Genomic DNA, 111,654 nt, shown 5'->3' with positions numbered 1-111,654 from the left:
CATCCTCTTCCAGGGCTGGAAGGTGATTTCCCATTCCATCGACGGGTTGATGGACAAGGCCGTGGAACTCGACGAGGAAAAGGTGATCAAGGAGGCAATCAGCGCCAACGCCGCCGGCTCGCTCGGCGTGCATTATCTGCGCACACGCCGCGCCGGCGCGGTAACCTTCGTCGCTTTCGACATCGTCGTGCCCAGCACGATGTCCGTCAGCGAAGCGCATGATATCTGCGACCGGCTGGAAGACGCCATCAAGACGGCCCATCCGGGTGCCCGCGTGGTCATCCATGTCGAGCCGGAAAGTGAAAAGGCGCATGGCGTGCGCGTCAAGGTCAAGGAGACCTGACAGGAGCTGCTCGTCACGCCGATGCCCATCGGAAAACTGCGGCATTTGCGGCCGGGAAGACTTTCTTCACCTGTTCTCCCGCTTGTCTTTTTCGCGCATTGTTTTACGCATCGAATAGCACTATGTGCGGAAGAGACGAAATTCACGCTGGAGATGCGCGCATGAGCGACGAAGACGACAAGAAGACAGAAACGCCTTTGGGCAAGGAAGCGGAAGCCAACCTTTTCAAGTCGCGGTCCATTTTCATCTACGGCGGCATCACCCAGGAACTGGCGCAGAAGGTGTGCTCGCAGCTCGTGGCGCTGGCCGCTGCCAGCGACGAGGACATCCGCATCTTCGTGTCCTCGCCGGGTGGCCATGTGGAATCGGGCGATTCCATCCATGACATGATCAAGTTCGTGAAGCCGAAGGTCTGGATCATCGGCACGGGCTGGGTCGCCTCCGCCGGCGCGCTGATCTATGTCAGCGTTCCCAAGGAACAGCGCCTTTGCCTGCCGAACACCCGCTTCCTGCTTCATCAACCGTCGGGCGGCACCCGCGGCATGGCATCCGACATCGAGATCCAGGCCCGCGAAATCATCAAGATGAACGAGCGCCTGAACCGCATCTTCGCCGATGCCACCGGCCAGCCGATCGAAAAGATCGCCAAGGACACGGATCGCGATTACTGGCTCTCTGCCGAAGAAGCCAAGGGCTACGGCCTCGTCTCGCGCATTATCAACTCTCAGGCTGATATCTGAGCGAGTTCTTCTGCTTGACGTTGTTGAAAGGCGGTCCCATCGGGCCGCCTTTTTTGTTTGTCGAGACGCCGGCCTTCTCTCGCCGACGTCATCCTCGGGCTTGTCCCGAGGATCCAAGCACATAACTTTATCGTCAATGACTTGGGAACGCAGGCAGATCCTCGGGACAAGCCCGAGGATGACGCCGGAGAGGCTTTCCGACTTTGCCAGAAACCTGAGGGCGGTCTATCAAGCCGCCTTGGTCTTCGCCCGCCGCGCCAGATGCGCCACGACATTCTCGATCATCCGCATACCGGCGTCGCCGCCAAGCGTCATGATCGATTCCGGGTGGAACTGCACGGCGGCAATCGGCTCCTTGGCGTGTTCGATGCCCATGATCGTGCCGTCTTCGCTTTCGGCGGTGATGATGAAATCACGTGGCAGGGTCGAGGGATCGGCAAAGATCGAGTGGTAGCGGCCGACCGTCACTTCCTTGCCGAGGCCGGAGAAGACGAGGCCCGGCTCCAGCACCCGGATGCGTGACGGCTTGCCGTGCATCGGCACCGCCAGGTGGCGCAGTTCGCCACCATAGGCTTCCGCGATCGCCTGCAAGCCGAGGCAGACGCCGAAGATCGGCAAGTCGCGCGCCCGCGCCTTCTTGATCGTCGCCTTGCAATCGAAATCCTTCGGGTTTCCCGGTCCGGGCGACAGGACGACGAGATCGGGCTTCAGCCGGTCGAACACCTCTTCGGCCACAGGCGTGCGCACCGTCGAGACGGTGGCACCCGTCTGGCGGAAATAATTGGCCAGCGTATGGACGAAACTGTCCTCGTGGTCGACCAGCAGGATGTTGATATCCTTGCCGACGGCCGCGACGTCGCGCGAGGCTTTCTGGGCATTGCCGGATTTGGCGTCGCGAATGGCGGCGAGCATGGCGGAGGCCTTCAGTTCGGTTTCTGCTTCTTCTTCATGCGCATCGCTGTCGTTGAGCAGCGTCGCGCCGGCGCGCACCTCGGCAATGCCGTCCTTGATGCGCACGGTGCGCAGCGTCAGGCCGGTGTTCATGTCGCCGTTGAAGCCGACCATGCCGATCGCCCCGCCATACCAGGCGCGCGGGCTCTTTTCATGCGCCTCGATGAAGCGCATCGCCCACAGTTTTGGCGCCCCGGTGACGGTGACGGCCCAGGCGTGGCTGAGGAAACCGTCGAAGGCGTCCATATCGGCGCGCAGGCGGCCCTCGATGTGGTCGACCGTATGGATGAGGCGCGAATACATCTCGATCTGCCGGCGGCCGATGACCTTGACCGACCCGGGTTCGCAGACGCGCGACTTGTCGTTGCGGTCGACGTCGGAGCACATGGTGAGCTCGGACTCGTCTTTCTTGGAATTGAGGAGCTTGAGGATCTGCTCGGAATCGGCGATCGGGTCCTCGCCGCGCTTGATGGTGCCGGAAATCGGGCAAGTCTCGATGCGGCGGCCCGACACGCGCACAAACATTTCCGGCGAGGCGCCGACGAGATATTCCTGGTTGCCGAGATTGATGAAGAAGGAATAGGGCGACGGGTTGATCGCCTTCAGCCGCTTGGAAATGTCGGACGGCTTGCTGTCGCAGCGCTCCATGAATTTCTGGCCGGGCACAACTTCAAAGAGATCGCCCTTGCGAAAACTTTCCTTGGCCTTGACGACGAGTTCGGCATATTCGCCAGGCCGGTGGTCACCATGCGGCGGGATGGTGTCGGTGGTGCGGAAGGGATCGCAGACGATGTCGTCGGCCTTGCCGAAGGTGCTGAGGCCGTCCTTTTCGAAATCGTAGCGATCGATCCACGCCTTGGCGGAATAGTTGTCGACCACCAGGATTTCGTCTGGCAGATAAAGCACCATGTCGCGCTGGTCGGCGGGACGCTCGAGCTTCAGGTCGATGGCGTCGAACTGGAAGGCGATGTCGTAGCCGAAGGCACCGTAGAGGCCGAGGCTGGCATCGGCTTCGGAGAAGAACAGGTCGGTGACGGCACGCAGCACGGTGAAGATGGTCGGCATCTTCGAGCGTTCTTCTTCGGTGAAGACACGGTCGGGCAGGTTGACCGTCAGGTCGAGGCGCCGGGACGTAGCGGCGCCGAGCGTCAGTTCCGCCACCGTCTTCAGCTTTTCGGTGACGAAGGTCAGAAGCACCTCGCCGCGTCCGTTGAACGCTTCGATCCAGACATGACGGCCGAAGGAGGAGATGCCGAGCGGTGGGTCGATGACGGCCGTGTCCCAGCGGGTGTAGCGGCCGGGATATTCGTAGTTGGAGGAGAAAACAGCACCGCGGCGCTCGTCGAGCCGGTCGACATAGCTGGAGACGGCGTCCGCATAAGGCGTCGGCCGGCGCTGGCGCGTCACGGCGATGCCGCCCTTGGTCTCGTAGGTCTCCGAGCCGTCATCCCGAATAATCGTTACCATAGTTCCTCTCTCTTCATCGAGGCCCGTTCGGCAGGCGGCTTGAAACAAAAAAGCCGCCTGGCAGTTTCCGGGCGGCTTGGTCGTTGTCCTTGGACATGACTGGTCGAGGCCGCTTCAGCGTGCCCACCACCAGTTTGCAATGTTCAAGGTCTTGTTCATGGCAAAATTGTTAACCCGAGTTTGCGGCCTGCGCAAGAGGTCTTCTTCATGAGAAAGGGCGGCGCCAAAAGCACCGCCCCTTCGTCCACCGCCCCCGCCGTGATTGGCGCCTGCAACGCTTAGAAACGCTGCGTGATGGAGAGTTTGAAGTAACGACCCGGCTCGGAATAATACTCCGCCGGCTGCGTACGGCCCGTACGGGCGTTGGCATAGTCGTAATAGGTCTTGTCGAACAGGTTATAGATACCTGCGTTGATCTTCAGGCCCTTGATCTGTTCCGGCGCATACCATGCCGTCAGGTCGACGATGCCGTAGGCAGGCGTCTTGAAGTAGGTGGCGGTCGACTGGCCGCGACCGGCGGCAGAGCCGATCCAGTCGAGCGCAACGCCCCACTGTTCGGTGTCGTAAGCAACGCCGATCACGCCCTTGAGCGGCGCAACCGACTGCAGGAAGTTGCCGCTGTCGAGATCCTTGCCGTTGGCATAAGCGAGTGCCGTGCGAACGCTGAAGCCATTTTCGAAACGCTTGTGGGCACCCAGTTCGACACCGAAGATGCGGGCGCGATCGAGGTTGATGTTCTGCGTGATGCCACCCTGCGGATACTGGGTGATGTCATAGCCGGAAGCCGCAGCTTCGGCCGCAGACAGGCTGCGCGTATCGATGAAGTTCTTGTAGCGGTTATAGAACAGGTTGATACGACCGCCGAAATCGTCATCGCCGATGTTGGCGCCGATTTCGAAACCGTTGCTGGTTTCGGATTCGAGTCCAGGATTGCCGACACGCAGGTAGGTGCCCGGACCGCCGAAGGAGGCATAAAGTTCGCCGGCCGTCGGTGCGCGGAAGCCCATGGCCCACTGGCCGTAGATTTCCAGGCCGTCATGCGGCTCGTAGGCGAGACGCAGCTTCGGCGAGATTGCCGTATCGCTGAACGAATCCGGCAGAGCCGGGTTGGTCGCGTTGCGATCGAAGGCGTCCGTCATCTTCGGGTTATGCTCGATCCAGTCGAAACGAACGCCCGGCGTCAGGAAGAAGTGGCTTTCACCGAGGGCGATTTCGTCGTCGAGGAAGAAGCCAATGCGATTGCTCTCAACCTTCGGCGTGTCCGCCTGGTTGGTGTGCAGGTTGGCGCAGGCGGTGTAGGCGCCCGTATAGGGTGCGCGGCAGTTGTCGATACCCGACGAATACTGCTCGCTGGTGATGCGAGCCAGATCCCAGCCGAACGTCACGCGGTGATTGAAATTACCGGTGGTGAAGTTCTTCTCGGCAGAACCGATCAGGCCGAAGCTGTCTTCCTCGTAATCGTTCTCGCGGGTGATCGGACCGACCACGGAGGTGAAACGATAGGCGTTGTAGCCGTTGATGCGGCGCTGCTGCATCCAGTAGAGCGCTGCATCGGCCGAATCGATGAAGCTGTCGGCGCTTTCGGAACGGTAACGGTAATCGAGCGAAACGCGATCGCGCTCCGTATCGTCGATCGAGGTATGGTTGCCCGGGCGATAGTTGCCGGTCAGCGTCTGCGTCGTGCGGGTATCGATGTCGCGCTGGCGACGGAAGCTCTCGGCAGTCACGCCGATCGTGTGGCCGCCGGCCAGCTCCTGGCGCAGCTTGAACAGCAGGTTGTGCTGGTCGTAGTCAGCCGGGTTCGCCTTGGTGCGGGTCGTGCCGTAGCTGTTGACCGAACCCTGGTTGTCCCGTTCGTCACCCCACTTGTAGCCACCCTGGAACAGCACCGAGGTGCCGTTGATGCGCTTGGCGACCGCTGCCGACGGGCTGTAGCTGTTGTCGGAACCGTCATAGGCGAACTTGACGACCGCGCCCCAATCCTTGCCTTCGCTGATCAGGTCTTCCGGCTCCAGGGTGCGGATGGCGAAGATGCCGCCCAGTGCACCCTGACCGCCACGGCTCGAGTCCGCGCCGCGAACGACATCGACGGCCGAGAGCGAGGAAAAGTCGAAGGTATCGACACCGCCCTTGGCATCACGCGTGGCATCCGAGAGGTAGGTCAGCGGGATGCCGTCCACCGTTGTCAGGACACGGCTGCCTTCCAGGCCGCGAATGTTGATCGCGCCGGTGCTGCGGTTGAAGCTGACGCCCGGCTCGGCGCTGCGGCCGAGATCTTCGATGCTGCTAATCTGCTTCTGCTCGATTTCGGCGGATGTCGTTTCCGAAGCGAGAGGCGTGTCCGTGGCGCCGGTGCCCTGCGCACGGCCGCCCTTGGTAACAACGATCTTCTTCAGCGTCGTGCCGTCTGAATTGGTTGCCGCGTCGGAAGCAGCGTCTTGCGCAAAAGCCCCTGGCGCAACCGCCAGAACAGCAATCGCCGTGCACGTCAAAAGTACCGACCGAGCTTGCCGGAACACCATGGACCATTTCCTTTCGATGTAAATCACCGGGCTGGCTGGTCGGGCGACAAAGCGCTCAATGGGCTGGCTAGGCATCTCAATAACTTTAAGTACGGCGAATTTTCGCTGCCTTATTTATGTCGCATAAAAAACATGACTTTGGTTGTCAATAAATTAAAGCGGACTCTGCCAGTCACCTTAAAGGTCCTGCGATCACGTTGCGAAATTGCAACGAATCCGGCCCATTCGCGTTCCTCCCGGGAGGCCTGTTCCACAGGCAGTCGAAACCGGAAGGAACGCATGAGAAAAGCCAAGCTGCTTGCCGCCTGCCTCTCCCTGGCCATTCTCGGCGGCCAAAGCCTACCCTTGCAGGGTCCCCTGCCTCATACCGATCCACGCAAGGAAAAGAAGGGCGAGGAAACCGTCCAGCCGAAGGACAGTGTCCAGGGACAGGACAAGCAGACCCAAAAGAGCGAGGACAAAAAGGGCAAGGACGATGCGGGCAGTGTGGCAACACCGCCGGCCGAGGACCTGAAGGTGGAACCGGAAACGACGGAAGACCATGCCGCCTGCCTCGCGGAACTGGAAAAGCTCGGCGTTACCTTCAAGCCGGCCGAACGGCTGGACGAAGGCAAGGGATGCGGCATCGACAAACCCTTGCTGGTGGCCGCCATTCAGCCGGGCGTTGCGCTGAAGCCCGAGGGCAAGTTGCGTTGCCCGACGGCGCTGGCGCTGGCGCGTTGGACAAAGGAGGCGGTGCTGCCGGCCGCGGGTGTTGCCTTCGCCGGCGATGCGATTGCCAGCCTCAATCAGGCCTCCGCCTACATCTGCCGACTGCGCAACAACGCCGAGACGGGAAAAATTTCCGAACATGCCCGCGGCAACGCGGTCGACATCGCCTCGTTCACCTTCAAGAGCGGAAAGACCGTGGAGATCAAGCCGCGGCGGGAGGATTCGACGTTTTCGGGGGCTTTTCAGCGCAGTGTCACGTCCACCGCCTGCCTGTACTTCACCACCGTGCTCGACCCGGAAAGCGATGCGGCGCATGAAAACCACCTGCACCTCGACGTGCTGCAGCGCAGGGGCGGTTACCGTTACTGCCGGTGAGGAAAACCGTTTCAATCTTGCCGGAGGCTGCAGGCATGCTATGGCATCGGCATGTCGAAGAATGAACAGGAGCCGACGGCGGAGCGTCCGCGTGGGCCAGGCCGCCGCAAGGCGATGCCGGATGCCGACCGGCGGAGGATGATCATCGCTGCGGCGCTTGAAACCTTCATCGAGCGCGGCTACTCCGGCACGACCACCGACGAGGTCGCTGCCCGTTGCCGGATCTCCAAGCAGACGCTTTATGCCTTCTTCCCCAGCAAGGCGGAGCTTTTTGTTGCTGCCGTCGCCGCCCACCGGCAGATGATGCTCGACCTGCCACGCCCGGCCGAGGAACGACTGCCGATCACCGAGACGCTGGAGCGCATCTTCCTCCTCGACATCAGCGACGAAATCGAGCGCAAGCGTTCGGCCTTCATCCATATGGTGATGCAGGAAGCCGACCGTTTTCCCGAAATCGGCGAAGTGCTCTACCGTGACGGGCTGATGCGCTCATTGACGGATCTTGCCGAATGGCTGACGATCCAACGCGGCCTCGGCCGCCTGGAAATCGACGATCCCCTGAGCGGCGCGCGCATCCTCATGGATATGATTTTCGGCGGACGCGGCGCGCCCGGCCCAAAGGGCCGGGATTGGATGACGCCGGAAATCCGCAGTCAGCACCTGAAGCGCTGCATTGCCATTTTCGCCCGCGGCACCGCGCCTCAGACGTAAAGCGTACGATCGCCGAAGGGATCGCCATCCTCGAAATTGCGGGTGCCGATCTTTGAAGGCTCCGTTTCCGTCTTTGCCTGCGCCCGCGTTTCCTTCTGGTTCGACTGGCTGCTTTCGGCGGCCTCAAGCGCGGCCAGCTGCGCCTTCAGCGCCGCAATCTCCTTGTTGATATCGGTCTTCGCGGATTCGTCCTTGGCTTCGGAAAGCTCGGTCTGCTTTGCCGAAATCTGCGCCTGGATCTCGGCTTTCTGCGCCTTGGTGCTCGCCGTGCTGGATACCGTGCTGCCGGCTGAAGACAGAAGTGACGTACTGGAAATCGATCCCACCATGATTTTCCCCTTTGATGGATCAAGAAGTGATTTCCGTACTCTGGCGTACAACAATTAAAGAGCGATTAACCAAAAGCGCCGAAACCAGTGTCGAACCGGCTTCGGCGTGCCTTTTTCCGCAGCGCGATCGGCAAGCGATCCCGTCAGAACAGCCCCTCGATGTACCCCTGTTCGTTGAGGAAAATCTTCTCCGAAGACGGAACCTTCGGCAGGCCCGGCATCGTCATGATCTCGCCGGTGATGACCACCACGAAACCGGCGCCGGCCGACAACCTGACCTCGCGGATCGTCACCACATGGCCTTCCGGCGCGCCGCGCAGGTTGGGATCGGTGGAGAAGGAATATTGCGTCTTGGCCATGCAGATCGGCAGGTGGCCGTAGCCCTGCTCCTCCCAGACGCGCAACTGGTCGCGCACCGCCTTGTCGGCCGTCACTTCGCCCGCCCGGTAGATGCTGTGGGCGATGGTTTCGATCTTGTTGAACAGCGACATGCCGTCGGGATAGAGCGGCGAGAACTGCGACTGCCCGGATTCAGCGAGCTCTACCACCTTGTGTGCCAGCGCCTCGATGCCGGCGGAACCTTCGGCCCAGTGGCGGCAAAGCACCGCCTCCACCCCATGCGAGGCAGCAAAGGACTGCACGGCGGCAATTTCCGCATCCGTATCCGAAATGAAATGGTTGATCGCCACGATCACCGGCACGCCGAAGGTTTTGACGTTTTCGATATGCCGCGCCAGGTTGGCAAACCCCTTCTGCACGGCGTCGAGATTCTCGCGGCCGAGATCCTCCTTCTTGACCCCACCGTTCATCTTCAGCGCCCGCACCGTGGCGACGATCACCGCTGCATCCGGCTTCAGCCCCGCCTTGCGGCATTTGATGTCGAAGAATTTTTCCGCGCCGAGATCGGCACCGAACCCGGCTTCCGTCACGACGTAATCCGCAAGCTTCAGCGCCGTCGTCGTCGCGATCACCGAATTGCAGCCATGGGCAATGTTGGCGAAGGGGCCACCATGCACGAAGGCCGGATTGTTTTCCAGCGTCTGCACCAGATTGGGCTGCATCGCATCCTTGAGCAACACCGCCATCGGCCGGTGCGCCTTGAGGTCGCGGGCAAACACCGGCGACTTGTCGCGGCGGTAACCGACGATGACGTTGCCCAGCCGCTCCTCCAGGTTGGCAAGGTCGGAGGCGAGACAGAGGATCGCCATGACCTCTGAGGCCACGGTGATGTCGAAACCGGTTTCGCGCGGATAACCGTTGGCGACGCCGCCGAGCGAACAGACGATTTCGCGCAATGCCCGGTCGTTCATGTCCATCACCCGCCGCCAGGCGATGCGGCGCACGTCGATATTCTGCTCATTACCCCAGTAGATGTGGTTGTCGATCAGCGCGGCGAGAAGATTGTGCGCCGAGGTGATGGCGTGGAAATCGCCGGTGAAGTGCAGGTTGATGTCCTCCATCGGCACGACCTGCGCATAACCGCCGCCGGCCGCCCCGCCCTTGACGCCGAAGCACGGACCGAGCGACGCTTCGCGAATGCAGATGATCGCCTTCTTGCCGATGCGGTTGAGGCCGTCGCCCAGCCCGACGGTGGTCGTCGTCTTGCCCTCGCCGGCCGGCGTCGGATTGATGGCGGTCACCAGGATCAGCTTGCCGTTCGGCTTGCCCTTCTGGGCGGCGATGAACTCGGCGCTGACTTTCGCCTTGTCATGACCGTAGGGCAACAGATGCTCCGGCCCGATGCCGAGGCCGGCTCCGACCTCCAGAATGGGCTTCTTGTTCGCCGCTCGCGCGATTTCGATGTCCGACTTTACTTCAGCCATGAATGCCTCTCTCCCTCTTTCCCCGCTTCTCCGGCAGGACCGCCAATTTAGATCGTGGACCACAGGCCGATGCCGCGCCGGTTCAAGGCACGGAATTTCCTGATTGCGACATTTACTTATCCATTTGCACGATCTTCACTTCGAAACGAAGACAGGGACATGCATTTTGCACAGCAAAATCAAGGTGCAGTGCGGAAAGAGCGATGCTAAGAAGAAGCCGGATTGCAAGGAATGCGGCTTGCAGCAGGATGCATCGCCGCTTATTTGAACCGCGTCAAAACCGCATGGAGAGACTGATGAAATCGCTGGAGCTGCTCGTCGAACGGATCATTCTTTCGAGCCGCTGGATTCTCGTGGTCTTTTACCTCGGACTGGTTGCTGCGCTCGCCGTCTATGCGCTCTCCTTCGGCTACAAGTTCCTGAAGGTTGCCAAGAACGTCTTCATCTACGACGAAGCGGACATGATCCTCGCCATGCTCGGCCTTATCGACGCGGCCCTCGTTGCCAGCCTGATCGTTATGGTGATGATTTCCGGCTATGAAAATTTCGTCAGCCGTTTCGACGAAGGCGAACAGGAGGTTTCGTTCCTCGGCAAGCTCGATGCCGGCAGCCTGAAGATCAAGGTCGCTTCGTCGATCGTCGCCATCTCCTCCATCCATCTGCTGCAGATCTTCCTCAACGCCGCCCAGTACGACAATGCCAAGCTGATGTGGTTCACGCTGATCCACCTCGCCTTCGTCGTCTCGGCGGTGATGCTCGGTTTCCTGGAGCGGCTGATGAGCAAGGGTAAGGATACCGCCAAGGACTGAACGGGAGACGGTTTGGGCAGAGACTGCGGCAAGCCCCGGCGAGCCGACGCCATCTTGCGTCGCGGCCCGGGCTCCGGGAGCCACCCCTGCCGATCAAACGGCCAGGTAACCGTATCGTCCTAAAAAAAGCCCTAGCTTTGCACGGCGATTCGTTTATCTGTTAGCGGTAACATTGCCTCTTCATCGACAATCCGAAATTTTTGAATGATTTCTGTTGAACGACAGTTGCTGCTGAGCGCCGAACTTTCATCGGCCGAATCCCGCGTTGCCTTCATGGATGCCATGAGCCGCGTGCGAATGGCGTTCGGTTTTTCCCATGTGACGATCCTGAAGACGCCGGTACCTGCCGATATGCTGCTCGCGCCGCTCATCCTGGAGACGACGCTGCCGCAGCAGCTCGTGCAGGAATACGACCGGCACCATCTTTTGCGGGAATGCGCCGCAGTCGCCAAGCTGAAGACCTCGCTGATGCCGCAGTTCTGGTCCATCACCGAGGCCTTCGAACGCCCGGGCCGGCAGCCTTCGGCCGTCATGCTGTCCCTGTCCAGCCGCTTCGATCTTTCGATGGGCGTTCTGTTTTCCGTGACCGGGCTGGACGGCCAGCGGCTTGTCATACGCTATGATGGAAACCGCTCACGACCGAGCCAATCGGAAATCAACGAACTCGCCATGCTGTCACTGCAGGCGATCGAAAGCTACAACGAGCTGCGCCGCCGCGAAAATGCCAAGGGCCAGATCCTGACCGAGCGCGAACTGGAAGTCGTGCGCTGGACGGCGCAAGGAAAGACCTCGGTGGAGATAGGACAGATACTTTCCCTCTCCGATCACACGGTCAACGCATACCTGAACAATGCCATCAAAAAACTGGATTGTGTCAACAGAACGCAGCTGGTCGCCAAAGCCATCAGGCTGAAGCTCATTACATAAACTGCCGTCTTGGGAGAGGCGCTTGCCAACGCATACTGATCTCTTCGCCGCTGCAATCAATGAAGAAGAGCGAAAGCGCCTGGGGCTTTCCGAAACGGAAATCATCGAACTCGTCACAGCCTTCCGCCGTTTCGGCTTCTGGCGTCTCGATCTCGATTCAGGCCTGTTTTTTGCCTCGCAGGAAATCTTCGACATCTTTGACATGCCATTCACCGAAGGCCCGATGAACCTGATCGAGGTCACCTCGAAGATTCATCCCGAAGACCTTGCCATCCTGATGGAGACCTTCGAGCGGTCGAGTTCGCAGCGGATCGGCTACCAGAATATCTATCGCGTCAGGAACGAAGCGGACTACAGGCTGGTCCGCTCAGTGGCAAAATACCGCGACAGGCCGGGCAGCGATGCCGGCGAAATCGTCGGCATCACCTATGAGTGTTTCGACCATTGGCAGCCCGTCACTTTTGCCGACGAATGATCGTCTGAACCTCACGACAACAGTTCAAACCATCAGCGATCGAGGACCGAGCGAACCTCGACGAGGCTGGACCGTGCCCGCAGGATATAGAAACCCATCGTCGCCAGATGGGTCGGCATGATCCAGCCGTCTTCCTGGCCATTCGAGATGATCGCCGGGCGGATGCGCAGGGCAGAGCGGAACTGCAGCACCGTATCATTCCAGAGCGGGGCAAGATTGCGCTCGGCAATCACCTGGCTGAAGTCCGCCTGCGCAGCGGAGAGGATGGCGTAATAACCGTAGAGCTGGCCATAAGCGAACCAGAAGCGATCGTCGGCGCGCGTATCGAACCATCCGGCATTGAAGTTTTCCGAACGGTCGCGCAGGATCGCAGCGGTGTTGCCGAGGTCGCCGGAGATGCGATCGACGAATTCCAGCAGGTTGTCGGCACGGCTGTCGAAGATCGCGCCGCAATTGGTCAGTTCGCGATTGAAGGCCCGGAAACTCTCGACAGCTGCGCGATAATAGCTCGGGGTCGGTGTTTTCGGCCCGAACGGATCGATGCCGAAGTACCAGGAATATTCATCGAACTGAATGTTGCCGCGTGCATCCTGCAGCGTGTTGTTGATGCCCGACGTGCCGCGCACGCGACCGAGCGAATCGACCAGTTCCACAGCGGTGCGCCGGACGGCCTGATTGACGCCGCGCTGGAAGGACGCCTTGTTGTCGAGAAACGGCGTGTGGTCCCAGTCGATGCCGAAGAAACCCAGCCGGTACAGGAGCATCGACGAGATCCAGGCATTCTGGTTGACGTTCGCGTCGGTCAGATCGGCAACGACGTCGACGATGGCCGAGGACTGGCACTTCTTTGCAGTCTCGCCGGCTGCTGCCGGAAGCTCGACGCCTGCGGGCGTCTTGCGAGCGGCGAGATTGTAGTTGTCGATGAAGTTTGGATTAAAATTCGTCCAGACCTGCGTCTGCCAGATGAAATAGGCATAAAAACCGATCAGCGCCACGAGGAAGATGGCGATCGGCCCGCGCACCAGCCAGGTGCGGCGCATGTACCAGCCGTGGGCAGCGAGGAACGGCCAGAGCAGCCAGGCGACGAAGAGACCGATCCCCCTGCCGATGGCATTGAAAATCCGCACGAAAAACGTGACGATCGGATCAAGCATGGTCATCCTCTCCTATTCCGTAGAGCCGTTTGCGGAATGTCTTCTTGTCCCTGAGATACGTATTGGTCAGGGTTGATACAACGTGATTGCGGAAGGCTTCGCTGTAATTTTCATAAGCGGCATAAAAACCCTGCTTGTCGAACACGAAGCGCGACACGAAGTCTGCCGGAACCAGCTGCGATACCAGCCGGTTGGTCAGCCATTGGTCGGGATGATCGGGAAGCGCCCGGACCAGCAGGAAACGCCGCTCCGCCGGAACATCCTTCATGCGGATCTCACCGGTAACGGAAACGTTGCGGATCATTTCCATCAGGAAGGGATAGGTTCCGTCGCGGGCGACAAGATCGGCATTGCGGTGCAGCCAGGTCTGGATCCAGATCGCATCCGCCTTGTCGAGATCGGCATTGGGGTCGGCCTGGCGGATCAGGTTGCGCAGGATCATCTCCGCACGGTGGGCAAACAGGCCCGATCCCTCCACCCAGCTTGCCCGCGGCAACTCGATGCGGTTGGTCCGGGTCAGGAATTCGAAGATGCGCTCCGGATCGGAAGACGAGATGTAACTCACCTGCCACGGCCGCGAGCGGCGGAAGCCGGGCGCGGACGGATCGCAGATCACCGTCGTCGCCTTGCCGTCGAGGAAGATGTAGACGCCGCCGAAATGGTTTGCCCAGAACGCCTCATGGCGGAAGACAAGCTGGTCGGGCACCAGGGCATTCTGCCTGATGTCACCGGTCATTTGCACCAGCTCGACCATGCGGTTCAGCATATCGTCGTCGCGCCAGGCATCGGCCTCGGATTTCAGCCGGTCGATCAGCTGGCGCAGTTCCGCCGCCTTGCCGAGCACGTCCTCCGCCGACAGCACCCGGAACGTCACGTCGTTGATCGACAGCAGATCCTCGATGCTTTCGACGACCGAGACAGAATCCTCGATCTCGCCATAGAGCGCGTCCTTGATCGTCACCGCATTGATCGCCCGCCGGTTGGCATCGAAGAACTCGTGCATCAGGCCGGCAGTGTTGGAAAAACTCGTATGCACCACCGGCAGGTTTTCCTGGTCGGGGGTCAGCACGACGAAACGGCGGTTGACCTTGTTGGGATCGAGATAATCCTGATCGCCCAATTCCTCGGCAATTTCAGGCGAAAAACCGGTCATGTCGATGCTGAACTGCGGCAGCGCCGTCGGCTTGAGGCCAAAACCGGCGAGCGCCTTGTTGTAGCGCGCGATGAGATGCGGCTCGGCAATATCGAGCAGACGCCCGTAGATCAATTCGGCTTCGAGGAGACGGTTCATGGCATTTCCATCATTACGCAGCCGCTCACGCTGCCGCAACAGCGGCAAGCCGCTGCAATTCATCGAGGTTACGCGGCACATCGGGCTGTACGATATCGTGATGGATCTGTGCGACGATGCCCTTGATAACGTCGGTCCTGTTGCGCCTGGCCGTTGTCGTGATCACTTCGATCTCCTTGAAAAGACGAGGCGTGACTTTCAGCGACAATCTGCGGCGCGGGACATCGCTGCCAACGGACAGTTCTTCGCTGTCGATGAAACCCGCAAGGGCGGCAATGGATTTCGCGTCCTCTGCCGAACGATGGATATAGTAGGCCAACAGTTTCTTGCGAAACTCCGTGGTCGCCATCGGATCGATCCGAAACGCGGCAAGATCGAGAATCTCGATGAACGGTGCCGGCAAGTTGACCTCTATAGGCTTCATCGCCGTCTCCCGGGCCGCCTTCACCGCCGGGGTCGATTGTGCCGGCAGGGCGACGACGTTTCCGCAGCTGTCGCAGACAGCCGCAAGGACATTGGTGGCCACGCCGGACCCATCGGCGAAAGGAACATCGCAATAGCGGAACGTCGTATCGGTCAACGTTTCGCACACATGGCAGATGGCCCTGCTTTTTTCTCCAGATCTGTAGAGCTTCATGTCTTTCGCCCTAGCGGTGAACGCTGATGAAGATGGTGTCGGGATCGACAAAATAAAACTTGATGTACCAGCCGTCCCTCTTGAGGACGTGAACGTCGATCTGCTTCACGGCGTGATGCGGCGACGCGGTGTAGTGCGTGCCGTTGCAGCGCCTTATGACGGCCGCCACATCCTCCGCAGCAACCAAACCCGTCTGCAGCAAATTCTTGACATCGATCCCGTGCCTCACCTCGTGCTGGAACGTTCCTGCCGTAAGCGCCAAGAGAACACGTCGTTTCGCCTCCACAAATCCTGTTGCCATAATTTATACGACGATCCTCGTATGATCAAGTGCCCTGCCACCGCCCGTCCGCCTTCATCGCCTCGATCTCGCGGATGGCCTTTTCGCGCTGGCGTTCGCGGCGGATGATGTCGGTCACAGCCGCGTCGTCGGATTTGTCGGTGTAGCGGAATTCGGAATCGGCGTAGCGGTTGATCTCCTGCAGCACCATGTCGAGGGTGATCGGGCCGCGCAGCGCCTCGATCATCTGTTTCTTCTCGTCGTAGCCCTTGTGCATGAAGGCTTCCGGCGTGACGAACCATTCGTCCGGTAGGTCCACGTCCATCGCCCGCATCTTGATGGCGTCGGTGATGTTCTTGATGGCACGGCCGGTGAAGCGCGGCTCGCGTTCCTTGATCATGTAGAGGTAGGTGCCGACGTCCTCGAGCGTCGAAAGCTTGCCGCGCTCTTTCTCGAAGCGCTCCCAGACGGCAACCAGCCCCTCCTCCTTCGGCCGGCCGTGCTGCTCGTAGGAGGTCGAGACCGCCCGCTTGATCTCCTGGCCGGCGAACAACTGGTGTTCGCCGAGCGGGATCGCATGGTTCTTGCCGACCAGCATGGCGAAGATGTCGATGTAGTCGTCACGCGTTTGCGGCCCGTCGACCAGCCAGCGGGCGCCGGCGCGCTGGCGCAGCGCGTCGTCGACGTTTTCCGGATAGTTGGAGAACATGCCGAAGGTGCAATTGCCGCGTACCACCGTCGAGGCGCCGGCGAAACTTTCCATCAGCACCGCCGTCACCTCGTGCTGGCCGGCCGAGGCCCGGTCGTCGGAGCGTTTCGCCGCCACCTGGTCGACGTCGTCGACGGTGCCGAAGCCGATCGCCCGCGGATTGATGACGTTGTTGACGAAGGCCTTGCAGTTCTGGCCGGACTTGCCCTGGTAGGAGGAAATCTGGTCGACGCCGAAATTTTCGTAATGGAAGGCGTAACCGGCGATCTCGCAATAATCGTTGAGCAGGCCGGCCAGCATCTGGATGAGGATGGTCTTGCCCGTGCCCGGCATGCCGTCGCCGATAAAGGTGAACAGAAAGCCGCCGAGCTCGACGAAGGGGTTCATCTGCCGGTCGAAATCATAGGCCATCAGCATCTTGGCGAGCTTCATCGCCTGGTATTTGGCGATGTGGTTGCCGATGATCTCATTCGGCTTCTTGAAGGTCATCACCAGCGGCTTGCGCTTGACGCCGGGCGCCACGTCAAAACCGTCGAGGTTGAAATCGTCCTGGTCGAGGCGGATATGCACGTTTTCGAAGGCGGTCAGGCCGGCAAACCGCGACTTGCGGCCGATCAGCCCCTCGATCGCCTCGCGAGCGAAGGCGCGCGCCCGCGCCGTCAGTGCCAGGTCGTCGGCAGCGCCTGATATCGCCCGGTCGAGGCCGGCGATCATGCTCTTCAAGGCATCCTGAGGCGTGTCGAACAGGTAGTCCGGCTCCTTGGTCTCGTCCGCCGGCTCGCTCTCGCTGGCAAGTGTCGAGCTGAGATAGGCGGCGAGCGTGAAGGCCGCGACATAGGCCGAGGCCGACAGCAGGCTCTTGAACTGCTCGGCATCCGCCCCGGTAAGCGGCGCGGCGAGATTGCGCGCCTGAAGCTGCTCGAGGCTCGTCTGTCGCGCGAAGACATCGCCGACGGCGAGCGCCACCTGCACGCCGCGGCGGGCACGATAAAGCAGCGTGTGCCCGGCCGGCGACAGAAGCGGATCGCCCGGCGGTACCGATTGCACGGTCTTGGCCAACTCCACCTCGCGGGTGCGGCGCATGCCGCCTGTCGAAACGGTGGAGACGAAACGGCGGCCGGTTCCGGCCAGCGCCGTACCGCCGGGTTCGCCACCCTGCTCGATCAAGGCGAAGCGGGTGACCAGCCCCTGGGCGACCGCCAGGTGTCTGGCGATGTCTTCTTCGCTTAACGTCGTCAGTCCGGCATTCAAGCTCATGTCTAGACCTCGCTGATCACCTGGTTGCTGGAGATCACATGCACCTTGTAATCCCCGAAAATGCCGGCGGCCTCGCCGGCGGCGTAGAGCGCCTGGTAGGCGTCATGCGGCACCAGCGCATGCTTTTCGTAACCGCTGACGCCCATGCGCGCCGCTTCCAGATTGTTGGTATCGATGAAGAATTCCTGGGTCGGCGGCGTCGAGGAGAAGAACCCCTTGGTTCCCGGCCGCTCCGCCTTGGAAAACACGTCCTGCTGCGTCCATGTCAGCATCCAGGCATTTTCCGGCTTGCGCACCTTGGAAAGAATGCCGTTGATACGGTCGTTGTTTTCGGTGATGCCGGCGGAATAAAACGGCCCAAGCACGAAGCGCCGCAACTGCTTGGGATGCAGCGTCGGGAAATCGCGGTCGAGGTTGGTCGCGATCGTCGCCGGCGTCAGCGAATAGCCGCTGCTCTTGCCGATGAAATCGTCGAACTGCGCCGCCAGCTGCGGATTGAGAAGGCCACCCACCGGCAAGGGGATTTCCACCGCCGGATCAAGCTTGCCGTCGGCGGAAACAAGCATGTTGACCAGGTTTTCGGTGGAATCCTCCACCAGCGCGATGTAGATGATCGGCAGCGTCTGCGACCCGTCGAAGATGCCCCAGGTCACCGCATAATAGGGACGCCGGTTCTTCGGATTGACGCCGACATAGACGGTTTCCGGCAGGATGGTCGGCGAAAAGATCTCACCCTTCGAGACCTGCTCCAGATAAAGGCGCTCGGCCATGCGGCTCTGCAGCGCATCCGGAAAGGCACGGTGCCGCAGGATGAAGTCCGCCATCTCCGAACGCAGCACATCCGCCTCGGGGATCTGCGTCAGGCGTTTTTCGGCAGTATTCCGGTCGTTTTCCAGCTCCAGCACGTTCTGGAACACCGGAAATCCGCTTTCGGCGCGGGAAATACGAAACTGCTCGGTGAACCCGATCCTGTTTTCCCAGCAACGTAGTGACGCCTTCAACCGGGTCAGGTATGGCAACAGCAGCGACGGCGGAAAATCACCACTCTGCGCCATCCGCGCCGGATCGGTCAGGTAGATCTCCAGTCCCGCCAGGGCTGCCGTGACGGTCGAAAAATACTGGGCGACAGGCCCGCCGGCCGGATTGATCATCGCCCGGCCTCCGACATCGCGTTCCACACCGGCCAGCGCGCAACAAAAGCTGCACGGCAAAAGAAACCGTCACCCTTTCCCGAAAACGGGAAAAGGTTCGGGGCGGCGGTCGTCGCTAAAATCATGCACATCGATCCAGCCGTTACGATTTCACGTAGTTGGCGGAGTTGTGCTTGTCCATGACCGCCTGGAAGCGGCGGGCGAAGGCATCGTCGGCGAGCTTCTTGCGGCGCTGGATGTCCTGCGTCGCCACCATGTTCTTCTCGTGCATTTCCAGAAGATCGCCGATATGGCGCTGTGCTGCCGAGCCGATGCCGGCCATGGTCTCTTCCGCGGCGGTATCCACCTGGCTGCCGAGCGTGTTGATCTTGTGGGCGACGTCCTGCTGGGCGGCCGTCTTCAACGAGTCTTCCAGCGCCTTGTAGAGCACGATGCGCTGCTCGGTATCGATGGTCAGCTTGTTGATCAGCGTGTTCTGCGCGGCGATCTGGTTGTTGAGCGAATCGACGAAGGTCTGGAACATCGAGGTGTAGCGTTCCAGCGTCTGGCTTTCGGCGAGCAGTTCCTGCTCCTTCGCCTGCATCTGGTTGTATTCGGTGGCCAGCGCCGAGCGCTCACCTTCAAGCTGGGTGCGGGCGCTCTGCTCCGTCGAGGCGGCGATACGGTTCTCAAGATCCATCAGCAGCGGATTGAGTTCGTTGATACGTTTCTGCACAGCTTCCAGGTTGGCGACCGTCGACTTGCGGCGCTCGATCACCTGCACCAGGCTGGTCTCCGAGCTCTTGTAGCGCTGATCGAGGATGACGCGCTGCTCCTTGAGGATGCCGACAATCGTATCCGACTTGGACAGCAGTTCCTGCAGGTTGCCGGCCAGCGACATGTTGCGGACGCGGTCGGTGCGCATACGCTGCATCTTCTGCTTGGAGAAGATGCCGATGAATTTTTCGTAGCCGGTGTAGCTCTTCATGCTCTCGAATTCGGAGCCGAAGACATTGGTTGCGTCTTCCAGGCCGATGATCAGGTCGGCAATATTGCCTTCCATCACCTTCTGCTGGTTGATGACGTCCTGGATGCGGGCATTCTCGATGTCGAAATTGGCATCGCCGATCTTGGTTTCGGCCTTGGCGAACTGATCCAGCAGAACGCCGGACTGCTCCATCTTCCCGCGCATATCGTTGACAATGCTGCGGGTCTTTTCGATCTCGCTGTCAAAAGATTGAAGCGTGGCCATTCGGTCGTCTCCCTTATTGATCTCGCACGTTCATGGCAGCCGCGGCCAGGGTGCTCGCCGAGCTTACAACAATTTCGGCAACCGGAAACCGTCATCCCCCACCAAGATTGCCATCCTGTCTGCAGAATGTGGCATCCTGACCTCAACGTGCAAGGGAGGAGAAAAATTCAAAAATTTAAAATCACGGATTTGGTCGGGCCAGACAGGTCAACCGGTCACTATTGCGCCGCAGTGGGGTCCTTCAAATAGGCAATCAGGTTGGCGATATCCTGCGGTTTCCTCAAACCGGCAAACGACATGATCGTTCCCGGCACCAGTGCCCGCGGGCTCGGCAAATATTCCGTCAGCAACGCTTCGTCCCACACCTTGCCGGCGCCGAAATCCTTCATCGCATTGCTGTAGTTATAATCCGCGACCGTCGCCACCGGACGTCCGACGACACCCATCAAGGAGGGTCCGACGCGATTCGTCGGTTCGGTGGCCGTATGGCAGGCCATGCATTTCTTGAAAATCATCGCGCCTGCCTTGGCATCGCCATCGGCACGCGCCGGCAGAACAGACGCGGCGACCAGGATCGCCGCGAGCAGACAGTGCATTTTCATCGGTGTCTCCTGTTTCAAAAAACGTCTCGCGCGCCTATCGTCCGGGGCGGTCCTGCCATCATCGCTGCCGCCTTCGAAATGAACACTGCGCATAACGTCGCAAAGCGATACCTCAATCCGCCGCAAATACACGCGGGCAGCTTGAAATTGTAGGATATTGGTGATTGGCTTGGGAACCAAAAAAACAACACTGGGAGTTAAGCAATGAAAAGAATCAATAGCTTTGCCTTCGCCGTCTCCGTCTTCGCCCTGAGCGCCGGCCAGTCGCTCGCCGCCGATCCGGAAAGCTGTGCAACCGTGCGCTTCTCCGATGTCGGCTGGACGGACATCACCGCGACGACGGCAACGGCCTCCGTCATCCTCAAGGGCCTCGGCTATACGCCCGACGTCAAGGTCCTTTCGGTGCCGGTGACCTATACTTCGCTGAAGAACAAGGACATCGACGTTTTCCTCGGCAACTGGATGCCGACCATGGAAGCCGACATCGCGCCTTTCCGCGAAGACAAGTCGGTCGAAACCGTGCGTGAAAACCTCGAAGGCGCCAAATACACGCTGGCGACCAATGCCAAGGGTGCCGAACTCGGCATCAAGGATTTCAAGGATATCGCCACCCACAAGGATGCGCTCGAAGGCAAGATCTACGGCATCGAGCCCGGCAACGATGGCAACCGCCTGATCATCGACATGGTCGACAAGGACACGTTCAGCCTCAAGGGCTTCGAAGTGGTTGAATCCTCCGAGCAGGGCATGCTGGCGCAGGTCGCCCGCGCCGACAAGGACGGCAAGGCCGTGGTCTTCCTCGGCTGGGAACCGCATCCGATGAACGCCAACTTCAAGCTGACCTACCTCTCCGGCGGCGACGACATCTTCGGCGCCAATTACGGCGGCGCGACGGTCCTCACCAATGTCCGCGCCGGCTACACCACGGAATGCCCGAATGTCGGCGCCCTGCTCAAGAACCTCAAGTTCTCGCTGGCGATGGAAAACGAGATCATGGGCAAGATCCTCAACGACGGCGCCGAGCCGGAAGCAGCCGCCACCGAATGGCTGAAGGCCAACGGTGCAGCAATCGAGCCGTGGCTTGCCGGTGTGACGACCCGCGATGGCGGCGACGGCCTTGCCGCCGTCAAGGGCGCGCTCGGCCTCTGAACCCAGGATAAAAAAGGGCGGCGAAAGCCGCCCTTCTTTTCCTCGACCGTGACGTTACCGCAGACTTCCGAAAACAGGGGCAGGCGCGCGTGAACTGGCTAACCGACTACCGGATTCCGATCGGCCCCTGGGCCAAGATCTTCGTGGACTGGCTGACCACCTCTGGCGGCTGGTTCTTCGACCAACTCGCTTTCATTCTGTCCAACAGCATCAAGGCGATGCTGTTTCTGCTGCAAAGCCCGCATCCGCTGATCGTCGTGGCCGTGATCACGGCGTTCGCCTACTGGCTGCGCCGCTCCGTCGGCGTCACGGTGCTGACAGGCCTCGGACTGCTGTTCATCATCAACCAGGGCTACTGGAAAGAAACCACCGAAACGCTCGCCCTCGTGCTCGCCTCGACAGGCGTCAGCATGGTCGTCGGCGTGCCGCTCGGCATTGCCGCTGCCCGCCGCGCCTGGATCTATTCCGGCATGCGGCCAGTGCTCGACCTGATGCAGACGATCCCGACCTTCGTCTACCTCATCCCGGCGCTGATCCTCTTCGGCCTCGGCATGGTGCCCGGCCTGATCGCCACCGTGATCTTCGCCATCCCCGCCCCGATCCGCCTCACCCGCCTCGGCATCATCTCGACGCCGCCATCGCTCGTCGAAGCCGCCGAAAGTTTCGGCGCCACGCCAGTGCAGGTGTTGCGCAAGGTGGAACTGCCCTACGCCATGCCGCAGATCATGGCCGGCCTGACACAGACCATCATGCTGTCGCTGTCGATGGTGGTCATCGCCGCTCTCGTCGGCGCCAATGGTCTCGGCGTGCCCGTGGTGCGGGCGCTGAACACCGTCAACGTCGCCAAGGGGTTCGAGGCAGGTCTCTGCATCGTCATCCTGGCGATCATCCTCGATCGCATGTTCCGGGCCTCAGATGCGGGAGATGGCGCATGACCGCGGTTACCTTCAAGAATATCGACATCGTCTTCGGCGCCAAGCCTGACAAGGCACTGGCCATGATCGATGCCGGCAAGACCCGCGACGAGATCGGACATGAAACCGGCCTGGTGCTCGGCGTCGCCGGCGCCTCGCTGACGATCCACGAAGGCGAGATCCTGGTGCTGATGGGCCTGTCCGGTTCCGGCAAGTCGACACTGCTGCGCGCCGTCAACGGGCTTGCCCCGGTGGTGCGCGGCGAAGTCAGCGTCGCCTCAAAATCCGGCACCATCAATCCCTACAGCTGTTCGCCGAAGGCCCTGCGCGAGTTCCGCATGCACACCGTCTCCATGGTGTTCCAGCAGTTCGCGCTGCTCCCCTGGCGCACGGTGGCCGACAATGTCGGCTTCGGGCTGGAGCTTGCCGGTGTGCCCGACGCGGAACGCAAGCAGCGGGTCGGCGAACAACTCGAACTCGTCAACCTGTCGAAATGGGCCGGCCGCAAGGTCAACGAACTCTCGGGCGGCATGCAGCAGCGTGTCGGCCTCGCCCGCGCCTTTGCCACCGGCGCGCCGATCCTGCTGATGGACGAGCCGTTCTCGGCCCTCGATCCGCTGATCCGCACCCGCCTGCAGGACGAGCTGCTCGAATTCCAGCGGCGCCTGAAGAAGACCATCCTCTTCGTCAGCCACGATCTCGACGAAGCCTTCCGCATCGGCAACCGAATCGCCATCATGGAAGGCGGCCGGATCATCCAATGCGGCACGCCACAGGAAATCGTCCGCAACCCCGCCAATCAGTATGTCGCCGATTTCGTGCAGAACATGAACCCGATCAGCATGCTGACGGCTGGCGACGTCATGCAGCAAGGTGTCGGCACCCCGGAAAATACGGCAGGCGTCACGGCCACCGCCCGTGCCAACACACCGCTGGTCGACATCCTGGACGCGCTGACCCGGCAGCCCGGCAACATTGGCGTGGTTGACAACGGCACCATTATCGGCACGATCTCGGCCCAGAATATCATCGAGGGCCTCACGCGCCACCGGCGAAAGGAGACGGCCTGACCGTCCCCGGTCGGCCGCGGTTGCCCGGACAATCAAGGGACACCATGGCCGACAAACCTTCCGTCATTCGCGACACCGATGACGATGCCCGCAAGCTTGCCCGCAGCCTCGTTCACACCGTGCGTCATGCCGCCCTTGCCGTCATCGAACCGGAGGGCGGCTTCCCCTCAGCCAGCCGCGTCCTGCTGGCAACCGACAGCGACGGCACGCCGACCATCCTGGTTTCCGCATTGTCCGCCCACACGAAAGCGCTGCAGGCCGATGCCCGCGCTTCGCTGCTGACGGGCGAGCCCGGCAAGGGCGATCCGCTTGCGTATCCGCGACTGACGACACTCTGCCTCGCGGAACCCGTCGAGCGCGATACCCCGGCCCACCAGCGCATCCGCCAGCGTTTCCTCAACCGCCACCCGAAGGCAAAGCTCTATATCGATTTTCCCGATTTCCGCTTTTTCCGCCTCGTGCCGCAATCGGCAAGCCTGAACGGCGGCTTCGGCCGGGCCTATATTCTGGCCGCCTCGGACCTGCTGCACGACGCAGCCGCATCCGAAACCCTCGCTGCCGACGAGGCGGCAACCATCGCCGAGATCGAAGCGCTGTCCCCCGACATCGCAACCGACCTCGCCGTGAAGATATGTGGTGCAAAAGCGTCGGATTGGCGCATTTCCGGCCTGGATATCGCCGGTTTGGACCTGATTTCCGCCGATGACGGGGTGCGTCTGGAGTTCGAAACGACTCTCCCGACGCAGCAAGACATAATTTGTTATATATCTAAAATGGTATACTCAATACGTGAAATTTAGGTATATACAATCTTCGTTTCGTGCTGATACATTTCCGTTTGTTTATTTGATCATTGCGAAACGCCCGTCGCTCGAGAGGGATGGGACATAGAGAGACCCAGATGAAAACAAAGACTTTATCGGACCACTCCAATGTGGCGGCAGGTTTACTTTCGGCCATGGCCAACCCCAAGCGCCTGATGATCCTCTGCAGCCTGGTCAAGGGCGAGGTCCCGGTCGGCGTGCTCGCCAACCAGGTCGGCCTCAGCCAGTCGGCACTGTCGCAGCACCTTTCCAAGCTGCGGGCACAGAAGCTGGTCAAGACCCGCCGCGACGCCCAGACCATCTATTATTCCAGCACGTCGGAAGCGGTTATCAAGATGCTCGACACGCTGGAAGAAATCTACTGCGAGACCGAAAAAAGCAAATCTGCAGCCTGAAAACGGTTCCGCGAGGAACGCGCAGATCATCGTGACACAAGCGGCCGTGAGAATGAGCCGCTTTTTTATATCTATGATTTTCAAGAGAAAAGCAGGTTCCACCTCTCATCGCGAGAGGCCGAACCTGCATGGCTTGACCGCCGGTCTTGACAAGGCACCGGCCGAAGACTGCCCTGTTATCGGGCCGGTCGTCTTGACGGCTGGACACTCGCATCGCGAGCTTGCCCAAACCTGTTCGCTACTGCAAAATTAACGCGCGTCGGCCAGAAACGACGCAAATTGAACGAGCGCCGCATTCCAGTTGATGGCGATCTCGTTCACGCCCCAGGCGCCGATATCGTCGATATAACAATGCGGGCCGCGGCAGCCGGCAAGCCGGACCTTGGCGACGGGATCGACAAGTGTTTCGTTGGCACCGCCGGCCAGCGAACCGACGGGCGGCTCCGGCAGGGAGGCATCGAGCGTATGTGCATACCATCGGCTGTGCTGCTGCCGCGAATAGACGCTGCCGAAACCCGTGACATAGGACAGGTCGAGGGCATTGCGGCCGAGCAGATAGTCGATGCCTTCGCGTGCCGACTGTAAATAGTCGCGTTTTCCCGTCAGGTCGTAGGCGGCGGCGATGACCAGCAGGTTCTGCAGCATCGCCGCATTCGAACCCCATGAGAAACGGCCGCTTTTCGTCTTGTAGACATAAGCGAACGGCTGACCGTGCTGCAGTTCGACGAATCGTTCGGCGGCGGCAACGATCGATTGCCGGATCGCCTGCCGGTCACCGTCCGGCAGGGATGTGCCGAACAGGCCAAGTTCCAGCCGGGCGAAGCCTGCCACCGACCGCCAGTCGAACCCGGCCGCGTCGAAGACCGGGCCATCCCAATGCGGCGAGGCACGCAAGGCCTTGAGGAAGGCAGGCTCGCCGGTGGTGATGAAAAGCTCCGCCGCCGCCCAGTAAAATTCGTCGGAAACCGTGCGGTCGTCGTAGTCGCCTCCCCCCTGCCTGCCGTCGGAGACCGGCGCGAACAGGTCGGGATGCCTGCGGGCGGCCTCATAAGCCTCCCGCGCCGCCACCAGCAGCCTGTCGGCAAAAGCAGCGTCGTAGGGCCGGAAAAGCCGGGCACCCTGCGCCGCGACGGCTGCAAGGTTCAGCGTTGCCGCCGTGGACGGGCGGTGCAGCGCCCGCGGCTGCGGATCGAGATGCGGCAGCAGCGGCAGGCCGGTCCACTGCACGTCATGCACCTTGTGATACGCCATGCCTGCGAGGGGATCGCCCTCCGGCACCACCATCTTCAGCAGGAACTCCAGTTCCCAGCGGGCTTCGTCGAGAATATCCGGCAGGCCGTTGCCGCTTTCGGGAAGCCGGGCATAGCCGTCACGCAAAAGCGGCGAGGCGTTGGCGGAAAACACCTGCGCCCGCTCGAAGGCCGCCATCACCTGCGCCACGGCAATGCCACCGTTGACGACGTATTTTCCATGATCACCGGCATCATACCAGCCGCCGCGCACATCGCGCGGACCGGCGCATGTCCAGGCCGCACCATAAAGCTTGCGCGCCACCTCGCCGCTCAGACAGGCAACGGCAGCATCGCCAAGGTTTGGCAGTGCATCCATATGCCCCGCAGGCCGGGCATAAGCGGCGCCGGCGACCGCTCCGTCGATTGCGATGCCACTGCGCTGCGGATAGAACCAGGAGAGCGCATCCACCGCGAGCTTGCGATAGGCGGCATCCCCAATGGCAAAGGGATGGCTCGCGGCCTTGTCCGTCTCCAGCCGATAACCATCTCCGACCTGGGAAAAGGCGGAAAAATCGGCGACGTGGACGAAATAGCCGGAATCGGTGTCCAGGCCGCGCACTTCCGTTTCGCCCTCACCCAGCAAGGCGCCAACTGCATCCTTCAGTCGAAAGGCGACGGGCGTTTTGGACGGGGAAATGATTGTTGCCCGTTTCGGGCCATCGGCGAAAAAGCCTGTCTGGTTGAGCCGGATCGGATTTTCGACATCCTGCTTGATCGGGGTTTGCTTGCCTAAGTCCACAGCAACGGCCTCACCCGCCGACGCGGCCGAAATGGTCAGTCCGGAAAGGCAAAAACTCCAGGATTGCGCCTGGCCGCCGAGTTGAAACACCAGCTGCAGCTTGCCTCCCTGCCCGGCAGCGACGTGAAGCGCGAAGGGCTGCATAGCGCCGCCGGGGCTGAGGGTGCCGGAAGCCTGCACCGTCCATGGGTCCACCGGCTCCTGAAACACCACCCTGACGCTTTCGGCCGCACCTTCGCCGCGGGCGACGGCATCGAACCGCAGCATGTAATTCTTTCCGGCTTCGAGCGACACGCCGTTGATACCCAACAACGCATCCCAGGCATTGGCGGCGCCACCGGGAACCTTGGCGCAAAGCGCCTTTTTCTCGCGGCTCAGCTTGACGTTCGGCGTCGACCAGAATTTTTCGATTTTTGCCCGGAAAGCGGGAGCGTCGCTCGTCTTCGCGGCCAGAGCGGCCGTTGCGGGACATACAAGGATAGCGGCCGCGCCAAAGGCGCGGAGGCAGCAGAGTGTCTTCATGACAAACCTTTTCGGGCCGTTCATCCGGCCGCAGCATCCTACAGCTAACGCCAAAAGGTTAAGTCTCCTCAAAGCCGCGAATGAAATTCCTGCCAACTTGACGCTTGCCGGCCCGCTGCTAATTTGAGCGCCACCCAAAACCGGCGCGAAGCGCCCCGAACCGGGAGAGGCCACCCGTCAAACACATGGCCCGGGAGTATAGGAAACATGTCCGACCGTTCGAATGCCACACCCAATGACCTGCGGGCCTTCTGGATGCCGTTTACGGCCAACCGCCAGTTCAAGAAGGAGCCGCGGCTCTTCGTCGGTGCCAAGGATATGCACTACACCACGCATGACGGCCGCCAGGTGCTCGATGGCACCGCCGGCCTCTGGTGCGTCAACGCCGGCCACTGCCGGCCGAAGATCACCGAGGCGATCCGCGCCCAGGCCGGCGAACTCGATTACGCGCCGGCCTTCCAGCTGGGTCATCCCAAGGCCTTCGAACTGGCCAACCGCCTCGTCGACATCGCCCCCGATGGCCTCGACCATGTGCTCTACACCAACTCCGGCTCCGAGTCGGTCGAGACCGCATTGAAGGTTGCGCTCGCCTACCACCGCGTCAAGGGCAACGGTTCGCGCTTCCGCCTGATCGGCCGCGAGCGCGGCTACCACGGCGTCAACTTCGGCGGCATCTCCGTCGGCGGTATCGTCTCCAACCGCAAGATGTTCGGCACGCTGCTCACCGGCGTCGATCATATGCCGCACACCCACCTGCCGGCCCAGAACGCCTTTACCCGCGGCCAGCCGGAGCATGGCGGCGACCTGGCGACCGAGCTGGAGCGCATCGTCACCCTGCACGACGCTTCGACCGTGGCCGCCGTCATCGTCGAACCCGTCGCCGGCTCCACCGGCGTGCTCATCCCGCCGAAGGGTTACCTGCAGAAGCTGCGCGATATCTGCACCAAGCACGGCATCCTGTTGATTTTCGACGAAGTCATCACCGGTTACGGCCGCCTCGGCGCACCGTTCGCGGCGCAATATTACGACGTCAAGCCGGACATGATCACCACCGCCAAGGGCCTGACCAACGGCGTCATCCCGATGGGCGCCGTCTTCGTCACCTCCGAGATCCATGATGCCTTCATGAACGGCCCGGAGCACATGATCGAGTTCTTCCACGGATACACCTATTCCGGCAACCCGATCGCCTGCGCCGCAGCCCTCGGCACGCTCGACACCTACAAGGAAGAAGGCCTGCTCACCCGCGCCGCCGAGATCGCCTCCTACTGGGAAGACGGCCTGCATTCGCTGAAGGACTGCAAGAACGTCATCGACCTGCGCAACACCGGCCTGATCGGCGCCATCGAACTTGATCCAATCGCCGGCGAACCGACGAAACGCGCTTTCACAGCCTTCCTCAAGGCCTACGAGAAGGGCCTCCTGATCCGCACCACCGGCGACATCATCGCCCTCTCGCCGCCGCTGATCGTCGAAAAGCACCACATCGACGAGATCTTCGGCAAGCTGCGCGAGATTCTGAACAGCAATATCTGATGGATGGCGGGGTGGCCGCTGCCGCCCCGTTCTCCAACAAACAAAAACCAAAGAGGCGGCCTATCAAGGCCGCCTCTTTCAGTTCGACGCAATCGGTCGTGAGTTACCCAAGCCGGGCGCAGAACATGTCCAGCGCATCGAGATGGATGTCGCCATCGGCATAGACCGGCGAAAAACCCGGCCAGGCAATCAGCGCGTTGATCTTGAGGTCCTTGGCGCCGGTGAAGACAAGCGGCTCCCGGGTCAGGTTGAAGACGAACAGCAGCGTTTCACCGTTCTTTTCCCGGGTGAAGGCCAGGACGTCCTGATTGGTGTCGAGGAAGCTCATGCTGCCGTCCAGCATCACGTCGAGCGACTTGCGGAAGGCCAGCGTCTGGCGGTAATGGGCGAGCACGGAACCCGTCTCATGCTCCTGCATGTCCACGGCCAGCGGCAGGTGTTCCGACGGCACCGGCAGCCAGGGCTTGCCCGTCGAAAATGCCGCGTTGCTCGTCGCACCTTCCCAGGCCATCGGCGTGCGGCATCCGTCGCGGCCCTTGAAGGCCGGCCAGAAGCGTATACCGTAGGGGTCGCGCAGGTCCTCGAAAGCGAGGTCGGCTTCCGGCAGACCCAGTTCCTCGCCCTGATAGAGGCAGATCGAGCCGCGCAGGCTGGCCAGCACGCTGATGGCGAGTTTCGCCACACGCGGTCGTTCCTCAGGATTATCGACAAAACGGCTGATATGGCGCTGGACGTCGTGGTTGGAGAAGGCCCAGCAGACCCAGCCGTCGGTCACAGCCTTCTGGAAGGCGTTGACGCATTTGCGGATGTGGGTGGCGGTGAAATCCGGCCCGAGCAGGTCGAAGGTGTAGCACATGTGCAGCTTGTCGCCGCCGCTCGTATAGGCCGCCACAGTCTTCAGCGAGCGGGGACCGTCACCCACCTCGCCCACCGTGGTGCGGTCGCCATATTCATCGAGAAGCGCCCGGAACTTGCGCAGGAAGCCGATATTTTCCGGCTGTGTCTTGTCATAGAGATGGTTCTGCATGCCATAGGGATTGGTCTCAGGCGCATCGAGGCCGACCGAATCCGGATCCGGCTCGTGCGGCGGGTTGTTGCGCAGTTCCCGGTCGTGAAAATAGAAGTTCACCGTATCGAGGCGGAAGCCATCGACGCCACGCTCCAGCCAGAAACGCACCGTCGCCAGCAGGGCATCCTGCACATCCGGATTGTGAAAATTCAGGTCCGGCTGCGAGGTCAGGAAGTTGTGCATGTAATATTGCCGGCGGATGCCGTCCCACTCCCAGCCCGGCCCGCCGAAGATCGACAGCCAGTTGTTGGGCGCCGTGCCATCCGGCTTCGGTTCGGCCCAGACGTACCAGTCGGCCTTGGCGTTATCGCGGCTCGCGCGGCTTTCGATGAACCAGGGGTGCTGGTCGGATGTGTGCGAGATCACCTGGTCGATCATCACCTTCAGGCCGAGCCGCTTCGCCTCCACCATCATCTCGTCGAAATCACCGAGCGTGCCGAAGATCGGATCGACATCGCAATAGTCGGAAACGTCATACCCCATGTCCGCCATCGGCGACTTGAAGAACGGCGACAGCCAGATGGCATCGACGCCGAGCGAGGCGATATAGGGCAGACGCAGGGTGATGCCGCGCAGGTCGCCGAGCCCGTCACCCGTCGTATCCTGAAACGACCGGGGATAGATCTGATAGATCACGGCACCGCGCCACCAATCGGCATTGCCGGCTGCATCAGTCGTCTTCTCTGCCATGCTTGCACTCCAGGGAATAAATCGGGACAGGGGAAAAATCGGACGAGGACTTTGGTTGGTTTCGAAGGTAAGGGTAAGACCAAGTCGGATAAAAGACCACAGCCGAGAATTGCGATTTCTCCACAGGAAAGCATGTGGCACCGGCATCTTGAGTACGCCAGTCACCGTGCCAAGCCGGTTGATAAGGTGAGCTTTCGCAGCGCCAGAAACGGCTCGTACGCGCCAGGCACGCCGGACCGGACTTGCCTGCGGCCCTTGTCCGGCGTATTGCCGGTTTCATCAATGCTTAGTGGGGGAGCAAGGCTTTGGGTGGACGTTTTCTCTCGATCGGTGAATGTATGGTGGAACTCTCGCAGGCCGGTGGTGGCCTGCTGCGCAAGGGGTTTGCCGGCGATACGTTCAACACGGCCTGGTATGCGCGTGCCTGCCTGCCTGCCACATGGTCGGTCGATTACCTGACCGGGCTCGGCGACGATCCGGTTTCGGAAGAAATGCTCTCCTTCATGGCCGGCGCCGGTGTGGGGACATCCGCGGTGCGTCGTATTCCCGGACGCACCCCCGGCCTCTACATGATCCATCTGCGAAACGGCGAACGCTCCTTCAGCTACTGGCGCGATACTTCCGCCGCCCGCGCGCTTGCCGCCGATGCCGATCATCTGCGCCGGGCCATCGAGGCGGTCGATGTCGTCTACTTCTCCGGAATCACTCTCGCCATCCTGCCGGCTGCCGATGTCGAGACCTTGCTCTCCGAACTACGCCGCGCCAAGGCGAGCGGCAAGCTCGTCGCCTTCGATCCGAATATTCGCCCGCGGCTGTGGTCGGGGCGCGAAACCATGCTTTCCACCATCAGCGATGGCGCCCGTGCCGCAAACCTCGTCATGCCGAGTTTCGACGATGAGGCCACGCATTTCGGCGACGCATCCGTCGAAGCGACGGTTGCCCGCTATCATGGGCTGGGTGTCGAAAAGCTCGTGGTGAAGAACGGCGCTGATGGCGCGACCATCAGCTTCGGCGGCGAACCGCGGCTCATGCCCGCCGTCGAGGCCAAGGTCGTCGATACCACCAGCGCCGGCGACAGCTTTAACGGCGCCTTCCTGGCCCGCTACCTGGTCACCGGTGATGCAGCCGAGGCTGCCGGTTTCGGCGCGGCGGTCGCCGCCCGCGTCATCGGCGAGCATGGCGCCCTGATCGCCCACGAAAAGCTGGTGGCCTGAACGCTCGATCTCATTGTTTCTACGCAAAACCGCTACGCACTTTTGCTGGAATTGCTCTGATTGATCGTTTCGGCACAAAACTTGATCTCCGGCGCACCGATCGCCGGAGTGCCCCGCGCTACTGTCTTGTCGTGTTCATAGAAAGGAAACGACATGACCCAGAGGACGATCTTTTGCGCTGCAGCCCTCACCCTGATGCTGCCGGGGCTTGCCGCGGCGGGTGGATTTACGATCGACAGCAAAAACTTCGCCGACGGCACCTTCCAGCCGGCGCAATATGCCGATGTCTTCGGCTGCAGCGGCGGCAACGTCTCGCCGGAGATCCGCTGGTCCGGCGCGCCGCCGGAAACGAAAAGCTTCATGGTGACGGTCTACGACAAGGATGCACCGACCGGCTCCGGCTGGTGGCACTGGGTGGTGATCGACATCCCGCCCTCCGCCGACCGGCTGGAGGAAGGGGCCGCCGCCGGCAAGTTGCCCAAGGGTGCCCAGACGCTGAAAGGCGATGCCGGTGCGGCGACCTTCCTTGGCGCCTGCCCGCCGGAAGGCACGAAACATGACTACATCGTCACCGTGAAGGCCCTCGGCATCGACCGCCTGCCGATCCCCGCGGATGCAACACCGGCGCTCGCCGGCTTCGTCAGCAACATGAACGTGCTGGCGACGGCGACGCTGACCGCCACGGCCGCCCGGTAATCCGGCGATGAACGTCGCCGTCGGGCAGCACGGTCTTTTGGCGAACGCCTTCCGCCGTGCTATCGGTCGGCAGAAGACGGAGAACGAGATGCTGGATCGCGTCGAATACGGAGTGAGCATGCGCGACGGCGTCGGGGCGACGGCGCGCATCATGCAGCGCAACCGGCTGCGGCTCTCCAACATCGTCATCGAGCAGCCGGTCATCATCCTGGTGGTACGGGGCACGAAACTGCTCAAGGCAGCCGGCGTCGATATCACCATCAAAACCGGCCAGGCCGTTGCCCTCTCGGAGGGCGGCACCTTCGACGTCATCAACCGCGCCGAGGATGACGGCGCCTATCTCGCGCGCTGGATCGCCTTCGATCCGGCGCTTGTGGCGGAGCATGCGGAGCGGCGGCCGTTTCCCGATGCGCAGCCCCTGCTGCATATCCAGCGACCGCCGAGCGGCCTTCTCGCAGCCCTCGAGAGCGCCGCCGATGCCGTTGCCGACAAGGAGACCCTGCCGCCGGACATCGCCCGCCACCGCATGCAGGAGTTGCTTGTCTGGCTGGAAACGCTGGGCATGCGGTTTACGAGCCAAGCGTCCAACAGCTTCGGCCGTAATGTCCGCAAACGACTGGTCTCCGATCCCGGCCGCAACTGGGAAAGTGCTACGCTCTGCCGCGAATTCGCCGTCAGCGAAGCGACCTTCCGGCGGCGGCTGGCGGCGGAAAACCTGTCTTTCCAGCAACTCCTGACCGACGTGCGCATGTCGACCGCGCTCTCGCTGCTGCAAAGCACCAGCCTGCCGATCCTGCACATCGCCCAGGCCGTCGGTTACGAGAGCCAATCCCGGTTCGCCGCCCGCTTCCGCGCCCGGTTCGGCTTTCCGCCAAGCGCCATCCGCGGCCACCATCGCGAGCCGGTCGCCGCCTGACGCCATAGGCTCTGTAATATTGCCATCATGGAATCGCGCGATAATGCCCGGTATCGTGCGCCAGGAGTGCCCTGCCGCCCCCTGTCAAACGCGGCCGGGTCCGCCAAGCGAAGTCAGACATATCATGGCAAGCATCACCATCGTCACCGACGCCTGGCATCCGCAGGTGAACGGCGTCGTCCGGTCCATCGAAAACACCAATCGCGAACTGACCCGCCTCGGCACCCGCGTCTCCATGGTGACGCCGGAGAGTTTTTCCAGCATCCCCTGCCCCACCTATCCGGAAATCCGCCTGTCGATCGCCAGCTACCGCCGTGTCGCCGCCGAAATCGAAAGGCACCAGCCGTCCTTCGTGCACATTGCCACCGAAGGTCCACTCGGGCTGACCGCACGCCGCTGGTGTCTGCGCAACGGCATGCCGTTTACCACCTGCTACCACACGCGCTTTCCCGAATATGTCTCCGCCCGCCTGCCGATCCCGAAATCGCTGCTCTACGCCTTCGTGCGCTGGTTCCACAATGCCGGGTCCGCCTGCATGGTCGCGACGGAAAGCCTGGAGCAGGAACTGGCCGCCCGCGGCATCAAGAACATTGTCCGCTGGAGCCGCGGCGTCGATACGGACCTCTTCCAGCCGGCGGTCAAAGACGCCATGCCCTTCGGCCTGCCGCGACCGCTGTTCATGACCGTCGGCCGCGTCGCGCTGGAAAAGAACCTGCCGGGTTTTCTCGACCTCGACCTGCCAGGCTCCAAGGTCGTCGTCGGCGACGGCCCGGCCAAGGCCGAACTGGAGCGCCGCTATCCCAACGTGCTGTTCACCGGCCTGAAATTCGGCGACGATCTCGCCCGCGCCTACGCCCAGGCCGACGTCTTCGTCTTCCCCTCGAAGACGGACACTTTTGGCAACACGATCATCGAGGCGCTGGCCAGCGGCGTGCCCGTCGCCGCCCATCCGGTGACAGGTCCAATCGACATCCTGCGCGACCATCCGCAGGCCGGCGCGCTGCATGACGATCTGCGGGAAGCCTGCCTCGCCGCCCTTTCCGGCTCTGGCGAAGCGGCACGGGCACTGTCGGAAACCTATTCCTGGGAAAGCGCCGGACGGCAGTTCCTCGACAACGTCCTGGTCGCCAATGCCCACAGGCCCCGGCGCAAGTCCGTTGCCTCGACGAAGTTCGCCGCCTTTTCGGATTGAGAGGCGGAGGGTCGAAAACCCTCAGCGCTTCCTCTTGCGTCCCTCGAACGGGTTGTCCGCCGCCTTGAAATGGATACGGATCGGCACGCCCGGCATGTCGAAATCGGCACGCAGACCATTGGTCAGGTAACGCACGTAGGATTCCGGCAGAGCGTCCGGCCGGGTGCAGGAAATCATGAAAGCCGGCGGGCGGGACTTGACCTGCGTCATGTATTTCAGCTTCAGGCGGCGGCCGGAAACGGCCGGCGGCGGATGCTGCACCGTCTGGGATTCCAGCCAGCGGTTGAGCCGCGCCGTCGAAATGCGCTTGTTCCAGACCCGGTCGGTATCGATAACCGACTGCATCAGCTTGTCGAGACCATACCCGGTTTCGCCGGAGATCGGCACGGCCCGGATGCCGCGCGCCTGCGGCAACAATCGCTCGGTCTTTTCACGCAGGTCGGCAAGCACGGCCTGCGGCTCCTCGATCATGTCCCACTTGTTGAAGGCGAGCACTGCGGCGCGGCCCTCACGCAGCACCAGATCGACGATCTGCAGGTCCTGCTTCTCGAAAGGAATGGTGGCGTCGAAGACGATGATGACGGTTTCGGCAAAGCGGATCGAGCGCAGCGCATCGGCAACCGAAAGCTTCTCCAGCTTTTCCTGCACCTTCGCCTTGCGGCGCATGCCGGCGGTGTCGAACATTTTTACCGTGCGGCCGCGCCATTCCCATTCGACCGAGATCGAATCGCGGGTGATGCCGGCTTCCGGGCCGGTCAACAACCGGTCTTCGCCGAGAAAACGGTTGATCAGCGTCGACTTGCCGGCGTTCGGCCGGCCGACGATCGCCACGCGCAGCGGCTTGCTGTCGTCATAGGCGGGCTCGTCGTCCTCCATCTCATCGTCACCGTCGAGGCGGGGGATGTCGACATTCGTTTCCGGCTCGTCGATCTCTTCGGGAAACGCGACGTCCTCGCCGATCGCCGCGACGATCGCATCGCGCAGGTCGATCATACCCTGGCCGTGTTCGGCCGAAATCGGGCACGGCTCGCCAAGGCCGAGGGTGAAGGCATCGTAGAAACCACCATCGGAGCCACGTGCTTCCGACTTGTTGGCAACCAGCACGACCGGCTTGCCGCGCCGGCGCAGCATGTCGCCGAAGGACTGGTCCAGCGGCGTCAGGCCGGACTTGGCATCGACGACGAACAGCGTCAGGTCCGCCTCGCCGATCGCCGCTTCCGTCTGCGCCCGCATGCGGCCTTCCAGCGTTTCCGGACCGGCTTCTTCGAGGCCGGCGGTATCGATGATGGTGAAGCGCAGGTCGATGAGCTTGGCGTCGCCCGGACGGCGGTCGCGCGTCACACCCGGCGTGTCGTCGACAAGCGCCAGCTTCTTGCCGACCAGACGATTGAAAAGCGTGGATTTGCCGACATTCGGGCGGCCGACGATAGCGACTGTGAAACTCATCGTTCTTCTTATCCTTTGTTCACGGCCCTGGAGCATTTCCGATGAAAACGGGTTCACAGAAATGCTCTATCTCTTTGTTTCCGCATGTCGTCTTCGCACAACCGCTGCTCATTTTGGCGCGACATGCTCCAAAACATATCTCCCGAAGGCCCTTCGGCCCCGGGAGACATCAATACAATCCATGCGCCGAAACATGCCGCGTGAGGCCTTTTCACGCGGCGGCTTCGGTATGCCTATCAGGCAGCTTTGCCCGAGGCGGCGATCAGATCAAGCATGATCTGCGCGCGGCTGGCGACATTGCGCGGTGTTTCGGTATCGTCGATGATCTGCTGGAACCAATCCTTGGCACGCTTGATATCGCCGACCTTGTAGGCCGAAAGCCCCAGAGCCTCGCGGGCCGAGTGGCGCAGCGCATTCTGCGGCGTCGCCATCTGCTCGACTTCGGCGGAGACCTGCTCGTAGCTGCCGCTCTCGATCAGGATCCAGGCAGCCCGCAGGCGCGCGACGTCGCGCAATGCGCCCGGTGCCTGCGCATCCTTGCCGATGGCCGAGAAAGCCGCCACGGCGCCGGCCGCATCGCCCTTTTCCGCCAGGAGCGTTGCAGAACGCATACTCGCCAGCAGCGGATAGGAGCCGTGTCCTTCGGCCGCCAGAGTCTCAAGCGCCTTCAGCGCCTCGTCCGGCTTCTTGTCGTCGACAAGCTTCAGCGCCGCCAGGAACTGGTCGCCCGAACCGGACGCCTTCTGGGTCTGCCAATAGTCATAGGCGCGGTGCACCGCCGTGCCGACGACGATGAGGACGGCGATGGCGATCAGGATACGCCCGAACCGGCGCCAGACGGTCTTGATCTGGTCGGAACGGAGTTCCTCGTTCACCTCGCGGATGAAACTGTCGTCGTTCAATGCCATATCTATCTCCGGCGATCCTGTACGCACGCCCCAAGCAAGCGGTTTTGCTGCCTTCTACCCGATTTTGCGGCCGTTGTAAGGGGTGTTGTCACGAAAACAGTTGCGGCATCGGTGCAACGCCGATCAACCACAGGTGAATTTTCCAGATCATCGCCCACCAGACGGCAGCACCGACAACGATCGCGACGATATCGTAAAGCCCCGAAACGAATGGCCGGCGGACGATTTCACCGGCACGCTCGCGGCGCTTGAGGGTAATTCGCATGATCACGCCCCAGGCCAGGAAGGCCGCAAACAGCAGCACCGAATAGACCTCGCCATTGGCCAGCAGGTGCGACAGCGCCCAGATCTTCACGGACAGCACCATGGGATGCTTCGTTTTCGTAGCAATGTATCCCGCCGGCAGGAAGCCGGCGATCAGACAGATGGTGGCGACCAGCATCAGCGTCACGGCGAGATGCGAGGTCCAGACCGGGGGATTGTAGAGCATGCCCCAGCCTTCGCTGCGCGCCGCATCGAAACCATAGGCCAGCACAACGAGGCCGACGACGCTGGCGATCGAATAGATCGCCGTCCAGGCAGGCTTGCCCAGCTTGTCGATCATCGCTGCGCGGAAACCGGGAACGACGACGCGGATCAGGTGGATCCCGAGGAAGAGAACAAGGCCGACGACGAACAGCGCCATGGCAAATATCCTTTTGGCTGGATTGGCTTATCGGCATGACTTACCGGCAAGCCGGCCGAAATGCCAGCGGCATCAAAGCTTCGCCGCATTCCTGGGGCAAGAAGCCGCGTTTCGATAATGTGTGGTGCCCGATGTTTCGTTCGTTTTGCGTCCTTCCGCTGATTCTTGCAGCCACCCTGCCCGCGCTTGCCGCCGCCGCCGAAACCCAGAAACAGCAATTGCTGCTGATTTCCTTCGACGGCGCCCACGACAACGCGCTCTGGGAGAAGAGCCGCGACATGGCGAAACGGACCGGCGCCCACTTCACCTATTTCCTCTCCTGCACCTTCCTGATGAATGCCGAGGCCAGAAAGGCCTATCAGGCGCCCGGCCACAAGAAAGGCCGCTCGAATGTCGGCTTTGCCCAGAGCGATGGCGAGATCCGCACGCGGCTGGGCCATATCTGGAACGCCCATCTCGAAGGCCACGACATCGGCAGCCACGCTTGCGGCCATTTCGACGGCAAGGACTGGACGAAGGCGGAATGGACGGCGGAGTTCCGCACCTTCCGCCAGACGCTGACCTCAGCCTGGCAACGTGTCGGCCTCAAGGATCAGCAGCCGGCGGACTGGCAGGATTTCGTCACACATGGCATCGTCGGCTTCCGGGCGCCCTATCTGTCCATCAGCAAGGCGCTGACCGATGCCGAAAAAGCCGACGGGTTCGTCTACGATGCAAGCCTGGTGACGAAAGGCCCGCTGCCGCCGGTGGAGCAGGACGGCCTCGTGCGTTTCGGACTACCGCTCATTCCGGAAGGACCGCAGCAGCGGCCGGTGATCGGCATGGACTACAATCTCTTCGTCCGCCACTCCGTCGGTATCGAGAACGCCTCCCGCTCGCAGGAATTCGAGGAGCGCACCTACGCGGCCTTCAAGGCCGCCTTCGACAAGCAATATGACGGCGAGCGTATTCCCGTGCAGTTCGGCTTCCATTTCGTCGAGATGAACGGCGGCGCCTATTGGCGGGCGCTCGACCGGCTGTTGAGCGACGTCTGTCACAGGCAAGACGTCGCTTGCGTCACCTATGCGGATGCCGTCCGGCGGATGAGAGACGGCGAAGCCGGCAAGACCGGCGGCACGCAATCCGCTTTCTGAACGGCAAGCATCGTCACGCTTTTTCCACCTGCGGCAAAATATCCTGCCGCAAGGAACCGATCCGAACGAGATGCGTTTCCCCTCTCGAAACACATCAACGGAGATCGACAATGCTTCGCGCACTTATTCTTTGGGTTATGGGCGTACCGCTCTTCCTGGTTCTTCTGATCTGGGCGTTCTTTCTTTGATTTACCAAGAAGGACCATGGCAAAATTAAAACGGCCCGATCGGTGATCGGGCCGTTTTCTTTTCCTGCTTGCAACAAACCTCAGTCTTCTTCGACAGGAACCTGTTCGTTGCCCTGGCGCTCCATGAAGCGCTGGTCGATGGATGGCAGCGGCTCGTCCTCGATTGCCGCCTCGAAGGCTTTCAGACGCTTGTGGATGGAGAGCAGTTCGATGATCGTCGTCCAGGAATTGACGAGATACTGGAAGGAGTTGCTGACCTGTCCGAAGGCCGTGAGGATCTGCTGGTAGATACCGTAGGTGATCTTGCCGGCCACGATGGTCGGCACCAGCATGAAGGTGACGAACAGCGAGTCCGCCTGGATGTAGAAGTAGCGGGCGACGTTGAAATAGAGATAGTGGAAATACATGCGGAAATAATTGCGCCGCACGTTGGCGAAGAGTTCCTGCACGGTGATCGGCTGCGCCCGGTCCGCATGGTCTTCGCCGTAGACGAGTTCCTTGCGGTAAGCCGCCTCGACGCGCTGGTTGCGGAACTGCAGCCCCGGCAGCTTGATGCCGACGATCGCCAGCAGGCCAGTGCCGAAGATCGACCACAGCAATGCCAGCCAGAACAGCGCGTGCGGCACGGCGCCGAAGATCGGCAACGTCGAGACATAGCTCGACAGCGCAAACAGGATCGGCAGGAAGGCGATCAGCGTCATCACCGCATTGATCAGGCTGACGCCCAGGCCTTCGAGAATATTGGCAAACCGCATCGTGTCTTCCTGCACACGCTGCGAGGCGCCTTCGATATGGCGGACCTTCTCCCACTTCGACATGTAGAAATCGTTCATCGCCGTGCGCCAGCGAAAGACGTAGTGGCTGACGAAGAAATCCGTGAGGATGGAGACGAACATGCTGAGGAAGGCGATCTGGCAGAAGATCAGCATCAGCGAGTAAAAATTCTCGTCGGTGATGCCGGGCTTGCCGGTCAAGGCGTTCTGCAGCAGGTCGCCAAAAGGCCGGCGCCAGTTGTTGATCGCCACATAGACCTGGACGCCGAAATAGGTGGAGAAGATAATCAGCGCCGACCCCCAGATCGACCAGTTCGTCCAGGGATGGTTGCGGGCTTTGATCTTCCAGAAGGCGCCGAAGGCCAGCGTGCAGACGACGAAGAAGATGTAGAACCAGAGATTGTCCGGCGTCAGGAAGAAGCGCAGATCGATCGGCGGCTCCTGGCCTTCCGGCAGCGGCGAGAAACCAAGCGCAATACCGGCGTCGACGCCGACCGTGTACCAGATCGCGATACAAATGGCAGTCCAGACGACAAGGGAGGTGAAGAACAGCTTGGGCTGGGGAAAAAAGGAGTGAAACACGGAGACGTGGCTTTCTCGATGGTGAAATTTCAAGGTGCGGTGCAGCACCGTATTGTGCCGGAAACTAAGGCAGTTCGAAGAAGGCGGCAATGGGCTCAATCCATTGTTACGCATTTGTAACTGCAGCCGGGTTCGTGCGCCCCGCCGCTTCGATCCGGCAGGGCATTTCGCAGCCTGTCTCAACGAAAAAGCGCGGCTCGATGGCCGCGCTTCCGATACTCTTGCTCTTGAAAACCTCTTCGGTCAGGCGGCCCGCCGCGTGACCATGGGCCTTGCCGCCGACGACAGCCGGAAGTTCTCGATCAGCGACTTCAGCTGGTTGCTTTCCTGGGTCAGCGTCTGGCTGGCGGCGTTGGTTTCTTCGACCATCGCCGCGTTCTGCTGCGTCATCTGGTCCATCTGGTTGACCGCGGTGTTGACTTCGGCAAGACCGACCGCCTGTTCCTTGGCCGACGTGGCGATCGAGATGACCTGTTCGTTGACGCGGTTGACCAACGCCTCGATCTCGTTCAGCGCATCGCCCGTCGAGCGGACCAGCGAAACGCCGTTGCCGACTTCGGTCGTCGCATTGTTGATGAGACCCTTGATTTCCTTGGCGGCATTGGCGGAACGCTGCGCCAGTTCGCGCACTTCCTGGGCGACGACGGCAAAGCCGCGACCTGCTTCGCCGGCCCGCGCTGCCTCCACCCCGGCGTTCAAGGCCAGCAGGTTGGTCTGGAAGGCGATCTCGTCGATGACCCCGATGATCTGGCTGATACGGTTCGACGCTTCCTCGATGCGGCTCATCGCCGAGACGGCATCGCGGACGATGGCGCCGGACTTGCCGGTGCTCTGTTTGGTTTCCCCGACCATGCGGCTGGCCTCAGCGGCGCGTTCGGAAGCGCTGCGGACCGTGGCGGTGATCTCGTCGAGCGCGGCGGCGGTTTCCTCCAGAGAGGCTGCCTGCTGTTCGGTGCGGTGCGAGAGATTGTTGGCCGCCTCGGAAATGCCGCCGGCGCTGCCGTGGACGATATCCGTGGAGTGGGCAATCGCATGGATGGCGGTGCTGAGCGCTTCGACAGCCCGGTTGAAGTCGTCACGCAGCTTCGAATATTCCGGGGCGATATCGCGGATCGATACCGTGAGATCGCCATTGGCGAGGCTTTCCAGAGCGGAGCCGACCGTGTTCATCGCGTCTGTCTGCGACTGGGCGACGGCACGCTGGCGGCTTTCCGCCTGCTGGCGCTCCGAGCCGAGGCGCTGCTGCTGGTCGATGTCGCGCTGCCGGAGGTCGATACGCTCCCGCACGGAATCGCGCAGCGTCTCCACCACCTTCGCCATCTGGCCGATCTCGTCGCCACGGTCGGTTTCGGGAATGGCCGCTTCGACCTGCTCTTCCGAAATTGCTTTCATGGAGGCCTTGAGGCGCTCGATCGGACCGACAACGCTGCGGACAACCGCAAAGGCGATGAGAAGGATGGCCACGGCGCCGACGCCGACGATCATGGCCGTCTGGATGGCATTGCTGCGGAAGAGCGCCGCCAGGTCGTCCGCATAGACGCCCGTACCGACAACCCAGCCCCAGGGTTCGAAACCGGCGACGTGCGAGTATTTCAACACCGGCTCTTCAAAGCCCGGCTTCGGCCAGTAATAATCGACGAAACCTTCCCGTGTCGGGCTTGTCTGCACCGTCTTCACGAATTCCTGGAAGATATGCTTGCCGGTCGGATCCTTCATGCCGGACTGATCGGTTCCATCAAGTGCCGGCTTGATTGGATGCATGACGATGCCGGCATTCATGTCGTTGATCCAGAAGTAGCCGCTGCCTTCGTAACGCAGTGCCCGCACCGCGTCTTTCGCGCGTGCCTGGGCCTCTTCGCGTGTCAATGTGCCGGCGGTTTCCATGCCATGATAGAGCTTGAAGAGCGTGATCATGCTCTGGTCCATGGCGCTCAGCTTGGCCTTGCGTTCGGCAACCATGCCCTCCTGGTTGTGTACAAGTCCATAGACCAACGCTATCGAAAAGATCGCCAGGGATAACCCGACCAGAAGATAGAGCCGGGTTGATATCTTAAGCGCCTTCATTGCCTTCTCCGAACACAGAAATTTGATGAATGCTAAAAATAAAGGCAACACGTTAAATTTCGAATAAACGCATATTCTAGGATTTCAAGGCCTTCCGAGGCGCCTGCGCGTCACCGGATCGTCACCCGCACCGGCCAGACGAGAAGGGCGCAAACGACCAGTACGCCAGCGGCAACCAGCGTCGGCAGCGCAAAACTTCCGGTCGCTTCCGCCAGCCAGCCGGCGACCAGCGGCCCGATGATCTGGCCTATGCCGAAGGCAGCCGTCATGATCGCGAAGGCCCGGCGCGGACTTTCCGGGCTCAAGCGCCGGCCGATCTGCAACCCGTAGGCGGTGATCATCAGGAAGGTTGCCCCGAACAGCAATCCGCCGATCAGCGGCGCACTGCCCGCCGGCAGCAGGACGGTGGCCAGCACGCCGACGGACTCGGTCAGCAGGCCTGCCATATAGGCGGCACCCAGGCCGAAGCGACGCTGGAACGGCCGCCACGCCAGCAGGGACGCGGCAGCGGCAAGTCCGGTGATGAACCATGACAGAAACTCGACGACATGACTTCCCGAGCCGCTGCGCGCCATCGCCACGAGGAAGGTCGCCGTCACCACATAACCGAAACCGAACAGGCCGTAGGACAGGGTCAACAGCAGCAGCGGCCGCTTCCAGACGAGCGGCTGCTCCTTGTGCTGCTCTCCGGCAACCTGCGGCGCCCGCGGCAGCATCACCCACGCGACGAGGGCGGCGACGGCTGCGAAGGCGCCACCAAATATCCAGTCCCAACGCCATTGCTGCGCCCCATCGAAAAGCGTCGCCAGCGCCACCACCATGAAGGAGGAGAGCGCAATACCCAGCCCGACGCCGCCGAAATGCGCCGGCTGCACGTTCTCATTGCCGCGCAGGGCGGCATGGCCGAGCACGATCGAGGAGGTGAAGATCATCGCGAAGGCGCTTGCCAGGCCGGCGAGAAAGCGGATGACCACGAAGGCCGGCACTGCATCGAACAGCGCCATGGCGAGCAGCAGCATCGCATTCGCAAGCAATGCCAGAACCGCGACCTGCCGCTCGCGCCCGGATGCCCAGCTATAAGCGGCGAGCACCGCACCGGCGAGGTAACCGGTAAAATTTCCGGCAGCGATCAATCCGGCATCCGCGGCCGAAAGGCCAAGGTCGGCCATCATGCCGGGCAGGATCGGCGTATAGGAAAAGCGCCCGAACCCCATGGCCGCCGCCATCGCCAAGGCGCCGACGAAGCCGAGCGAGATCATGTTCGGGGTGGATGTACGGGAAGACTTGAGCATGCGCTTATATCGCAGCGCAACATTCCGGCGACAAACGACTTATTCTGATCGATCTATCGCGGTTGCTGTCAGCCCCGCCGGCCGTGGCTGGCTCAGGCGGCCAGCGTCAGCACCAGCGGGCCGTTCTTCGTCGCCACCAGCGTGTGCTCGAACTGAACCGTCGGCGCACGCGGCTCGCTGTAGAGCGTCCAGGGATCGTCGCCGTCCTCGGCCCAGTGACCGCCGAGCGACAGGAACGGCTCGATGGTGAAGACGAGGCCTTCCGTCATCAGCCGCGTCTCGTCCGGATCCGGCCAGGTGGACAGTTCCTTCGGTTCCTCGTGCAGCGAGCGGCCAACACCGTGGCTGGCGAGGTTGGTGATCAGCGTATAGCGGTTCTTGGCGGCGAAGGCACCGATGGCATTGCCGATCTTCGCCATCGGCTGGCCGCTCTTGACCTGGTTCACCCCGACCCAGAGCGCCCGCTTGCCGTCGCGGCACAAGCGGTCGATCTTCGGCGTCACCGGCGGCACGATGAAAGACGAACCGGTATCCGAGAAGAAACCGTCCTTCACCGCCGACACGTCAATGTTGACGAGATCGCCCGCCTGGATGATGCGCGGCCCGGGAATGCCATGCGCCACTTCCTCGTTGACGCTGATGCAGGTCGCACCGGGAAACTGGTAGCAGACCTCCGGTGCCGACTCGGCGCCGTTGGCCTCAAGAAACTTCCGGCCGATCATGTCGAGTTCCGCCGTGGTGATACCGGGCTCAAGCGCTTCGGCCATGGTCTGCACGGCGATAGCGCAGATGCGGCCGATATCCTTGAGTTTCGCCAATTCGTCTTCGGTGGAGATAACCATGATCGTTCCGGTGTCGTCGTCTGTTGGTTCAAGCGGTGGCTTTCGCCGCTTCCGCCTCCCTGGTCAATGCCTTTCTGATCAAGGGGGCGACTTTGGTGCCGTAGAGCTCGATGCCGCGCATGATCTGGTCATGCGGCATCAGACCGATCGCCATCTGCAACAGGAAGCGGTCGTTGTTGAAGATTTTATGGTGGGCGACGATCTTTTCCGCCACCACTTCGGGATCGCCGACGAAAAGTGCACCCGAGGGACCACGCGACTGATCGAAATGCGCCCGGCTCGTCGGACCCCAGCCGCGTTCGCGGCCGATGCGGTTCATGACTGCCGCCTGCGGTCCGTAAAACTGGTCGGCCGCCGCCGCCGTCGTGTCGGCGATGAAGCCGTGAACGTTGATGCTGGTCTTCAGCTTTGCCTGGTCCTGGCCGGCCCGGCGCGCGGCCTCGCGATACAGATCGAAGAGCGGCGCAAAACGATGCGGCTCACCGCCGATGATCGCCAGCGCCACCGGCAGGCCGAGAGCGCCGGCGCGGGCAACCGATTGCGGTGTGCCGCCGACGGCGATCCACAGCGGCAACGGATCCTGCAGCGGGCGGGGATAGACACCGCGTCCATTGATCGGCGCACGCATCTCGCCCTGCCAGGTCACCGTCTCGCCGTCACGCAGCGCCAACAGCAGATCGAGCTTTTCTTCGAACAGCTGGTCGTAGTCCTCGAGATTGTAGCCGAAGAGCGGAAAGGATTCGATGAAGGAACCGCGCCCGGCCATCATCTCAGCCCGGCCGTTCGACAGGAGGTCGAGCGTGGCGAACTGCTGGAACACCCGCACCGGATCCTCCGAGCTCAGCACGGTGACGGCGCTGGTCAACCGGATATTCTTGGTCTTGACCGCAGCCGCAGCCAGGATGGTCGCCGGCGCCGAGGCGGCATAGTCCGGCCGGTGATGTTCGCCGAGGCCGAAGACATCGAGGCCCACCTGGTCGGCCAGTTCGATCTCTTCCAGAAGGTTCTTCAGCCGCCGCGCCCCTTCCGGCCCCTTTGCGGCAGCCGCAGGATCGACATCCGCGAAAGTATAAAGACCGAGTTCCATATTTTTCACCTCGTTGCGCGTGGCATGGAGATAGGTATGCCGGCCAAACAAGGCAACTGTAAAATCTGGAAGGTTTCGTTCGAGAATTTCGATGGGACGGGACGTTTTTTCGTACTGGGAGGCACGAAAAGCCGACGGCGGCGTCCTTATCCGATGGAGGCCACGGCATCCGCTTTCAGCCGGTCGAGCTGCAGGCGGATATGGGCGGCTTCGGCCGGCGACTGGGCGAGCGCGATGGCACGGTCGAAGGCGGCGCGTGCTTCGTGGTTGCGGCCGAGCTGCATCAGCAGGTTGGCCCGCAACCCGTGAAAATAGAAATAGCCGTCGAGCGCGTCGGCAAGTTGCTCCACCATATCCAGCGCATCGGCCGGGCCTGAACGCTTCGAGACGGCGACGGCGCGGTTGAGGGTAACGACCGGCGATGGCTGCAGGTGTTCCAGCGTACGATAAAGCAGCTCGATCTGCGTCCAGTCCGTTTCCTCGGCGCGGGTGGCGCGGGCATGCAGGGCGGCGATCGCCGCCTGGAGTTGGTAAGGGCCGGGCTGGCGATGGCGGATGGCCTTCTCGATCAGCGCCAGGGCCTCGTTGATCGCCTCGCGGTTCCAGCGGCTGCGGTCCTGGTCTTCCAGCAAGACGATCTGCCCTACCGCGTCGAAACGGGCGGCACGGCGGGAAAGTTGCAGCAGCATCAACGCCAGCAGACCCATGATCTCCGGTTCGGAGGGAAAGATGCCAAGGAGAAGCCGCGCAAGACGGATCGCCTCGTCGGCGAAAGCGCAGGCGTCGCGCTTCGGATCGGACTGGCTATATCCTTCGTTGAAGACGAGATAGATCATCGTCATCACCTTCGACAGGCGCTCCGCCCGTTCGGCAACGCCCGGTGTCTCGAAGGCAACGCCCGCCTTGGCGACGCGGGCCTTCGCCCGGGTGATACGTTGCTCCATGGCGCTGTCGCCGACGAGGAATGCCTTGGCGATCTGCTGCACGGTCAGGCCGGAGACGATCCGCAAGGCCAGCGCGATTTGCTGGGTGGCGGGCAGATCCGGATGGCAGCAGATGAACATCAGCCGCAGGATGTCGTCGCGGTAATGCGCGCCGTCGAGCCGGTCGGCCATGTCGCTTTCGGCATCGCCGGTATCGGAGATCATCTCTTCGTCCGGCAACGCCTCCAGCCGGGCGCCGCGTCGCACCGAATCGATGCCGCTGTTGCGGCCGACGAGGATCAGCCAGGCAACGGGATCACGCGGCGGCCCCTTGTCAGGCCAGTTGCGCAGCGCCCGCAAACAGGCTTCCTGAAAGGCTTCTTCGGCCGTGTCGAGATCGCGGAAATACCGCAGCAACGCGCCGAGTGCCCGCGGTCGTGCCGCAGCCAGCGTGGTGTCGATCCAGGCAATGTCGGTCATGTCGCGAGTTCTCCGGGGCGGAAGACGTAAAACGGGCGGATCTCGTAGGAACTCGAACCGGGATTGACGGCGGAAAGCTGCTTGCAGAAGGCAACCGCCTCTTCGAGACTGTCGCAATCGATGGTGTAGAAGCCGAGCAACGCTTCCTTGGTCTCGGCAAAGGGACCGTCGATCACCAGCGCCTCGTCTTTGCCCTTGCGCACGGTGGTGGCAGCCGTCGTCGGCATCAGCCGGCCGACCGGGCCGAGCTTGCCGGCCTTGGCATAGGGTTCCTGGACGGTGATGAGCTTGGCCATCACCGCCTCTTCTTCATCCTTGGACCAGGCGAACACGGTCTCTTCATTGGCGTAACACAGGATCGCATACAGCATTCGGTTCACTCCTCTTTCCCAATGACGCAGGAGTAAACGCAGAACCGACAGAACGCAGTAGAAATAATCTGCCGGCAAGCGCGACATTCGCTCAGGGTGGCGCTGGTCGCGAGGTCATAGTCCACAAGATTTCGCCTTGCGGCGGATGGCCTCACCCGACATGCCACGGAACCGCCCCTTTCCTCCCCCACATGGTCGCCACCGGCATGCGCCGGCCCACATGACCTGCCGAGAACGAACCGATGCACCTGACCAAGACCCTGCCGATCGCCGTCGCGATGTTTGTCCTGAACACCGCCGCCTTTGCCGCGCCGACGACAAGGGACATCGTGCCGGGCCTTGCAGAATCCAATGTCGAAGGGGTTGAGCAGGTGGCCATGGCGATGCGCGAACCGCAGGCGGGCCACCGCGGCCACCTCGCCAAAAGGCCGGCCGCCAAGGATGAATTCCGCGGTTTTTCCGGCGATTTTCTCGGCGCCGACCTGATCTTCTGGAATGGCCCGTCGCCTTGGCTGAAGAAGTCGCGATAAGCTCTTATTTGCTTCGAGGCCAGCCGGATCGAAAAATCAGAATGGCCATTTTCTTTCAATGACATGAGGTTGGCTTTGCACGTGAAGTGTCACGTGCGGAACGGCCAGACGCGCAATCACGCCACCGTCAACTTCCCGCCTCGCTCTCGCGACCGAAGATAGTCAGCGTCCGCGCCGATGTGTCCAGCGCCGCCATGGCGCCATGCGGGATGCTCATGGCCCGCTCGCCATGGCCGACCGGCAAACCACCGAGGATCGGTACGTCGAGCCAGCGCAGGTGATCGCGCAGGATATCGATGACATTAGGTCGCAATTTCAGGTCGAAGCCGGTGAACTGGCCGACTGCGACACCGGCCAGGCCGTCGAGATGGCCCGCCTTTCGCAGCATCGTCAGATTGCGGTCCACCTGGCCGCGATGCAGGCTGATCGCCTCGAGCACGAGGATGGCACCGCGCAGATCCGGCAGCGCCCATCCCGCCGCCGTGGCGACGAGTTCCAGATTGCCGCCGATCAGCCGGCCACGCGCCATCCCATGCGTGGTGAGCGCACTGGTCGCCTCCTCCGGGCGCGCGTCGAGCACGATATCGTCGTCGTTCATCAACAAGCGTTTGAGCAGCGCACTGTTTGTCTCTCCGGGCGGGCCGCCGAGGCTGTCGCCCATCAGGCCGCCGGCGATGCACACAAGGCGGCAATGTTTCCACAAAGCCAGGTGCAGGATGGTGATATCGCTGAAGCCGACGAGCGGTTTCGGGTCGCGCCGCACAGCCTCGAAATCGATGCCGTCGGCGATACGATAGGACCCCTTGCCGCCGCGCGTGGCAAAAACCGCCCGCACCTGCGGATCGCGAAAGGCATCGTTGAGGTCGGAAAGCCGCTCATCGTCGGTACCGGCGAGGTAACCCAGCTTGTGAAAGGCGTGCGGCCCGAAATCGACGATCAGCCCCCAGCCTTCAAGGACGGCTGCCGCGCGCATCACCGCATCGCGATCCGGCGTGCTTGCCGGGGAAACGAAACGAACCCTGTCGCCCGCCTTCAATTTTGGCGGACGCAGCACGACATCTGAAAAGGGGACAAGATGTGATTCCATCCCCCGAGAATGCCATGAAAGCGCGACACCCGCATGGCCGCCGGGCAGCACGTTGAATCGATACACGAAGTTTCACAAACCCGGCGAAGCGATTCAAAAGACTCGGCAATCAGGCGTCACTTAACGTCCGTTTCACGGCGTTGCGCCAGCCCTTGAGCTTGGCGGCGCGCATCTTCTCGTCCATCAGCGGTTCGAAGCGGCGATCCCTCGCCCAGGCGGCGGCAAAACCCGCCTTGTCGGGCCAGACACCGGCGCGGCTGCCCGCAAGCCAGGCAGCACCGAGCGCCGTCGTTTCAAGGATCGTCGGGCGGTCGACGGGCGCGTCGAGCAGATCGGCGAGCCGCTGCATCGTCCAGTCGGAGGCGACCATGCCGCCATCGACGCGCAGCACCGTATCCTCGCCGTCGCTCTTCCAGTCCTTGTGCATGGCGTCCAGCAGGTCGCGGGTCTGGTAGCAGACTGCCTCCAGCGCCGCGCGGGCAAACTCCGCCGGGCCGGTGTTGCGCGTCATGCCGAAGATCGCGCCGCGGGCCTCGGGGTCCCAGTGAGGTGCGCCCAGCCCGGTGAAGGCCGGCACGAGATAGACCGATTGCATCGGATCGGCCTTGTCGGCCAGATCGCCGGTATCGGCGGCGTTCTTGATGATCTTCAACCCGTCGCGCAGCCACTGCACCGCCGCGCCAGCGATGAAGATCGAGCCTTCAAGCGCATAGGTCGTCTCGCCGTCCAGCCGGTAGGCGATGGTCGTCAGGAGCCGGTTCTTGGAACGCACCATGTCGGTGCCGGTGTTGAGCAGCGCGAAGCAGCCGGTACCATAGGTGGATTTCAGCATGCCCGGCTCGAAGCAGGCCTGGCCGATCGTCGCCGCCTGCTGGTCGCCGGCAACGCCGAGGATCGGCACGGCAGCGCCGAAGATGGCCGGATCGGTGGTGCCGAAATCGGCGGCGCAATCCTTGACCTCCGGCAGCATGGCGGACGGCACCCGCAGGATCTCCAGAAGGTCCCTGTCCCACTCGTTGGTGCCGATGTTGAACATCAGCGTCCGCGAGGCGTTGGTGGCGTCGGTGACGAAACTCTTGCCGCCGGTGAGCCGCCAGATCAGGAAGGTATCGATGGTGCCGAAGCACAATTCACCCTTGGCGGCGCGTGCCCTGGCACCCTTGACGTTGGCCAGCATCCACGACAGCTTGGTGCCGGAAAAATACGGGTCGAGCAGCAGGCCGGTCTTGCGGGTGAAGGTCCGCTCCAGCTCCTGCCGCTTCAGCTTCTCGCAATAATTCGCCGTGCGGCGATCCTGCCAGACGATGGCATTCTGGATCGGCTTGCCGCTGTCGCGCTCCCAGACCACGACGGTCTCACGCTGGTTGGTGATGCCGATGGCGGCGATGTCGGCGGCGGTGATGCCGGCCTTGGCAATCGCCTGCTTGATGGTGGTGACGACGCTCTCCCAAATCTCTTCCGGATCGTGCTCCACCCAGCCGGAGCGCGGATAAATCTGCGAGAACTCCTTCTGGCCGGTGCCGGCCACCTTCATGTTCTTGTCGAAGATGATCGCCCTGCTCGACGTCGTTCCCTGGTCGATCGCCAGAACATACCCGCCCATTCCGTTCCTCCCGATGCGGATGGCCTCCGCCATCTCCTCTTGCCGAAATCTCAATACGACACCAAAACGAATGTCAAACGAAAACAAAACGCAAATGAAACCGGCCCTGCCCGACGCCCATACCTCCCCAAATACGCAATTGCCAGACCGCCGGGTTTGGGCATAACCTGCCCTGTCTTTTGCAGCGCAACAGAACGCTGATTCACACGGGATGGAGCATATCATGACGAAAACGGTCGTCGTAACCGGATCCACCAGCGGCATCGGCCTTGCCATCGCCTCCGCCTTCGCCGCCGACGGCGCCAACGTCGTGCTCAACGGTTTCGGCTCGGCCGATGAAATCGACGCCGTTGTCCGCAAGGTGCAGGGCCTTGGGCAGAACAAGGTCATCTATCATCCGGCCGACATGACCAAGCCGGCCGAGATTGCCGACCTGATCGCCACCGCCCACAAGACTTTCGGCGGCGTCGACGTGCTGGTCAACAATGCCGGCATCCAGCATGTGGAAAAGATCGAGGATTTCCCCATCGAGAAGTGGGACCAGATCATCGCCATCAACCTCTCCTCCTCCTTCCACACCATGCGGGCGGCGATCCCGCTGATGAAGGAGAAGAAACATGGCCGCATCATCAACATCGCTTCCGCCCACGGCCTCGTCGCCTCGCCGTTCAAGGCGGCCTATGTCGCCGCTAAGCATGGCATCATGGGGCTGACCAAGACCGCGGCCTTGGAACTGGCGGAATTCGGGATTACAGTGAACGCCATATGCCCCGGCTATGTGCTGACGCCGCTTGTAGAAAAGCAGATCCCCGACACGGCGCGCGCCCGCGGCATCAGCGAGGCGCAGGTGAAGTCCGACGTCATGCTGAAATTCCAGCCGACCAAGGAATTCGTCGCCGTCGAGGACGTCGCCTCGACCGCGTTTTTCCTGGCCAGCGACGCCGCCAAGCAAATCACCGGCACCCACATCTCCATTGACGGGGGCTGGACGGCGCAATAAGCTGATAAAAAACAAAAGGATAATGGGAACTTCATGACAGAGAGCATTCGCTTCATCCTCAATGGCGAAGACGTGTCGCTGACCTCAGTCCGGCCGACCGAGACGCTTCTCGACTATCTTCGCCTGAAGCGGCGGCTGACCGGCACGAAAGAAGGATGTGCGGAAGGCGATTGCGGCGCCTGCACGGTGCTCGTCGGGCGCCTGCTCGACGGCATGCTGCAGTATGAAAGCGTCAATGCCTGCATCCGTTTCGTCGGTTCGCTGCACGGCACGCATGTGGTCACCGTCGAGCATCTGGCCGGTCCCGACGGCATGCTGCACCCGATCCAGCAGGCGATGGTCGACTGTCACGGCTCGCAATGCGGCTTCTGCACGCCGGGTTTCGTCATGTCTCTCTACGGCCTGTGGCTGTCCACGGAAAAACCCGACCGCAACACCATCGAGAAGGCGCTGCAGGGCAATCTCTGTCGATGCACCGGCTACGAGCCGATTGTGCGCGCCGCCGAGCAGGTGAGTGCTGCCCGCCCCAGCGCCATCTTCGATCCGCTGGAGCGCAACCGCACCGAGATCATGGCCCGCCTCTGGGCACTGCAAACCGGCGAAACGATCACCATCGAGGACAACGGCGAACGGCTGATCATTCCCGGCTCAGCCTCTGCTCTGGCTGGGATTCTGGCGGAAGAACCGACAGCCACCCTCGTCGCCGGCTCCACCGATGTCGGCCTGTGGGTGACGAAGCAGATGCGGCCGCTGAACCCGGTCGTCTTCATCAACGGCATCAACGAACTGCAGACCATCCAGCGTGGCGAGCGCGGCCTGACCATCGGCGCCGGCGTCACCTATTCGCAGGCGATGGCCGTGCTGGCGGAAACCGTTCCCGCCTTTGCCGGGCTTGTGAACCGCATCGGCGGCGAGCAGGTGCGCAACATGGGCACCATCGGCGGCAACATCGCCAACGGCTCGCCGATCGGCGACACGCCGCCGCCGCTGATCGCGCTCGGCGCCAGCGTCAACCTGCGCTCGCGCGGCGGTTCGCGCATGGTGCCGCTCGACATCTTCTTCATCGCCTATGGCAAGCAGGACCGCCGGCCGGACGAATTCGTCGAAAGCATCTTCGTACCGCTGCCGGAAGAGGGAACGCGGCTTGCCGTCTACAAGATCACCAAGCGCCGCGATGAGGATATCACCGCCGTCTGCGGCGCCTTCAACCTGACACTCGGCGAGGACGGCACCGTCCGCACCGTCCGCATCGCCTACGGCGGCATGGCGGCGACGCCGAAGCGGGCGCTCTCCGTCGAGGCGGCACTGCGCGGCAAGGTGTGGACGGAAGAGACGGTCATCGCCGCGCAAGGTGAATACGACCGCGACTTCAAGCCGCTGACCGACTGGCGCGCCAGCGCGGAATACCGGCAGTTGACCGCCAAGAACCTGTTGTTGCGGTTCTTCCTGGAAACCTCGGGCGCCCCGCAGGAATTGAAGCGTTTCGAGGAGGTGGCGTGATGGTGGCTTTTTCTCAGCGCTCGACAATGCCCCTCATCCGCCTGCGCCCCTCGCAAGCGCTGGCGGCAAGCTCCCACTTCTCTCCAGCGGGGAGAAGTGCCGAGCGGATGCGAGGCGATGAGGGGGTCTTCGCCGCAAACTCGGAGCAAGCCGGCCCCCTCCTCCGGCGCTTCGCACCACCTTCTCCCCGAGGAGAAAAGGGGAACACGCCACATCACGAGGGAGAACGATAATGGACACCTCGACCTTCGAAAAGAAGACCGACATCAACGGCCGCATGCATGTGTCGCTGAAACATGATTCCGCGCACAAGCACGTCACCGGTGCCGCGGAATATATCGACGACATTCCGGAAACGGCCGGCACGCTGCACGGCGCGCTCGGCCTGTCCACATGCGCGCACGGCGCAATCCTGTCGATGGATCTCGATGCCGTGAGGACGGCGCCCGGCGTGGTCTGGGTGATCACCGGCAAGGACGTTCCCGGCGTCAACGACGTGTCCCCCAGCGGCCGCCACGACGAACCGCTGCTCGCCGTCACCGACGTGCAGTTCCACGGCCAGCCGATCTTTGCCGTCATCGCCGAAACCCGCGATGCCGCCCGCCGCGCCGCGCGGCTGGCGAAGATCGAATACAAGCCCCTGCCCCATTGGAGCGATATCGACGGCGCGCTCGCCAACGAGGCGCCGCTGGTCACCGAACCGATGACGCTGCTGCGCGGCGATCCGCAGACGGAGATCACCAAGCCGCCCTATCGCCTCAAAGGGCAGATGCGCATTGGCGGGCAGGAGCATTTTTATCTCGAAGGCCACATCGCCATGGCCATTCCGGGTGAGGACGACGAGGTCACCGTCTGGTCCTCCACCCAGCATCCGAGCGAAGTGCAGCATATGGTCGGCCATGTGCTCGGCATTCCCGCCAACGCGGTGACGGTACAGACACGGCGCATGGGCGGCGGCTTCGGCGGCAAGGAAACCCAGGGCAACCAGTTTGCAGCCCTTGCCGCCCTCGCCGCCAAGAAGTTGAAGCGGGCGGTGAAATTCCGCCCCGACCGCGACGAAGACATGGTCATGACCGGCAAGCGGCACGACTTCCTCGTCGATTACGACGTCGCCTACGACGAGCGCGGCCGCATCCATGCGGTCGATGCCACTTTTGCGGCGCGCTGCGGTTATTCCTCCGACCTGTCCGGCCCGGTCACCGACCGCGCCCTGTTCCATGCCGACAGTTCCTATTTCTATCCGCATGTGCGGCTGACATCGAAGCCGTTGAAGACGCATACCGTCTCCAACACCGCCTTCCGCGGTTTTGGCGGGCCGCAGGGCATGCTCGGCGGCGAACGCATCATCGAAGAGATCGCCTACGCCGTCGGTCGCGATCCTCTGGAGATCCGCAAGCTGAATTTTTACGGCCAGCCCGGCTCCGGCCGCGACCTGACCCCCTATCACCAGCAGGTGCAGGACAACATCATCGGCCGTGTCGTCGGCGAACTTGAGCAGTCCAGCGATTACCAGGCGCGGCGGCAAGCCATCATCGAATTCAACAAGACCAGCCGTTTCCTGCGCAAGGGCATCGCGCTGACGCCGGTGAAATTCGGCATTTCCTTCACGCTGACCGCCTTCAACCAGGCCGGAGCGCTGGTGCACGTCTATAACGACGGCTCGATCCACCTGAACCACGGCGGCACAGAGATGGGCCAGGGCCTCAACACCAAGGTCGCCCAGGTCGTCGCCGACTGCTTCCAGGTGGATATCGAGCGGGTGAAGATCACCGCGACGACGACGGCGAAGGTGCCGAACACCTCGGCCACCGCCGCATCCTCCGGCTCGGACCTCAACGGCATGGCCGCCTACGACGCCGCCCGGCAGATCAAGGAGCGGCTGGTCGATTTTGCCGCCCGTAGTTACAACGTGCCGAAGGAAGAGGTGGAGTTCCTGCCGAACCGCGTGCGCGCCGGCAGTGAAATCGTGCCGTTCGACACGCTGGTATCGCGCGCCTATTTCGACCGCGTCCAGCTTTCGGCCGCCGGCTTCTACAAGACGCCGAAGATCCATTGGGACCGCAAGGCTGGCCGCGGCCATCCCTTCTACTATTTCTCCTATGGCGCCAGTTGCTCGGAAGTCACCATCGACACGCTGACCGGCGAATATCTGATCGACCGCACAGACATCCTCCACGACGTCGGCAAATCGCTCAACCCGGCCATCGACATCGGCCAGGTCGAAGGCGCCTTCGTGCAGGGCATGGGCTGGCTGACGACGGAAGAGCTCTGGTGGGACGACAAGGGCCGGCTGCGCACCCACGCCCCGTCCACCTACAAGATCCCGCTCGCCTCCGACCGCCCGAAGATCTTCAACGTCAGGCTGGCGGAATGGTCGGAGAATGCCGAGGCAACCATCGGCCGCTCCAAGGCGGTCGGCGAGCCGCCGTTCATGCTGGCCATCTCGGTGCTGGAAGCGCTCTCCATGGCCGTCGCCAGCGTCGCGGACTACCGCTTCTGCCCAAGGCTCGATGCGCCGGCGACGCCGGAACGGGTGCTGATGGCGGTGGAGCGGCTGAAAGGACTGGCATGACGGCGAGCCGGGGCCGGACAGCCCCGTTGCCTTGCGGAGACGCTGCATGTCGCGTGGGAAGGCACTTTCCTCCCCCTTTTACCCGGCGGGGAGAAGGGGACACGCCATCCTTATCCGACAACGCCTCCGGCAGGAGCATTTCCGGTCGCCACCCATGACCGGCCTGACGCCCGGCGGCTTTCTCGCTCGCCACCCTGTGAGCATGCTCGTCGATCTTGCCGAAACGAAGGGCTCGACGCCGCGGGAAGCCGGTACGTTCATGCTGGTTTCGGCAAATGCGCTGTGGGGCACGATCGGCGGCGGCCAGTTCGAATTCATCGCCATCGAGCACGCCCGCGCCATGCTTGCCGGTGAATTCCGGGAAGCCACGCTCGATGTCCCCCTGGGTCCCGAAATCGGCCAATGCTGCGGCGGCCGCACGCTGCTGCGCTTCCGGCCGGTGGACGCAAGTGTTGCAACCGAGATCGACAGGCGGCTCAGAACCGAGGAAGAGGCGTGGCCGACGGTCTATCTCTTCGGTGCCGGCCATGTCGGCAAGGCGATCGCCGCAGCCCTCGATCCATTGCCGCTATCCGTCACCGTTCTGGAAACCCGGCTGGAAGAACTTGCCGGCCTGCCGGCCGGCGTCGAGCTGCGCCACGTCGCCATGCCCGAGGCAACGATTGCCGATCTGCCCGAAGGAAGCGCGGTGCTGATCGTCACCCACGACCACGCGCTGGATTTCCTGATCGCGCGCGAGGCCCTGGCACGGCGCGATCTGGCCTATATCGGCATGATCGGCTCGGCGACCAAACGCGCCACCTTCGCGCATTGGCTGAACCGCGAGGGCGGAGAAAAATCCTGGCTCGACCGCCTGGTGCTGCCGATTGGCGGAAACGCGGTCAAGGACAAGCGACCGGCGGTGATTGCCGCCCTGGTCGCAGCGGAGTTGCTGGTCGCCCTGCATATGTTTCGAACAGCGGTTCGATAGAGGTAACGGAACGGCATCCGTTCGCCGTTCATCAACTCCAGAATCCGCTTTTCGGGCAGGACCGCGGTTCACGCCCGTCGAGCAGCCCGACGTCCCGTTTCCAGGCGTCCGGCATCATCTCGACATCGATGCTTTCGCTCGATCCGACAAGACGGCGCGCCAGGCGCTTGAACAGCCGAAAGCGCCAGCCGGCGCCTGATTTTTTCCATGAAGACATTTTGGCCTCCCACGGGAAAGACCCGTTTTCATCTTGTGTATCTGGGTCTAAAATGCCTTCAAAATCAGCGGTTATCCAATCGAATAACCGCCTGTATGGATCAAGAGAACTCATCCATGAAAATGTCCAGGCAGCTTCCCCTGAATGCGATCCGCGTCTTCGAAGCCGCAGCGCGCTACGGCAGTTTCACCAAGGCGGGTGAGGAACTGGGCCTGACCCAGACGGCCGTCAGCTACCAGATCAAGCTGCTGGAAGATCATATCGGAGAGCCGCTTTTCCTGCGCCGCCCGCGCCAGGTGACGCTGACGGACATCGGCGAACGGCTGGCGCCGAGGGTCAGCGAGGCCTTCGGCCAGCTGCAGGACGCGTTGAGCGCCGTCATGGAAGCGTCCGGCGACATGCTGGCGATCCACTCGACGGCGACCTTCGCGCAGCAATGGTTTTCCCGCCATCTCGGCGCCTTCCAGCTTCGCCATCCCACCATCGCCGTGCGGCTGATCAGTTCGGCATCGATGGTGGATTTCACCCGCGAAGTCGCCGACGTCGCCATCCGTTGGGGGCACGGCGACTGGCCGGGGCTTTCTGCACACCGCATCATGCAGCTCGACTTCACGCCGATGCTCAGTCCGAAGCTGCTGGAAGCCTCCGGCGGCCTCGAAAAACCCGAGGATCTGTTAAAACTGTCGATCATCAGTGCCGGCGATCCGTGGTGGCAACAATGGTTCGCCGCCACAGGTGTCGAGAATCCCGATCTCGGCCGTTTTCCCCGCAATGAATTCGGCACCCAACTTCTCGATGCCGGCATCGCCATGGCCGGACAAGGGGTCGCCATCCTCAATCCCGGTCATTTCCAGGAGGACATTGCCGCCGGCCGCCTCTGCCAACCTTTCGACATTCTCTGCAATGACGGGCGCGACTATTGGCTTGCCTATCCGGAGAGCCGGCGCAACGTTCCGAAAATCAAGGCGTTTCGCAACTGGCTCCTGTCGGAAATGGCCGTCTAGCGCCAGCATGACGGACTTGAATGACATCTCCGAACATGGTCGAATTTCAGCGCTTGTCTTTCTTCTGACGGCAGCTTGACAACACGATCTTCGGGCGGGAAGGTTTTGTCGCTGAAAATAAACGGAAAAATCCGCCAATTTGCCGCAGGCGCTGTTCTGGAAACGAGATTTTAAGCTCGCAAGGATAGTGATGTTCGTGAATTTGTTCAGGGTTAGCGTATGAACTCGCCGAGAAATCCCAAACAGAACCAGCGTCCAATGGCCGTATTTTATGGTTTTGCGGCTGGTCTGGGCGTTTTTTTAGTCGTCTGGTGGACGGTTTTCTCGATCGAGAAAGCCGCCGTGCGCACGAGCGTGGAGACCCTGCTGCATCTGGCGACCCAGATCATGAGCGAGCGCAATGCCGTTTTCCAGAAACTCAAGGAAATCCCGGTAGCGAGCTGCAACGACCAGACGCTGTCCACCCTCAGGGCGAACCTGGTCAGCAACCGTCAGGTCGGCGACATCGTGGTCTTTGCACCGGACACGAACACAATTCGATGTTCGGCAGTTGCCGGACTGCTGAGTTCGTCAGTCGAGATTACCGGTGAATCCGCCCTCAACCCCAAATACCCTGGTCGAAAGACTTGGCTTGAGGTTGAACTGAATTTCCTCCCGGCGGGCCAGCTTTATCATCTGGTCAGGGAGCGGGACTTCGGATTGGTGTTGTTTCCCGCAAGCCTGCGGGGGGTGATGGGCGATCTCCGATGGTCGTTGATAACCGTCAATGCTAAAAACGAGTTTCTAGCCCCCGCATATGGCGATGCCACGCTGTACGACGAGTTCATCAAATCGCAACAAGCACGGCTGGGCACCTCAGCACTGGTAATGTCTTGCGCTCACGCCAGTGGCAGTATCTGCGTCATCGGCAAGCGCAGTTTCACGGAGATCTGGCAGCGAAACATACTGGGCTGCATCCTCGGCTTGCTTTTTTCCACCTCGGTAGCGATCGCCGTCTTCCTCCTTGTCTCCGAGCACTCCAAGGCGCGTTCGAGTGAAAAGGGACGCGTGTTGCGGTCTCTGGCGCTCCGCAGATACGAAAACTTTCGTTGCGTTTATCAGCCGATCGTCTGCCTCCGAAGCGGAGCGACCGTCGGCTGCGAAGTATTGGCGCGCTTCGAGGATGAAATCGGCCCGCTGCCTCCGAATGTATTCGTCCCGCTGATCAGCGCCGGCGGCTCCACATGGAAGTTCACGGAAATCATTGTCACCAGAACCCTCCGGGAGCTTTCGCGCCTCGACTGTCCGCCCGGATTTCGTGTTGCCTTCAATTTCTATCCGAAAGACCTCGAACACGACCAGCTCGAGAAGATCAAAGGCTGCGCCGGTTTCAGAGAACTGAGGCAGCGTGGCTTTCAACTCGTTTGCGAAATTCTCGAGACCGGGATTGGCGAGATGGTTTCGAGCGAAGAAACGATCACCTACCTGAAAAGCTTCGGGTTCAAGATCGCCATTGACGATTTCGGGACCGGAACGTCCAATCTGAAGCAATTGAAGGAGATACGGCCCGACTACCTCAAGATCGACAAATCCTTCGTCGATGATATCGGAGAAAGTGACGGCTCCTACAAGGGGTCCATGATCCCTCATATCATTGCCATTGCGAAGGAAATCGGCACGGAGGTGGTTGTGGAAGGTGTCGAGACACCGATGCAGGCCGATGCCTTGACCGGGCTCGGCGCCGAATTCGCGCAGGGCTATTATTACGCCAGGCCCCTCAGCTTCGAAGACCTCCAGGCGCGCATGGCGGCAGACCGCCAACAAAGCGCAAGTTTTTCTTCCAATCTGCACATCCTGCCCGGGCTGGTCGGCTGACGGCTGGCGCGCTCCACGCGCAACAACCTGCCGGACAAGACAAGCCGTACGACATGCATCTGCCAGCCTCGCAAGAACTCAGAAACCCATGTCCGGCGCATAGAAGCAACGCGGCGTGTTTTCATCTGGGAACAGGCAAAGGTGATATTCGCCATCCTGTGATCGCCGGGCGTCACCTTGCTTCAGGTTGAAGATATGGCGACGGGTTACCAGCCGATGGCCGCCGGGCGTCAACTGAACCACAAACCCGCTGGGCGTGATCTTGACGCTGCGCGTCGGGATCATCTGGCAATCGCCGTTGTGGCTGTTTCCGTTGCAGCAAAACGCTTCATACTTCCAGCCCGTCTGGGCTTCGTGGGCTTGGACGCAGGACGCAAACGCAATCATCACAAGGGTCAGAACAGAGCGCATGGCATATTCTCCGTTGATGAAAGCATCAGCGGCAAACCGGATGACATGCCGGTTTGCCGGCCAATCGCATCATTATTTTAGCATATACTGATGTATCAGGCTAATCCCGAATTGTTGCAATGCAAAAATTACAGGTGAGCTGGAGACGCGCCGAGACGGCAAGAGGCCTTTTCCGCCGTGTACAGCGGCGATTTACCCTTCCCTGCCTTTGATTTTTTTCGCAAAGTGCCGAGTCGGGAGAGAGCAAAGGGGACAGGAATGTATGAATTCGCCATAGCCTGGGAATGGCTCGCTTTCGCCGTGCGCTGGTTGCACGTCATCACGGCGATCGCCTGGATCGGCTCTTCCTTCTATTTCATCGCACTGGATCTCGGCCTGGTGAAACGGCCGCATCTGCCGCCGGGCGCCTATGGCGAGGAGTGGCAGGTCCATGGTGGCGGTTTTTACCACATCCAAAAATATCTGGTGGCGCCTGCCAGCATGCCGGAGCACCTGACCTGGTTCAAATGGGAATCCTATGCCACCTGGCTGTCGGGCTTTGCCATGCTCTGTCTGGTCTATTACGGCGGCGCCGATCTCTTCCTCATCGACCGGCATGTGCTCGACATCAGCCAGACCACGGCGATCGTGCTCTCGCTCGCCTCGCTCGGTCTCGGCTGGATCATCTACGACCTGCTTTGCAAGTCGCCGCTCGGCAAGAACCTCTGGGGCCTGATGCTGGTGCTTTACGTGGCGCTGGTTGCCATGGCCTGGGGCTATACGCAGATCTTCTCCGGCCGCGCTGCCTTCCTGCATCTCGGCGCCTTCACGGCGACGATCATGTCGGCCAACGTCTTCTTCATCATCATTCCCAACCAGAAAATCGTCGTCGCCGACCTGATCGCCGGCCGCACGCCGGATCCGAAATACGGCTTCATCGCCAAGCAGCGCTCGCTGCACAACAACTACCTGACGCTGCCCGTCATCTTCTTCATGCTGTCGAACCACTATCCGCTGGCCTTCGCCACCGCCTTCAACTGGGTGATCGCGGCGCTGGTGTTCCTGATGGGCGTCACCATCCGCCACTGGTTCAACACCACCCACGCCCGAAAAGGCCGGCCGACCTGGACATGGGCGGCGACGGTGATCCTGTTCATCATCATCATCTGGCTCTCGACGGTTCCGAAAATCCTGACCGGCGAACAGGAAACGGCCATCGCCCCGACCTTCCAGAAATTTGCCGCTAACAGCCACTTCCCGGCTGCCAAAGACATCGTGCTCAGCCGCTGCTCGATGTGCCACGCTGCCGAACCCGTCTGGGACGGCATATTGCGCGCACCCAAGGGCGTCGTGCTGGAAGCTGACGGAGAGATTGCCGCACATGCTCGCGAAATCTACCTGCAGGCCGGGCGCAGCCACGCCATGCCGCCCGGCAATCTGACCGAGATCACGCCGGAGGAACGCAAGCTGCTGGTCGCCTGGTTCGAAAACAGCGTGACCGAAGGATCGGCGCAATGACCATGACCCTGCTGCGCGGTCGCCTGCTCTCCTTCAAGCGCGCGCCGGAAAGCCTCGCCGATGCCGCCAGCTACGACTACATCGAGGACGGCGGCCTGCTGGTCGACGACGGCAAGATCGCCGCAAAAGGCGATTATGCCGCTATCAAGGCGACCGCGCCCGCCGATACCGTCGAGATTGACCACCGGCCGCACCTCATCCTGCCGGGCTTCATCGACATGCATCTGCATTTCCCGCAGATGCAGGTGATCGGCTCCTATGCCGCCAATCTGCTGGAATGGCTGAACACCTACACATTTCCGGAGGAATGCCGTTTCGTCGAAAGCGCGCATGCGGAACGCATCGCCACGCATTTCTTCGGCGAGTTGATCCGCCACGGCACGACGACGGCGGTGGCCTACTGCTCGGTGCACAAGGCCTCCGCCGACGCCTTCTTCGCCGAAAGCCTGCGCCGTAACCTCTGCATGGTCGCCGGCAAGGTGATGATGGACCGCAACGCCCCGCAAGGCCTGCTCGATACGCCGGAAACGGGTTACGACGAGACCCGGCAGATCATCGCCGAATGGCACGGCAAGGGCCGCAACCACGTCGCCATCACCCCGCGCTTCGCCATCACCTCGACCCCGGCGCAGATGGAGGCGGCACAGGCGCTGGCGCGGGAATTCCCCGACCTGCACATCCAGACGCATCTTTCGGAAAACACCGACGAGATCGACTACACCTGCTCGCTCTACCCCGAGGCCATCGACTATACCGACATCTACGCCCGTTACGGCCTGCTCGGTCGCAAGACGCTGCTCGGCCACGCCATCCACCTCTCCGACCGCGAGGCCGATGCCCTGAGCGACGCCAGCTCCATTGCCGTGCATTGCCCGACCTCCAACCTCTTCCTGGGCTCCGGCCTCTTCCCGATGAAGAAGCTCATGCGCCGGGAAAAACCGGTGCGCATCGCCGTCGCCACCGATATCGGCGGCGGCTCCAGCTATTCCATGCTGCGGACGATGGACGAGGCCTACAAGATCCAGCAATTGCAAGGCGAAAGGCTGAACCCGCTCGAAAGTTTCTACCTGATGACGCGCGGCAATGCCGAAGCGCTGGCGCTCGACGACCGCATCGGCACGCTGGCTCCCGGCTCCGACGCCGACCTCGTCGTGCTCGATGCCGCCGCCACGCCGGCCATGGCGCTGAAGATGGAAGTGGTGAAGACGCTCGCCGAAGAACTGTTCCTGCTGCAGACGATGGGCGATGACCGGGCGATTGCAGAAACCTATGTGGCGGGCAAGGCGGCGAAGAGCACGCTTCGCACCTGAATGACGGAGCCGGCTCTTCGCGACGAGATCATCCTCGACCCGGCTGCGCCAGGACAACCAGATTGCCGTCAGGGTCGTTGAGACGCATGATCGTCGTGTAGTCGGCTGTCTCGATCTCTGCGGTTTTCACTCCGCCTGCCCCCAGCCGCTCTTGCTCGCTGCGGATGTCGTCCACGAGCAGGGTCAGCGTGCCGCTGCCCGCTTGCTGCGGATTTTCGTAGAGCTGGAAGCCCGCCTCGCGGCCATGATGCCATTCCGCCAATCCCTGCATTGGCCGGGCATCGGGCTGACGGGCGAACAAGGTGGAGAACCAGGCCGTACTGGCCCCGAGATCGGAACAGTTGAGTTGCGCATAAATTGCCGTCAATGCCATCGTCGTCTCCTTTCCCGGTCTTTAACCGGGCAGGGATGATTTCGTTCCCGGAGCCGCTCGTCGCCGAACAATTCTCGTAGAGGTAAAAAAAATTTACCTCTTGCCACGCAGCAGTCTTAACAGGCCGCCCCCGACCGTGCTATTGCCGCGTCAGGGCAATTCACCACAAGGGGATCGAGATGGGCAAGCCGCTGGAAATCAAGGATCTGAAGGCACTCGCCAAGCGCCGGGTTCCAAAGATGTTCTTCGATTATGCCGATAGCGGCGCCTGGACGGAGAGCACCTACCGCGCCAACGAGGACGATTTCGCCAAGATCAAGCTCCGGCAGCGGGTGCTGGTTGACATGACGAACCGGTCCCTCGCCTCGTCGATGATCGGCCAGCCGGTTTCCATGCCGGTCGCCTTGTCGCCGACCGGCCTGACCGGCATGCAGCATGCCGACGGCGAAATGCTGGCGGCGCAAGCGGCGGAAGAATTCGGCGTGCCCTTCACGCTGTCGACCATGAGCATCTGCTCGATCGAGGATGTCGCTTCCGTCACCAAAAAACCGTTCTGGTTCCAGCTCTACGTCATGCAGGACCGCGATTTCGTCATCAACCTGATCGACCGCGCAAAGGCGGCCAAGTGCTCGGCGCTGGTCTTGACGCTCGACCTGCAGATCCTCGGCCAGCGTCACAAGGACATCCGCAACGGCCTGTCCGCGCCGCCGAAATTCACGCCGAAGCACATCTGGCAGATGGCGACGCGCCCCGGCTGGTGCCTAAAGATGCTCGGCACCCAGCGCCGCACCTTCCGCAACATCGTCGGCCACGCCAAGAGCGTCACCGACCTCTCGTCGCTGTCGGTCTGGACCTCGGAACAGTTCGACCCGCGGCTGTCCTGGAACGACGTGGCGTGGATCAAGGAACGCTGGGGCGGCCCGCTGATCCTCAAGGGCATCCTCGATCCGGAAGACGCCAAGATGGCGGTCTCGACCGGCGCCGACGCCATCATCGTCTCGAACCACGGCGGCCGCCAGCTCGACGGCGCCATGTCCTCGATCGGCATGCTGCCGCGCATCGTCGATGCGGTCGGTGACAAGATCGAAGTGCATATCGACGGCGGCATCCGCTCCGGCCAGGACGTGCTGAAGGCCGTGGCGCTTGGCGCCAAGGGCACATACATCGGCCGTCCCTTCCTCTATGGCCTCGGCGCCGACGGCAAGCGCGGCGTCACCACGGCGCTGGAGATCATCCGCAAGGAGATGGACATCACCATGGCGCTCTGCGGCAAGCGCAACATCGCCGACGTCGACAAGAACATCCTGCTCGACGCCTGATCCACCCCCCGCCGGGCGCGTCGCGTTCGGCGGATATTATCGCAGCCAGCCCGTCTGCAGCGCGCTTGCCCATTCCGGACGGCCATTCTGCATGGCAAGCCTTGCCATTGCAGCGTGGTCGTAAGGCACCTGCCGGAACGCCGTCAGCCAGCCGGCATCCGTCTTTTCCAGCACCGCATAACTCGCAAACGGCGCGCCTGCCTCCACCTTGTGGACATGCGGTGCGTCGTCGTCATAGGCCGGGCCGCCGACGCTGCCCGGATTGACGATCAGCCGCCCGTCGCGCAGGCGGACGATCCGCGGGATATGGCTGTGGCCGCACAGGATCAGCGGCTGCACGATGCCCTCTGCCAACGCCTCGATCTCCTCGACGGGCCGCAGGAAGATATGTCCCTCCGTCGAGACCTTCTCCAGCCAATAGGTGTTGTCGTCCTTCGGGGTGGCGTGGCAGCAATAGATCTCATCGCGCCAGACGGTGCTGAACGGCAGGCTGCGCAGCCAGTCCAGATGCCGGGCCGACAGCTGCCGGAAGGCGTGCTCCTCCCATAAGGGCATGGCATCCGCCGGACTTTCGATCAGGTAGCGGTCGTGATTGCCGCGCACATGCAGCATCTCGCGCGACATCAACAGGTCGGCGGTGCGATCCGCCTCCAGCGGGCCGCTGAGGCAATCGCCGAGATTGACGATGTCGGTGATGCCTTGCCGGTCGATATCGGCAAGCACCGCTTCCAGCGCCGCGCAATTTCCATGGATATCGGCGATCGCGGCGAAGATCATGCCGTCAGCTCCCGCGATAGGTGGAATAGCTGTAGGGCGAAAGCAGCAGAGGCACGTGGTAGTGCCCGGCGACATCGGCTATACCGAAACGGATCGGGATGAGGTCGAGAAAAGCCGGTTCGGCCAGCGTAACACCCTTGCGGCGCAGATAATCGCCGGCATGGAACAGCAACTCGTATTCTCCAGCCAGGAACTGCTCGCCAATCAGCAGAGGCCCGCCATCGACCCGCCCGTCGGCATTGGTGACGACGGTTTTCAATTTCTCGCGGCGGTCGCCGGAAAGGCGGAACAGCTCGATCGTCAGCCCTTCGGCCGGCGTGCCGTGGGCGGCATCGAGAACATGGGTGGTCAATCCGGTCATGGGCTGGGCTCCGCAATGATGTAGGGCACGTCGAAAAAGAACTCTTCCAGATTGTTGCCCGGCCCCTCGCGGTCGACGACGAGGAAATCGGCGGTCTCACCGAGCGTCATCAGCGGATGGTGCCAGACATTGCGCCGGTAATTCACGCCCTGGTCGCCGCGGGCGAAAAACACCTGGGGAATACCGGGACGCCCGCCCTCATCCTCGGAAACAACCACCAGGAACGGTCGCCCGGACAGCGGCGAAAAACTCTGGCTGCCGAATGGATGACGCTCCATCATATTGACGGCATAAGGAAACCGGCGCGGCTCGCCGCGAAAAATGTTGATGATCACCCGCGCATCGTCGCCTTCGGCCTCGGCGCGCGCCAGGGCGTGATACCGCTCCGTCGTGCCGCCGTTGATGTGGCGCATGGCGGCGGGGTTGGTTTCGATGACGTCGCCGAACGGGGCGAAGGCGGATGCAGTCAGGGGACGGATCGGGAGAGTGGTGGATGTCATTCATTCGCCTTGAGCGCGCCAATGGCGCAATGCGTGGAGTTTGTCGACGAGGTCGGGGATCGCCTGCCGGGCGGTATCCCATATCGTATCGAGATTGATGCTCAGATAGCCATGGGCGATACGATTGCGCATGCCGCGAATCTTGATCCACGGTATCTCCGGATGATCCGTGAGGACGAACGGATGACTGTCGGCAAGTTGCGTGGCGATTTCGCCGATGATCACCAGGTTCATGCCCACGGCCCGCTGCCGCATGACATCACCGAGAAAATCTTCCCTGCTGATGCCGGCGAGGAAGACACCGATCTCGGAAGCCGCCTGCTCCATCTCTTCGAGAAGGGTCTGAAGGCGATCGACCGTCATACCGGTTTTGCTTCCTGTAGGACGTGCTCCCGAACTTTCATCGGAAAATCGCCGGGCGTCAGGAGATGGATATCGGTTCCCGACATGAGAACCTTCAGCTCCTCCAAAAGCCCGCCCAGATCGAACAGCGTCGTCCCCGGCAGCGTATCCACCAGAATATCCAGATCGCTGTCCGGCCTGTCCTCGCCACGGGCGACGGAGCCAAAGACGCGGGGGTTCGTCGCATTGAAGCGACGGGTCGCCTCGCGGATCGCTTCCCTGTTCTTTTCCAAGACCTCTGAGGGTTTCATCGCGGCATCACTCCTGATGCCGCGAATATAGGCGAGAGAAAGCGCGCAGAAAAGCGCTCACGCCTTGGTGCCGAACAGGCGCAGGCGCATGACGCCGCCATCCGGATGCATGGCGAAACGCACATGGGTGATCGGGCCGATATCGGCCAGCGCACCAGCGCCGAATTCATGGATATGGTCCATCTGCAGCTTGGTGCGCGGCAGGATCGGCTGCCAGCTTTCCGACGCGGCGATATCGGCATCCGACAAGGTGTCGCCGAGATCCGGGCGGTTGGCGCCCAGCAATTCGCAGGTATCGGGGAAATTACCCTTGAAGAAGGCGGTATCGACGATCAGCCGGCGGATCGTGCCGGGATGGCCGAGCCGGATCACCGCCCAGTCATGGCCAGGGCCACGCCGACGCTTGGTTTCCCAGCCATCGCCCATGTTGAGGCCGCGGCCGGGACCCAGCATCTTGTCCGGCACGCCGTAATGCGCATCCGACCAGGCAAGCGACTTGGCACCGTTGAAGATGTAACCGAGATCGACCTCGTCGTTGGCACCGACCTTCGACCAGTCGAAATAGGCCGAACCGTAAACGCGCAGGCGCGCCACGCCGCCATCGGGATAGATGTGCAGGCGTAGATGCGTCCAGATCTCCTGCTTTCCAGCATTTTCGAAGAAATGATGCGCGCCCGGGCCGAGTGGCGCCTTGGCAAGGATTTCCGTCCATACCGTCGCGTCCGTGGGATCGCCGTCCTCGACGAAGGCCGCTTCGATGGAGCAGTGCGGCGGATAGTTGCCGGTGAAATAATGGGTGTCGACGTCGAAGCCGAAGATGCGGCCCGGCATGGCAAGACGGATGATGGCCCAGTCGTGACCCGGCACGCGCTTGCGGCGGCTCTCCCAGCCGTCCATCCACTTGCCGTTGTCGTCGTAGAGGTTCGGGTCCCAGTGCGGGTCCGTATCCGCCAGCATGCGCTCCAGCGGCGCAAAGAATTCGTCGGTGGCATAAAGGCCCTTGGCGCCCAGCCGCGCCGAGGCAAGATTGATCGCGCCAACTGCGAAAGCCGGCAGGCTGGCATTGCTTACGTCTGTCATTCAAGTCTCCGGAAACATGGTCGTCAGGCGCAGGAGAGCGATACGTTCCACCTGCGCCGTCGCGGTCGTGAACTCCTCATCACGGCTGTTACCGACGCGTTTTTCGAACGCGGCGAGGATGCCCTCCTTGTTTAGACCTTTCACGGCAATGATAAAGGGAAATCCGAATTTTTCGACATAAGCGGCATTCAGTTCGGTGAAACGCGCATGTTCGGCCGGGCTGAGCCGGTCAAGACCGGCACCCGCCTGCTCCTTGCGGCTATCCTCCGTCAGTTCGCCGGCGATGGCCAGTCGTCCGGCAAGATCGGGATGGGCGCGCAGGACACCAAGCCGCTCCTCCACCGTGGCGCGCCGGAAGATGAGGCACAGCGCATCATGCACACGCTTGGCCGACAAGGGCACGATGATCAGCCCCTCGTCGTAAGCCCGTTCGGCGATGAAGGGTGAATGCTCGAAAACACCGCCGAAGCGGGCGACAAAATCTCCGCGCGCCGTCATCAGATCGTTTCCGGCTTATGGTGTTCGTGCCAGTGCCTGGCAATGTCGATGCGTTTCGGTATCCACACCTTGTCGTGGCTGAGCACGTATTCGATGAACCGCTTCAGCGCCGCAGCCCGGCCGGGACGGCCGACGAGACGGCAATGCAGGCCGATCGACATCATCTTGGGGCTGCCCTCGCGGCCTTCCTCGTACAACACGTCGAAGGCATCCTTGAGATAGGCGAAGAACTGGTCACCGGAATTGAAGCCCTGCGGCGTGGCGAACCGCATGTCGTTGGTTTCCAGCGTGTAGGGGATGATCAGGAACGGCTTTCCGTCGACACCCTTCACCCAGTAGGGCAGGTCGTCGGCATAAGAATCGGAGGAATAGAGGAACCCGCCCTCCTCCATCACCAGCCGCAACGTGCTGTCCGAAGGCTTGCCCTGGTACATGCCGTAGGGCCGCTCGCCGGTCACCTCGGTGTGCAGCCGCACGGCTTCGAGGATGTGCTTGCGTTCGGCCTCTTCGGAGAAATCCTTGTATTCCAGCCAGCGATAGCCGTGGCTGGCGATTTCCCAACCGGCTTCCTTCATCGCCGCCACCGCCTCCGGGTTGCGCGCCATCGCCAGGGTCACGCCGTAGACGGTTACCGGCACGTTCAACCCGGTGAACATCCGCCAGAGCCGCCAGAAGCCGGCGCGCGAGCCGTATTCATAGATCGATTCCATGTTGAGGTTGCGCTGGCCCGGCCAAGGCTGTGCGCCAACAATTTCCGACAACAGGTTTTCGGAAGCGTCGTCACCATCGAGGATGCAGCTTTCGCCGCCCTCCTCGTAGTTCAGCACGAATTGAACCGCAATGTTCGCCTGCCCTGGCCATTTCGGATCGGGAATGGAGCGTCCGTAACCGACGAGATCGCGGGGATATGTCTGAGATACCATCAAATCACCTTGCAAATGAGGGGTGAACGGTACCACCCACATCGCGAATGTCGAGATGGTATGTACGCAACAGCATCGTGCCCGGAGCGCAAAGGCTCAGGCGATCTTGCGTGCCGAGACCCGGCCCATCGGATGCAGCGAATGCACGCGGAACGGTGAGCCGCGCTCTTCTTCGACGAAAAGGGCGAGGTTTGCCACCTCGACAGGACCGTCGATGACCGGATCGAAGAAGGCGCGCAACGACTGTTCGAAACGCAACGCATCCCGCCCGGCCAGCGGGCCGGTCAGCGGCATGTAGAAGCGGAACTCATCCATGACGTAAGGATGGCCCCAGCGGTAGAGATTGGCGAACTGCGCCGCCGTCAGCCCGCCGGGATCGCGGCGCTCGATCTCCGCCTCGCTGAGCGGGGCGCGAAAACTGTCGAATTCCTGCACCACGGCGGCCGCCAGATAGGTCAGCGATTCGCTGGGCACACTTGGTGCCAGCCCGTAGAACTCGCCCAACCGGCCGATTTCCAGCCGCGGGATATCGAAGGGCGACAGTGTGCCGGCGAACCGCATCAACTGCTTGAGCAGCATGGCCTCGGTGACACCTTCCGCCAGCGTGAACGGCGCCTTCAGCGTCGCATGGAAGCCGTAGCGGCGCGGCAGGGCGGTGTGGAAAGCAATCTCGTGCATGCAGAGGCCGGGAACGGCCGGCGGATCCGTGGCCTCACCGGAAAAGACGTTGCGCCCGAGCCAGCTTGCAGCCGCGATGGAGAGCGGATCATGGGCCCGGGGCGTAAAGAAGATTGCGTAACGCATGCGATCACCCTTGTCTGATACCAACTGCGACAATAGCAACCCACACTTGCGCGAGACTGCACGTCGATCCCGTCAGGAGCGGTATGCTTGCGGGGATGCTCTAGGTGATTTGCATGACAGGGATGCGAAACGCAGTGCAGCAAAAAACGACAAAAATTAAGTAGATCGCCGTGCGACAGCAATATGACTTTCGAGCGCGAAGCTTGCCGGCAAGTCTATCTTCTCGCCGGCCAAAGACGCCAAAGCCGCCGCCGCCAGCCGGTGCGCCAGGCCGAAGCTGACCTTGAAACCACCGGTCAGGGCGACGATGCGCGGATGCTCGGGATGGGCGCCTATCATGGGGTCGCGATCGATCGCTTTCGGCCGCAGCCCGGCCCAGCGTTCGATGACATCGGCCTGCCGTAACGCCGGAACGAGATCGGTTGCGGCATCGATCAGCGTATCGAGCTGGGCGTCGGTCACGAAGGGATCGGCAAAGCTGTTTTCGCTGGTGCTGCCGATCGCCACCCGGCCGCCCTCATGCGCGACGATGTAGAGACCATCGCGAAAAATCACCGGCAGGGCCGGATCGATGTCGGCGCGCAGCAGGGCCGCCTGTCCCTTGACCGGCTGGCCGAGCGAAGCGGAAAGGCCCGTCGTCAGGCCATCAAGGAACGGGAAGGAGCGGAAGCCGGCCGAAACGATGCAATGACCGAAGGCGATCGTGATACCATCCTGCAGCGTCACGGTATTCGCAACCGCATCGAACGCCGTCACCTCCGTCCGCGTCAGCACACGCACAGCCGGCAATTGCCGCACCCGCGCTGCAAGCACCGAAACGAGCCCGCGCGGAGAAACCCGGGCCGCCAGCGTGTCGTGAACGAAACCGCTGCCGCCCGCCTCGACCGCCGGCCAGCCGGGGCGCGGCGGGTTGTCGAGCACATGCCAGTGAAATCGCCCCGCGCCATGTGTCCAATGTTTTTCGGCATCCTGCTCATGGCGCAGAGCGATTGTGCGCAGATGTGGTTTCGGCAGGGGGATCAGTCGTCCGCAACGGCGATAACCGGCCGAAAGCCCGGTTTCGGCCTCCAGCGTGGCGATCTCATCTTCCAGAGACAGCAAGGCTTCGAACTGGAACTGCTTCTTTTCCGACCAGCGGTCCGGCATGTGCGGCATCAGCGCGCCCAGCAGGCCGCCGCTTGCGCCGCAGCCGATCTCGCCGGCATCGACAAGCACTGTAGGTATACCCCGCTGCCCGGCATGCAGGGCCGCCCAGAGCCCCATGACGCCGCCGCCGACGATCAAAAGCTCGGTCGACGATTGACCGGAAACCGTGGCGGGCTTATCGGCATTTCCCATGATGACGACGGACTCCGACACGAATGCCGGCAATGCCGGACTGGACCTCGAATGGCGCGACGGCGATATGCCCTATTCGCCGGCCTTTGGCGATCACTTTTATTGCCAGACGGACGGTCGGCTGGAATGCGGCCATGTGTTCCTGAGCGGCAACGGCCTGCCCGAACGCTGGTTGGGCCGGGAAACATTTCGCATCGGTGAACTCGGTTTCGGCACCGGGCTGAATTTCTGCGAGACCTGGAGACAGTGGAAATTGGCCGCACCGCCCGGTACCCGCTTGTCCTTCACCTCCTTCGAACTCTATCCGATGCACGCCGACGAAATCGACCGCGCCCTGTCGCGCTGGCCGGAGGTCGATGCCGAACGCCGGGCGCTCGTCGCCGCCTGGCCGAAAGACCCGCAGGCAGACATCGTCCTCGATTTTGAAAACGTGCGGCTGACCGTTGCATGCGGGCCGGCGCTGGATGGCGTGCGGCGCGCGCCGGCGGATTTCGACGCCTGGTTCCTGGATGGCTTTGCGCCGTCGCGCAACGCCGACATGTGGTCGGCCGAACTGATGCAGGCGGTCTACGACAAGACGGCGCCGGGCGGGCGTTTCGCCACCTATGCCGCGGCCGGTTTCGTGCGGCGCAACCTCGCCGCCGCCGGCTTTACCGTCGAACGCCGCCCGGGTTTTGCCGGGAAGCGGGAAATGTTGTGCGGGCAGAAACCCTGAAACTCTCGACGCAGGACCGAAGCTCTTAAGGCTTCGATCCGGAAGCATCACCCGGCAAGCCGGCAGGCCGGCGCAGCCAGCGATCGATCTTCTCCTCCAGCATTTCCGGGCTGATGGGTTTCGACAGGTAATCGTCCATTCCGGACTGCAGGCAGAGTTCACGGTCGGCATCGAGCGCATGCGCCGTGACGCCGATGATCGGCACCCGTATCTTTCCTTCCGCCGCTTCCCGTTCGCGGATGAGCTTCGTCGCCTGATGCCCGTTCATCACCGGCATCGACACATCCATGAGGATGATTGCCGGCTTGTATGTTTCCCAGGCGTCCACGGCCTGCTGGCCGTTGTTGACGATCATGAAACGCAGGTCTGTTGCCTGGAGGATCTGCGAGAAGACGATGCAGTTCACCTCGTTGTCTTCGGCGACCAACACGTCGCAGGAGCGCGTCTCGTCACTCGGCTGACGGCTCGCCGAGGTTACCGGCATCGGCGCTTCGCTCATGCGGTGCGATGACGGCGTGGGACCGTGTCCGGCCGGTTCAGCCGCAGGTTCCAGCCTGGTCTCGACCGCATGCGAGATACGGCGGATGCGACTGCTGCGCACGACATCGACGATGGTGTTGCGCAGCACGTTGGCGCGGGCAGGTTTCATCAGATGCGCCTGGATACGGAGCGCCGTAAAGACGCTCTCGTCGCCAACGACATCCATCGATGTCAGGAAGATGATAGAAACATCGTCGAAACGCGCATCCTGCCGGATGTATTTCGCCACATCGGCGCCGTTGACGTCGGGCATCTGGTAGTCGAGCACGATCGCGTCGATTGTCAGTCCCAGATCCAGCGCGCCGTAGAGGATGTCGATGCCGGCCTGGCCGCTCTCGGCTGCAAAACCGTCGAAACCCCACATGTCCAGCTGTTCGGTGAGGATCCGGCGGTTCACCTCGTTGTCGTCGATGACGAGGATGCGGGCACCCTTGACGTTGACGGGTATGCCGCGGCCCGTATCGCGGCGCACCCCTGCCGTCATCGGCAGGTGCGCGGTAAAGATCGAGCCGTGGCCGATATCGCTGGTGACATCGATATAGCCGCCGAAGAGATCGACGAGGCCGGCGGTGATGGCAAGGCCGAGGCCGGTGCCTTCATGCCGCCGCGTCGAGGAAGAATCGACCTGCGAGAATTTTTCGAAGATCGCTTCCAGCTTTTCCGGCGGAATGCCGATGCCGGTATCCTCGACACGCAGGGACAGCATGACGCCGTCGGCACCATCGGGCACGGCGGCGATGTCGATGAGGATATGGCCCTTCTCGGTGAATTTCACGGCGTTGCCGACGAGATTGGTGACGATCTGCCGGAAACGGCCGGCATCTCCGACCACCATCTGCGGCACCTGGGCGCCGCTGCGGACCATCAGTTCGATATCTTTTTCCGAAGCAGCCGAAGAGAGAAGCGCCGCCACGTCCTCCACCGCTTCGACGGGATCGAACGGCGCCTTCTTGAGCTTCATCTGTCCGGCATCGATCTTGGAGAAATCGAGAATGTCGTTGATGATCGTCAGCAGCGCATTGCCGGACTTGCCGATGATTTCGATGAAGGTTTTTTGACGCGTGTCGAGATCCGTCTTGGCCAGCAGTTCCGCCATGCCGAGAACGCCGTTCATCGGCGTGCGGATCTCGTGGCTCATGTTGGCGAGGAATTCGGATTTGGCCCGGTCGGCAGCCTCGGAGCGAGCAAGCAGGCGCCGGAGTTCTTCCTCGCGCTGCTTCATCTCGGTGAGATCGTTGAGCACCACCATCCAGTGACCGCCGTCGCTGAACGTCACCTCGAGCTGGACCCAGGTGGTTCCCGCCGTCATGAAGGCGGCCGAGATCGGCCGGTGCTGCTGGATATTCTCGTCCCATGCCCGGCGCAGGCTTTCCGGATTGTCGCCGAAATCGCCGCGTTCGGCGCAATGGTCGAAAATGGCGCTCCACCGTTTTCCCGGCGCCGTCAGGGTGGGCGGCACGTGCAGGATCTTGGCCGTGGCATCGTTCGACAGGACGATTTCGCCATTTTCGACCACCAGCAGACCCTGCGCCATGACGCGCGTGGCATCCTGGATCACCTGCCCGACGCGCTCCAGCTCCTGGCGGGCCTCGTTGATCTGCCGCTCCTGCTCGCGCATCGCGGAGATGTCGACGTAGGAAACCAGCGTCTTGCCGTCGCTGAGCTGCTTGCTGGTGATGATCAGCGTCTTGTCGGTCGGCAGATGGACTTCATGCTGCTCCACGGCATAGCTGGTCTTGAGTTCGTTGAGCCGACGGTTATAGGCCGCCTCGAAATCGTCGCCGTAACCGAGATACCAGCCCTTGTCGAAGCTGACGCGCACGAAGTCGCGGAAATGCGATTTCTCCAGCCGCTTCTCCAGCGGCCAGTCCCAGATATCGTAGAATGCCGCATTGGCGAATTCGATGTCGAAATCCGGCCCGAGGATCAGCACGCCGACCGGCAGCGACCGCAGGATGCTGTCGAGATCGCGGTGAAGCGTTTCCGCTTCCTTCTGGGAGAGCAGCAAATCGCGCTCCCGCTCCTTGAGCATGGTGATATCCGTCAGCGATCCGACGAGGAAGCGCTCGGCCCCGCCGCTCTCGACGCGGGCGACACGGGTGATCACCTGGACGGGCTGGTCGTCGCTGCGCAGCAGCTGCTCATCCTTCTGGATGACGATGCCCGAATCCAGGACGTTGTCGTTCTGGCGATGGAACGTCTCGCCTCTTTCACCGAAGACCTCCGTCTCCGTCTTGTTCAGCATCTCTTCGCGCGACATGCCCATCAGGTCGGCATAGGCCTGGTTGACGAAGGTCAGGCGATGGTTGCGGTCGCGCACAAAGGTCGCGACCGGCAATTCTTCCAGCACGGAGCGATAGAGCAGCGCCTCGTCGATATGCCGGACAAGCTGGCGTTCTTGTTCCTTGAACTCGGTGACATCGACGCGCAACGCAATCAGTACGCCGCTTTCCAGCCGGCGATTGATGCAGCGAAGCCAGCGCCCGTCCGCAAGCTCGACGACATCTTCGTGAAACGGCTTCTGGCAGTTGGCAAGCCTGCTCTCGACCCAGACCTCCCGCGACGGCATGCGCGTCGCCGCTATGTCCGGGTAATGCACCGCCGTATGGTCGAAAATCCGCTCCAGCGCGACGCGCAGCGGCATCCCCGGGTGCATCTCTCCGAGCATCGCCCCGTAAAACGCCTGCTGGCGCTCGTTTCTGTAGAGCAGCCGGTCGTTGTCGTCGAAGATGCTGACGCCGACATCGAGCAGACCCAGCGCCTGTTCGAGCTGCAGGGAAACATCGTCTGCGACGATACCGTCGGCGATGCCCGCGGCTGATGGCGGCATCATGCCGGAGAGACCAGCCCGTTCATTCCGACGATAGGCGGCGTTGACGACCAGCGGACGCCCGTCTTCGGCAAAGACACCGACGGGATGAGCCGTGTTTTCCAATGCCATCCGGATGACATGGATATCTTCGGAAACCAGATGGTCGGCAAAGACCGGACCATCGATCGCCGTCTCGCCATCGGTTTCCGGTTCGGGAAGCTGTGCAAACAGGCCGAGGACGAAAGCATGCTCGTCGTCGGGCAGGAAACGCTCGACGGCGACGACGAAGCGCTCGTCCGGGGCATTGCCGTTGCAGGCCGCCGCCTCTTCCGTGCCGAAGACCAGCGCCCGGCGTTCGTTTTCCTCGAGATTCCACTCGCTGGAACCGCTGCCGAGTTCGGAGGTTCTCAGCCCGGTGAATCGCTCCGCCTCGCGACCGAAAAGCCGCGCATAGGCATCGTTCACCACGACATAGCGCAGTTCGCTGTTCTTAATGTAGGCCGGCCGCTCCAGATCCTTGATCCTTGCGCAGGCAACCTCGAGCAATTCGCCAGGAACGTCTTCCAACCCCATGACCTCAGGACTTCGCGTATTCCATCACAGGGATTCGTAACACGAGCGGTTTAAACAATGTGTTAACCTTAACGGCACCATTTCGGATCTCGGCAATATCCCAACAAAGCCGGTTTTCTGTCGCAAACGGCGATATCCGGGAAAGGCGAAATCTGCGAAAAACGATGTCGAAGAAATTGCATTGGATTTCCTATGAGCGACATCGTCACGCCAGTCCCGCATGAAACGGAAACCTCTTCGCAGCCGCTGGAACGCCGCCGCCGGACCGGCGGACGCGGCGCCGAGCGCAGCCGCAAGCCGGTCGGTTCGAAGTACCTCAACCTCGTCAATTCGCTGCAGAAGAATGTCGTCCTGACGCCGGAAGCCCTCGATGACATCCACGAGGCATCGCTGACCATCCTCGAAGAAATCGGCATGGACGTCATGCTGCCGGAAGCGCGCGAACGCATGAAGGCTGCCGGCGCCGATGTGACGCCCGGCAAGGATCGCGTGCGTTTCGACCGCGCCATGATCATGGATTTTGTCGCGCATGCGCCAAAAACCTTCACCATGCATGCCCGCAACCCGCAGCGCAACGTCGCAATCGGCGGTGAAAATCTCGTCTTCGCCCAGATCGCCAGCGCCCCCTTCGTCGCCGACCGCGAAGGCGGCCGCCGCGCCGGCAACCAGGAGGATTACCGCAAGCTGGTGAAGCTGGCGCAGTCCTACGACATCATCCACACCACCGGCGGTTACCCCGTCGAGCCGATCGACATCCATGCCTCGATCCGCCACCTCGACTGCCTCTCCGACATGGTGAAACTCACCGACAAGGTGTTCCATTGCTATTCGCTCGGCCGAGAGCGCAACCTCGACGGCATCGAGATCGCCCGCATCGGCCGCGGCATCAGCATGGAGCAGATGGAGCAGGAGCCGTCGCTCTTCACCATCATCAATTCCTCGTCGCCGCTGCGTCTCGACGGGCCGATGCTGCAGGGCATCATCGAGATGTCGGCGCGCAACCAGGTCGTCGTCGTCACGCCGTTCACGCTGGCCGGTGCCATGGCGCCGGTCACCATCGCCGGTGCGGTGGTGCAGCAGAACGCCGAGGCCCTGTGCGGCATTGCCTTCACCCAGATGGTGCGCAAAGGCGCACCGGTGATGTACGGCGGCTTCACCTCGAACGTCGACATGAAGACCGGCGCACCGGCCTTCGGCACGCCGGAATACATGAAGGCGGTCATCGCCGGCGGCCAGCTGGCACGGCGTTACGGCATCCCCTACCGCACCTCCAATACCAACGCCTCGAACACGCTGGATGCGCAGGCCGCCTACGAATCGGCTCTGTCGCTGTGGGCGCTGACCCAGGGCGGCGGCAATTTCATCATGCATGCGGCCGGCTGGAGCGAAGGCGGCCTGACGGCATCCTTCGAGAAATTTATCCTCGACGTCGACATGCTGCAGATGGTGGCGGAGTTCCTGACGCCGCTCGACGTCAGCCAGGATGCGCTGGCGCTCGACGCCGTGCGCGACGTCGGCCCCGGCGGCCACTATTTCGGCACCGCGCACACGCTGGCGCGCTACGAGACCGCCTTCTATTCGCCGATCCTCTCCGACTGGCGCAATTTCGAGACCTGGACGGAAGCCGGCCGGCCGACCACCTACGACCACGCCAACCGCATCTTCAAGGATATGCTGAACAAATACGAGCGCCCGCCGCTCGATCCGGCCATCGAGGAAGAGCTGGATGCCTTCGTCGCCCGCCGCAAGGCAGAAGGCGGCGTGCCGACGGATTTTTGAGATCCTGGAGCAAAAGCTCCTCACCTCAACCTTCTCCCCGCATGCGGGGAGAGGGGTCCGCAGGACGCAGGCGGATGAAGCGCTGCCCCACGCAAACCGGCACCCTTTTCGCAGTTGCGAAACATTCACTTGACTTTTGCCCGGAAAGCGCCCAAATGCCCGCAGCTTTCATCTTTTGGCCGCCGCGTGAGCGTGCCTCGTGGCGAGAAAGACCGCGAAAAAAAGACAAAGCGCTGAAAAACAGGCCGCCCGAGCGGTGGCCCTCCGCGCTGGAAAGCGATTTCCACCACACAAGTTCCCACTTCACGCGGGGTTCTTGACGCCAGAGACACCGGACAGCAGGCGCTGATCCGGCCATGTCGTTTGGCGCCACGAAAGGCAATTATTTTGACCAACTTCCACGAGCTTGGCCTCTCCAAGCAGATCGTCGCGACGGTTTCCGCCCTCGGCTACGAGACCCCGACGCCGATCCAGGCCCAGGCGATCCCGATGCTGCTCCAGGGCCGCGACATGATCGGCCTGGCGCAGACCGGCACCGGCAAGACGGCCGCCTTCGGCTTGCCGATCATCGAAATGCTCATGAAGGACGAAAAGCGTCCGCCGAACCGCACGACCCGCGTTCTCATCCTCGCACCGACCCGCGAGCTGGTGAACCAGATCTCCGACAACCTGCGCGGCTTCATCAAGAAGCTTCCCCTGAGGATCAACCAGGTCGTCGGCGGTGCCTCGATCAACAAGCAGCAGCTGCAGCTCGAGCGCGGCACCGACATCCTCGTCGCGACGCCGGGCCGGCTTCTCGACCTGATCGCGCGCAACGCCATCTCGCTCAACCAGGTCACGCACCTCGTCCTCGACGAGGCCGACCAGATGCTCGATCTCGGCTTCATCCACGACCTCAAGAAGATCTCCCGGATGGTACCGGCCAAGCGCCAGACGCTGCTGTTCTCGGCCACCATGCCGAAGGCGATCGCCGATCTCGCCGGCAACTTCCTGACCGATCCGGTCAAGGTGCAGGTGACCCCGCCCGGCAAGGCCGCCGACAAGGTCGAGCAGTACGTCTATTTCTGCAACGGCAAGGGCGACAAGACCGAACTGCTGCGCAAGATCCTCACCGACAAGCCTGAAGCCCAGGCCATGGTGTTCATGCGCACCAAGCATACGGCTGAAAAGCTCTCCGTGCATCTTGCCAATGTCGGCTTCGAGGTCGCGTCGATCCACGGCAACAAGAGCCAGGGCCAGCGCGAACGGGCACTGAAGGCGTTCCGTGACGGCTCGATCCGCGTGCTGGTCGCAACCGATGTCGCCGCCCGCGGCATCGACATCCCCGGCGTTTCGCATGTCTTCAACTACGACCTGCCGGAAGTGCCTGACGCCTACGTCCACCGCATCGGCCGCACCGCCCGCGCCGGCCGCGACGGCATCGCCATCGCCTTCTGCGCTCCGGACGAAACCCGCCTGCTCCGCGATATCGAGAAGCTGATGGGCATCGAGATCCCGGTTGCCGGCGGCGAGCGTCCCGAAGGGCTTGCCCGCCCTGCCCGTCCGACCAACAGCCGCTCCGGCAATCGTGGTCAGGGCCAGGGTCGTGGCCAGGGCCAGCCGCGTTCGGAAGGCCGTGGCGGCCGTCCGGCCCGTCCGCAAGGCGGTCGCGGCGTCGTCGACGCCGGCCCGGACAACGATCTGGATTCGACCTCGGATTTCCGCCCGGCCCGCAAGCAGCAGCGCAATGGCCAGCAGGGCGCCGGTGCCGGCGAAGCCGCAGGCCACAACCGCGGCAATCCGCGCCACGCCCACGGCCGCCCGGCCCGCAAGCACGGTGAAGATCGCCAGCAGCAGGCGCATGGCGGCGAGCGTCGCGAAGGCAACGGCGGCAACCGCCGCGGCGCCCCCAAGGGCGACCGTCGCGAACGGGCATAACCGTCTACAAATTCGTCAATTTCTGCCGCAGCCGGACACCCGGCTGCGGCATTTTTATTTCGGGGCACAGAAAACCGCCTGCACGATTTGCGGCCAAAGGCGAGCCTGCCTCCGCCCGGCGGAAGCGGCTTCGTCACCTTATCACCGTCGATGTGGCCATCAATCCGCCGGCAGCGGCTCCGCCTTCTGCTTGCGGTTCGTCAGATAGACACCAACCACCACGATGGCGGTTCCGACAATCATCGGCAGCGTCAGCGGTTCACCGAAGGCGATGGCTGCCTGCAGCGCCACCATCGGCGGCACGAGATAGATCAGCGATGCCGCCTTCGATACCTGGCCGCGGCGGATCAGATACAGAAGCAGCCCCACCGCCCCCATCGACAAGCCGAAGATCGACCAGAGCAGCGTCAGGATCGCTTCGTGCGAGCCGTCGAAATGGAGATCCTCGAACAGAAGCGCCAGCGGCGCCGTGACCAGCACGGCACCGGCATATTGCAGCGTGGCGATGGCGCGGATGTCACCCTGCTGCAGATGCTTCTTCTGGTAGATCGTGCCGTAGGTCACCGATACCATGCCCATCAGGTTGACGGCGAGCGGCAGCGCCGTCTGCGTCAGGTTGGCCGGATCGATGGCCAAGAGTTTTGGCGAGATGGCAATCGCAATGCCGGAGAAACCGAGCATCAGGCCGATGCGTTGCAGGCCGCTCATGCGCTCGCCGAGAAGCCACGTCGCCGCCACCGCAGTCAGCAGCGGCTGTAACGCCGCGATGATGCCGGAAAGACCGGCCGGCACGCCTTGCGCAATCGCCCACCACAGGCCGGCGAGGTAAAGCCCATGCAGGAAAATGCCGGAGTAGATCGCCCGCCAGATCAGTTGCCAGTTGCGCGGCCATGCCGCTCCCGTCAGCACGCAGAAACCGGCAAAGGCGACGATCGACAGGCCGTAGCGCAGCGCAAGGAAGGTGAAGGGATCCGAATGGTGGGCTGCCAAGCCGGCCGAGACCCAGCCCGTGGACCAGAGCAGCACAAAAACAGCCGGAGCAAGCCGGTCAAGCATCGAGATAAATCCGTGTAGCGGCGATAGCCCGCCGGGAAAGTGGCGCGGATCCTTACGTCCGGCAGGCGGCCGCGTCAAAACATCACGGCGAAAAATTGCCGTCGCTGCAGGAAATTTTTCGGCGAGCGCACCGATCTGCCACAGGCAGAATTTTCGGCAGATGCCATTTGCGTGACCAAATCGCTTCAAACGCCTGACGGGCAAGGCCCGGAAATCGCCTCTCAGGCGAAAATTCGGCAGCAAAATCATGCACAAAATTCGGGCAAACGCCGTCGCTAAAAACTTTGCCTCGAAATGTGCATGGTTCTTGCATTGCCTTTGGCGTTGTATTCAAATGGAAAAAAAGGGGGAACGCGCCGTTGGCCTTCGATGAAATGATAAGTGCGGAGAACAATCCGCGGGATCCTTACAAAGACTATTTTGAGTGGTATTCCGGACAGGACCGAGGACACCTGATCGGCAAGTCCCAGGACGCCGAAAACATCTTCCGGAAAACCGGCATCACCTTCGCGGTCTATGGCCACGCCGACTCCTCCGAAAAGCTCATTCCCTTCGACATCATTCCCCGCATCATCTCCGCCAAGGAGTGGCGCAAGCTGGCCCAGGGCATCGAACAGCGGGTCATCGCCCTCAACGCCTTCCTCGACGACATCTACCACAAGCAGGAGATCATCCGCGCCGGCCGCGTGCCGCGCGAGCTGATCGAGCGCAACACCGCCTTCCTGCCGCAGATGATCGGCTTCCGTCCGCCGGGCGGCGTCTATACCCACATCGTCGGCACCGATATCGTCCGCACCGGTGAAGACCAGTTCTACGTCCTGGAAGACAATGCCCGCACCCCCTCCGGCGTCAGCTACATGCTGGAGAACCGCGAGACGATGATGCAGATGTTCCCGGAGCTCTTCCACCTCAACAAGGTGAAGCGCGTCGAGGACTATCCGCTGCTGTTGCGCCAGAGCCTGTCGTCGCTCGCCCCGCCCGGCTGCAAGGGCAAGCCGCGCATCGCCGTGCTCACCCCCGGCATCTACAATTCCGCCTATTACGAACATTCCTTCCTCGCCGACATGATGGGCGTCGAGCTGGTGGAAGGCTCCGATCTCCGGGTGATCGACGGAAAGGTGAAGATGCGTACCACGCGCGGCTACCAGGCCATCGACGTGCTCTACCGCCGCGTCGACGACGATTTCCTCGATCCCCTCACCTTCCGGCCGGATTCGCAGCTCGGCATTCCCGGCATCATGGACGTCTACCGCTCCGGCAACATCACCATCGCCAATGCGCCGGGCACCGGCATATCGGACGACAAGGCGATCTATTCCTACATGCCTGAAATCGTCGAGTTCTACACCGGCCGCAAGGCGATCCTCGAAAACGTGCCGACCTATCGTTGTTCGGAGGCCAACAGCCTGAAATACGTGCTGGAAAACCTCGCCGAACTCGTCGTCAAGGAAGTGCACGGTTCGGGCGGCTACGGCATGCTGGTTGGCCCCACCGCCACCAAGAAGGAACGCGCCGATTTTGCCGAGAAGCTGAAAGCCAAGCCGAACAATTACATCGCCCAGCCGACGCTGTCGCTGTCGACCGTGCCGATCCTCGTCAACAAGGGCATCGCACCGCGCCATGTCGACCTGCGCCCCTACGTGCTGGTTTCCGACAAGGTGCAGATCATCCCCGGCGGGCTCACCCGCGTCGCGCTGAAGCAGGGATCGCTGGTCGTCAATTCCAGCCAGGGCGGCGGCACCAAAGACACCTGGGTCCTGGAGGACTGAGACGCACATGCTTGGAAGAACCGCAAACGGCCTCTACTGGATGTTCCGGTATATCGAACGGGCTGAAAACATCGCGCGCCTCATCGATGCCGGCCTGCGCATGTCGCTGACCCGCAGCGGCGCATCGGACGAGGATTGGGACGGCGTGCTGCAGAGCGCCGGCGTGCGCGAGGCCTATGCCGAGGTGCACGCCAAGCTCACCGGCGTCGACGCCATCGACTACTTGCTGCGCGACCGCTCCAACCCGTCGAGCGTCATGTCCTGCATCGAGTTCGGCCGCAACAACGCCCGCATGGTGCGCACGGCGCTGACGCGCGAGACCTGGGAAGCGACCAACGAGTGCTGGATGGAGCTGAAGCAGCTTCTGGCCAAGAAGGTCAAATCCGCCGACCTGCCGCAAGCCATCGACGTGATCAAGCGCCGTGCCGGCCTGATCCGCGGCGCCTTCCACGGATCGATGCTGCGCAACGAACTCTACAACTTCGCCCGCATCGGCACCTTCATCGAACGTGCGGACAATACCAGCCGCATCCTCGACGTGAAATATTACGTGCTGCTGCCCTCCGTCTCCGCCGTCGGCTCGTCGCTCGACAATGTGCAGTGGGAATCGATCCTGCGTTCGGTCTCGGCGCATCGCTCCTATAGCTGGGTCTACGATGCCGAATACCGGCCGTCCAACATCGCCGACTTCCTGATCCTCAACGGCCAGATGCCGCGTTCGCTCGCCTATTGTTACGAAAAGATCGTCAGCAACCTGCACTATCTCGAAAAGGAGTATGGCGAGCGGCTGCCGGCGCACGACACGGCGGATGCCATCCGCGACCGGCTGCAGACCATGTCGATCCAGGAAATCATGGACCGGGGCCTCCATGAATTCCTCGAACTGTTCGTCAGCCGCAACAACCAGCTGAGCCAGGAAATCACCGAAGGATACCGCTTCTATCAGTAAGCGGCCGGGGACCGTTACGCAGATGAAACTGAAGATCACGCACACCACCGAATATGCCTACGAGGGACCGGTTCAATATTCCCTGCAGCGCCTGCGGCTGACGCCGACGGCAAGTCCGGGCCAGAAGATCAACAGCTGGTCCGTCAGCGTCGAGGGCGCCGCCGTCGAGGTGGATTATGACGACCAGTTCGGCAATCACATCGAACTGGTGTCGAACGAGGGCGAGCAGCAAAGCACGCGTATCGTCGCCAGCGGCGAGGTCGAAACGGAGGACCGCAACGGCGTTTTCGGGCCGCATGTCGGCTTTTGCCCGCTCTGGCTTTTCCTACGCGAGACACCGCTGACCAAGCCCGGAAAGCTGGTAAAGGAGCTTACCCGTGGCGTAGAGGCCGCCGACCCTCTGGCGCGGCTGCATGCGTTGATGGCCGCCATCCATGAGGCCGTGGCCTATGAAAAGGGAACGACGACCGCCGCCACGACGGCGGAAGCAGCGATGGAAGCGAAGACCGGCGTCTGCCAGGACCACGCCCACATCTTCATCGCCGCCGCGCGGCTTCTGGATGTTCCCGCCCGCTACATCTCCGGTTATCTGCTGCTGGAAGGAACCGTGGACCAGGCGGCCATGCATGCCTGGGCGGAAGCGCATGTTCCGGGGCTTGGCTGGGTCGGCTTCGACGCGGCCAACAAGATCTGCCCGGACGACCGCTACGTCCGCATTGCCACGGGTCTCGACTATACCGATGCCGCCCCTGTATCCGGCATGCGTTTCGGTTCGCCGGAAGAAACGCTGTCCGTGGCAATCGCCGTCGAAGATCTGGGGCAGACGCAGAGCCAGAGCCAAAGCCAGTAGCTCCGGTCCCGACCCGGCGATCCGGCAGTTTCTACCGACCGCCGGCGTCGATGCGACCGGTCGCGAGCGGTGCGGAAAGCCCCTCCGGCAACATCATCTGACCTTCTTGCGGTTGTCGTATCCGCTTATCCAGCTGTATCCCATCGTCTGGGTGACCGGTTGCCCTTGAATCGAGCGCACGAGCCGATAACCTTCATCCCCCTGCCGCCAGGTACCACTCGGCTCATAGGTTTCGAAGTTGCTGCCGGTATTGCCCCATTTGGCGCGGATCTTGGCGAGCATCACCTTTGCCAGGTTGGTCTTGCCCTGGTCGAGACAGAAATTGGTGAAAGCGTTGGCCGTCACCTCCATCAAAACCGTCAGGCTTCGATAGTTGGCGGAAAAATCCAGGAAGATCTCGTTGGGCGTCTGCGTGCCGGAATTCAACATGTTGCCTGAATCCAGGGCCTGCTTGGTGCCGCGCCCGAGGATCACAAGGCGGTAGTGCACCTGCAGCGCGGTGATCTCGGGTATCGGGATCATCGGATTCTGGCCGACCACCGGCCGAAGGCTCGAATGATGCAGATAGAGGTCATGGTAGCTGCTGCGGTGGCCGAACGCCTTGGCAACCTTGTAGGCGAGCTGGTTTGCGCCCGAACGCTGTTGCGTCTTCTTCAATTCGGCTTGATCGATGATCTGCTGCATATGCGCCAGCACATCGCGGGCGATCTTCCAGTTCTCGGTGTTCCGAAGGTTGTTGCCGCTGTTCATCTCGTAGCTCATGACGCCCTTTGCCCTCTGGTTTGGCGGGATCGCGGATCTGGAATGGCGCATCGGCAAGGCATGGATATACGCTCCCTGGGCGCCCCGCTCCCGACGTCGTCTTCCGGCCAGCCATGTCACGCGAAGGTGAGATCGAGCCTTGGAGCGCTTCCGCTTTCCTCCGAAACGCGGAAACGTTCTGTCTCTTTGCTTCACCGCATTCCGGACGCAAAACCGCTCCGCACTTTTGCTGGAATTGCTCTATCTTCTTGTTTTTGCGTATTGTCCGACACCGAAGCGATTCCGCTTCGGCTGGAAATGCTCTAGCCAAGGAAAGTGAGGCTGTCATCCTACCTAAACAGTAGGGGTGGCATCAGTCCGGTTGCTCCTGCGCCGCAAGCGCATTCATGTCGAGCCCGGCGGGGTGATTGAGCCACAGGCTGATCAGCCCGGCCCGGCTGCGCACCCCGAACTTGCGGTAGATGGCAACGACATGACGATGCGTGGCGGATACTCCGAGCGCAAGTTCTCGGGCAATACGCTTTTCCGTCATCTCGGTCAGCAGCAACTGCAATACCCTGTGTTCTGTCGCCGTCAGCGGTGCCGACGCCATCAGCAGACCGTGGCTGAGCAGCAGATGGCGATGAAACCACTTTATCCCGCGAAGCGCATAGGCAAGCTGGGCGATGGTCTCATCGGCAACCGGGTGGCGCGCATAGAAGCCGAAATGCGATTCACAGTCGTCGTTCAGCGGAAACGCGATGAAGATCACATCGTAAATGCCGCAGAAACCGTAGTGCCGCTGATAGAACGGCGTCTTGAACCAATCCGCCGGAAGTCCTCGACGCAGCGAATAGGTCCGGAACGTGCCGACCTCCTCCATCGGCAGCAGAAAAGACGGGTCGATTTCCCGCCGCTCCCAAAGGCGCAGGACACCTCCCAGAAGACCGTCTTCGGACTGGAGCGCAAGTGGTTGAAGCGCGACGGTCGTTGCAACACGCCAGCCCCGCAACGGGTCCCTCTCGTGACCCCCGGCGACACGGATGGCCCCGGCCCAGGTGGAGTTCTCGACGCCGGCCAACTCCGCGAGGGATGCCATCAGCGACAGGACGGCTTCCTGCGACTGGCTGGTGTCGAAATCCGACAATTCGTCCCAGAGGCGGTGGATTTCCTCCCTCGACCCGTCAAACATCGCCATTCCCCTGGGCGGCTGGCCGATTGAGCCACAGGCTCATCAGACCCGCCCGGCTGCGCACGCCGAACTTGCGGTAGATGGCCACGACGTGCTGATGCGTGGTCGATCCGGCAAGGCCGAGCTGGTGGGCGATGCGTTTTTCCGAAGCGCCGGTCAGAAGAAGCTGCGTCACCTTGTGCTCCGTCGGCGTCAGCGGCGACGATGCCATCAACAGTCCATGGGCCAGCATCAGCCGGCGGTGGAACCACTTGATGCCGCGCAAGGCATAAGTGATCAGCGCGATTGCCTCATCCTCGAGCGGCCGCCGCGCCCAGAAGCCGAAATGGGATTCGCAATCCTGATTGACGGGAAAAGCGACAAACGTGGCATCGGCAATGCCACGGTCACCATAATGCTGCCGGTAGAAGGCTGACCGGAACCAGGCCTCCGGCAGCTCCCGCCGGAACGTGTAGTTCCGGAAGCGGCCGAGATCGCGCAGGGGAATATCCATGGAGGGATCGTCTTCCGGCTTGTCCCAGATGCGGTGCGGCGGCGGGATGTAGGGATGCAGCGAGTGCGTCGCCGCCACACGCCACCGGCGCATCACGTCGTCGCTATCGGCCCGCTCCCCGCGGGTCAGGCGGACGGCGCCGGCCCAGGTGACGTTCGAAATGTCGGCGCGCTCGGCCAGAGCCGTCATCAATCGGTTGGCAGCCGCGTCGCATTGGCTGACATCGAAATCCGCCAGTTCATCCCAAAGACGATGTATCTGTTGCATTTGCCTTTTGTGTAAAAAAGCACGTATTGAAATCGGCGTTACGAAAGAAGTACCGGCCTGAAATATCCGTCCGTCCGGCGGCCAGCTATTTGTATCGGCGAATTTTCCGCATGACGCAACCGATGAATCGCCGCGGCAACAACGCTCCTCTCCCGATCAGCACAAGGCTTCATCCCGGCTTCGCGCCGTATCGATGATCGTCAGGAAGCCCGAGATTTCGAACAGCTCCTGAATATGCGGCTGGATGCCGACGATGGTGAAGGTGCTGCCGATCTGCTTCAGTCGCTTGGCAACCATCAGGATGACCCTCAGGCCGGCGCTGGAGATGTAGTTGAGCCCGCTGATGTCGAGTATCAGGCGATTTGCGTCCAGTTGACCGATGAGTGCCCGCTCGACCTGCGGGGACGAAACGCCGTCCAGCCTGCCTGCTATGCTCGCCACGGTGACCGCATTTATTTTTTCGAATACGACGTCCACATTGTCCTCGTTCGTCCGTGCTTCCGGCAGATATAAATCCAATGCCGTTGCCATTCCCATAAGAAATCAGCTGCTGCCCCGACCTTTCAATATTGCGAACAGGGAAAAGCATGCACATGCCGCCGCGGCAAAATATGCCAGGCCATGAAGCGTCGCCTGCATCGAGATGCCGGCGAGAAGCGGTCCGAGGAGCGCGCCCAGCCCCCACATCAGGCCCATGGCGGCGTAGATCCCGACCAGGTCCGTGCCGGAAAAACGGCTTCCGACGATGGAAAGCATGATGGTGTAGATACCGACAAAGGCCCCGCCCCATATGAAAAGCAGTGCGTATGTCGCAAATTCGCTCGACAGGGCGACGGGCCAAAGCAAGGCCCCGGCTGTTGCGACGACCGCCAGGCCGATCAGCAGCATGATGCGGTCCATCTTGTCGCCAAGCCAGCCGATCGGAAGCTGCAGCAAGATGGCGCCGATCATCATGATCGATACCAGGCGGATGGCGCTGCTTTCCGGCCAGCCGAGATTGGTGGCGTACACAGCCAGGAAAGACAGGCCGGCGGTCTCGATCGCGGCATTGAGCACGGTGGCGGATATCGCGACGGGGGCCAGGCGAATGAAATGGAAAAGGCTGCCGCTCGGTTTACGCTCGAATTCGGGCACGTCTATTTTCACCACGGCGATGAAGGCGGCGGCGACAAGCGCTATGCCGGCGCCGACACCATAGGGATAAAAACCCTGGTCGCCGATCAGGGAAAGGATGATCGGCCCCAATGCAAACCCGATCGCCAATGACGCGGTGTAGGCGGCCATCGCCCGGGACCGGGTCGCCTCCGTGCTCAGGCTGTTCGTCCAGGTTTCCGACAGGACGAAGAGGAATTCGGACGCCATGCCCAAAGCAAGCCGCAGCGGAAACCACATCCAGAGCAGCGGTGCCGCCGGAAAGGCCATGAGCACAAGGGCGGCGGCGATCAGGGCAAAGACCACCATTCGTTTCATGCCGAAGATAGGCACGATCTTGGGGAGGAACATCGCGGTTATCAGCACGCCGACGGCATGCATCGCGGCGTTGGTGCCGATCAGGAATTCGCTCGAGCCCCGCTCGACGAGATCCAGCGCGATCAGCGAGGCACTCAGGCTGTAGGTAAGGCCGAACATGGCGGCCGTGGCAATGACGGCAGCAAGGGCGGAGAGCCGGACGACGGGCGAGGTCTGCTGATCGAGTGTCATGTGAGGGGCACCTGATTGTCGGAAACGGTCTTGCGCGGATGCAGGCGGGTAAGGAAGCCGTGGAAGCGCCGGATCCACAATTCGTTGTCGGTCTCGACGAGGCGCGCCATGGTGCGCGCATAGTCCAGCACCATGCCGGGTGTCCAGGTCATCGAAACCGCCTGGTTGCAGATCATCGCGGCCACCCACATGTCCGGATTGAGCAGCAGCCGCGTGAGACGCAGCCAGGGAAACCGGCTTGCCAGCGCCCCTTCCAGGGCAGCGTCCAGGGCTGCTGCGACGACGACCGAGCAATTTCGATTGGTCAGATTATAGGTGTCGTCCTGCCGATATCCGATCCAGAAGGCGCGAAGCCGCCTCGGATTGTAGTTTCGGAACTCGACATGCGCATCGGCCGGACACCAGCGCTCCGCCTCATAGGCGTAACTCGGCTGAAAGCATCCGGGTAAATCATTGTCGGCGGTGCCACGCAACGACGAAAAGAAGTCCCCTTGCGAACGCTCCGTCTCTTCAGCCGGATAGTGGCTGATATAGACGTTGGGCTGCATTTCCAGCGCCGAATGGCCCGTCGATATCACACCGTTGGCATCGACCGCAGCGATGTAGCGATCGACCAGAAGCCGCCGCTCCGGATTGACCGCCGATCCGACCGGGGTCCACACATGGATGATCAGCGGCGCCTCGGCCTTCACCTCATCACCGAGATCGACCAGAACGGGCGCATTGTCATACCAGCCGCGCTTTGAAAAAATCGGCAGGGCGAGAATGGCGACCTCGTCGTCCAGCCGGCGCAGCAGCAGGCTGGTCCGGATCAGCAGCCCGCCCCAGAGGCCGATCAGCAACGCTATGCACAGAGGAATGCTCTGGCCGGGCGGGAATGGCCATCCGACCGCGATCCCAACCGCAAAAGCCGCCTCGACCAGGCCGACGGCAACCATGAGCCGCCAATCGGGATAGCGAACCACCACGGCAAAAACGGTGCGGTTGATGCTGTCGAGCAGAAGCGCGAGGCCGAACAGCAATGTCAGGCCGAACTCGCTGACGATCGGAGCCAGCATCAGCAGCCCGCCAATGGCAATCAGGCCAAACGCCTTCACGGCCGCGATCGATCGCGTCGCGCCATCGATTGCCTGCGATGCGATCGGTGCGCAGGAAAGAACGCCATACACCAAAAAGACCAGGCCGAAGAGTTCTTGCGCAGCGACGTCGACGAGCCTCGAATAGCCTGCCGCCAGAAGAATGGCCACGCCAACGAGAAACGCACCGACCACCGCCAAACTATACCAGCGAGATTGAAACGCCTTGGGGCCAATCAGCAGAAAGGCCAATTTTAACATCATTTTATCGAAAATCCGGTAGAAAGCCTTACCGGATAATCGTGGAAGCGCGGACCATTGCCAATAGCTTTTATTGGTTCGATTTCCACCGGGGGTTCAACGCCGGCGACGGCCTTGGCGGCTCAACTCTCATCGGCTGTCATCGGCGTGGCGTACTCTGTCGAGCGGGAGGGTCCGGCGCCCATCGGCCAATTTTGGGCAAGTGCCGCCGACATCGAAGGAAGTGTTTCTGGTTCAGCCGGCCGGTGCGTATGATCGGCAAACGATCGACGAAGCCAATGGAAGCACGATGAGACTCTATAACGCGCCCTCCGTTGCGAAGGACGGTATTCGCAATGCGAATACCGAGTTCGAAAACCTGCCCCAGTTCGTCAAGGACGCATTTCTCACCGGCATGAAGAATTTCGGCGTGTATGACAATGCGCCGATCAAGGTGCCGGTTCAGAAGGTGCGGTTGCCGAAGGGCTTCGAGCTCTACAAGTTCACCGAATACTGGCTCAAGAACCAGAAGGGCGAAATCACCCCCTGGTGGAGTCCCCTGGAGGATTTCGGCAACGATCCGGGCCTCGAAGCCCGAAAGCGGCTGGCAAAGGCGCTGGGCACCACGGCATCCGAACTGAGCGGCGTCTATGCGGCGGTGCGCGAGGACTGGAACGCCGGGACCTTCATCCTGAGGGCCAAGCTGAAGCGGGACGTCTACGCCTTCTTCGGCCAATGCGCCATGCAGCCGCGGCTTTCCAGCCCGACCGCGGCCTATCCTGTCGTCACGACCCGTCCGGGACGCGTCCACGGGCGGACGACCAACCTGCCGGGCTTTGCGTGGCAGTTGTATATTCCCACGCTCACCGATGCCGATATCGGCCAGGTTTCACGCCTGCAGGCGTGAGACCATTTTCTGGCTGGCGCGGCGGTCGCTGCGCCGCGCAGCTTGGCGGTAGTGGAGAGCTTGGCACCTTCAGAGCTTGACTGAGCGCAGGCGGAGGGCGTTGGCGATTACCGAAACCGACGACAGCCTCATTGCCAGAGCCGCCAGCATGGGCGAGGGCAGCCAACCAAAAATCGGAAAGAGCACAGCGGCATGCCAGCGGCGTTGTAGGCGAAGGCGAAAAACAGGTTCTGTTTGATGCTGCCGATTGTCGCCTCCGCGAGGATCCGGGCTCGGACGATGCCGCTCAGATTGCCTTTGACCAGCGTGATGCCAGCGCTTTCGACGGCACATGCGATAATCAGCACCGAGACAGCCGCAACGGTAGCGAACACCATGGTCGGATCTGGCCCGAACAGCGCCCATGCCACAAAGGCGACGATGGCGAGCAGGACGACACTCGGGACAAAGTAGAAGGAAACATAGTCGGCCAGATCCCGGATCGGAGCACGACTGCGCTGCGCCTTACTGATTTCCGGATCAACGATCATCCCGCAGGCAGGGTCGCGGGTTGCATCATGCCGGTGCGTTGTGTCCGAGGAGGCAGGATCATCGGCCTGCCGGTGGTTTTGATGATGGTGATCCGCCATGTGACTTCAACCTTTTGCGTTGCGACAAGATCCGTCGGGCACGAGCCGTCCATTTTCTTCATCCAAATTCAACTGGGCGCCCGACCCCGTCGGACAGAGGGGCGCAGCGAGGTGAGAACCGCATTCAGCCCAGACTTGGCTGCGCAGGGAGAACATGCCTTTATTGCAGACAACACGCATCGCATCGTATCGGTAAGATGCAGATAGAAACCCGGCTCATTCCGTGATTTCATCGCACGGATGCTGGCCGGCCTCGATCAAACGCCTTCTGGCGAGCGACGATCGCGGCAGGCTTCGAGTCCGATCCGGCATCTAGCCGCTTGTGCCCTCCCCCGTCCCGAGATGCAGTCCGACAATTGCGACAACGATAATCGTGACATAGGCAATGCGCTGAGCTCCAAGCGGTTCGCCGAATACGAGTACCCCGACAAGAACGGAGCCGACCGCCCCGATCCCCGTCCAGACGGCGTAAGCCATTCCGAGGGGGAGAACCGACAAAGCCTTGCTGAGAGCAATCACGAATGCGGCCAGCAGCACAAGCGAGACCGCGCCCCATCCCCAATGGGTCATACCATTCGACTTCTTCGTGGCCAGAGCCCAAAATACGTCGAGCAACCCTGAAAGGACGAGAAGGGTCCACCCCGTTGCGGAACTCATGCGGCGATCCCCGCGAAACGATCGGCGATATTCGCGAGAGCCTCGGTTGCGCGCTGAGCCGCCGCTTCCACAGCAAGGGGGGGCCCGACGGTCGGCCCGACATGAACGATCTCTGCCCCAGTGAGGCCGATGAACTTCAGCGCTTCCGCCAGATAGGGGGTTGCCAGATCCGGTCTCCCCCACGACGGACCCTTCGAGAAATCACCGGAGCTGGCGAGAATGGCGACGACGGGGCGCACCCGAAGCAGGGGCGTGTAGCCGGTCGCGGGGTTGAAGCTGAAGCTCAAGCCGGGCTGCGTCACCAGATCGATGTAGTGTTTGAGCCGATAGGGGATCGACAAGTTCCACATCGGACTGGAGATCAGTATCGCGTCGGCAGCATCGAGGTTGCGCACGAGTTCCCCGATCTGGTTCCACGCCGACGCCTCGGCCTCGGTGAATGCCCGTCCGGCCAGCCGGGCATATTTGGCGGCAAGCAGCGGGCCATCGAAATGCGGCAAATCTGCATTCCAGACATCGAGTTCGGTAACCCTCACGTCAGAGGCTTTGTCGCGCAGCGCAGCGACAAAGCCGCCAGCAGCCTTGCTCGAATGTGAAAGGCTATCGCGAGGCGATGCCTTGATATGAAGAAGTTTGATCATTTCGGTCTCCAATGAGCGATCTGATCAAGATATAGATTTGCGTCATCGCGAATTCTTCTGCATGTTTAGCGAAAACAATTCGCATCGGTGCGAAAATGCTGACGACAGACGACATTCTCCTGATCGGCACGCTGGCGCGCGTGGGCAAGCCTGATCTCGCTGCGGCCGCCCTCAATATTCATTTGGCGACAGTCTATCGCCGCCTGAAGGATCTCGAACGCGAAGCGAGCGCTCCGCTGTTTCAGCGGCTTGGTGGTCGCTATCATCCAACGCCGCTCGGCGATGATTTTGTCCGCGCCGCGGCTGCCATTGAGACAACACTGGCGGAAGCGAGGCGGCAATTATCGGGAGGGAAGCGGCGGCTCGAGGGGCGGATTACCATCACGACAGTGGACTCGCTGGTTGCCATCATAGCCCCTCTGTTTTCATCTTTCCGTGCACGACACCCCGGCATTTCATTCGAGCTGGTCGTGTCGAACGGGTTCGCTGACATGGCGCGCTATGAAGCGGAGGTCGCTATTCGGCCGACGAGATCGCCGCCGGAAACACTTATCGGTCAGCGAGCCGGATCGTTTGGCTACGGAGTTTATGCCGTTGGCGGTGACGATGACGATCTACCGTGGATCGTTCTCGACGATAGCCTGGCGGCGATTCCATCTTCACGGTGGCTGTCTGGCCGCGTTTCCGCAGCTGAGACTGTACTGCGGGTCAACAGCATGTGGGCGGCTGGCCAGGCCGCCGCCGCCGGTCTCGGCAAAGCGCTGCTCCCGGATTATCTGGGACGACAATTCGCGCTGGCGGAGGTGGGCGCACCAGTCAGCGAACTCGAGTCGGAGGTTTGGCTCCTCATCCACCCCGATCTCCGGCGCACGCCGCGAATCCAAGCCTTCGTGGAATTCACTGCAAATCACCTCAGGGCGATCCTGCGACGCGACCGATCATAGAGTTCCAGGAAAAATGAGTATCGATTTTTCGCTTGTATGCGCGGCGATGTGTAATTGGTTCGCTGGCAGCGCAGAAACAGGTTGAACGCTGCCAGCGTCGATTTCCTTCACGCGACACTGCTCGACAAAGCGGCGGTGTCCGGCACGACAACGGCGAAGCGGTCGGCGAGTTCCGCGAGGGCGGTCTGATGGACGGTCTCGGCCGGGATTACGTTGGATCCATCGCACGATGGCAGACTCCGCGACGCTGTCGCCTCGGCGACGACTGTGCTGCGATAGCCGAGATCGAGGGCGGCACGCGTCGTCGCACTGACGCACATATGCGTGGCGAAACCCGCGATGATCAGTTCCTTGCGACCAGTCTCCTGAACCAGTCGGTGCAAGTCGGTGCCTGCAAAGGAGTTGGGAAGCGACTTGATCACGACCTCCTCGCCGTCGGCCGGCAGCAATTCGGGCATGATTGCCGCATATGCCCCCTGGGGGTCGAACGCTGCAGCCCCGGGCCGCCCGTGATGCACGATATGAAAGACCGGAACATGGTGACTGCGGGCCAGGTTGAGCAGCTTTGCAGCCTCGGCGATGGCGGCTTCGATCCCGCTCAGGGGAAGGGCACCGGTGACATATTCAAGCTGGTGGTCGATCAGAATGAGAGCCGAACGATCAAGAGGGCTCGGAGTGAGAGGGGCTCCGGCTATCTGGAGCAGGGTTTTGGGGAAAGGCGTCATCAGGGTCTCCACAGGCTTAGAATACCCGCAGTCGTAGCCCGTTTCCTTTTGTGCGATAATTCAGTAATATCTATCAATGCCTGATAAAAAACGCACAGAAGCGCTCGACTGGGAAGACGTTCGATATTTTGTGGCGCTCGTGCGTCACGGAACATTGAGCGCGACGGCCAGGGCGCTCCGCGTCAACCACGCAACTGTTTCGCGCCGCCTGGCAAGTCTGGAAGGCGTATTCGCGCAGCCCTTGTTCGAGCGGCGGCAGGAGGGCTTTGTACTGAACGAGGCCGGTCGGGCCGTTCTCGCAGAAACGATCGTCATGGAGGAGGCGGCATCCGCCGCATTCCGTCGTCTTGAGGCGGGTATGGCAACCGCGGGGCTCGTTCGCATAACTGTTGTTCGAAGCCTGGCCGACGGCTTCATTTCGGAGCGCCTGGGACGCCTGCTGGACGAGCACCCCCAACTCGAAATCGAGCTTCTTGCTGATTCCAGAAATCTGAGCCTTGCCCGGCGCGAAGCCGACCTTGCCCTGCGCCTGGGGCAGCCGGCAAAAGGAGACTTGCTCACTCGTCGTGTCGCAACACTCGCCTACGGGTTCTACGCTTCGGCCTCATATGCGGCCCGCGTCACGGCCGGTGAAACACCAGTGTTCATCGGCTTCGATGCCGAGAGTGACGCCGTGCCCGAAGCAGCCTGGCTCAAGCGCAAGTTTTCAGGGCGACGCTTCGGCATGCGCAGCAATAGCCCTATGGCGCACGCCGCCATTGCCGCCAGCGGATATGGCGTCGCGTTGCTTCCCGATTGGCTGGCGCGCACCAAGCCTGACCTGGTGCCTCTTGACATAGGGGAGGCTCCCCCGTCGCGCGAACTCTGGTTGATTATGCGGCCTGATATCGCCCGGATTCCGAGGGTACGACTGGTTGCCGATCATCTCATCGAGATGTTCGCAGAACCATTCTGCGACGATGACGGCTCCCACTAACGCCATGATGGTCTACCGAGTGCTTATCAGGCACACCGTCCATCGACATAGCAGGGCAAAAAATTTCCTGAAGATCTGCCGGTAGCGGTGTTCAATCGAACAGCGCTCAGCCCAAGGCAAGACAGCGCGAACTGAGAACGATGCAATCGAAGGTGTCGAGGTTAAGCAGATGGTCGTCGACCGACCATAGCTACGATGATCTCGTAGAGCTCGCTCTGCGCCTGCTCAACTGTGATTTCCCCCGTCGCCGCAGCATGCGCCAGTGCATCGGCGGCACCGAGCATCGCCCAGAAGCTGGGTTGCAGGATTCCCTTCGGCCTAGTGAACGAAGCCAGAGCATTCCGGCATTTTTCAATGAACACCAGTTGATAGTCGCGCTTCACGGCCTCCAGTTCCGGCGAGCCGGCAAGTCCGGCGAGTATTCCGGGGATCTCGCGCCCCTGGCTCAACACGCATTCGATATAGGACGTGGCGATGACCCTCGCGGTTCCCTCCAAGGTCGGTTCGCGTGCTTCAATCGCGGCATCTATCACTGCCGTCTGCCGCGCATCGAAATCCTGGTACAGGGCGGTGAGTAGGCCATTGCGTGTGCTGAAATGGTCGTAAATCAGAGGCTTGGTCACGCCAGCCTCTTCGGCCATGCGCGGCAACGTCAAGGCATCGGTGCCTTCCTCGCGAGCAAGCCTCCAGGCCACATCGAGGAGTTGGCGCTGGCGCTGCTCGCGGCTCAAGCGAACGCGTTTTCCTGCGGTTGATGTGCTCTCGGGCATGGTTGACATTCCTATATACCAAAAGTAACTTACTAAAAGTATATAGATGTAATCCTACAAACACAACCAACCGCCGGGCCTCGTTCCGGCGAACGAGGCGGCGTGCCTAGGCGCCGCCCGAAGAGGACTTTTGCGCGATGACCGAAGTGACCTTCCCAACATCCTTTGACCGAAAAGCGTGGCTCGGGCTCATGGCTGTGCTGCCGCTCGTCCTGCTCGTGGCTATGGATGGTTCCATTCTCTACCTCGCCATGCCGCATGTGACGTCGGCCCTCACCCCGACGGCCGATCAGGCTCTCTGGATACTCGATATCTACGGTTTCGTGGTCGGTTCACTGCTGATCGCCTTCGGCAATATCGGCGACCGCTACGGGCGGCTTAAGCTCATCATGGGTGGTGCAGTCGTTTTCGGTGCCGGATCGCTTGGCGCGGCCTATGCCCAATCGCCGCTAATGCTGATCGCCGCGCGGGCGCTCATGGGGCTGGGCGGTGCGACGCTTCTGCCGTCTGCTCTGGCCATTGTCAGCGCCCTGTTTCCTGATGCACGCCAACGGGCGCGAGCGATCGGCATCTTCGCGGCAACGTTTGCGGTGGGTTTCGCCGTTGGCCCCTTGATCGGCGGCATGCTGCTTCGTCAATTCGAATGGGGCGTCGTCTTTCTCATCAATGTTCCGGTCGTGTTCGCCTTCCTTGTCGCCGCGCCTATCCTGTTGCGTGAAGTACGCTCAACCGCCCATGGTCGGATCGATCTGCCGAGCCTTATCCTGTCGCTCGTCGGCATCTTGCTGTTCACCTGGTCGCTGAAGACTGCCGCCGTCGAGGGTTTTACGGCCGCGCAATCAGCTGGCGGCGCCGTCGGCATCCTCGCGCTGGGGCTGTTCCTGTTTCGACAAGCGCGCATCGACTATCCGCTGCTCGATCTCAGCCTGTTTGGGGACCACACCTTCTCCATTGCGATCGTGACAGGGCTTTTGTCCCTCGTCGTCTGGTCCGCGGCCGGTTTCCTGTCCGGAATTTATCTGCAATCGGTGCTCGGCTTCGACGTGTTCAGCACGGCGCTGTTGACGTTGCCTGGAGCCATCGTCCTGACTGCAACATGTGTCGGCACCGCGCGGATCGTGGAGTGGATCGGGCGGAAGGCAGCTCTCGTCGCAACGCATCTGCTGATCAGCGCTGGCGTATTCCTGCTTCTGTTTACCAGTACTGAAGCCGGCACTATCGTTTTCGTCGCGTCGACGATTGTCGCAGGCGTCGGGTACGGGCTGTCGTTCAGCTTGGTCGCTGAAGTCGCGGTATCGGCGGTTCCACTCGAAAGAGCCGGTGCGGCGGGCTCGATTGCGGAAACCAGCAACGAGCTTGGCAATGCGCTTGGCATCACCTTGCTCGGCTCGCTGGCTGCGCTTTGCTTCCGCTTGCTCGGTCCGGGCATTGGCGGAACACTCAACGAAACGCTCGATCATGTGGGCATCACGCCGGAAGCTGCTGCGCAGGCCAAGGAAGCGTTCGTTGCCGGTCTGCATGTCGCAGTCGGCGCAGGCGGTCTGCTCACGCTGATCGCTGGCATCGTTGCCTGGCTTCTGCTCCCGAAAAACGTGGCGGAATGACTCCATTTGTCCCGTCCGGAAAGGGCTGTCGGGAAGCCATGGGGAGCTTGCGGACGATCAGGCGCTTCCACCGATGGCCATCGGATAGCGCAGTCTGCCCAGCCGGGGTCTTGACGGCCATTTGACACCTGTTAAACAGGTTACATGATTGATGACCATAAATTTGAATTCATCGCAGGCGGCCCGGCGCTCAACTTTGTTGACACGTTCGGCAGTCGCGGCGGGGACGGACGCGAGCGCCTCGTAAGCACAATAGCCTTCAGTGAATGGCTCACGCAGGCGAGGCTGTCGGACGGGACGCAGCTTATGCTGACGGACACACATCTGGAGGCTGTTCGGTCGCTCCGAGAGGCAATTTTCCGATGCTGCCTGTGTGTCATCGAGGATCGGCCCATGGCCGAGGGGGATATTGATCGGCTGAACGCTGCGGCCGCGCAGATGCCCCTGCGGCCACAGCTTCAAGATGGCGGCCTTCTTCTTGTCGGGGCCAATCCCGTGGAAGCCGCTCTTTCGGTCCTGGCGGAAGATGCCCTCAACCTGATCGGCTCACCGCGCCGGACCCGCATTCGCCAGTGCCCCGGATGCGCAATGGTGTTCGAGGACACCTCGCGGCCAGGCAAGAGGCAATGGTGCTCATCGGCAAGCGGATGCGGCAACCGCGCAAAGGTTCGTGCTCTCAGGGCGCGTCGTGTTCTGGATCGAAAGGATGGATGATCTATGACGGATAAGAGAGTTTGTTTCGACTTCGAGGTCGAGTTTTCCAATGGCGGCGGTATTCAGGGTCAGGATTTCCGCCTTGATATCGAGAGCGACGACATCGGCGATGATGAACTTGCCGCCTACATCATCCGCGATATGCGTCTGCTGATGGTCGGGGAGGTGCGTATCCTCAACAAGCAGATCATCGTAGAAAAGCACAAGCGTTCGGCAAGCACGGAGGCGATGATCACGCAGAACGGGCCGACACAAATCTTCGTCGATCTCAGTCATGTTATCGAAAGCGGCATGATCACCTACAAGGGCCTGCCGGCGCCGCTCATCTGCGATCATATTTCGCGCCTCAAGTCTCGGGAGATCTATTCCGCTGGGACGGAGTTCCAGATCGGTCGCATTGATATGGTCGGCAATACCGGCACCTATATCGACGTCCCCTTTCACCGTTACGCGGAGGGGCACGATCTCGCCGGGCTGGGGCTCGACCGGGTGTCGGATGTCCCCGGTGTCGTCGTCAGGGTTGCCGGAGCGGCAGAGCGCGGGATCGACTGGCATCATTTCGTGCCCGTCGAATGTCGCGGCAAAGCCGTTCTGATCCATACCGGCTGGGATCGTCACTGGGGCACGGAGAGCTATTTCGAAGGTCACCCTTTTCTGACGGAGAAGGCGGCTCTTTATCTGCGGGACCAGGGTGCCCTTCTGGTCGGGATCGATTCCCTCAATATCGATGACACATCCGGCGGAACGCGGCCGGTTCATTCGGTCCTGCTTGGTGCCGACATACCGATCGTCGAGCACATGACGAACCTTGGCGCGTTGCCGCTCGACGGCTTTCGCTTCCACGCCGCACCGCCGAAGATCGCTGGTATGGGAACCTTTCCGATCAGAGCTCATGCCATTTTCGGGGGAGCGTGATTGATCCGGCCTCGTCACGCAGATCCGCCCTAGCGCGGCGCGTGCTCCTCTTGGAGCGCTCAGGCTCCAGCGGATATACGCCTGGCTCGCGCCCGATGGCCGGCGGCTTTCTCCCGGTTGCCGCAGGTTTCCATGCTGCACCAGCGGCGCCTGCCGTTCTTGCTGGTGTCGATGAACAGCATCACGCAGCCGGGATGTTCGCATCGGCGCAGCCTATCGGGCCGCCCCGATACCAGCGTCCGTGCGAAATCCGCAGCAATAGCGCCCAGCAGGGCGTTCGCCTTGTCTGCCATGAACCGCGGCGTCAGATCCCAGCCAACCTCCTTCTCGACGAGCAGAGAAGTCACTGGACTGCAAGCAAGCTTTTCGTTCACGACAGCCACGATGTCCTTCGATAGCGCAGCGCCTTCAAGCAGGCTTTTCGCGGCCTCACGCAACACGCTGCGGAACTGAAGTGCTTCCTCCATCTTCCTTTCATTCGGCTCGAACGGATCAAAAAGCCCGAATTCCCCCGCTGCCCGTGCCCAGCGCACAAGCGCCTCGGGCCTGTCGATGAGATTGCTTACACCACCGTCAGGCAGTGCTGGTTCGGTGTTGAGGAAATCGACCCACAAGGCGTTGCCGAAGAAGCGGAAATCGGGAGCATCCAAAGTAACCTCCAAAATTGCCCTTGACCAGTTATCAGATTAAAAGATAACTATCAAATATTGGTTTTAACGGTTACTTTTGGAGAAGGACATGGGCCACGGCCAGACGGCAGCCGGCGCTTCGCGCACCCCGGATGCGGACGCCGATTTCCCGGCGCAGGTGCGCTACCGTACGGTGGCGGTCGACGGGCTGGAGATTTTTTACCGGGAGGCGGGGGCGACTGATGCGCCGGTCATTCTGCTTCTGCACGGCTTCCCGACGTCCTCGCATATGTTCCGTGATCTTATTCCCCGTCTGGCGCAGCATTACCGCGTCATTGCACCCGACTATCCGGGCTATGGGTTGAGCGGCACGCCTTCGACGAAGGATTTCGCCTATACGTTCGACAATCTCGCCGATGTTATCGATCGGTTTACGCAAGCTCTCGGGCTCAACGGCTACGTGCTCTACATGCAGGATTTCGGCGGGCCGGTCGGCTTTCGTCTGGCTGTACGGCATCCGGAGCGCATCCGCGCTCTCCTCGTGCAGAATGCCAACGCCTATGAAGAAGGGCTGTCGCCAGCCATGGATGCGGCGCGCCCCGCCTGGGAGCGCCGGACACCCGGAACGGAAGCGACACTACGAGCCTTCCTGACGCTCGAGACCACCCGCTTCCAGTACCTGCACGGTGCGCGCGACCCGAGCCTTGTCAGTCCGGACGCCTGGGTGCACGCGCAGGCGGGGCTGGATCGCCCCGGCAATGACGAAATCCAGCTCGCCTATCTTCATGACTACGGGGCCAACCCCAAACAATACCCGGTATGGCAGGAATACCTTCGTCGACATCAGCCGCCAACGCTTGTCGTGTGGGGCAGGAACGATCCGTTCTTCACCGAGGCCGGCGCGCAGGCCTATCGGCGTGACGTCGAGGATTGCGAACTGCATCTGTTCGAGACGGGCCACTTCGCGCTGGAGGAAGAGGTGGAGGCAATCGCACAGCTGGTCCTCGAATTTCTTGGTCGGAAACTCCCGGTGCGGTGAAGTACCCTGCTCATGCGGCACCTGCCTCAAGGATATCCACACGCGGCAATCTCGGCCAGCGCCCGGTCATCCCAGCCGGCGGCGCGGGTATCGGCTAGAAGCGCATCGGAGACCTTGCCCTTTTCGGTCAGCAGGCTGCGGGCAAAGGCAAGCGCTGCGGTCATCTTCGGATCGGCGGAGGCGGCACGGCGGTTGGCAAGGAGTTCATCGGCATCGATGCCCAGTTTTTGCCCCCGGAAGGTATGGGCGGAAACGCAATAGACGCAGCCATTTTCCTCCGCGACGAGCAGCGCGACCTGTTCGCGCAGACGCTGGGGCGGCACACCCTTTACAAGTTCAGCCCGGAACGCGAGGGAGACCTGGCGTCCTCCAGCCGGAGCGCAGTAGGCGAGGCGGCAGGCTCGCGGAGGTCGGCACCTCTCAGATATCGCCGGTTTTCCGCACTTTAGTATCGCTCCAATCCAGAACTCGCCCGTCCTGCGCTCGCAGCTCCAGGCGAGCAACGGGCGTATCGGTTTCGGCCTCCAGCAACGAAGACCTCGCATCGTCTGGGCGATAGAGATGATCTTCGCCCCATTGGCGCAACGCGACAATGACCAGAAACAGACCCCGTCCTTTCTCGGTCAAAACATACTCCTTGTAGGCGGAGCCATCCGACGCTGGTGCGGTTCCCAGAATACCGCGCTCGGTCAGGTCGCGCAGCCGCGTCGCCAGCATTCCCTTGGCAATGCCGAGCCCCACTTGAAACTCGTTAAAGCGCCGCACGCCATCGAAGGCGTCGCGGATAATCAGAAGCGACCACCAGTCGCCAATGACATCCAGCGCCCGCGCCACCGGGCACCCCGCGTTCCACAAGCTGACCCGCTTGACCATAGCCCTTCATCTCCACCTATCAATTCTGGTTCTAAAATAGAACTGGAATTTGGTTGGCGCAACTGGTCTTAATATGAAACCAGATATAATTTCTATGAGCGAGCCACCATGCAGCACACAAGCAAACGCAGGATCCAAAACGAAAAAGGGCAAGGTTTATCGAAGATCACCACGCTGATCTTCGCCGTGGCCGCGGGCCTCAGCGTCGCAAATATCTACTACGCGCAACCGTTGCTCGATTCGATCGCGCAGGATTTCAAGATTTCGCCCGCCGCTGTTGGTCTCGTGGTGACGCTGACCCAGGTCGGGTACGCCCTGGGACTGATCTTTATCGTCCCACTCGGCGACCTGGTCGACCGCCGCCGTCTCATCATCGGCCAAGGTGTTTTGTCGGTCGTTGCGCTGATTGCCGTTGCGATGGCGAGAACCGAAGCGATCCTCTTTGCCAGCCTGGCGGCGATGGGGCTGCTTGCCGTCGTGGTGCAGGTGCTGGTCGCCTTCGCAGCAACGCTGGCGACGCCGACTGAACGTGGCAAGGCGGTCGGCATGGTGACAAGCGGCGTTGTCATTGGCATTCTTGCCGCCCGCTTTGTTGCCGGAATGTTGGCAGATTTGGGCGGTTGGAGAGTGGTCTATCTCACGTCGGCCATCCTGACTGCGATGATGGTCGCATTGCTCATGCGGGTTTTGCCGCGCCAGCGTCCGTCGGGCGGCAGCGACGGTTATGCCGCAACGCTGCGCTCCATCCCTGTCCTCTTCTTGCGTGACCGTGTGTTGCTGGTTCGCGGCTTTCTGGCCCTGCTTATCTTTGCGACGTTCAGTACCTTCTGGACGGCATTGGTCTTGCCGCTCAGCGCCCCGCCATTCAACTACTCGCACACGCAGATCGGATTATTTGGTCTGGTCGGGCTGGCGGGAGCAATGGCGGCCACAGGCGCCGGTAGGCTCGCAGATCGTGGGCTCGGACAACGGGTAACCGGTCTATCGCTCGCCTTGCTGCTGGCATCATGGGGGTTTATCGCGCTTCTGCCGAAGTCGGTTCCTGCGTTGCTTGTCGGCGTTGTCTTGCTCGATCTTGCCGTGCAGGCAGTCCATGTCACCAATCAAAGCATCATATTCGAGCGCCATCCGGACGCTCGCAGCCGGCTCGTCGGCGGCTACATGGTCTTCTATTCGATCGGCAGCGCAATCGGCGCCACTGCCGCGACCATGATTTACGCCGAAGCCGGTTGGCCTGGTGTTTCGATCTTGGGGGCGACCTTCAGTGCGGTCGCCTTGCTGATGTGGGCGACAACGCTGCGTTTTCCGATCCGCCGGGAGATTCCAGCATGCGCCGACGACCGGTGAAGGATCCGCGGCCTGATGGTTACCGCAACGGCTAGGCGGGCGCATCCCCATGGCGGATCTGGTCCGCAGGTGCATGACCATGTCATGCTGCGCTTCACCGGGCGCTGACATTCGCGCATCGACCGTCAGCTACACAGACATTGAGACGCGCGCGATAGCATTGCGCAACCACAGATGGGCTGAATCGGCTCTTCGGCGCTCATGCCAGCCTTGAACGAAGGGAAATGACGGTATCGCGAAAGGCGGCTCGAATACAGCAAGTGCTGGATCGTGCTCATAGAGCGCCAGCGCTTTTCGGGCGACGGTCAGAACGAGGTCCGTTCCATGGATGAGCCGTGGTGCGTTTCCCCAATGCGGCAAGATGACGGCCAATCGGCGCGCGCGACCGATGGCATGGAGCGCCGCGTCAATCTCGGCGCTTGGTTCGTCTTTCATCGCCACAAGCACATGCGGCCGGGCAAGGTAGGAATCCATATCCAACCGATCACGCCCGCCAAGGCTCCCGCGATCCACAAGGCAAGCAAAGCTCTCTGTGAACAATTGCGCCGTTTCGACCCCTTCGGGAAGCACGGGAAATACACCCAGTGCTAGATCGCAATCTCCATCCAGCACCTGTCGAAGCATCGCTTCTCGGCTGGATTGGGTCATCACCAGATCGATTCCCGGTGCTACATCGCGTAGCATCCGCATCAGATCGGGAAGTATCACCGCGGAACCATAGTCCGACATTGCAAGACGGAATGTCCGCCTCTCTTTCGCCGGATCGAAACCTTCGGGCCCAAGAACCGCCCGCACCTGTCGCAAAGCTTCGGTCAGGGCTGGAATGATCTCAATCGCCCTTGCGCTCGCAACGAGTTGGCCATCGCGGCGGATCAACAGTGGATCATCGAATAGATGCCGGAGACGCCCCAGAGCATGGCTGACGGCAGGCTGGCTCATGTTGAGGCGGGAAGCCGTGCGCGACACATGCCGCTCGGCCAGCAGAGCATCAAGGACCACCAGAAGATTGAGGTCAACGCCGCGAAGAGTATTCATGTCGTGCATATACGGGATGCTATATCGGAATTTCAATTAATAAAGCAACTATTCTATCCAGTGAGCATGGAGGTTACCATGCAAACCAATTCGCTATTTCTCTTCCTCGCCGCTATCGTCGCCGGTGCGGTTGTTCCCTTTCAGGCCGGGGCCAACGCGGTCATGGGACGGACGCTCGGCCATCCCCTCTGGGGCACGATCATTTCGCTATGCGTCAGCTTCGCTTGCATTCTGCCTGTCATGGCATTGGCGAAGGTGGAAGCGCCAATGTTTTCCAATCTCTCGCAAGCCCCCCGCTGGATATGGATCGGCGGCATCGTTGGTGTTGTTTATATCACCGGTGCGCTCATCCTTGCGCCAAAACTGGGTGCCGCCAGTTTCGTTACGGCGGCGATCGCCGGGCAGATGCTCGCATCAATCATCATCGACCAGTGGGGGCTTGTTGGCCTGCCGCAACAACCCGTCTCGGCGGTCCGCCTGGCCGGTCTTGGCCTGATCTTTCTCGGGTTGATCGTGATGCAGGGCCCGTCGGTTTGGCGGACGGCCCAGACTTTCACCGCTGCTTCGGGGCAATCTGACACTTCGCAAGGAGATCTAGAATGAATACGCAATCGAAAAGCTCGCTTACGCTCACCGACGGTGCATTGCCGGTTCAAGTACGCTTCGCCCGGCCAACGGACAAATTCCAGGAAGTGGTCGCGTTCTATCACGGAGGCTTGGGCTTGCCCGAACTCGACAGATTTGAGGGGCACGACGGATATAGCGGCATCATGCTCGGCTTACCCGGCAGGGAAGTGCATCTGGAATTTACAGAACACCGAGATGGCAGCCCTTGTCGCGCGCCGTCGCAAGATAATCTGCTTGTTCTCTACATTACCGATCAAACTGCATACGACCGGTTGAACCGGCATATGCAGGCGCTGGGACACGCTCCGGTTGAGCCTGAAAATCCGTACTGGCTTGGACGAAGCTTCACCTATGAGGACCCGGATGGCTGGCGCGTCGTGGTGTGCCGTGAAACCGGCATCTGAATCCATGAGCAGCGCGATCAACGGACCATTTTTGTTGATCGCCCGCTGGTTCTTGCCCGGATCTGAGTTCGTCGCGACCAGGCTATCTGTACGAGGTGTGGATGTTTGGCAGGCTTGGAGGGCATCCGGACCTCCACTCCGGTCAAGTCACCTTGCCGCGCTCTGCCAGAAAGTCGAGCAGTGCCCGGACCCGCGAGGGTAGCTGCCCTTCCAGATCGGCAAGGATACGCGTTGCCCGTTCGTAGAACACGCAGCCCTCCGGCGTGAGCTAGAACCGGCGCGTCGAGCGGTTGAGCAAGCGTGCCCCGAGCCTCGCTTCAAGCTTAGCGAAGAGCTTGCTGACCGCCGAAGGCGTCATGCGGGCGGCGTGCGCGGCGGGAGAGAACCGCCCAGTTCGACCACCCGCACAAAGACTTCCATTTCGCCGGATCGGTTGACCTCGGGTCGATCCATGATGATTTCATTTCACAAATAATGTGCCTGTGAGGCGTCTATTTCATCTCTCGGCAAATGTTTATCTTCCGGGCAGCAAACAGGATTGGAAACGACCATGCCCTTAGCACTCTCTGCCCTGACGGCTGGTGCCTTCGGCATCGGCGTCACCGAATTCGTCATCATGGTTCCTGCTGGAGGTCGCTCATGACCTGAATGCCTCCATCGCCGCCTCCGGGCTCCTGATCTCCGGCTAAGCGCTCGCTGTCACCCTAGGCGCACCGAGCCTGATCACCTTCACCCCGGCAACAAGGGCAATCAGGTGATGGCCGGTGCCGTTGATCTCGGTGCCCTTCTTGGCCGCTGACCTGTTCTCTTCCGCATAGAAAGGATAAATCCATGGAATATCGCTATCTCGGCAAATCCGGCCTCAAGGTCCCGGTTCTCAGCTTTGGCGCCGGCACCTTCGGTGGCTCCGGCCCGCTCTTCAGCAACTGGGGCAATTCTGACGCCATCGAGGCGCGCCGCCTTGTCGACATTTGTCTCGAAGCCGGCGTCAACCTGTTCGATACGGCGGACGTCTATTCGGACGGTGCTTCGGAAGAAGTGCTGGGTGAAGCGATCAAGGGGCGCCGCGATGCGGTGCTGATCTCGACCAAGGCCAGCCTGCCGATGGGCGACGGGCCCAACGATGCCGGTTCTTCCCGCTTCCGCCTGATCCGGGCCGTCGAGGATGCGCTACGCCGCCTTCAGACAGATTACATCGACATCCTCCAGCTTCATGCCTTCGACGCGTACACACCGGTCGAGGAAGTGCTGTCGACGCTCGACACGCTCGTGCGCGCCGGCAAGGTTCGCTATACCGGCGTTTCGAACTTCGCCGGCTGGCAGGTGATGAAATCGCTGGCCGCCGCAGATCGATATGGCTGGCCGCGCTATGTTGCCAACCAGGTCTATTATTCGCTCGTCGGACGTGACTATGAGTGGGATCTCATGCCGCTCGGTGCCGATCAGGGACTTGGCGCGATGGTCTGGAGCCCGCTCGGCTGGGGACGGCTGACCGGCAAGATTCGGCGCGGCGCACCGCTACCCGAAGGCAGCCGCTTGCACGAAACGGCAAGCTTCGGTCCACCAGTGGACGACGAATATCTCTACCGGGTTGTCGACGCGCTCGATGCCGTCGCATCGGAGACCGGCAAGACCATCCCGCAGATCGCGCTCAACTGGCTCTTGCAGCGTCCGACGGTTTCCTCCGTCATCGTCGGCGCGCGCAACGAAGAACAGCTTCGCCAGAATCTTGGCGCAATCGGCTGGAGCCTGACGCCGGAACAGGTGGCAAAGCTCGATGCTGCGAGCGCCGTCACTGCGCCTTATCCGTATTCGCCCTATCGGCGGCAGGAAGGGTTCGCGCGCCTAAACCCGCCGATGGCCGGCTGATGCAAATTGCGGCTTGGCTCCAGGGCCCCTTCGACGCAAACCAAGCAAGACCCTGAAGCGACGGCAATCAGCACCGATGGTTGATCATCTATGGGGAGTGCGGACCTCGCTGGGGTCACGCATTCCTCTCACGTCGCTGATCCAGACGCTTGCCGTTGCCGAATATCTCAACTTCCGCCGCGAATGCGCTCGGCGTGGCGCAATCCAGCGTCATCGTCACGAAGGATTTGATCCTCGAACCCTACAGGAGTTGACAATGGCCAAACTGAAAGTCGTTCCGGCGCTTTGCGCCATTCAGGTCAAAACGGCACCACTTGATGCGGTGGCCGCACGGAGAATGCGCAATGCCCAGAATCGAGCATGTCGGCCTGACTCCCGCTCAGGTCCAGAACTTCATTGACGACGGTTTCGTCGAAATCGAAAATGCCTTCAGTGCCGACCTTGCAAAACAAGGCAGGGACGAATTGTGGGCCGAGATAGGCCTGTCCCCGGATGAGCCCGAGAAATGGGTTCAACCTGTTGTTCGGGTGGGGTTCAAGTCCTCATTTCCTTTCGTCGAAGCCGCAAACACACCGCAACTGCACAAAGCCTACGATCAGTTCGCTGGGGAGGGTCGCTGGCTTGCCCCCAAGGGCCTCGGAACCTTTCCAATCCGCTTCCCTTCACCGGAAGCCCCCGGTGACGATGGCTGGCATGTGGATGTGAGCTTCGGCACAGACAATCCGGATTTCATGGAGTGGCGGGCCAACGTGAAGAGTAGCGGACGCGCGCTGCTGATGCTGTTCCTGTTTTCGGATGTTGGCCCAGACGATGCGCCAACGAAGATACGGAAAGGCTCACATGCTGTCATTGCGCAGGAACTGCTGCCCTATGGCGAGGCGGGCGCAACCCTCCGGCAGGTCTCGGCCTACGGTTATGCCTCGACAGAGGATTGCGAGGTGGAGCTGGCGACCGGCATGGCAGGTACGGTCTATCTGTGCCATCCATTTCTGGTTCATGCAGCACAACTTCATCGGGGGCAGCGTCCGCGCTTCATGGCGCAACCGCCGCTCCTGCCGAAAGGCGAGTTTGATCCGGCGTCGCCACCTTCGCCAGTCCAGATCGCTATCCGTCAGGCATGTGGGCTGACGTTCTGAATGCATGGTTACGGAGTCGTCGTGTGCGGCCCCTGAGTCTCAAGGCGATTCGCGACCAGGCCAAGGCCGCGCGGTTGCAGGCAACGCTGGATAGCTCCGGCAATCAGACGATCACCATCGACATGCTGCAGCTTTCCTGCGCGCTGCGCGTTGAAGTCGCTGATAACGAGGTTCGCATCACGGGATCGAAAACGGAACTGCTACGCACGCTTGTTGCCGCTTCTAGCGAGAAACGCCGGCTTTTGCGGTTCGCAGTTCTGTACTGAAATGGCGCACCCGACATGCATCTAACTGTTATTACAGAATATTTCAACTTGTTTCATCTTGCATCAAGCCCTAGACAACGCTGATCGGTTCCTGTTACGTTCTGTTTCACCATGTATCATCGATTTTCACCTAAGCGCACGTCCTAAGGTGGATATAGGGGTGGACCGATTTGGCGCGTTCTCTGAACAAATTGTCAGCGCTTGCCGCGAAAAATGCTGGCGCTGGGAAGCACTCTGATGGCGGCGGCCTTTGGCTCTTCAAAAGGGAAGACGGTGGTGGACAGTGGGTGCTGCGGGTAACGGTGCATGGTCGTCGTAGAGAAATGGGTCTAGGCTCGTTTTCGGACGTCACTCTGAAGGAGGCTCGGGAAGCAGCAGAAAAATGGCGAGCGCTGGTGCGTTCGAACGTCGATCCGATAAAAGAACGTGAACGTCAGAAAAGAGATGCTGCCAAAAAACTGCACCTCCTCCGCGAGATTGCCGAAGGTGCTTTCGAGAGCCGTAAAGCTGAATTGAAAGGCGACGGCAAAGCTGGAGGCTGGTTCTCACCCTTGGAACTTCACATCCTCCCCAAACTCGGCAAGGTACCCGTCGCAGACATAGACCAAAACGACATACGAGACACGCTGTCGCCTATCTGGCATTCAAAAGCGGAAACGGCGCGAAAGGCTCTTATCCGGCTTGCAATCTGCCTCCGACACGCCGCAGCGCTTGGTCTAGATGTCGACCTGCAGGCGACTGAAAAGGCCCGCGCTCTTCTTGGCAAGCAACGGCACAAATCTCAAAACATTCCAGCGATGCCATGGCCGGAAGTTCCAGCCTTTTATGCCAGCCTTGACGATGGATCGGTTACCCACCTGGCATTGCGGCTGCTGATACTGACTGGCGTTCGCTCTGCTCCCCTCCGTTTCTTGCATGAGGAGCAAATTAGTGGCGACGTTTGGATCATTCCGGGTGATGCCATGAAAGGAAGGCGAGACGCGACAACAGACTTTCGCGTTCCACTCTCTCCAGAATCTTTGGAAGTCGTACGCTTGGCCCGGCTTCATTCGCGAGATGGATACCTATTCCCGAGCGTCCGAAAAGGCGTGATTTCCGACATGACCATGAGCAAGCACATGGAGCGCGCCAAGCTGGACTATCGGCCGCATGGGTTTCGCTCCAGCCTTCGCGACTGGATAGCCGAGGCCACTGACACGCCGCACGACGTCGCGGAGACCACGCTGGGCCACACTGTCGGCGGCGCGGTCGAGCGAGCTTATCGGCGGACAGATTTCCTAGATCAGCGCCGAAAGCTTCTTGAGCGTTGGGCGCGGCACGTCACCGGCAAGGGAGCGCAGATCCTTCAATTGGTAGCTGCCGACGCCTCTTAATAGCAGATCCGTGAGGGATAGGACGGCCATCCGACAAGCCGGCAGCATCACCGGTTTCCCTCACGGCCACATGGTGCCAATCGCGAGATGTAGCGATGCTAAAGAATATGGTGCTCAGTTTTTGGATGGATCGCCAATGGCCTGAAGATGCCGGCGACTACATTTTTCTTGGTCGAGCTGTCACGCAGGTTGGTTCTTATTTGTTTGGCAACGCATGGACAGATGCTGAACCCATCACAAGGCCTCCGCCAAAAAATGACCATGTGCTTTCGGGGCTTCTAGCGCTGAAGGAAAACACATTTCGAGATATGGACCACTTTGCGCAGTTCAACGAAATCCGCAAAGTCATGAGTCCGGAAATGTCGATCGAACAATTTTTCTCATCGTTCGGACAGGCCGAACTTTCCGATGAGATTGACGCCCATCTCGCAGAGAGAGACCAAGCAGCCAGCTCCGTTAAACGCATGACTGCGGTGATTGCCTTTATCAAGAACGCGGCGGTGAGCGAAACTTTGCAGACTTCCGCTCGGCCGGTCTTGGGTGGCCAATTTTCTGATCTGCCATCATGGTTTTGGAATAGCGAGAGGATAGCACCTCGTTTCTTTCTGTGTAGGGTAAACCCGACGTCGCCGTTTGAAGGATATTTGGACGGCCCAGATCACCAGTTTGTCTACGTGCGCAAAAGCCAGTTGGACCGGCTAACGATTGGTTCAGGGGAAGATGAAGTAACCTCAGAAGCCAGTGCCATCCCTGCCACTGTAGCCCCATCACGGATAGCCGGAGGGAGCTACGAAGACTTATGCGCTGCCTTCCATGCTGCTTATGATTATTTCGAAAACAGCAGTTTGCTGCCTTGGTCAAAGACAGAAACAGAAAGTCAACTTAGAGCGATTTTTTTGCCTGAGCCAAATCGCGAGCTATGCCGCGCTATTTACGCCGAATTAGCGCCGTCGAAAAATATTACCGCGCACAGAGGGGGACGCGGTCCAAGAAATGACAATAGAGACAAAGAGTTGGAGGATTTCCGCCGCTTTTTTGTCGCCGCGCAATTGCAGAAATAGACCGCGTAAATACGGCCAGTCAGCATCACCCTGTCACAACAAGCGACAGGGTGAAACAAATGAACACCAATGCTACTACGCATGGACTTGCCGAAAAGCTTCTCACGTATCGGGAGGTAGAGACCATCATCGGCGGCAGCCGTACCACTGTTTGGCGCCGCATTGCCGACGGCAC

Annotated in this window: 104 protein-coding genes and 4 pseudogenes (1 of these 108 only partly in view); 50 read left to right on the top strand and 58 right to left on the bottom strand. The window is 61.5% G+C overall.

Annotated features, from left to right (window positions below; translation table 11 throughout):
- Both ACSQ3I_RS18545 and ACSQ3I_RS18540 read left to right on the top strand, forming a co-directional pair.
- A protein-coding gene (locus ACSQ3I_RS18545; RefSeq protein ID WP_436001409.1) for a cation diffusion facilitator family transporter crosses the window boundary here: on the top strand, nucleotides 1-343 show its 3' end. 569 nt of this gene lie to the left of the window's left edge; the window shows 343 of its 912 coding nt (coding positions 570-912); the start codon falls outside the window, past its left edge; it ends in the stop codon at nucleotides 341-343.
- A 161-nt stretch (nucleotides 344-504) separates the two neighbouring features.
- Nucleotides 505-1,083 (top strand): ATP-dependent Clp protease proteolytic subunit, encoded by a 579-nt coding sequence (locus ACSQ3I_RS18540; RefSeq protein WP_436001407.1) that lies wholly within the window; start codon nucleotides 505-507, stop codon nucleotides 1,081-1,083.
- A 228-nt stretch (nucleotides 1,084-1,311) separates the two neighbouring features.
- Here the strand turns inward: ACSQ3I_RS18540 and ACSQ3I_RS18535 are convergent, their stop codons facing one another.
- Nucleotides 1,312-3,501: an anthranilate synthase gene (locus ACSQ3I_RS18535; protein ID WP_436001405.1), complete on the bottom strand. Its 2,190-nt coding sequence runs from the start codon at nucleotides 3,499-3,501 to the stop codon at nucleotides 1,312-1,314.
- Between the two features lie 278 nt (nucleotides 3,502-3,779).
- Nucleotides 3,780-6,023, bottom strand: coding sequence for a TonB-dependent hemoglobin/transferrin/lactoferrin family receptor (locus ACSQ3I_RS18530; protein WP_436001403.1), 2,244 nt, complete (start codon nucleotides 6,021-6,023; stop codon nucleotides 3,780-3,782).
- Nucleotides 6,024-6,302: 279 nt separating this feature from the next.
- Here ACSQ3I_RS18530 and ACSQ3I_RS18525 point away from each other — a divergent pair, with 279 nt between their 5' ends.
- Together ACSQ3I_RS18525 and ACSQ3I_RS18520 are read left to right on the top strand one after the other, a co-directional pair.
- Nucleotides 6,303-7,109, top strand: a complete 807-nt coding sequence (locus ACSQ3I_RS18525) for an extensin-like domain-containing protein (protein WP_436001401.1) — start codon at nucleotides 6,303-6,305, stop codon at nucleotides 7,107-7,109.
- 51 nt (nucleotides 7,110-7,160) lie between these two features.
- Nucleotides 7,161-7,820 carry a TetR/AcrR family transcriptional regulator gene (locus ACSQ3I_RS18520; RefSeq protein ID WP_436001399.1) on the top strand — a complete coding sequence of 220 codons (660 nt, stop codon included), beginning with the start codon at nucleotides 7,161-7,163 and terminating at the stop codon, nucleotides 7,818-7,820.
- Here ACSQ3I_RS18520 and ACSQ3I_RS18515 read toward each other — a convergent pair.
- Both ACSQ3I_RS18515 and ACSQ3I_RS18510 read right to left on the bottom strand, forming a co-directional pair.
- On the bottom strand, nucleotides 7,811-8,149 hold the full coding sequence (locus tag ACSQ3I_RS18515) for a hypothetical protein (RefSeq protein WP_436001397.1): 339 nt from the start codon (nucleotides 8,147-8,149) through the stop codon (nucleotides 7,811-7,813). The two genes, ACSQ3I_RS18520 and ACSQ3I_RS18515, sit on opposite strands and share 10 nt — an antisense overlap.
- 143 nt (nucleotides 8,150-8,292) lie before the next feature.
- Nucleotides 8,293-9,972 (bottom strand): formate--tetrahydrofolate ligase, encoded by a 1,680-nt coding sequence (locus ACSQ3I_RS18510; protein WP_436001395.1) that lies wholly within the window; start codon nucleotides 9,970-9,972, stop codon nucleotides 8,293-8,295.
- 296 nt (nucleotides 9,973-10,268) lie between these two features.
- Between ACSQ3I_RS18510 and ACSQ3I_RS18505 the strand changes: the two genes are divergently transcribed.
- The 3 genes from ACSQ3I_RS18505 (at nucleotide 10,269) to ACSQ3I_RS18495 (ending at nucleotide 12,183) form a co-directional block, all read left to right on the top strand.
- Nucleotides 10,269-10,781 carry a TIGR00645 family protein gene (locus tag ACSQ3I_RS18505; RefSeq protein WP_436001393.1) on the top strand — a complete coding sequence of 171 codons (513 nt, stop codon included), beginning with the start codon at nucleotides 10,269-10,271 and terminating at the stop codon, nucleotides 10,779-10,781.
- A gap of 204 nt (nucleotides 10,782-10,985) precedes the next feature.
- A complete protein-coding gene (locus tag ACSQ3I_RS18500; RefSeq protein WP_436001391.1) occupies nucleotides 10,986-11,708 on the top strand; it encodes a LuxR C-terminal-related transcriptional regulator in 723 nt (240 codons plus the stop codon).
- Between the two features lie 22 nt (nucleotides 11,709-11,730).
- A complete protein-coding gene (locus ACSQ3I_RS18495; RefSeq protein WP_436001389.1) occupies nucleotides 11,731-12,183 on the top strand; it encodes a diguanylate cyclase in 453 nt (150 codons plus the stop codon).
- 32 nt (nucleotides 12,184-12,215) lie between these two features.
- Here the strand turns inward: ACSQ3I_RS18495 and ACSQ3I_RS18490 are convergent, their stop codons facing one another.
- From ACSQ3I_RS18490 to ACSQ3I_RS18455, 8 genes are all read right to left on the bottom strand, one after another.
- Nucleotides 12,216-13,337 carry a DUF2333 family protein gene (locus tag ACSQ3I_RS18490; protein WP_436001387.1) on the bottom strand — a complete coding sequence of 374 codons (1,122 nt, stop codon included), beginning with the start codon at nucleotides 13,335-13,337 and terminating at the stop codon, nucleotides 12,216-12,218.
- The gene (locus tag ACSQ3I_RS18485; RefSeq protein WP_436001385.1) at nucleotides 13,330-14,628 is read right to left on the bottom strand and encodes a DUF6638 family protein; all 1,299 of its coding nucleotides are present in this window, start codon (nucleotides 14,626-14,628) and stop codon (nucleotides 13,330-13,332) included. The genes ACSQ3I_RS18490 and ACSQ3I_RS18485 overlap by 8 nt, the downstream gene beginning before the upstream one ends.
- Before the next feature lie 25 nt (nucleotides 14,629-14,653).
- Nucleotides 14,654-15,265, bottom strand: a complete 612-nt coding sequence (locus ACSQ3I_RS18480) for a hypothetical protein (RefSeq protein WP_436001383.1) — start codon at nucleotides 15,263-15,265, stop codon at nucleotides 14,654-14,656.
- 10 nt (nucleotides 15,266-15,275) lie between these two features.
- On the bottom strand, nucleotides 15,276-15,566 hold the full coding sequence (locus tag ACSQ3I_RS18475; protein WP_436001381.1) for a hypothetical protein: 291 nt from the start codon (nucleotides 15,564-15,566) through the stop codon (nucleotides 15,276-15,278).
- Nucleotides 15,567-15,591: 25 nt separating this feature from the next.
- Entirely contained in the window at nucleotides 15,592-17,511 is a 1,920-nt protein-coding gene (locus ACSQ3I_RS18470; protein WP_436001379.1) for an AAA family ATPase, read from the bottom strand.
- A gap of 2 nt (nucleotides 17,512-17,513) precedes the next feature.
- A complete protein-coding gene (locus tag ACSQ3I_RS18465; RefSeq protein ID WP_436001377.1) occupies nucleotides 17,514-18,662 on the bottom strand; it encodes a hypothetical protein in 1,149 nt (382 codons plus the stop codon).
- Between the two features lie 142 nt (nucleotides 18,663-18,804).
- The gene (locus tag ACSQ3I_RS18460) at nucleotides 18,805-19,893 is read right to left on the bottom strand and encodes a hypothetical protein (RefSeq protein ID WP_436001375.1); all 1,089 of its coding nucleotides are present in this window, start codon (nucleotides 19,891-19,893) and stop codon (nucleotides 18,805-18,807) included.
- A gap of 218 nt (nucleotides 19,894-20,111) precedes the next feature.
- A complete protein-coding gene (locus tag ACSQ3I_RS18455; RefSeq protein ID WP_436001373.1) occupies nucleotides 20,112-20,495 on the bottom strand; it encodes a c-type cytochrome in 384 nt (127 codons plus the stop codon).
- A 204-nt stretch (nucleotides 20,496-20,699) separates the two neighbouring features.
- On the opposite strand from ACSQ3I_RS18455, the gene ACSQ3I_RS18450 reads away from it, so the two are divergent.
- From ACSQ3I_RS18450 to ACSQ3I_RS18430, 5 genes are all read left to right on the top strand, one after another.
- Nucleotides 20,700-21,644 carry a choline ABC transporter substrate-binding protein gene (locus ACSQ3I_RS18450; protein WP_436001371.1) on the top strand — a complete coding sequence of 315 codons (945 nt, stop codon included), beginning with the start codon at nucleotides 20,700-20,702 and terminating at the stop codon, nucleotides 21,642-21,644.
- Nucleotides 21,645-21,733: 89 nt separating this feature from the next.
- Nucleotides 21,734-22,579: a choline ABC transporter permease subunit gene (gene choW / locus ACSQ3I_RS18445; RefSeq protein ID WP_436001369.1), complete on the top strand. Its 846-nt coding sequence runs from the start codon at nucleotides 21,734-21,736 to the stop codon at nucleotides 22,577-22,579.
- Nucleotides 22,576-23,628, top strand: a complete 1,053-nt coding sequence (gene choV, locus ACSQ3I_RS18440; protein ID WP_436001367.1) for a choline ABC transporter ATP-binding protein — start codon at nucleotides 22,576-22,578, stop codon at nucleotides 23,626-23,628. Before choW ends, choV begins: the two co-directional genes overlap by 4 nt.
- Nucleotides 23,629-23,672: 44 nt before the next feature.
- Nucleotides 23,673-24,428 carry a HugZ family protein gene (locus tag ACSQ3I_RS18435; protein ID WP_436001365.1) on the top strand — a complete coding sequence of 252 codons (756 nt, stop codon included), beginning with the start codon at nucleotides 23,673-23,675 and terminating at the stop codon, nucleotides 24,426-24,428.
- A 101-nt stretch (nucleotides 24,429-24,529) separates the two neighbouring features.
- A complete protein-coding gene (locus tag ACSQ3I_RS18430) occupies nucleotides 24,530-24,847 on the top strand; it encodes an ArsR/SmtB family transcription factor (RefSeq protein ID WP_109456996.1) in 318 nt (105 codons plus the stop codon).
- A 249-nt stretch (nucleotides 24,848-25,096) separates the two neighbouring features.
- Here ACSQ3I_RS18430 and ACSQ3I_RS18425 read toward each other — a convergent pair whose 3' ends face one another.
- The gene (locus tag ACSQ3I_RS18425; RefSeq protein ID WP_436001363.1) at nucleotides 25,097-27,400 is read right to left on the bottom strand and encodes a glycoside hydrolase family 9 protein; all 2,304 of its coding nucleotides are present in this window, start codon (nucleotides 27,398-27,400) and stop codon (nucleotides 25,097-25,099) included.
- 207 nt (nucleotides 27,401-27,607) lie between these two features.
- Between ACSQ3I_RS18425 and ACSQ3I_RS18420 the strand changes: the two genes are divergently transcribed.
- The gene (locus tag ACSQ3I_RS18420) at nucleotides 27,608-28,936 is read left to right on the top strand and encodes an aspartate aminotransferase family protein (protein WP_436001361.1); all 1,329 of its coding nucleotides are present in this window, start codon (nucleotides 27,608-27,610) and stop codon (nucleotides 28,934-28,936) included.
- A gap of 103 nt (nucleotides 28,937-29,039) precedes the next feature.
- Here ACSQ3I_RS18420 and bglA read toward each other — a convergent pair whose 3' ends face one another.
- Nucleotides 29,040-30,695, bottom strand: a complete 1,656-nt coding sequence (gene bglA, locus ACSQ3I_RS18415; RefSeq protein ID WP_436001359.1) for a beta-galactosidase BglA — start codon at nucleotides 30,693-30,695, stop codon at nucleotides 29,040-29,042.
- A 305-nt stretch (nucleotides 30,696-31,000) separates the two neighbouring features.
- Here bglA and ACSQ3I_RS18410 point away from each other — a divergent pair, with 305 nt between their 5' ends.
- From ACSQ3I_RS18410 to ACSQ3I_RS18395, 4 genes are all read left to right on the top strand, one after another.
- Nucleotides 31,001-31,909: a sugar kinase gene (locus ACSQ3I_RS18410; RefSeq protein WP_436001357.1), complete on the top strand. Its 909-nt coding sequence runs from the start codon at nucleotides 31,001-31,003 to the stop codon at nucleotides 31,907-31,909.
- A 153-nt stretch (nucleotides 31,910-32,062) separates the two neighbouring features.
- The gene (locus ACSQ3I_RS18405; protein ID WP_436001355.1) at nucleotides 32,063-32,605 is read left to right on the top strand and encodes a YbhB/YbcL family Raf kinase inhibitor-like protein; all 543 of its coding nucleotides are present in this window, start codon (nucleotides 32,063-32,065) and stop codon (nucleotides 32,603-32,605) included.
- A gap of 7 nt (nucleotides 32,606-32,612) precedes the next feature.
- Complete coding sequence (locus ACSQ3I_RS18400; protein WP_436001353.1) at nucleotides 32,613-33,521, top strand: helix-turn-helix transcriptional regulator; 909 nt, start codon at nucleotides 32,613-32,615, stop codon at nucleotides 33,519-33,521.
- 124 nt (nucleotides 33,522-33,645) lie between these two features.
- On the top strand, nucleotides 33,646-34,713 hold the full coding sequence (locus ACSQ3I_RS18395) for a glycosyltransferase family 4 protein (RefSeq protein ID WP_436001351.1): 1,068 nt from the start codon (nucleotides 33,646-33,648) through the stop codon (nucleotides 34,711-34,713).
- A gap of 21 nt (nucleotides 34,714-34,734) precedes the next feature.
- On the opposite strand, the gene der is transcribed toward ACSQ3I_RS18395, so the two are convergent.
- The 3 genes from der to ACSQ3I_RS18380 all read right to left on the bottom strand — a co-directional run bounded on the left by der (nucleotide 34,735) and on the right by ACSQ3I_RS18380 (nucleotide 37,752).
- A complete protein-coding gene (der, locus tag ACSQ3I_RS18390; RefSeq protein ID WP_436001349.1) occupies nucleotides 34,735-36,159 on the bottom strand; it encodes a ribosome biogenesis GTPase Der in 1,425 nt (474 codons plus the stop codon).
- Nucleotides 36,160-36,395: 236 nt separating this feature from the next.
- Nucleotides 36,396-37,067, bottom strand: a complete 672-nt coding sequence (locus tag ACSQ3I_RS18385) for a tetratricopeptide repeat protein (RefSeq protein ID WP_436001347.1) — start codon at nucleotides 37,065-37,067, stop codon at nucleotides 36,396-36,398.
- Between the two features lie 88 nt (nucleotides 37,068-37,155).
- Nucleotides 37,156-37,752: an NnrU family protein gene (locus ACSQ3I_RS18380; protein WP_436001345.1), complete on the bottom strand. Its 597-nt coding sequence runs from the start codon at nucleotides 37,750-37,752 to the stop codon at nucleotides 37,156-37,158.
- A 131-nt stretch (nucleotides 37,753-37,883) separates the two neighbouring features.
- Here ACSQ3I_RS18380 and ACSQ3I_RS18375 point away from each other — a divergent pair, with 131 nt between their 5' ends.
- The gene (locus tag ACSQ3I_RS18375; RefSeq protein ID WP_436001576.1) at nucleotides 37,884-38,885 is read left to right on the top strand and encodes a polysaccharide deacetylase; all 1,002 of its coding nucleotides are present in this window, start codon (nucleotides 37,884-37,886) and stop codon (nucleotides 38,883-38,885) included.
- A gap of 268 nt (nucleotides 38,886-39,153) precedes the next feature.
- Here the strand turns inward: ACSQ3I_RS18375 and sbmA are convergent, their stop codons facing one another.
- The 7 genes from sbmA to ACSQ3I_RS18340 form a co-directional block, all read right to left on the bottom strand.
- A complete protein-coding gene (sbmA, locus tag ACSQ3I_RS18370; RefSeq protein ID WP_436001343.1) occupies nucleotides 39,154-40,428 on the bottom strand; it encodes a peptide antibiotic transporter SbmA in 1,275 nt (424 codons plus the stop codon).
- 243 nt (nucleotides 40,429-40,671) lie between these two features.
- The gene (locus ACSQ3I_RS18365; protein ID WP_436001341.1) at nucleotides 40,672-42,492 is read right to left on the bottom strand and encodes a methyl-accepting chemotaxis protein; all 1,821 of its coding nucleotides are present in this window, start codon (nucleotides 42,490-42,492) and stop codon (nucleotides 40,672-40,674) included.
- Between the two features lie 110 nt (nucleotides 42,493-42,602).
- Nucleotides 42,603-43,784, bottom strand: coding sequence for a YbfB/YjiJ family MFS transporter (locus ACSQ3I_RS18360; protein ID WP_436001339.1), 1,182 nt, complete (start codon nucleotides 43,782-43,784; stop codon nucleotides 42,603-42,605).
- A 92-nt stretch (nucleotides 43,785-43,876) separates the two neighbouring features.
- Nucleotides 43,877-44,626, bottom strand: coding sequence for a type I methionyl aminopeptidase (gene map / locus ACSQ3I_RS18355; protein ID WP_436001337.1), 750 nt, complete (start codon nucleotides 44,624-44,626; stop codon nucleotides 43,877-43,879).
- A 28-nt stretch (nucleotides 44,627-44,654) separates the two neighbouring features.
- Nucleotides 44,655-45,713, bottom strand: a complete 1,059-nt coding sequence (locus tag ACSQ3I_RS18350) for an LLM class flavin-dependent oxidoreductase (RefSeq protein WP_436001335.1) — start codon at nucleotides 45,711-45,713, stop codon at nucleotides 44,655-44,657.
- Nucleotides 45,714-45,859: 146 nt separating this feature from the next.
- Complete coding sequence (locus tag ACSQ3I_RS18345) at nucleotides 45,860-47,116, bottom strand: RNA polymerase sigma factor (protein WP_436001333.1); 1,257 nt, start codon at nucleotides 47,114-47,116, stop codon at nucleotides 45,860-45,862.
- On the bottom strand, nucleotides 47,113-47,487 hold the full coding sequence (locus ACSQ3I_RS18340) for a YciI family protein (protein ID WP_436001331.1): 375 nt from the start codon (nucleotides 47,485-47,487) through the stop codon (nucleotides 47,113-47,115). The genes ACSQ3I_RS18345 and ACSQ3I_RS18340 overlap by 4 nt, the downstream gene beginning before the upstream one ends.
- Before the next feature lie 242 nt (nucleotides 47,488-47,729).
- Between ACSQ3I_RS18340 and ACSQ3I_RS18335 the strand changes: the two genes are divergently transcribed.
- Nucleotides 47,730-48,017 carry a hypothetical protein gene (locus tag ACSQ3I_RS18335; RefSeq protein ID WP_436001329.1) on the top strand — a complete coding sequence of 96 codons (288 nt, stop codon included), beginning with the start codon at nucleotides 47,730-47,732 and terminating at the stop codon, nucleotides 48,015-48,017.
- Nucleotides 48,018-48,144: 127 nt separating this feature from the next.
- Here ACSQ3I_RS18335 and ACSQ3I_RS18330 read toward each other — a convergent pair whose 3' ends face one another.
- Complete coding sequence (locus ACSQ3I_RS18330; RefSeq protein WP_436001327.1) at nucleotides 48,145-49,104, bottom strand: S66 peptidase family protein; 960 nt, start codon at nucleotides 49,102-49,104, stop codon at nucleotides 48,145-48,147.
- 109 nt (nucleotides 49,105-49,213) lie between these two features.
- Nucleotides 49,214-50,707, bottom strand: a complete 1,494-nt coding sequence (glpK, locus tag ACSQ3I_RS18325; RefSeq protein ID WP_436001325.1) for a glycerol kinase GlpK — start codon at nucleotides 50,705-50,707, stop codon at nucleotides 49,214-49,216.
- A gap of 223 nt (nucleotides 50,708-50,930) precedes the next feature.
- On the opposite strand from glpK, the gene ACSQ3I_RS18320 reads away from it, so the two are divergent.
- The 4 genes from ACSQ3I_RS18320 to xdhC all read left to right on the top strand — a co-directional run bounded on the left by ACSQ3I_RS18320 (nucleotide 50,931) and on the right by xdhC (nucleotide 56,749).
- A complete protein-coding gene (locus ACSQ3I_RS18320; protein WP_436001323.1) occupies nucleotides 50,931-51,707 on the top strand; it encodes a 3-hydroxybutyrate dehydrogenase in 777 nt (258 codons plus the stop codon).
- Between the two features lie 33 nt (nucleotides 51,708-51,740).
- Nucleotides 51,741-53,207, top strand: a complete 1,467-nt coding sequence (xdhA, locus tag ACSQ3I_RS18315) for a xanthine dehydrogenase small subunit (protein ID WP_436001321.1) — start codon at nucleotides 51,741-51,743, stop codon at nucleotides 53,205-53,207.
- Between the two features lie 232 nt (nucleotides 53,208-53,439).
- Nucleotides 53,440-55,779 (top strand): xanthine dehydrogenase molybdopterin binding subunit, encoded by a 2,340-nt coding sequence (gene xdhB, locus ACSQ3I_RS18310; RefSeq protein WP_436001319.1) that lies wholly within the window; start codon nucleotides 53,440-53,442, stop codon nucleotides 55,777-55,779.
- Nucleotides 55,780-55,933: 154 nt separating this feature from the next.
- Nucleotides 55,934-56,749, top strand: coding sequence for a xanthine dehydrogenase accessory protein XdhC (gene xdhC, locus ACSQ3I_RS18305; protein ID WP_436001317.1), 816 nt, complete (start codon nucleotides 55,934-55,936; stop codon nucleotides 56,747-56,749).
- Nucleotides 56,750-56,780: 31 nt separating this feature from the next.
- Here the strand turns inward: xdhC and ACSQ3I_RS18300 are convergent, their stop codons facing one another.
- Nucleotides 56,781-57,080 carry a hypothetical protein gene (locus ACSQ3I_RS18300; RefSeq protein ID WP_436001315.1) on the bottom strand — a complete coding sequence of 100 codons (300 nt, stop codon included), beginning with the start codon at nucleotides 57,078-57,080 and terminating at the stop codon, nucleotides 56,781-56,783.
- Between the two features lie 2 nt (nucleotides 57,081-57,082).
- Between ACSQ3I_RS18300 and ACSQ3I_RS18295 the strand changes: the two genes are divergently transcribed.
- Together ACSQ3I_RS18295 and ACSQ3I_RS18290 are read left to right on the top strand one after the other, a co-directional pair.
- Entirely contained in the window at nucleotides 57,083-57,970 is an 888-nt protein-coding gene (locus ACSQ3I_RS18295) for a LysR substrate-binding domain-containing protein (RefSeq protein ID WP_436001313.1), read from the top strand.
- A gap of 258 nt (nucleotides 57,971-58,228) precedes the next feature.
- On the top strand, nucleotides 58,229-59,824 hold the full coding sequence (locus ACSQ3I_RS18290) for an EAL domain-containing protein (protein ID WP_436001311.1): 1,596 nt from the start codon (nucleotides 58,229-58,231) through the stop codon (nucleotides 59,822-59,824).
- 78 nt (nucleotides 59,825-59,902) lie between these two features.
- Here the strand turns inward: ACSQ3I_RS18290 and ACSQ3I_RS18285 are convergent, their stop codons facing one another.
- Nucleotides 59,903-60,235, bottom strand: coding sequence for a hypothetical protein (locus ACSQ3I_RS18285; protein ID WP_436001309.1), 333 nt, complete (start codon nucleotides 60,233-60,235; stop codon nucleotides 59,903-59,905).
- A 258-nt stretch (nucleotides 60,236-60,493) separates the two neighbouring features.
- Here ACSQ3I_RS18285 and puuD point away from each other — a divergent pair, with 258 nt between their 5' ends.
- Both puuD and guaD read left to right on the top strand, forming a co-directional pair.
- Entirely contained in the window at nucleotides 60,494-61,732 is a 1,239-nt protein-coding gene (puuD, locus tag ACSQ3I_RS18280) for a urate hydroxylase PuuD (protein ID WP_436001307.1), read from the top strand.
- Nucleotides 61,729-63,042: a guanine deaminase gene (gene guaD / locus ACSQ3I_RS18275; protein ID WP_436001305.1), complete on the top strand. Its 1,314-nt coding sequence runs from the start codon at nucleotides 61,729-61,731 to the stop codon at nucleotides 63,040-63,042. Before puuD ends, guaD begins: the two co-directional genes overlap by 4 nt.
- A 28-nt stretch (nucleotides 63,043-63,070) precedes the next feature.
- Here guaD and ACSQ3I_RS18270 read toward each other — a convergent pair whose 3' ends face one another.
- Nucleotides 63,071-63,415, bottom strand: a complete 345-nt coding sequence (locus tag ACSQ3I_RS18270; protein ID WP_436001303.1) for a VOC family protein — start codon at nucleotides 63,413-63,415, stop codon at nucleotides 63,071-63,073.
- 179 nt (nucleotides 63,416-63,594) lie between these two features.
- Between ACSQ3I_RS18270 and ACSQ3I_RS18265 the strand changes: the two genes are divergently transcribed.
- Nucleotides 63,595-64,734 (top strand): alpha-hydroxy acid oxidase, encoded by a 1,140-nt coding sequence (locus ACSQ3I_RS18265; protein WP_436001301.1) that lies wholly within the window; start codon nucleotides 63,595-63,597, stop codon nucleotides 64,732-64,734.
- 36 nt (nucleotides 64,735-64,770) lie between these two features.
- On the opposite strand, the gene ACSQ3I_RS18260 is transcribed toward ACSQ3I_RS18265, so the two are convergent.
- The 10 genes from ACSQ3I_RS18260 to ACSQ3I_RS18215 form a co-directional block, all read right to left on the bottom strand.
- Nucleotides 64,771-65,511 (bottom strand): metallophosphoesterase family protein, encoded by a 741-nt coding sequence (locus ACSQ3I_RS18260; protein ID WP_436001299.1) that lies wholly within the window; start codon nucleotides 65,509-65,511, stop codon nucleotides 64,771-64,773.
- Between the two features lie 4 nt (nucleotides 65,512-65,515).
- The gene (uraH, locus tag ACSQ3I_RS18255; protein WP_436001297.1) at nucleotides 65,516-65,872 is read right to left on the bottom strand and encodes a hydroxyisourate hydrolase; all 357 of its coding nucleotides are present in this window, start codon (nucleotides 65,870-65,872) and stop codon (nucleotides 65,516-65,518) included.
- Nucleotides 65,869-66,372: an ureidoglycolate lyase gene (locus tag ACSQ3I_RS18250; protein ID WP_436001295.1), complete on the bottom strand. Its 504-nt coding sequence runs from the start codon at nucleotides 66,370-66,372 to the stop codon at nucleotides 65,869-65,871. The genes uraH and ACSQ3I_RS18250 overlap by 4 nt, the downstream gene beginning before the upstream one ends.
- Nucleotides 66,373-66,735, bottom strand: a complete 363-nt coding sequence (locus tag ACSQ3I_RS18245) for a HepT-like ribonuclease domain-containing protein (protein WP_436001293.1) — start codon at nucleotides 66,733-66,735, stop codon at nucleotides 66,373-66,375.
- Entirely contained in the window at nucleotides 66,732-67,025 is a 294-nt protein-coding gene (locus ACSQ3I_RS18240) for a nucleotidyltransferase family protein (RefSeq protein WP_436001291.1), read from the bottom strand. Before ACSQ3I_RS18240 ends, ACSQ3I_RS18245 begins: the two co-directional genes overlap by 4 nt.
- A 57-nt stretch (nucleotides 67,026-67,082) precedes the next feature.
- Complete coding sequence (gene alc / locus ACSQ3I_RS18235; RefSeq protein WP_436001289.1) at nucleotides 67,083-68,105, bottom strand: allantoicase; 1,023 nt, start codon at nucleotides 68,103-68,105, stop codon at nucleotides 67,083-67,085.
- A complete protein-coding gene (uraD, locus tag ACSQ3I_RS18230) occupies nucleotides 68,106-68,603 on the bottom strand; it encodes a 2-oxo-4-hydroxy-4-carboxy-5-ureidoimidazoline decarboxylase (protein WP_436001287.1) in 498 nt (165 codons plus the stop codon).
- Complete coding sequence (puuE, locus tag ACSQ3I_RS18225) at nucleotides 68,603-69,526, bottom strand: allantoinase PuuE (protein ID WP_436001285.1); 924 nt, start codon at nucleotides 69,524-69,526, stop codon at nucleotides 68,603-68,605. Before puuE ends, uraD begins: the two co-directional genes overlap by 1 nt.
- 96 nt (nucleotides 69,527-69,622) lie before the next feature.
- A complete protein-coding gene (locus tag ACSQ3I_RS18220; protein WP_436001283.1) occupies nucleotides 69,623-70,330 on the bottom strand; it encodes a DUF1045 domain-containing protein in 708 nt (235 codons plus the stop codon).
- A gap of 156 nt (nucleotides 70,331-70,486) precedes the next feature.
- A complete protein-coding gene (locus tag ACSQ3I_RS18215; protein WP_436001281.1) occupies nucleotides 70,487-71,668 on the bottom strand; it encodes an NAD(P)/FAD-dependent oxidoreductase in 1,182 nt (393 codons plus the stop codon).
- On the opposite strand from ACSQ3I_RS18215, the gene mnmD reads away from it, so the two are divergent.
- Nucleotides 71,667-72,383, top strand: a complete 717-nt coding sequence (mnmD, locus tag ACSQ3I_RS18210) for a tRNA (5-methylaminomethyl-2-thiouridine)(34)-methyltransferase MnmD (protein WP_436001279.1) — start codon at nucleotides 71,667-71,669, stop codon at nucleotides 72,381-72,383. The two genes, ACSQ3I_RS18215 and mnmD, sit on opposite strands and share 2 nt — an antisense overlap.
- Before the next feature lie 25 nt (nucleotides 72,384-72,408).
- Here mnmD and ACSQ3I_RS18205 read toward each other — a convergent pair whose 3' ends face one another.
- Nucleotides 72,409-76,302 (bottom strand): response regulator, encoded by a 3,894-nt coding sequence (locus tag ACSQ3I_RS18205; protein ID WP_436001277.1) that lies wholly within the window; start codon nucleotides 76,300-76,302, stop codon nucleotides 72,409-72,411.
- Nucleotides 76,303-76,500: 198 nt separating this feature from the next.
- On the opposite strand from ACSQ3I_RS18205, the gene ACSQ3I_RS18200 reads away from it, so the two are divergent.
- Both ACSQ3I_RS18200 and ACSQ3I_RS18195 read left to right on the top strand, forming a co-directional pair.
- Nucleotides 76,501-78,087, top strand: coding sequence for a trimethylamine methyltransferase family protein (locus tag ACSQ3I_RS18200; RefSeq protein ID WP_436001275.1), 1,587 nt, complete (start codon nucleotides 76,501-76,503; stop codon nucleotides 78,085-78,087).
- Nucleotides 78,088-78,432: 345 nt separating this feature from the next.
- Nucleotides 78,433-80,004: a DEAD/DEAH box helicase gene (locus ACSQ3I_RS18195; protein ID WP_436001575.1), complete on the top strand. Its 1,572-nt coding sequence runs from the start codon at nucleotides 78,433-78,435 to the stop codon at nucleotides 80,002-80,004.
- Nucleotides 80,005-80,163: 159 nt separating this feature from the next.
- Here ACSQ3I_RS18195 and ACSQ3I_RS18190 read toward each other — a convergent pair whose 3' ends face one another.
- Entirely contained in the window at nucleotides 80,164-81,060 is an 897-nt protein-coding gene (locus ACSQ3I_RS18190) for a DMT family transporter (protein WP_436001273.1), read from the bottom strand.
- Between the two features lie 359 nt (nucleotides 81,061-81,419).
- Between ACSQ3I_RS18190 and ACSQ3I_RS18185 the strand changes: the two genes are divergently transcribed.
- Genes ACSQ3I_RS18185 through ACSQ3I_RS18175 form a run of 3 tightly spaced genes read left to right on the top strand, consistent with a single transcriptional unit; the run spans nucleotide 81,420 to nucleotide 84,628 of the window.
- Nucleotides 81,420-82,829, top strand: a complete 1,410-nt coding sequence (locus ACSQ3I_RS18185) for a circularly permuted type 2 ATP-grasp protein (protein WP_436001271.1) — start codon at nucleotides 81,420-81,422, stop codon at nucleotides 82,827-82,829.
- 7 nt (nucleotides 82,830-82,836) lie between these two features.
- A complete protein-coding gene (locus ACSQ3I_RS18180; protein ID WP_436001269.1) occupies nucleotides 82,837-83,778 on the top strand; it encodes an alpha-E domain-containing protein in 942 nt (313 codons plus the stop codon).
- A gap of 22 nt (nucleotides 83,779-83,800) precedes the next feature.
- Complete coding sequence (locus ACSQ3I_RS18175; RefSeq protein ID WP_436001267.1) at nucleotides 83,801-84,628, top strand: transglutaminase family protein; 828 nt, start codon at nucleotides 83,801-83,803, stop codon at nucleotides 84,626-84,628.
- Nucleotides 84,629-84,721: 93 nt separating this feature from the next.
- On the opposite strand, the gene ACSQ3I_RS18170 is transcribed toward ACSQ3I_RS18175, so the two are convergent.
- The 6 genes from ACSQ3I_RS18170 to ACSQ3I_RS18145 form a co-directional block, all read right to left on the bottom strand.
- On the bottom strand, nucleotides 84,722-85,390 hold the full coding sequence (locus ACSQ3I_RS18170; protein ID WP_436001265.1) for a hypothetical protein: 669 nt from the start codon (nucleotides 85,388-85,390) through the stop codon (nucleotides 84,722-84,724).
- Between the two features lie 352 nt (nucleotides 85,391-85,742).
- Nucleotides 85,743-86,561, bottom strand: coding sequence for a response regulator transcription factor (locus ACSQ3I_RS18165; protein ID WP_436001263.1), 819 nt, complete (start codon nucleotides 86,559-86,561; stop codon nucleotides 85,743-85,745).
- Complete coding sequence (locus ACSQ3I_RS18160) at nucleotides 86,554-87,321, bottom strand: LuxR C-terminal-related transcriptional regulator (RefSeq protein WP_436001261.1); 768 nt, start codon at nucleotides 87,319-87,321, stop codon at nucleotides 86,554-86,556. Before ACSQ3I_RS18160 ends, ACSQ3I_RS18165 begins: the two co-directional genes overlap by 8 nt.
- A 156-nt stretch (nucleotides 87,322-87,477) precedes the next feature.
- Complete coding sequence (locus ACSQ3I_RS18155) at nucleotides 87,478-87,858, bottom strand: STAS domain-containing protein (RefSeq protein ID WP_436001259.1); 381 nt, start codon at nucleotides 87,856-87,858, stop codon at nucleotides 87,478-87,480.
- Nucleotides 87,859-87,864: 6 nt separating this feature from the next.
- Nucleotides 87,865-89,022 carry an MFS transporter gene (locus ACSQ3I_RS18150; RefSeq protein ID WP_436001257.1) on the bottom strand — a complete coding sequence of 386 codons (1,158 nt, stop codon included), beginning with the start codon at nucleotides 89,020-89,022 and terminating at the stop codon, nucleotides 87,865-87,867.
- The gene (locus tag ACSQ3I_RS18145) at nucleotides 89,019-90,362 is read right to left on the bottom strand and encodes a protease (protein ID WP_436001255.1); all 1,344 of its coding nucleotides are present in this window, start codon (nucleotides 90,360-90,362) and stop codon (nucleotides 89,019-89,021) included. The genes ACSQ3I_RS18150 and ACSQ3I_RS18145 overlap by 4 nt, the downstream gene beginning before the upstream one ends.
- A gap of 286 nt (nucleotides 90,363-90,648) precedes the next feature.
- Between ACSQ3I_RS18145 and ACSQ3I_RS18140 the strand changes: the two genes are divergently transcribed.
- Nucleotides 90,649-91,245: a hypothetical protein gene (locus ACSQ3I_RS18140; protein WP_436001253.1), complete on the top strand. Its 597-nt coding sequence runs from the start codon at nucleotides 90,649-90,651 to the stop codon at nucleotides 91,243-91,245.
- Nucleotides 91,246-91,314: 69 nt separating this feature from the next.
- Here the strand turns inward: ACSQ3I_RS18140 and ACSQ3I_RS18135 are convergent.
- The 4 genes and pseudogenes from ACSQ3I_RS18135 to ACSQ3I_RS18120 form a co-directional block, all read right to left on the bottom strand.
- Nucleotides 91,315-91,574, bottom strand: a pseudogene (locus tag ACSQ3I_RS18135) (copper-transporting ATPase); the annotation flags it as partial.
- A 12-nt stretch (nucleotides 91,575-91,586) separates the two neighbouring features.
- A pseudogene (locus tag ACSQ3I_RS18130) lies at nucleotides 91,587-91,775 on the bottom strand (hypothetical protein); the annotation flags it as partial.
- A gap of 411 nt (nucleotides 91,776-92,186) precedes the next feature.
- Entirely contained in the window at nucleotides 92,187-92,531 is a 345-nt protein-coding gene (locus ACSQ3I_RS18125) for a DMT family transporter (protein ID WP_436001251.1), read from the bottom strand.
- Complete coding sequence (locus ACSQ3I_RS18120; RefSeq protein WP_436001249.1) at nucleotides 92,528-93,172, bottom strand: FMN-dependent NADH-azoreductase; 645 nt, start codon at nucleotides 93,170-93,172, stop codon at nucleotides 92,528-92,530. Before ACSQ3I_RS18120 ends, ACSQ3I_RS18125 begins: the two co-directional genes overlap by 4 nt.
- Nucleotides 93,173-93,267: 95 nt before the next feature.
- Between ACSQ3I_RS18120 and ACSQ3I_RS18115 the strand changes: the two genes are divergently transcribed.
- Nucleotides 93,268-94,116 carry a LysR family transcriptional regulator gene (locus ACSQ3I_RS18115; RefSeq protein WP_436001247.1) on the top strand — a complete coding sequence of 283 codons (849 nt, stop codon included), beginning with the start codon at nucleotides 93,268-93,270 and terminating at the stop codon, nucleotides 94,114-94,116.
- Between the two features lie 107 nt (nucleotides 94,117-94,223).
- Here the strand turns inward: ACSQ3I_RS18115 and ACSQ3I_RS18110 are convergent, their stop codons facing one another.
- Nucleotides 94,224-94,841: a cysteine hydrolase family protein gene (locus ACSQ3I_RS18110; protein ID WP_436001245.1), complete on the bottom strand. Its 618-nt coding sequence runs from the start codon at nucleotides 94,839-94,841 to the stop codon at nucleotides 94,224-94,226.
- A 76-nt stretch (nucleotides 94,842-94,917) separates the two neighbouring features.
- Here ACSQ3I_RS18110 and ACSQ3I_RS18105 point away from each other — a divergent pair, with 76 nt between their 5' ends.
- Entirely contained in the window at nucleotides 94,918-95,817 is a 900-nt protein-coding gene (locus tag ACSQ3I_RS18105) for a LysR family transcriptional regulator (RefSeq protein WP_436001243.1), read from the top strand.
- 161 nt (nucleotides 95,818-95,978) lie between these two features.
- Here ACSQ3I_RS18105 and ACSQ3I_RS18100 read toward each other — a convergent pair whose 3' ends face one another.
- Nucleotides 95,979-96,596: a TetR/AcrR family transcriptional regulator gene (locus tag ACSQ3I_RS18100; RefSeq protein ID WP_436001241.1), complete on the bottom strand. Its 618-nt coding sequence runs from the start codon at nucleotides 96,594-96,596 to the stop codon at nucleotides 95,979-95,981.
- A 128-nt stretch (nucleotides 96,597-96,724) separates the two neighbouring features.
- Between ACSQ3I_RS18100 and ACSQ3I_RS18095 the strand changes: the two genes are divergently transcribed.
- The 3 genes from ACSQ3I_RS18095 (at nucleotide 96,725) to ACSQ3I_RS18085 (ending at nucleotide 99,820) form a co-directional block, all read left to right on the top strand.
- Complete coding sequence (locus ACSQ3I_RS18095; protein ID WP_436001239.1) at nucleotides 96,725-98,191, top strand: MFS transporter; 1,467 nt, start codon at nucleotides 96,725-96,727, stop codon at nucleotides 98,189-98,191.
- A gap of 144 nt (nucleotides 98,192-98,335) precedes the next feature.
- Nucleotides 98,336-98,905, top strand: a complete 570-nt coding sequence (locus ACSQ3I_RS18090; protein ID WP_436001237.1) for a CGNR zinc finger domain-containing protein — start codon at nucleotides 98,336-98,338, stop codon at nucleotides 98,903-98,905.
- Nucleotides 98,906-98,908: 3 nt separating this feature from the next.
- Nucleotides 98,909-99,820, top strand: a complete 912-nt coding sequence (locus ACSQ3I_RS18085; protein ID WP_436001235.1) for a cyclase family protein — start codon at nucleotides 98,909-98,911, stop codon at nucleotides 99,818-99,820.
- A gap of 59 nt (nucleotides 99,821-99,879) precedes the next feature.
- On the opposite strand, the gene ACSQ3I_RS18080 is transcribed toward ACSQ3I_RS18085, so the two are convergent.
- Complete coding sequence (locus ACSQ3I_RS18080; protein ID WP_436001233.1) at nucleotides 99,880-100,470, bottom strand: CGNR zinc finger domain-containing protein; 591 nt, start codon at nucleotides 100,468-100,470, stop codon at nucleotides 99,880-99,882.
- Between the two features lie 88 nt (nucleotides 100,471-100,558).
- Here ACSQ3I_RS18080 and ACSQ3I_RS18075 point away from each other — a divergent pair, with 88 nt between their 5' ends.
- Nucleotides 100,559-101,488, top strand: coding sequence for an alpha/beta fold hydrolase (locus ACSQ3I_RS18075; RefSeq protein WP_436001231.1), 930 nt, complete (start codon nucleotides 100,559-100,561; stop codon nucleotides 101,486-101,488).
- A 26-nt stretch (nucleotides 101,489-101,514) separates the two neighbouring features.
- On the opposite strand, the gene ACSQ3I_RS18070 is transcribed toward ACSQ3I_RS18075, so the two are convergent.
- Both ACSQ3I_RS18070 and ACSQ3I_RS18065 read right to left on the bottom strand, forming a co-directional pair.
- A complete protein-coding gene (locus ACSQ3I_RS18070; protein WP_436001229.1) occupies nucleotides 101,515-101,991 on the bottom strand; it encodes a carboxymuconolactone decarboxylase family protein in 477 nt (158 codons plus the stop codon).
- Nucleotides 101,909-102,361: a winged helix-turn-helix transcriptional regulator gene (locus ACSQ3I_RS18065; RefSeq protein ID WP_436001227.1), complete on the bottom strand. Its 453-nt coding sequence runs from the start codon at nucleotides 102,359-102,361 to the stop codon at nucleotides 101,909-101,911. The genes ACSQ3I_RS18070 and ACSQ3I_RS18065 overlap by 83 nt, the downstream gene beginning before the upstream one ends.
- A 108-nt stretch (nucleotides 102,362-102,469) precedes the next feature.
- On the opposite strand from ACSQ3I_RS18065, the gene ACSQ3I_RS18060 reads away from it, so the two are divergent.
- Nucleotides 102,470-103,708 carry an MFS transporter gene (locus ACSQ3I_RS18060; RefSeq protein ID WP_436001225.1) on the top strand — a complete coding sequence of 413 codons (1,239 nt, stop codon included), beginning with the start codon at nucleotides 102,470-102,472 and terminating at the stop codon, nucleotides 103,706-103,708.
- A gap of 129 nt (nucleotides 103,709-103,837) precedes the next feature.
- Here ACSQ3I_RS18060 and ACSQ3I_RS18055 read toward each other — a convergent pair whose 3' ends face one another.
- A complete protein-coding gene (locus ACSQ3I_RS18055) occupies nucleotides 103,838-104,752 on the bottom strand; it encodes a LysR substrate-binding domain-containing protein (RefSeq protein ID WP_436001223.1) in 915 nt (304 codons plus the stop codon).
- Between the two features lie 69 nt (nucleotides 104,753-104,821).
- On the opposite strand from ACSQ3I_RS18055, the gene ACSQ3I_RS18050 reads away from it, so the two are divergent.
- Both ACSQ3I_RS18050 and ACSQ3I_RS18045 read left to right on the top strand, forming a co-directional pair.
- The gene (locus tag ACSQ3I_RS18050) at nucleotides 104,822-105,346 is read left to right on the top strand and encodes a DMT family transporter (protein WP_436001221.1); all 525 of its coding nucleotides are present in this window, start codon (nucleotides 104,822-104,824) and stop codon (nucleotides 105,344-105,346) included.
- Nucleotides 105,343-105,774 (top strand): VOC family protein, encoded by a 432-nt coding sequence (locus tag ACSQ3I_RS18045; protein WP_436001219.1) that lies wholly within the window; start codon nucleotides 105,343-105,345, stop codon nucleotides 105,772-105,774. The genes ACSQ3I_RS18050 and ACSQ3I_RS18045 overlap by 4 nt, the downstream gene beginning before the upstream one ends.
- Nucleotides 105,775-106,045: 271 nt before the next feature.
- On the opposite strand, the pseudogene ACSQ3I_RS18040 reads toward ACSQ3I_RS18045, so the two are convergent.
- Nucleotides 106,046-106,227, bottom strand: a pseudogene (locus ACSQ3I_RS18040) (helix-turn-helix domain-containing protein); the annotation flags it as partial.
- Nucleotides 106,228-106,324: 97 nt separating this feature from the next.
- Between ACSQ3I_RS18040 and ACSQ3I_RS18035 the strand changes: the two are divergent.
- The 6 genes and pseudogenes from ACSQ3I_RS18035 to ACSQ3I_RS18010 form a co-directional block, all read left to right on the top strand.
- Nucleotides 106,325-106,460 (top strand): annotated as a pseudogene (locus tag ACSQ3I_RS18035) (MFS transporter); the annotation flags it as partial.
- A gap of 145 nt (nucleotides 106,461-106,605) precedes the next feature.
- Entirely contained in the window at nucleotides 106,606-107,643 is a 1,038-nt protein-coding gene (locus tag ACSQ3I_RS18030; protein WP_436001217.1) for an aldo/keto reductase, read from the top strand.
- 344 nt (nucleotides 107,644-107,987) lie between these two features.
- A complete protein-coding gene (locus tag ACSQ3I_RS18025) occupies nucleotides 107,988-108,779 on the top strand; it encodes a phytanoyl-CoA dioxygenase (RefSeq protein ID WP_436001215.1) in 792 nt (263 codons plus the stop codon).
- A 23-nt stretch (nucleotides 108,780-108,802) separates the two neighbouring features.
- Nucleotides 108,803-109,045 carry a hypothetical protein gene (locus ACSQ3I_RS18020; RefSeq protein ID WP_436001213.1) on the top strand — a complete coding sequence of 81 codons (243 nt, stop codon included), beginning with the start codon at nucleotides 108,803-108,805 and terminating at the stop codon, nucleotides 109,043-109,045.
- Nucleotides 109,046-109,215: 170 nt separating this feature from the next.
- Nucleotides 109,216-110,418, top strand: coding sequence for a tyrosine-type recombinase/integrase (locus tag ACSQ3I_RS18015; protein WP_436001211.1), 1,203 nt, complete (start codon nucleotides 109,216-109,218; stop codon nucleotides 110,416-110,418).
- Nucleotides 110,419-110,513: 95 nt separating this feature from the next.
- Entirely contained in the window at nucleotides 110,514-111,479 is a 966-nt protein-coding gene (locus ACSQ3I_RS18010; protein ID WP_436001209.1) for a hypothetical protein, read from the top strand.
- Nucleotides 111,480-111,654 lie beyond the last annotated feature (175 nt).

It is taken from the genome of Rhizobium sp. LjRoot30 (assembly GCF_964253915.1).
Lineage (GTDB): Bacteria > Pseudomonadota > Alphaproteobacteria > Rhizobiales > Rhizobiaceae > Metarhizobium.
This window is presented reverse-complemented; position numbering and strand designations above follow the sequence as displayed.

Excerpts from the sequence above, each read along its gene's own strand:
- ACSQ3I_RS18245 (WP_436001293.1), bottom strand. The coding sequence starts at position 66,735 with ATGACGGTCGATCGCCTTCAGACCCTTCTCGAAGAGATGGAGCAGGCG.
- ACSQ3I_RS18095 (WP_436001239.1), top strand. The coding sequence starts at position 96,725 with ATGACCGAAGTGACCTTCCCAACATCCTTTGACCGAAAAGCGTGGCTC.
- puuD (WP_436001307.1), top strand. The coding sequence starts at position 60,494 with ATGTATGAATTCGCCATAGCCTGGGAATGGCTCGCTTTCGCCGTGCGC.
- map (WP_436001337.1), bottom strand. The coding sequence starts at position 44,626 with ATGGTTATCTCCACCGAAGACGAATTGGCGAAACTCAAGGATATCGGC.
- ACSQ3I_RS18375 (WP_436001576.1), top strand. The coding sequence starts at position 37,884 with ATGTTTCGTTCGTTTTGCGTCCTTCCGCTGATTCTTGCAGCCACCCTG.
- ACSQ3I_RS18175 (WP_436001267.1), top strand. The coding sequence starts at position 83,801 with ATGAAACTGAAGATCACGCACACCACCGAATATGCCTACGAGGGACCG.
- choV (WP_436001367.1), top strand. The coding sequence starts at position 22,576 with ATGACCGCGGTTACCTTCAAGAATATCGACATCGTCTTCGGCGCCAAG.
- ACSQ3I_RS18180 (WP_436001269.1), top strand. The coding sequence starts at position 82,837 with ATGCTTGGAAGAACCGCAAACGGCCTCTACTGGATGTTCCGGTATATC.
- ACSQ3I_RS18030 (WP_436001217.1), top strand. The coding sequence starts at position 106,606 with ATGGAATATCGCTATCTCGGCAAATCCGGCCTCAAGGTCCCGGTTCTC.
- ACSQ3I_RS18165 (WP_436001263.1), bottom strand. The coding sequence starts at position 86,561 with ATGTTTGACGGGTCGAGGGAGGAAATCCACCGCCTCTGGGACGAATTG.
- ACSQ3I_RS18140 (WP_436001253.1), top strand. The coding sequence starts at position 90,649 with ATGAGACTCTATAACGCGCCCTCCGTTGCGAAGGACGGTATTCGCAAT.
- ACSQ3I_RS18525 (WP_436001401.1), top strand. The coding sequence starts at position 6,303 with ATGAGAAAAGCCAAGCTGCTTGCCGCCTGCCTCTCCCTGGCCATTCTC.
- ACSQ3I_RS18215 (WP_436001281.1), bottom strand. The coding sequence starts at position 71,668 with ATGGGAAATGCCGATAAGCCCGCCACGGTTTCCGGTCAATCGTCGACC.
- ACSQ3I_RS18105 (WP_436001243.1), top strand. The coding sequence starts at position 94,918 with ATGCCTGATAAAAAACGCACAGAAGCGCTCGACTGGGAAGACGTTCGA.
- ACSQ3I_RS18405 (WP_436001355.1), top strand. The coding sequence starts at position 32,063 with ATGACCCAGAGGACGATCTTTTGCGCTGCAGCCCTCACCCTGATGCTG.
- ACSQ3I_RS18125 (WP_436001251.1), bottom strand. The coding sequence starts at position 92,531 with ATGAGTTCCGCAACGGGGTGGACCCTTCTCGTCCTTTCAGGGTTGCTC.
- glpK (WP_436001325.1), bottom strand. The coding sequence starts at position 50,707 with ATGGGCGGGTATGTTCTGGCGATCGACCAGGGAACGACGTCGAGCAGG.
- ACSQ3I_RS18350 (WP_436001335.1), bottom strand. The coding sequence starts at position 45,713 with ATGGAACTCGGTCTTTATACTTTCGCGGATGTCGATCCTGCGGCTGCC.
- ACSQ3I_RS18485 (WP_436001385.1), bottom strand. The coding sequence starts at position 14,628 with ATGAACCGTCTCCTCGAAGCCGAATTGATCTACGGGCGTCTGCTCGAT.
- mnmD (WP_436001279.1), top strand. The coding sequence starts at position 71,667 with ATGATGACGACGGACTCCGACACGAATGCCGGCAATGCCGGACTGGAC.
- ACSQ3I_RS18220 (WP_436001283.1), bottom strand. The coding sequence starts at position 70,330 with ATGCGTTACGCAATCTTCTTTACGCCCCGGGCCCATGATCCGCTCTCC.
- uraD (WP_436001287.1), bottom strand. The coding sequence starts at position 68,603 with ATGACGGCGCGCGGAGATTTTGTCGCCCGCTTCGGCGGTGTTTTCGAG.
- ACSQ3I_RS18340 (WP_436001331.1), bottom strand. The coding sequence starts at position 47,487 with ATGCTGTATGCGATCCTGTGTTACGCCAATGAAGAGACCGTGTTCGCC.
- ACSQ3I_RS18395 (WP_436001351.1), top strand. The coding sequence starts at position 33,646 with ATGGCAAGCATCACCATCGTCACCGACGCCTGGCATCCGCAGGTGAAC.
- alc (WP_436001289.1), bottom strand. The coding sequence starts at position 68,105 with ATGACAGACGTAAGCAATGCCAGCCTGCCGGCTTTCGCAGTTGGCGCG.
- ACSQ3I_RS18270 (WP_436001303.1), bottom strand. The coding sequence starts at position 63,415 with ATGGCATTGACGGCAATTTATGCGCAACTCAACTGTTCCGATCTCGGG.
- ACSQ3I_RS18050 (WP_436001221.1), top strand. The coding sequence starts at position 104,822 with ATGCAAACCAATTCGCTATTTCTCTTCCTCGCCGCTATCGTCGCCGGT.
- der (WP_436001349.1), bottom strand. The coding sequence starts at position 36,159 with ATGAGTTTCACAGTCGCTATCGTCGGCCGCCCGAATGTCGGCAAATCC.
- ACSQ3I_RS18510 (WP_436001395.1), bottom strand. The coding sequence starts at position 9,972 with ATGGCTGAAGTAAAGTCGGACATCGAAATCGCGCGAGCGGCGAACAAG.
- ACSQ3I_RS18155 (WP_436001259.1), bottom strand. The coding sequence starts at position 87,858 with ATGGGAATGGCAACGGCATTGGATTTATATCTGCCGGAAGCACGGACG.
- ACSQ3I_RS18200 (WP_436001275.1), top strand. The coding sequence starts at position 76,501 with ATGAGCGACATCGTCACGCCAGTCCCGCATGAAACGGAAACCTCTTCG.
- ACSQ3I_RS18085 (WP_436001235.1), top strand. The coding sequence starts at position 98,909 with ATGACGGATAAGAGAGTTTGTTTCGACTTCGAGGTCGAGTTTTCCAAT.
- ACSQ3I_RS18430 (WP_109456996.1), top strand. The coding sequence starts at position 24,530 with ATGAAAACAAAGACTTTATCGGACCACTCCAATGTGGCGGCAGGTTTA.
- ACSQ3I_RS18060 (WP_436001225.1), top strand. The coding sequence starts at position 102,470 with ATGCAGCACACAAGCAAACGCAGGATCCAAAACGAAAAAGGGCAAGGT.
- ACSQ3I_RS18010 (WP_436001209.1), top strand. The coding sequence starts at position 110,514 with ATGCTAAAGAATATGGTGCTCAGTTTTTGGATGGATCGCCAATGGCCT.
- ACSQ3I_RS18470 (WP_436001379.1), bottom strand. The coding sequence starts at position 17,511 with ATGAGCTTGAATGCCGGACTGACGACGTTAAGCGAAGAAGACATCGCC.
- ACSQ3I_RS18475 (WP_436001381.1), bottom strand. The coding sequence starts at position 15,566 with ATGGCAACAGGATTTGTGGAGGCGAAACGACGTGTTCTCTTGGCGCTT.
- ACSQ3I_RS18295 (WP_436001313.1), top strand. The coding sequence starts at position 57,083 with ATGAAAATGTCCAGGCAGCTTCCCCTGAATGCGATCCGCGTCTTCGAA.
- ACSQ3I_RS18450 (WP_436001371.1), top strand. The coding sequence starts at position 20,700 with ATGAAAAGAATCAATAGCTTTGCCTTCGCCGTCTCCGTCTTCGCCCTG.
- ACSQ3I_RS18265 (WP_436001301.1), top strand. The coding sequence starts at position 63,595 with ATGGGCAAGCCGCTGGAAATCAAGGATCTGAAGGCACTCGCCAAGCGC.
- puuE (WP_436001285.1), bottom strand. The coding sequence starts at position 69,526 with ATGGTATCTCAGACATATCCCCGCGATCTCGTCGGTTACGGACGCTCC.
- ACSQ3I_RS18120 (WP_436001249.1), bottom strand. The coding sequence starts at position 93,172 with ATGATCAAACTTCTTCATATCAAGGCATCGCCTCGCGATAGCCTTTCA.
- ACSQ3I_RS18385 (WP_436001347.1), bottom strand. The coding sequence starts at position 37,067 with ATGGCATTGAACGACGACAGTTTCATCCGCGAGGTGAACGAGGAACTC.
- bglA (WP_436001359.1), bottom strand. The coding sequence starts at position 30,695 with ATGGCAGAGAAGACGACTGATGCAGCCGGCAATGCCGATTGGTGGCGC.
- ACSQ3I_RS18345 (WP_436001333.1), bottom strand. The coding sequence starts at position 47,116 with ATGACCGACATTGCCTGGATCGACACCACGCTGGCTGCGGCACGACCG.
- ACSQ3I_RS18025 (WP_436001215.1), top strand. The coding sequence starts at position 107,988 with ATGCCCAGAATCGAGCATGTCGGCCTGACTCCCGCTCAGGTCCAGAAC.
- ACSQ3I_RS18400 (WP_436001353.1), top strand. The coding sequence starts at position 32,613 with ATGAACGTCGCCGTCGGGCAGCACGGTCTTTTGGCGAACGCCTTCCGC.
- ACSQ3I_RS18055 (WP_436001223.1), bottom strand. The coding sequence starts at position 104,752 with ATGCACGACATGAATACTCTTCGCGGCGTTGACCTCAATCTTCTGGTG.
- ACSQ3I_RS18150 (WP_436001257.1), bottom strand. The coding sequence starts at position 89,022 with ATGACACTCGATCAGCAGACCTCGCCCGTCGTCCGGCTCTCCGCCCTT.
- ACSQ3I_RS18500 (WP_436001391.1), top strand. The coding sequence starts at position 10,986 with ATGATTTCTGTTGAACGACAGTTGCTGCTGAGCGCCGAACTTTCATCG.
- ACSQ3I_RS18480 (WP_436001383.1), bottom strand. The coding sequence starts at position 15,265 with ATGAAGCTCTACAGATCTGGAGAAAAAAGCAGGGCCATCTGCCATGTG.
- ACSQ3I_RS18455 (WP_436001373.1), bottom strand. The coding sequence starts at position 20,495 with ATGAAAATGCACTGTCTGCTCGCGGCGATCCTGGTCGCCGCGTCTGTT.
- uraH (WP_436001297.1), bottom strand. The coding sequence starts at position 65,872 with ATGACCGGATTGACCACCCATGTTCTCGATGCCGCCCACGGCACGCCG.
- ACSQ3I_RS18320 (WP_436001323.1), top strand. The coding sequence starts at position 50,931 with ATGACGAAAACGGTCGTCGTAACCGGATCCACCAGCGGCATCGGCCTT.
- ACSQ3I_RS18505 (WP_436001393.1), top strand. The coding sequence starts at position 10,269 with ATGAAATCGCTGGAGCTGCTCGTCGAACGGATCATTCTTTCGAGCCGC.
- ACSQ3I_RS18115 (WP_436001247.1), top strand. The coding sequence starts at position 93,268 with ATGCTGACGACAGACGACATTCTCCTGATCGGCACGCTGGCGCGCGTG.
- ACSQ3I_RS18100 (WP_436001241.1), bottom strand. The coding sequence starts at position 96,596 with ATGTCAACCATGCCCGAGAGCACATCAACCGCAGGAAAACGCGTTCGC.
- ACSQ3I_RS18170 (WP_436001265.1), bottom strand. The coding sequence starts at position 85,390 with ATGAGCTACGAGATGAACAGCGGCAACAACCTTCGGAACACCGAGAAC.
- ACSQ3I_RS18285 (WP_436001309.1), bottom strand. The coding sequence starts at position 60,235 with ATGCGCTCTGTTCTGACCCTTGTGATGATTGCGTTTGCGTCCTGCGTC.
- ACSQ3I_RS18090 (WP_436001237.1), top strand. The coding sequence starts at position 98,336 with ATGATTGATGACCATAAATTTGAATTCATCGCAGGCGGCCCGGCGCTC.
- ACSQ3I_RS18335 (WP_436001329.1), top strand. The coding sequence starts at position 47,730 with ATGCACCTGACCAAGACCCTGCCGATCGCCGTCGCGATGTTTGTCCTG.
- ACSQ3I_RS18365 (WP_436001341.1), bottom strand. The coding sequence starts at position 42,492 with ATGAAGGCGCTTAAGATATCAACCCGGCTCTATCTTCTGGTCGGGTTA.
- ACSQ3I_RS18540 (WP_436001407.1), top strand. The coding sequence starts at position 505 with ATGAGCGACGAAGACGACAAGAAGACAGAAACGCCTTTGGGCAAGGAA.
- ACSQ3I_RS18420 (WP_436001361.1), top strand. The coding sequence starts at position 27,608 with ATGTCCGACCGTTCGAATGCCACACCCAATGACCTGCGGGCCTTCTGG.
- ACSQ3I_RS18530 (WP_436001403.1), bottom strand. The coding sequence starts at position 6,023 with ATGGTGTTCCGGCAAGCTCGGTCGGTACTTTTGACGTGCACGGCGATT.
- ACSQ3I_RS18535 (WP_436001405.1), bottom strand. The coding sequence starts at position 3,501 with ATGGTAACGATTATTCGGGATGACGGCTCGGAGACCTACGAGACCAAG.
- ACSQ3I_RS18465 (WP_436001377.1), bottom strand. The coding sequence starts at position 18,662 with ATGATCAATCCGGCCGGCGGGCCTGTCGCCCAGTATTTTTCGACCGTC.
- ACSQ3I_RS18145 (WP_436001255.1), bottom strand. The coding sequence starts at position 90,362 with ATGATGTTAAAATTGGCCTTTCTGCTGATTGGCCCCAAGGCGTTTCAA.
- guaD (WP_436001305.1), top strand. The coding sequence starts at position 61,729 with ATGACCATGACCCTGCTGCGCGGTCGCCTGCTCTCCTTCAAGCGCGCG.
- ACSQ3I_RS18425 (WP_436001363.1), bottom strand. The coding sequence starts at position 27,400 with ATGAAGACACTCTGCTGCCTCCGCGCCTTTGGCGCGGCCGCTATCCTT.
- xdhB (WP_436001319.1), top strand. The coding sequence starts at position 53,440 with ATGGACACCTCGACCTTCGAAAAGAAGACCGACATCAACGGCCGCATG.
- ACSQ3I_RS18075 (WP_436001231.1), top strand. The coding sequence starts at position 100,559 with ATGGGCCACGGCCAGACGGCAGCCGGCGCTTCGCGCACCCCGGATGCG.
- ACSQ3I_RS18520 (WP_436001399.1), top strand. The coding sequence starts at position 7,161 with ATGTCGAAGAATGAACAGGAGCCGACGGCGGAGCGTCCGCGTGGGCCA.
- ACSQ3I_RS18290 (WP_436001311.1), top strand. The coding sequence starts at position 58,229 with ATGGCCGTATTTTATGGTTTTGCGGCTGGTCTGGGCGTTTTTTTAGTC.
- ACSQ3I_RS18515 (WP_436001397.1), bottom strand. The coding sequence starts at position 8,149 with ATGGTGGGATCGATTTCCAGTACGTCACTTCTGTCTTCAGCCGGCAGC.
- ACSQ3I_RS18490 (WP_436001387.1), bottom strand. The coding sequence starts at position 13,337 with ATGCTTGATCCGATCGTCACGTTTTTCGTGCGGATTTTCAATGCCATC.
- ACSQ3I_RS18260 (WP_436001299.1), bottom strand. The coding sequence starts at position 65,511 with ATGATCTTCGCCGCGATCGCCGATATCCATGGAAATTGCGCGGCGCTG.
- ACSQ3I_RS18250 (WP_436001295.1), bottom strand. The coding sequence starts at position 66,372 with ATGACATCCACCACTCTCCCGATCCGTCCCCTGACTGCATCCGCCTTC.
- ACSQ3I_RS18240 (WP_436001291.1), bottom strand. The coding sequence starts at position 67,025 with ATGAAACCCTCAGAGGTCTTGGAAAAGAACAGGGAAGCGATCCGCGAG.
- ACSQ3I_RS18360 (WP_436001339.1), bottom strand. The coding sequence starts at position 43,784 with ATGCTCAAGTCTTCCCGTACATCCACCCCGAACATGATCTCGCTCGGC.
- xdhA (WP_436001321.1), top strand. The coding sequence starts at position 51,741 with ATGACAGAGAGCATTCGCTTCATCCTCAATGGCGAAGACGTGTCGCTG.
- ACSQ3I_RS18330 (WP_436001327.1), bottom strand. The coding sequence starts at position 49,104 with ATGGAATCACATCTTGTCCCCTTTTCAGATGTCGTGCTGCGTCCGCCA.
- ACSQ3I_RS18065 (WP_436001227.1), bottom strand. The coding sequence starts at position 102,361 with ATGGTCAAGCGGGTCAGCTTGTGGAACGCGGGGTGCCCGGTGGCGCGG.
- ACSQ3I_RS18160 (WP_436001261.1), bottom strand. The coding sequence starts at position 87,321 with ATGCAACAGATACATCGTCTTTGGGATGAACTGGCGGATTTCGATGTC.
- xdhC (WP_436001317.1), top strand. The coding sequence starts at position 55,934 with ATGACCGGCCTGACGCCCGGCGGCTTTCTCGCTCGCCACCCTGTGAGC.
- ACSQ3I_RS18435 (WP_436001365.1), top strand. The coding sequence starts at position 23,673 with ATGGCCGACAAACCTTCCGTCATTCGCGACACCGATGACGATGCCCGC.
- ACSQ3I_RS18300 (WP_436001315.1), bottom strand. The coding sequence starts at position 57,080 with ATGAGTTCTCTTGATCCATACAGGCGGTTATTCGATTGGATAACCGCT.
- ACSQ3I_RS18460 (WP_436001375.1), bottom strand. The coding sequence starts at position 19,893 with ATGGCCACGCTTCAATCTTTTGACAGCGAGATCGAAAAGACCCGCAGC.
- ACSQ3I_RS18110 (WP_436001245.1), bottom strand. The coding sequence starts at position 94,841 with ATGACGCCTTTCCCCAAAACCCTGCTCCAGATAGCCGGAGCCCCTCTC.
- ACSQ3I_RS18380 (WP_436001345.1), bottom strand. The coding sequence starts at position 37,752 with ATGGCGCTGTTCGTCGTCGGCCTTGTTCTCTTCCTCGGGATCCACCTG.
- ACSQ3I_RS18190 (WP_436001273.1), bottom strand. The coding sequence starts at position 81,060 with ATGCTTGACCGGCTTGCTCCGGCTGTTTTTGTGCTGCTCTGGTCCACG.
- ACSQ3I_RS18045 (WP_436001219.1), top strand. The coding sequence starts at position 105,343 with ATGAATACGCAATCGAAAAGCTCGCTTACGCTCACCGACGGTGCATTG.